Origin of the sequence: Bartonella sp. AA18HLJMS, assembly GCF_042197245.1 — a bacterium.
GTDB lineage: Bacteria > Pseudomonadota > Alphaproteobacteria > Rhizobiales > Rhizobiaceae > Bartonella.
Genome location: NZ_JBHIRP010000001.1, coordinates 142,884 through 258,226, shown reverse-complemented (window position 1 = coordinate 258,226; position 115,343 = coordinate 142,884). Strand labels below are relative to the sequence as shown.

Annotated in this window: 95 protein-coding genes, 1 tRNA gene and 1 pseudogene (1 of these 97 only partly in view); 60 read left to right on the top strand and 37 right to left on the bottom strand. The window is 37.9% G+C overall.

Annotation, left to right across the window (positions count from 1 at the left end):
• From rho to ACFINW_RS01065, 6 genes are all read left to right on the top strand, one after another.
• Positions 1-14, top strand: partial view of a transcription termination factor Rho gene (gene rho / locus ACFINW_RS01090; protein ID WP_015857121.1) — the 3' end only. It extends 1,252 nt beyond the left edge of the window; 14 of the gene's 1,266 nt are visible here — the last part of the coding sequence; its start codon lies off the left edge, out of view; it ends in the stop codon at positions 12-14.
• Between the two features lie 31 nt (positions 15-45).
• Positions 46-1,353: a tRNA uridine-5-carboxymethylaminomethyl(34) synthesis GTPase MnmE gene (gene mnmE, locus ACFINW_RS01085; protein ID WP_375673664.1), complete on the top strand. Its 1,308-nt coding sequence runs from the start codon at positions 46-48 to the stop codon at positions 1,351-1,353.
• 106 nt (positions 1,354-1,459) lie between these two features.
• Positions 1,460-3,328: a tRNA uridine-5-carboxymethylaminomethyl(34) synthesis enzyme MnmG gene (gene mnmG / locus ACFINW_RS01080; RefSeq protein WP_375612766.1), complete on the top strand. Its 1,869-nt coding sequence runs from the start codon at positions 1,460-1,462 to the stop codon at positions 3,326-3,328.
• Positions 3,328-3,975 (top strand): 16S rRNA (guanine(527)-N(7))-methyltransferase RsmG, encoded by a 648-nt coding sequence (rsmG, locus tag ACFINW_RS01075; RefSeq protein ID WP_375639849.1) that lies wholly within the window; start codon positions 3,328-3,330, stop codon positions 3,973-3,975. The genes mnmG and rsmG overlap by 1 nt, the downstream gene beginning before the upstream one ends.
• A 6-nt stretch (positions 3,976-3,981) precedes the next feature.
• A complete protein-coding gene (locus ACFINW_RS01070) occupies positions 3,982-4,779 on the top strand; it encodes a ParA family protein (protein ID WP_273790170.1) in 798 nt (265 codons plus the stop codon).
• A gap of 41 nt (positions 4,780-4,820) precedes the next feature.
• Positions 4,821-5,717 carry a ParB/RepB/Spo0J family partition protein gene (locus ACFINW_RS01065; protein WP_375639853.1) on the top strand — a complete coding sequence of 299 codons (897 nt, stop codon included), beginning with the start codon at positions 4,821-4,823 and terminating at the stop codon, positions 5,715-5,717.
• Positions 5,718-5,740: 23 nt separating this feature from the next.
• Here ACFINW_RS01065 and ACFINW_RS01060 read toward each other — a convergent pair whose 3' ends face one another.
• The 7 genes from ACFINW_RS01060 to dapF all read right to left on the bottom strand — a co-directional run bounded on the left by ACFINW_RS01060 (position 5,741) and on the right by dapF (position 11,813).
• Positions 5,741-6,208 carry a hypothetical protein gene (locus tag ACFINW_RS01060; RefSeq protein ID WP_375639857.1) on the bottom strand — a complete coding sequence of 156 codons (468 nt, stop codon included), beginning with the start codon at positions 6,206-6,208 and terminating at the stop codon, positions 5,741-5,743.
• Between the two features lie 195 nt (positions 6,209-6,403).
• Positions 6,404-6,901, bottom strand: coding sequence for a hypothetical protein (locus ACFINW_RS01055; RefSeq protein ID WP_375620898.1), 498 nt, complete (start codon positions 6,899-6,901; stop codon positions 6,404-6,406).
• 2 nt (positions 6,902-6,903) lie between these two features.
• Positions 6,904-7,665 carry a hydroxyacylglutathione hydrolase gene (gene gloB / locus ACFINW_RS01050; protein ID WP_375629105.1) on the bottom strand — a complete coding sequence of 254 codons (762 nt, stop codon included), beginning with the start codon at positions 7,663-7,665 and terminating at the stop codon, positions 6,904-6,906.
• Between the two features lie 62 nt (positions 7,666-7,727).
• Entirely contained in the window at positions 7,728-8,414 is a 687-nt protein-coding gene (locus tag ACFINW_RS01045) for a septation protein A (protein ID WP_375639861.1), read from the bottom strand.
• Positions 8,411-9,664, bottom strand: a complete 1,254-nt coding sequence (gene ftsY / locus ACFINW_RS01040; protein ID WP_375611333.1) for a signal recognition particle-docking protein FtsY — start codon at positions 9,662-9,664, stop codon at positions 8,411-8,413. Before ftsY ends, ACFINW_RS01045 begins: the two co-directional genes overlap by 4 nt.
• 14 nt (positions 9,665-9,678) lie before the next feature.
• On the bottom strand, positions 9,679-10,962 hold the full coding sequence (gene mtaB, locus ACFINW_RS01035) for a tRNA (N(6)-L-threonylcarbamoyladenosine(37)-C(2))-methylthiotransferase MtaB (protein ID WP_375639865.1): 1,284 nt from the start codon (positions 10,960-10,962) through the stop codon (positions 9,679-9,681).
• Entirely contained in the window at positions 10,962-11,813 is an 852-nt protein-coding gene (gene dapF / locus ACFINW_RS01030) for a diaminopimelate epimerase (RefSeq protein WP_375639870.1), read from the bottom strand. The genes mtaB and dapF overlap by 1 nt, the downstream gene beginning before the upstream one ends.
• A 224-nt stretch (positions 11,814-12,037) precedes the next feature.
• On the opposite strand from dapF, the gene ACFINW_RS01025 reads away from it, so the two are divergent.
• The 8 genes from ACFINW_RS01025 (at position 12,038) to lpdA (ending at position 23,167) form a co-directional block, all read left to right on the top strand.
• A complete protein-coding gene (locus ACFINW_RS01025) occupies positions 12,038-12,583 on the top strand; it encodes an AprI/Inh family metalloprotease inhibitor (RefSeq protein WP_375620904.1) in 546 nt (181 codons plus the stop codon).
• 98 nt (positions 12,584-12,681) lie between these two features.
• Entirely contained in the window at positions 12,682-13,881 is a 1,200-nt protein-coding gene (gene zapE / locus ACFINW_RS01020; RefSeq protein ID WP_375620905.1) for a cell division protein ZapE, read from the top strand.
• A 288-nt stretch (positions 13,882-14,169) separates the two neighbouring features.
• Positions 14,170-15,132, top strand: coding sequence for a malate dehydrogenase (gene mdh, locus ACFINW_RS01015; protein ID WP_375611328.1), 963 nt, complete (start codon positions 14,170-14,172; stop codon positions 15,130-15,132).
• 88 nt (positions 15,133-15,220) lie between these two features.
• Positions 15,221-16,417: an ADP-forming succinate--CoA ligase subunit beta gene (sucC, locus tag ACFINW_RS01010; protein WP_375639874.1), complete on the top strand. Its 1,197-nt coding sequence runs from the start codon at positions 15,221-15,223 to the stop codon at positions 16,415-16,417.
• Between the two features lie 3 nt (positions 16,418-16,420).
• On the top strand, positions 16,421-17,323 hold the full coding sequence (gene sucD / locus ACFINW_RS01005) for a succinate--CoA ligase subunit alpha (protein ID WP_375620907.1): 903 nt from the start codon (positions 16,421-16,423) through the stop codon (positions 17,321-17,323).
• A gap of 162 nt (positions 17,324-17,485) precedes the next feature.
• Entirely contained in the window at positions 17,486-20,485 is a 3,000-nt protein-coding gene (locus ACFINW_RS01000; RefSeq protein WP_375673662.1) for a 2-oxoglutarate dehydrogenase E1 component, read from the top strand.
• A gap of 32 nt (positions 20,486-20,517) precedes the next feature.
• Positions 20,518-21,729 (top strand): 2-oxoglutarate dehydrogenase complex dihydrolipoyllysine-residue succinyltransferase, encoded by a 1,212-nt coding sequence (gene odhB / locus ACFINW_RS00995; protein WP_375620909.1) that lies wholly within the window; start codon positions 20,518-20,520, stop codon positions 21,727-21,729.
• Between the two features lie 31 nt (positions 21,730-21,760).
• Positions 21,761-23,167, top strand: a complete 1,407-nt coding sequence (gene lpdA / locus ACFINW_RS00990) for a dihydrolipoyl dehydrogenase (RefSeq protein WP_375673660.1) — start codon at positions 21,761-21,763, stop codon at positions 23,165-23,167.
• A 1,000-nt stretch (positions 23,168-24,167) separates the two neighbouring features.
• Here the strand turns inward: lpdA and ACFINW_RS00985 are convergent.
• Both ACFINW_RS00985 and ACFINW_RS00980 read right to left on the bottom strand, forming a co-directional pair.
• A complete protein-coding gene (locus ACFINW_RS00985) occupies positions 24,168-25,406 on the bottom strand; it encodes a saccharopine dehydrogenase NADP-binding domain-containing protein (RefSeq protein ID WP_375620911.1) in 1,239 nt (412 codons plus the stop codon).
• 54 nt (positions 25,407-25,460) lie between these two features.
• Positions 25,461-26,558, bottom strand: a complete 1,098-nt coding sequence (locus ACFINW_RS00980; RefSeq protein ID WP_375620959.1) for a carboxynorspermidine decarboxylase — start codon at positions 26,556-26,558, stop codon at positions 25,461-25,463.
• Between the two features lie 167 nt (positions 26,559-26,725).
• Here ACFINW_RS00980 and ACFINW_RS00975 point away from each other — a divergent pair, with 167 nt between their 5' ends.
• The 7 genes from ACFINW_RS00975 to mnhG all read left to right on the top strand — a co-directional run bounded on the left by ACFINW_RS00975 (position 26,726) and on the right by mnhG (position 33,503).
• On the top strand, positions 26,726-27,223 hold the full coding sequence (locus ACFINW_RS00975; RefSeq protein WP_375620912.1) for a BA14K family protein: 498 nt from the start codon (positions 26,726-26,728) through the stop codon (positions 27,221-27,223).
• Between the two features lie 228 nt (positions 27,224-27,451).
• Positions 27,452-30,373 (top strand): monovalent cation/H+ antiporter subunit A, encoded by a 2,922-nt coding sequence (locus tag ACFINW_RS00970; RefSeq protein ID WP_375639901.1) that lies wholly within the window; start codon positions 27,452-27,454, stop codon positions 30,371-30,373.
• Complete coding sequence (locus tag ACFINW_RS00965; protein WP_273790150.1) at positions 30,373-30,714, top strand: Na+/H+ antiporter subunit C; 342 nt, start codon at positions 30,373-30,375, stop codon at positions 30,712-30,714. The genes ACFINW_RS00970 and ACFINW_RS00965 overlap by 1 nt, the downstream gene beginning before the upstream one ends.
• The gene (locus ACFINW_RS00960) at positions 30,714-32,336 is read left to right on the top strand and encodes a monovalent cation/H+ antiporter subunit D (protein WP_375620914.1); all 1,623 of its coding nucleotides are present in this window, start codon (positions 30,714-30,716) and stop codon (positions 32,334-32,336) included. Before ACFINW_RS00965 ends, ACFINW_RS00960 begins: the two co-directional genes overlap by 1 nt.
• The gene (locus ACFINW_RS00955; RefSeq protein ID WP_375611318.1) at positions 32,333-32,818 is read left to right on the top strand and encodes a Na+/H+ antiporter subunit E; all 486 of its coding nucleotides are present in this window, start codon (positions 32,333-32,335) and stop codon (positions 32,816-32,818) included. The genes ACFINW_RS00960 and ACFINW_RS00955 overlap by 4 nt, the downstream gene beginning before the upstream one ends.
• Positions 32,815-33,096 carry a K+/H+ antiporter subunit F gene (locus ACFINW_RS00950; RefSeq protein WP_375620915.1) on the top strand — a complete coding sequence of 94 codons (282 nt, stop codon included), beginning with the start codon at positions 32,815-32,817 and terminating at the stop codon, positions 33,094-33,096. The genes ACFINW_RS00955 and ACFINW_RS00950 overlap by 4 nt, the downstream gene beginning before the upstream one ends.
• Positions 33,093-33,503 (top strand): monovalent cation/H(+) antiporter subunit G, encoded by a 411-nt coding sequence (gene mnhG / locus ACFINW_RS00945; RefSeq protein WP_375611317.1) that lies wholly within the window; start codon positions 33,093-33,095, stop codon positions 33,501-33,503. The genes ACFINW_RS00950 and mnhG overlap by 4 nt, the downstream gene beginning before the upstream one ends.
• 16 nt (positions 33,504-33,519) lie before the next feature.
• On the opposite strand, the gene ACFINW_RS00940 is transcribed toward mnhG, so the two are convergent.
• From ACFINW_RS00940 to ACFINW_RS00925, 4 genes are all read right to left on the bottom strand, one after another.
• On the bottom strand, positions 33,520-33,912 hold the full coding sequence (locus ACFINW_RS00940) for an MliC family protein (protein ID WP_375611316.1): 393 nt from the start codon (positions 33,910-33,912) through the stop codon (positions 33,520-33,522).
• A 17-nt stretch (positions 33,913-33,929) separates the two neighbouring features.
• A complete protein-coding gene (locus tag ACFINW_RS00935) occupies positions 33,930-34,325 on the bottom strand; it encodes an MliC family protein (protein ID WP_375611315.1) in 396 nt (131 codons plus the stop codon).
• A 415-nt stretch (positions 34,326-34,740) separates the two neighbouring features.
• Positions 34,741-35,874 (bottom strand): 3-dehydroquinate synthase, encoded by a 1,134-nt coding sequence (gene aroB / locus ACFINW_RS00930; RefSeq protein WP_375620917.1) that lies wholly within the window; start codon positions 35,872-35,874, stop codon positions 34,741-34,743.
• Entirely contained in the window at positions 35,849-36,481 is a 633-nt protein-coding gene (locus ACFINW_RS00925) for a shikimate kinase (protein ID WP_375606223.1), read from the bottom strand. Before ACFINW_RS00925 ends, aroB begins: the two co-directional genes overlap by 26 nt.
• 260 nt (positions 36,482-36,741) lie before the next feature.
• Between ACFINW_RS00925 and ACFINW_RS00920 the strand changes: the two genes are divergently transcribed.
• The 3 genes from ACFINW_RS00920 to ACFINW_RS00910 all read left to right on the top strand — a co-directional run bounded on the left by ACFINW_RS00920 (position 36,742) and on the right by ACFINW_RS00910 (position 39,505).
• Positions 36,742-37,680, top strand: coding sequence for a site-specific tyrosine recombinase XerD (locus tag ACFINW_RS00920; protein WP_375629075.1), 939 nt, complete (start codon positions 36,742-36,744; stop codon positions 37,678-37,680).
• Between the two features lie 78 nt (positions 37,681-37,758).
• Entirely contained in the window at positions 37,759-38,715 is a 957-nt protein-coding gene (locus tag ACFINW_RS00915) for an acetyl-CoA carboxylase carboxyltransferase subunit alpha (RefSeq protein WP_375611312.1), read from the top strand.
• A 40-nt stretch (positions 38,716-38,755) separates the two neighbouring features.
• A complete protein-coding gene (locus ACFINW_RS00910; RefSeq protein ID WP_375639912.1) occupies positions 38,756-39,505 on the top strand; it encodes a L,D-transpeptidase family protein in 750 nt (249 codons plus the stop codon).
• An 892-nt stretch (positions 39,506-40,397) separates the two neighbouring features.
• Here the strand turns inward: ACFINW_RS00910 and ACFINW_RS00905 are convergent.
• The 3 genes from ACFINW_RS00905 to ACFINW_RS00895 all read right to left on the bottom strand — a co-directional run bounded on the left by ACFINW_RS00905 (position 40,398) and on the right by ACFINW_RS00895 (position 44,460).
• The gene (locus ACFINW_RS00905) at positions 40,398-41,459 is read right to left on the bottom strand and encodes a CobW family GTP-binding protein (RefSeq protein ID WP_375639914.1); all 1,062 of its coding nucleotides are present in this window, start codon (positions 41,457-41,459) and stop codon (positions 40,398-40,400) included.
• Between the two features lie 405 nt (positions 41,460-41,864).
• On the bottom strand, positions 41,865-42,962 hold the full coding sequence (locus ACFINW_RS00900) for a D-alanyl-D-alanine carboxypeptidase family protein (protein ID WP_375611309.1): 1,098 nt from the start codon (positions 42,960-42,962) through the stop codon (positions 41,865-41,867).
• A gap of 691 nt (positions 42,963-43,653) precedes the next feature.
• Positions 43,654-44,460 carry a lysophospholipid acyltransferase family protein gene (locus ACFINW_RS00895; RefSeq protein ID WP_375628565.1) on the bottom strand — a complete coding sequence of 269 codons (807 nt, stop codon included), beginning with the start codon at positions 44,458-44,460 and terminating at the stop codon, positions 43,654-43,656.
• Between the two features lie 129 nt (positions 44,461-44,589).
• On the opposite strand from ACFINW_RS00895, the gene thiD reads away from it, so the two are divergent.
• Positions 44,590-45,444: a bifunctional hydroxymethylpyrimidine kinase/phosphomethylpyrimidine kinase gene (gene thiD / locus ACFINW_RS00890; RefSeq protein ID WP_375612742.1), complete on the top strand. Its 855-nt coding sequence runs from the start codon at positions 44,590-44,592 to the stop codon at positions 45,442-45,444.
• 1,696 nt (positions 45,445-47,140) lie between these two features.
• Here thiD and ACFINW_RS00885 read toward each other — a convergent pair.
• Positions 47,141-47,215: transfer RNA gene (locus tag ACFINW_RS00885), tRNA-Gly, on the bottom strand.
• Between the two features lie 186 nt (positions 47,216-47,401).
• Here ACFINW_RS00885 and ACFINW_RS00880 point away from each other — a divergent pair.
• From ACFINW_RS00880 to ACFINW_RS00850, 7 genes are all read left to right on the top strand, one after another.
• The gene (locus ACFINW_RS00880) at positions 47,402-48,379 is read left to right on the top strand and encodes an ABC transporter substrate-binding protein (protein WP_375620923.1); all 978 of its coding nucleotides are present in this window, start codon (positions 47,402-47,404) and stop codon (positions 48,377-48,379) included.
• A 63-nt stretch (positions 48,380-48,442) separates the two neighbouring features.
• On the top strand, positions 48,443-49,339 hold the full coding sequence (locus tag ACFINW_RS00875) for an ABC transporter permease (RefSeq protein ID WP_375639923.1): 897 nt from the start codon (positions 48,443-48,445) through the stop codon (positions 49,337-49,339).
• Entirely contained in the window at positions 49,332-50,126 is a 795-nt protein-coding gene (locus ACFINW_RS00870; protein ID WP_375612739.1) for an ABC transporter ATP-binding protein, read from the top strand. The genes ACFINW_RS00875 and ACFINW_RS00870 overlap by 8 nt, the downstream gene beginning before the upstream one ends.
• A 4-nt stretch (positions 50,127-50,130) precedes the next feature.
• A complete protein-coding gene (holA, locus tag ACFINW_RS00865) occupies positions 50,131-51,171 on the top strand; it encodes a DNA polymerase III subunit delta (protein ID WP_375673659.1) in 1,041 nt (346 codons plus the stop codon).
• Positions 51,172-53,126: 1,955 nt separating this feature from the next.
• Positions 53,127-54,056 (top strand): prephenate/arogenate dehydrogenase family protein, encoded by a 930-nt coding sequence (locus ACFINW_RS00860; protein WP_375620927.1) that lies wholly within the window; start codon positions 53,127-53,129, stop codon positions 54,054-54,056.
• A 409-nt stretch (positions 54,057-54,465) separates the two neighbouring features.
• Complete coding sequence (locus tag ACFINW_RS00855; protein ID WP_375620928.1) at positions 54,466-55,320, top strand: YihY/virulence factor BrkB family protein; 855 nt, start codon at positions 54,466-54,468, stop codon at positions 55,318-55,320.
• A gap of 30 nt (positions 55,321-55,350) precedes the next feature.
• Positions 55,351-55,827, top strand: a complete 477-nt coding sequence (locus ACFINW_RS00850; protein ID WP_273790302.1) for a YaiI/YqxD family protein — start codon at positions 55,351-55,353, stop codon at positions 55,825-55,827.
• A 2-nt stretch (positions 55,828-55,829) separates the two neighbouring features.
• Here ACFINW_RS00850 and ACFINW_RS00845 read toward each other — a convergent pair whose 3' ends face one another.
• Entirely contained in the window at positions 55,830-56,525 is a 696-nt protein-coding gene (locus ACFINW_RS00845; RefSeq protein ID WP_375620929.1) for a TlpA disulfide reductase family protein, read from the bottom strand.
• Positions 56,526-56,557: 32 nt separating this feature from the next.
• Between ACFINW_RS00845 and argH the strand changes: the two genes are divergently transcribed.
• The 5 genes from argH (at position 56,558) to ACFINW_RS00820 (ending at position 63,027) form a co-directional block, all read left to right on the top strand.
• Positions 56,558-57,958: an argininosuccinate lyase gene (gene argH / locus ACFINW_RS00840; protein WP_375645309.1), complete on the top strand. Its 1,401-nt coding sequence runs from the start codon at positions 56,558-56,560 to the stop codon at positions 57,956-57,958.
• A gap of 51 nt (positions 57,959-58,009) precedes the next feature.
• A complete protein-coding gene (locus tag ACFINW_RS00835) occupies positions 58,010-58,189 on the top strand; it encodes an LPS translocon maturation chaperone LptM (protein ID WP_375645305.1) in 180 nt (59 codons plus the stop codon).
• 8 nt (positions 58,190-58,197) lie between these two features.
• The gene (gene lysA / locus ACFINW_RS00830) at positions 58,198-59,478 is read left to right on the top strand and encodes a diaminopimelate decarboxylase (RefSeq protein ID WP_375673658.1); all 1,281 of its coding nucleotides are present in this window, start codon (positions 58,198-58,200) and stop codon (positions 59,476-59,478) included.
• Between the two features lie 126 nt (positions 59,479-59,604).
• Complete coding sequence (locus ACFINW_RS00825) at positions 59,605-62,034, top strand: TIGR02302 family protein (protein ID WP_375673656.1); 2,430 nt, start codon at positions 59,605-59,607, stop codon at positions 62,032-62,034.
• A gap of 222 nt (positions 62,035-62,256) precedes the next feature.
• On the top strand, positions 62,257-63,027 hold the full coding sequence (locus tag ACFINW_RS00820; RefSeq protein WP_375629065.1) for a class I SAM-dependent methyltransferase: 771 nt from the start codon (positions 62,257-62,259) through the stop codon (positions 63,025-63,027).
• A 901-nt stretch (positions 63,028-63,928) separates the two neighbouring features.
• On the opposite strand, the gene ACFINW_RS00815 is transcribed toward ACFINW_RS00820, so the two are convergent.
• The 3 genes from ACFINW_RS00815 to tsaD all read right to left on the bottom strand — a co-directional run bounded on the left by ACFINW_RS00815 (position 63,929) and on the right by tsaD (position 67,743).
• Positions 63,929-64,609, bottom strand: a complete 681-nt coding sequence (locus ACFINW_RS00815; RefSeq protein ID WP_375620935.1) for a response regulator transcription factor — start codon at positions 64,607-64,609, stop codon at positions 63,929-63,931.
• Between the two features lie 907 nt (positions 64,610-65,516).
• The gene (locus ACFINW_RS00810; protein ID WP_375620936.1) at positions 65,517-65,951 is read right to left on the bottom strand and encodes an EVE domain-containing protein; all 435 of its coding nucleotides are present in this window, start codon (positions 65,949-65,951) and stop codon (positions 65,517-65,519) included.
• Between the two features lie 697 nt (positions 65,952-66,648).
• The gene (gene tsaD / locus ACFINW_RS00805; protein WP_375620937.1) at positions 66,649-67,743 is read right to left on the bottom strand and encodes a tRNA (adenosine(37)-N6)-threonylcarbamoyltransferase complex transferase subunit TsaD; all 1,095 of its coding nucleotides are present in this window, start codon (positions 67,741-67,743) and stop codon (positions 66,649-66,651) included.
• Between the two features lie 308 nt (positions 67,744-68,051).
• Between tsaD and ACFINW_RS00800 the strand changes: the two genes are divergently transcribed.
• The 4 genes from ACFINW_RS00800 to ACFINW_RS00785 all read left to right on the top strand — a co-directional run bounded on the left by ACFINW_RS00800 (position 68,052) and on the right by ACFINW_RS00785 (position 73,484).
• Entirely contained in the window at positions 68,052-69,236 is a 1,185-nt protein-coding gene (locus ACFINW_RS00800) for a hypothetical protein (protein ID WP_375620938.1), read from the top strand.
• Positions 69,237-69,247: 11 nt separating this feature from the next.
• Positions 69,248-70,807: a heme biosynthesis protein HemY gene (locus ACFINW_RS00795; protein WP_375673654.1), complete on the top strand. Its 1,560-nt coding sequence runs from the start codon at positions 69,248-69,250 to the stop codon at positions 70,805-70,807.
• A 146-nt stretch (positions 70,808-70,953) separates the two neighbouring features.
• On the top strand, positions 70,954-71,700 hold the full coding sequence (locus tag ACFINW_RS00790; RefSeq protein ID WP_375606037.1) for a glutamine amidotransferase: 747 nt from the start codon (positions 70,954-70,956) through the stop codon (positions 71,698-71,700).
• A gap of 728 nt (positions 71,701-72,428) precedes the next feature.
• Entirely contained in the window at positions 72,429-73,484 is a 1,056-nt protein-coding gene (locus ACFINW_RS00785; RefSeq protein ID WP_375620960.1) for a DUF2125 domain-containing protein, read from the top strand.
• A gap of 1,313 nt (positions 73,485-74,797) precedes the next feature.
• Here the strand turns inward: ACFINW_RS00785 and ACFINW_RS00780 are convergent.
• Positions 74,798-79,507 (bottom strand): NAD-glutamate dehydrogenase, encoded by a 4,710-nt coding sequence (locus ACFINW_RS00780; RefSeq protein ID WP_375673652.1) that lies wholly within the window; start codon positions 79,505-79,507, stop codon positions 74,798-74,800.
• Between the two features lie 266 nt (positions 79,508-79,773).
• On the opposite strand from ACFINW_RS00780, the gene ACFINW_RS00775 reads away from it, so the two are divergent.
• The 4 genes and pseudogenes from ACFINW_RS00775 to rpsP all read left to right on the top strand — a co-directional run bounded on the left by ACFINW_RS00775 (position 79,774) and on the right by rpsP (position 82,973).
• A complete protein-coding gene (locus ACFINW_RS00775; protein WP_375612226.1) occupies positions 79,774-80,430 on the top strand; it encodes a carbonic anhydrase in 657 nt (218 codons plus the stop codon).
• A gap of 230 nt (positions 80,431-80,660) precedes the next feature.
• Positions 80,661-82,229 carry a signal recognition particle protein gene (ffh, locus tag ACFINW_RS00770; RefSeq protein ID WP_375612251.1) on the top strand — a complete coding sequence of 523 codons (1,569 nt, stop codon included), beginning with the start codon at positions 80,661-80,663 and terminating at the stop codon, positions 82,227-82,229.
• A 24-nt stretch (positions 82,230-82,253) separates the two neighbouring features.
• A pseudogene (locus ACFINW_RS00765) lies at positions 82,254-82,582 on the top strand (chorismate mutase).
• 16 nt (positions 82,583-82,598) lie between these two features.
• Complete coding sequence (gene rpsP / locus ACFINW_RS00760; protein ID WP_375612227.1) at positions 82,599-82,973, top strand: 30S ribosomal protein S16; 375 nt, start codon at positions 82,599-82,601, stop codon at positions 82,971-82,973.
• A gap of 135 nt (positions 82,974-83,108) precedes the next feature.
• On the opposite strand, the gene ACFINW_RS00755 is transcribed toward rpsP, so the two are convergent.
• A complete protein-coding gene (locus ACFINW_RS00755) occupies positions 83,109-83,324 on the bottom strand; it encodes a DUF1674 domain-containing protein (RefSeq protein ID WP_375620942.1) in 216 nt (71 codons plus the stop codon).
• 83 nt (positions 83,325-83,407) lie between these two features.
• On the opposite strand from ACFINW_RS00755, the gene htpX reads away from it, so the two are divergent.
• The 3 genes from htpX to ACFINW_RS00740 all read left to right on the top strand — a co-directional run bounded on the left by htpX (position 83,408) and on the right by ACFINW_RS00740 (position 87,676).
• Complete coding sequence (htpX, locus tag ACFINW_RS00750) at positions 83,408-84,454, top strand: zinc metalloprotease HtpX (RefSeq protein ID WP_375673650.1); 1,047 nt, start codon at positions 83,408-83,410, stop codon at positions 84,452-84,454.
• A 47-nt stretch (positions 84,455-84,501) separates the two neighbouring features.
• Positions 84,502-85,866 carry an RsmB/NOP family class I SAM-dependent RNA methyltransferase gene (locus ACFINW_RS00745; RefSeq protein WP_375639960.1) on the top strand — a complete coding sequence of 455 codons (1,365 nt, stop codon included), beginning with the start codon at positions 84,502-84,504 and terminating at the stop codon, positions 85,864-85,866.
• A 64-nt stretch (positions 85,867-85,930) separates the two neighbouring features.
• The gene (locus ACFINW_RS00740) at positions 85,931-87,676 is read left to right on the top strand and encodes a heparinase II/III family protein (RefSeq protein WP_375639963.1); all 1,746 of its coding nucleotides are present in this window, start codon (positions 85,931-85,933) and stop codon (positions 87,674-87,676) included.
• Between the two features lie 932 nt (positions 87,677-88,608).
• Here ACFINW_RS00740 and ACFINW_RS00735 read toward each other — a convergent pair.
• From ACFINW_RS00735 to ACFINW_RS00725, 3 genes are all read right to left on the bottom strand, one after another.
• Positions 88,609-88,761, bottom strand: a complete 153-nt coding sequence (locus tag ACFINW_RS00735) for a DUF1127 domain-containing protein (protein ID WP_273790070.1) — start codon at positions 88,759-88,761, stop codon at positions 88,609-88,611.
• Positions 88,762-89,106: 345 nt separating this feature from the next.
• The gene (gene purH, locus ACFINW_RS00730; RefSeq protein ID WP_375620946.1) at positions 89,107-90,726 is read right to left on the bottom strand and encodes a bifunctional phosphoribosylaminoimidazolecarboxamide formyltransferase/IMP cyclohydrolase; all 1,620 of its coding nucleotides are present in this window, start codon (positions 90,724-90,726) and stop codon (positions 89,107-89,109) included.
• A 704-nt stretch (positions 90,727-91,430) separates the two neighbouring features.
• Positions 91,431-92,213, bottom strand: coding sequence for an SURF1 family protein (locus ACFINW_RS00725; protein WP_375620947.1), 783 nt, complete (start codon positions 92,211-92,213; stop codon positions 91,431-91,433).
• Positions 92,214-92,509: 296 nt separating this feature from the next.
• Between ACFINW_RS00725 and rpmB the strand changes: the two genes are divergently transcribed.
• From rpmB to ACFINW_RS00705, 4 genes are all read left to right on the top strand, one after another.
• Positions 92,510-92,827, top strand: coding sequence for a 50S ribosomal protein L28 (gene rpmB, locus ACFINW_RS00720; protein ID WP_375612235.1), 318 nt, complete (start codon positions 92,510-92,512; stop codon positions 92,825-92,827).
• Between the two features lie 146 nt (positions 92,828-92,973).
• Positions 92,974-93,657 carry a VUT family protein gene (locus tag ACFINW_RS00715; protein WP_375620948.1) on the top strand — a complete coding sequence of 228 codons (684 nt, stop codon included), beginning with the start codon at positions 92,974-92,976 and terminating at the stop codon, positions 93,655-93,657.
• A gap of 557 nt (positions 93,658-94,214) precedes the next feature.
• Positions 94,215-95,066, top strand: a complete 852-nt coding sequence (locus ACFINW_RS00710) for a DNA adenine methylase (protein WP_375620949.1) — start codon at positions 94,215-94,217, stop codon at positions 95,064-95,066.
• 8 nt (positions 95,067-95,074) lie between these two features.
• Positions 95,075-95,971, top strand: coding sequence for a HaeIII family restriction endonuclease (locus ACFINW_RS00705; protein WP_375620950.1), 897 nt, complete (start codon positions 95,075-95,077; stop codon positions 95,969-95,971).
• Between the two features lie 49 nt (positions 95,972-96,020).
• Here ACFINW_RS00705 and cobT read toward each other — a convergent pair whose 3' ends face one another.
• From cobT to ACFINW_RS00690, 3 genes are all read right to left on the bottom strand, one after another.
• The gene (gene cobT, locus ACFINW_RS00700; protein WP_375639967.1) at positions 96,021-97,916 is read right to left on the bottom strand and encodes a cobaltochelatase subunit CobT; all 1,896 of its coding nucleotides are present in this window, start codon (positions 97,914-97,916) and stop codon (positions 96,021-96,023) included.
• Between the two features lie 14 nt (positions 97,917-97,930).
• Entirely contained in the window at positions 97,931-98,911 is a 981-nt protein-coding gene (gene cobS / locus ACFINW_RS00695; protein WP_375612717.1) for a cobaltochelatase subunit CobS, read from the bottom strand.
• 202 nt (positions 98,912-99,113) lie between these two features.
• Entirely contained in the window at positions 99,114-99,734 is a 621-nt protein-coding gene (locus tag ACFINW_RS00690; protein WP_375612239.1) for a J domain-containing protein, read from the bottom strand.
• A gap of 123 nt (positions 99,735-99,857) precedes the next feature.
• Here ACFINW_RS00690 and ACFINW_RS00685 point away from each other — a divergent pair, with 123 nt between their 5' ends.
• Entirely contained in the window at positions 99,858-100,130 is a 273-nt protein-coding gene (locus ACFINW_RS00685) for a BolA family protein (RefSeq protein WP_375612716.1), read from the top strand.
• 18 nt (positions 100,131-100,148) lie between these two features.
• Here ACFINW_RS00685 and ACFINW_RS00680 read toward each other — a convergent pair whose 3' ends face one another.
• Together ACFINW_RS00680 and ACFINW_RS00675 are read right to left on the bottom strand one after the other, a co-directional pair.
• Positions 100,149-101,117: a tyrosine recombinase XerC gene (locus ACFINW_RS00680; RefSeq protein WP_375620952.1), complete on the bottom strand. Its 969-nt coding sequence runs from the start codon at positions 101,115-101,117 to the stop codon at positions 100,149-100,151.
• 3 nt (positions 101,118-101,120) lie between these two features.
• Positions 101,121-101,942 carry a SapC family protein gene (locus ACFINW_RS00675; protein WP_375620953.1) on the bottom strand — a complete coding sequence of 274 codons (822 nt, stop codon included), beginning with the start codon at positions 101,940-101,942 and terminating at the stop codon, positions 101,121-101,123.
• Positions 101,943-102,074: 132 nt separating this feature from the next.
• On the opposite strand from ACFINW_RS00675, the gene rimM reads away from it, so the two are divergent.
• From rimM to ACFINW_RS00640, 7 genes are all read left to right on the top strand, one after another.
• Entirely contained in the window at positions 102,075-102,632 is a 558-nt protein-coding gene (gene rimM, locus ACFINW_RS00670; RefSeq protein WP_375639976.1) for a ribosome maturation factor RimM, read from the top strand.
• Positions 102,633-102,916: 284 nt separating this feature from the next.
• Complete coding sequence (gene trmD, locus ACFINW_RS00665) at positions 102,917-103,615, top strand: tRNA (guanosine(37)-N1)-methyltransferase TrmD (protein ID WP_375612244.1); 699 nt, start codon at positions 102,917-102,919, stop codon at positions 103,613-103,615.
• 209 nt (positions 103,616-103,824) lie between these two features.
• Entirely contained in the window at positions 103,825-104,265 is a 441-nt protein-coding gene (gene rplS, locus ACFINW_RS00660) for a 50S ribosomal protein L19 (protein ID WP_375612245.1), read from the top strand.
• Positions 104,266-104,759: 494 nt separating this feature from the next.
• Positions 104,760-105,161: a succinate dehydrogenase, cytochrome b556 subunit gene (gene sdhC, locus ACFINW_RS00655; RefSeq protein WP_375620954.1), complete on the top strand. Its 402-nt coding sequence runs from the start codon at positions 104,760-104,762 to the stop codon at positions 105,159-105,161.
• Positions 105,162-105,179: 18 nt separating this feature from the next.
• A complete protein-coding gene (gene sdhD, locus ACFINW_RS00650; RefSeq protein WP_375612246.1) occupies positions 105,180-105,566 on the top strand; it encodes a succinate dehydrogenase, hydrophobic membrane anchor protein in 387 nt (128 codons plus the stop codon).
• A gap of 6 nt (positions 105,567-105,572) precedes the next feature.
• The gene (gene sdhA, locus ACFINW_RS00645) at positions 105,573-107,417 is read left to right on the top strand and encodes a succinate dehydrogenase flavoprotein subunit (RefSeq protein WP_375645283.1); all 1,845 of its coding nucleotides are present in this window, start codon (positions 105,573-105,575) and stop codon (positions 107,415-107,417) included.
• Between the two features lie 14 nt (positions 107,418-107,431).
• Positions 107,432-108,211 carry a succinate dehydrogenase iron-sulfur subunit gene (locus ACFINW_RS00640; protein ID WP_005774220.1) on the top strand — a complete coding sequence of 260 codons (780 nt, stop codon included), beginning with the start codon at positions 107,432-107,434 and terminating at the stop codon, positions 108,209-108,211.
• Positions 108,212-110,101: 1,890 nt separating this feature from the next.
• Here the strand turns inward: ACFINW_RS00640 and ACFINW_RS00635 are convergent.
• From ACFINW_RS00635 to ACFINW_RS00610, 6 genes are all read right to left on the bottom strand, one after another.
• Entirely contained in the window at positions 110,102-110,278 is a 177-nt protein-coding gene (locus ACFINW_RS00635; RefSeq protein ID WP_375673648.1) for a hypothetical protein, read from the bottom strand.
• 1,258 nt (positions 110,279-111,536) lie between these two features.
• The gene (gene virB11 / locus ACFINW_RS00630; RefSeq protein WP_375618302.1) at positions 111,537-112,598 is read right to left on the bottom strand and encodes a P-type DNA transfer ATPase VirB11; all 1,062 of its coding nucleotides are present in this window, start codon (positions 112,596-112,598) and stop codon (positions 111,537-111,539) included.
• Positions 112,573-113,730, bottom strand: coding sequence for a type IV secretion system protein VirB10 (virB10, locus tag ACFINW_RS00625; RefSeq protein ID WP_375618344.1), 1,158 nt, complete (start codon positions 113,728-113,730; stop codon positions 112,573-112,575). The genes virB11 and virB10 overlap by 26 nt, the downstream gene beginning before the upstream one ends.
• The gene (gene virB9 / locus ACFINW_RS00620; protein ID WP_375606008.1) at positions 113,730-114,536 is read right to left on the bottom strand and encodes a P-type conjugative transfer protein VirB9; all 807 of its coding nucleotides are present in this window, start codon (positions 114,534-114,536) and stop codon (positions 113,730-113,732) included. The genes virB10 and virB9 overlap by 1 nt, the downstream gene beginning before the upstream one ends.
• 13 nt (positions 114,537-114,549) lie before the next feature.
• Positions 114,550-115,251: a virB8 family protein gene (locus tag ACFINW_RS00615; protein ID WP_375606007.1), complete on the bottom strand. Its 702-nt coding sequence runs from the start codon at positions 115,249-115,251 to the stop codon at positions 114,550-114,552.
• The coding region (locus tag ACFINW_RS00610; RefSeq protein WP_375618343.1) for a TrwH protein at positions 115,248-115,343 on the bottom strand (96 nt) is incomplete at its 5' end. The genes ACFINW_RS00610 and ACFINW_RS00615, both read right to left, overlap by 4 nt.

The following is a 115,343-nucleotide window of genomic DNA, read 5'->3' as shown; positions in this document are numbered from 1 at the left end:
CAATGAATACGTAGAGTCATTAAAGTTTTTATTAGGATAAAACCTGTGGATACAATCTTTGCTGTTTCGAGTGGATTGTTACCTTCAGGGGTTGCAGTCATTCGGCTTTCTGGTCCTCATGTTGTGGATATAGTTAAAACGCTTTGTGGTCGTTTACCTAAAGCACGTTTTATGCATTATGGAAATCTTACTGCTCGTGATGGTAGTTTTTTAGATTCTGGTTTAACTGTTTTTTTTCCTGCTCCTCATAGTTTTACGGGGGAAGATTGTGCAGAATTCCATTTACATGGAGGAAAAGCAGTCGTTAATCGTTTTCTCGATGAATTGTCGACATTTTCTGGATGCCGTATTGCAGAAGCAGGTGAATTTTCACGTCGTGCTTTTATGGAAGGAAAATTAGATCTTGTTCAAGCAGAAGGTCTTGCTGATTTAATAGAAGCAGAAACGGAAAGCCAACGGCGTTTAGCTGTTATGGGTACAAGTGGACATTTAACGACGCTTTATCGTGATTGGCGTCATAAGCTTATGAAGGCGCGTGCTTTTATTGAGGCAGAACTTGATTTTGTTGATGAAGCAGATATTCCCAACGCAATATCTGATAAAGTTTGGAAAGATGTTCAGGATCTTTGTACTTCTATTCGGGAATATATTACTGAAGGAGAACGTGCGAGTATTTTACGTGATGGATTAAAAATTGTTATTGCTGGTGCTCCAAATTCTGGAAAATCAAGCATTATGAATCGTCTTTCAGGAAGATCTGTTGCTATTGTAACGGAAGAAGCAGGAACAACCCGTGATGCTTTAGAAATGAGAATTATTCTTGGTGGTTTACCTGTTTTTTTAACCGATACTGCTGGTTTTAGAAAAACAGAAAATAAAATAGAACAGATGGGAATAGAAATTGCTAAACAGCATGTTAGGGAAGCTGATTTGGTTATTTTGGTTTATGATATAGGAAATCCTAAGCAAGTTGATTTACCAGAAACATCGGCTGAAATATGGTGTGTTGGCAATAAGCTTGATCTTTATGAAAAAAATGATCAGCGTTGGTCTATACAATTTTCCGCATTAACTGGTTTAAATTTTGATTATTTTATAAAAGAACTTGAATTATTTTGTCATCATCGTGCTTCTGAAATTGGAAATATTGTTCCAGCACGTAAAAGGCAACTTCAATTATTAAAGGAGGCTGTTAAAGAGATTGAATTTTCTCTTAATTATCATTCTCTTGATCTCAGTTTACGTGCAGAACATCTCCGTTGTGCAAGTGATTTTCTTGGGAAAATTACAGGAGATATTGATATTGAAGATTTGCTTGATATTATTTTTTCAGAATTTTGTGTTGGTAAATAATGATTCACGTGAAACATTGATTATTTCATAGACAGATTATAAAGATTATGTAATTTATATCCTGTTTCACGTGAAACCTTAGAATATTTTCTACGGAATTAATTAAATGCAATCATATGATGTTGTTATTGTTGGTGGTGGTCATGCTGGCTGTGAAGCGGCTTCAGCTTCAGCACGTGTAGGAGCCAAAACAGCGCTTGTTACACATAAAATATCAGCACTGGGAACAATGTCGTGTAATCCTGCTATTGGTGGACTTGGAAAAGGGCATCTAGTTCGTGAAATAGATGCGTTAGATGGTCTTATGGGAAGAGCAGCGGATGCTGCTGGAATTCAGTTTAGACTACTTAATAGACGTAAAGGACCGGCAGTAAGAGGACCACGGACACAGGCAGATAGACAACTTTATAAAAAAGCAATTCAAAAATTATTAAAAGAACAAGAAAATCTTACTCTTATTGAGGATGAAGTTATTGATCTGGTTGTTAAAGATAATTGTGTATCAGGTGTTATTTTAAAAAAACAAGGAACAATTTTTTCTGGTGCTGTTGTTTTAACAACAGGTACGTTTTTAAATGGCTTTATTCATATTGGTAATAAAACATGGGCTGCTGGTCGTATGGGAGATCAGTCAAGTGTAAAACTTGCTGAACATTTGAAAAAATATCATATAAAACTTGGACGATTAAAAACAGGAACCCCTGCTCGTTTGAGTAAAAAAACAATTGCTTGGGAAGCTCTCCAAAAACAACAAGCAGATGAAAATCCCATACCCTTTTCTCTTTTAACAGAGAAAATTGAACAACCACAAATTGAATGTGCAATAACACGTACAAATGAGAAAACACATCAAATTATTCGCGAGAATATTTATCTCTCTGCTTTATATTCTGGAAGTATTGAAGGGTTAGGACCACGTTATTGTCCTTCTGTTGAAGATAAAATTGTTAAATTTGGAGAACGTGATGGACATCAGATCTTTCTGGAACCAGAAGGATTAAATGATGATACTGTTTATCCAAATGGTCTTTCTACTTCTCTTCCTGAAGATGTACAAATTTCTCTATTGAAAACCATTGAAGGATTGGAAAATGCTATAGTTTTGCAACCTGGTTATGCTATTGAATATGATTTTGTTAATCCACAACAATTAACAAGAAACTTAGAATTACGTTCTTTACCGGGTTTGTTCTTAGCAGGCCAAATTAATGGTACAACAGGATATGAAGAAGCAGCAGCACAAGGACTTTTAGCTGGATTAAATGCTGCACGTAAAGTAGGTAAATTAGATGAAATACTTATAAGTCGTTCTACTGCTTATATTGGTGTTATGATTGATGATTTGGTTTCACGTGGTGTTTGTGAACCTTATAGGATGTTTACATCACGTGCTGAATTTCGTTTATCTTTACGATCTGATAATGCTGATACGCGTTTAACACCTTTGGCACAAAAATGGGGTATTGTGAGTAAAATACGTTGGGAATGTTATCAGAAAAAACAACAACGGCTTGATCAAGCACGATCAATATGTCAAAATCTTTTTTTAACACCCAATGAAGCTTCTGCTCATGGATTACATGTTAATCATGATGGAATTCGGCGTTCGGCTTATGATTTTCTTGCTTATCCTCATATGACCTTAGAGCGTCTTTCAGATTTTTGGCCACAATTAAAAACAATTGATTCTAAAACAGCAGAATCTTTAGAAATTGAAGCACAATATGCGGTTTATTTAGATAAACAAGCACAAGATATTGCCTCTCTTCAGAGAGATGAGCGTTTAGAAATTCCTTCTTCTCTCGATGTTCAGGCAATTTCAGGTCTTTCAAATGAACTTAAATCAAAAATTCAAGAAGTGTCGCCGCGTTCAATTGCTGATGCACAAAAAATTGATGGCATGACACCCGCCGCGTTATCGCTTATTATTACACATATTCAACGTCAACGACGTGAAAAGGCTAAAACAGCTTAATGAATTTTTCTACAGAAAAAAAATATCAACAATTATTAAATATTGTTCCTTCTGTTTCACGTGAAACGATGGAAAATTTAATTCAGTTTGAGTCTTTAATACTTCAGTGGAATGCACATATTAATTTGATATCTGCTACAACTATACCAGATCTATGGACACGACATATTCTAGATTCAGCACAAATTTTTCCTTTGTATGCTCATTCTTTACATTGGTGTGATTTAGGATCAGGAGGAGGTTTTCCTGCAATTGTGATTGCTATCTTTTTGAAAGAAAAAAAATCAGGACATATTAATCTTGTTGAAAGTAATGGGAAAAAAGTTGCTTTTTTGCGAACAGTTATTGCTCAACTTAATCTTCCAGCAACGGTTTATCACGCTAGAATTGAAGATATATATCAAAAAATTCCCATATCTGATATTATAACAGCACGGGGATTAGCGCCGCTTGATACTCTTTTACAACTCATTTTTCCTTTATTAACAGAAAAAACAATAGCTCTTTTGCAAAAAGGTCGGGATTACGCTACAGAAATAAAAAATGCCTCTGCCAATTGGCACTTTGATCTGTTAAAACATAAAAGTAAAGTTGATGAAAATTCTGTTATTTTGGAAATTTCTCATATTCGATCATATAGAGGGTAGAGCAAAATGAGCGAAACACGAATTATCGCTATTGCAAACCAAAAGGGTGGAGTCGGAAAAACAACCACAGCAATTAATCTTGCTACAGCTTTAGCGGCTATTGGTGAAAATGTCCTTATTATGGATGTTGATCCACAAGGTAATGCTAGTACAGGTTTAGGGATTGATCGTAATAGCCGTCCTTTATCTTCTTATGATGTTTTGGTTTCGGGCGTTTCAATTACACAGGCGGCTTTAAAAACAGCCGTACCCAATCTTTATATAGTTCCTTCTACACTTGATCTCTTAGGTGTGGAAATGGAAATTTCTTCATCAAAAGATCGCATACAACGCTTACGTAAAGCTCTCTATGATGATCCGGAAATGGAAAAAAAATTCAATTATATTTTAATTGATTGTCCTCCCTCCCTTAATCTTTTAACACTTAATGCTATGGGGGCTGCGGATTCTGTTTTAGTGCCTATGCAGTGTGAATTTTTAGCACTTGAAGGTTTAAGTCAATTACTTGAAACAGTAAAACAAGTGCGATCCGTACTTAATCCATCTTTAGAGATCCAAGGTATTGTTTTAACAATGTATGATGGACGTAATAACCTTTCAAATCAAGTTGTTGAAGATGTTCGTTCTTTTATGGGAGATAAAGTTTATCGTACTGTTATTCCACGAAATGTAAGAGTATCAGAAGCGCCTTCTTTTGGCAAACCTGTATTGCTTTATGATCTTAAATGTGCTGGGAGCCAAGCTTATTTGCGTCTAGCATCAGAAATGATTCAACGTGAAAAACAAGCACGTGCTGCTGCTTAAAAATGTAAAATTTTTTGTAAGAAAACTCAAAGAGCAAAATTATGAACGATGATCTATCAAAAAAAAGACTAGGACGTGGATTAGCGGCATTGATTGGAGATATCAATTTAAACAACAATATTGCACGTTCATCAAGCTTTGATAAATTAAATGAATCCGGTAGTCTTTCTGAGCAATTTATTTCTATTGAATCTATTTCATGTAATCCTCACAATCCTCGGCGTCATTTTACTGAAACAGAGCTTGATAATTTGACACAATCAATTCGTCAACACGGTGTGGTTCAACCGGTTATTGTGAGGCCTTTAAGAGATCATCCTCATCGGTTTGAATTGATTGCGGGTGAACGGCGCTGGCGTGCAGCACAACGTGCAAATTTAAGTCAATTACCCGTTATTATTCGTGATGTGGACGATAAAACGGCTTTGGAATTGGCAATTATTGAAAATGTTCAACGTGCAGATCTTAATCCTATCGAAGAAGCAAAGGGATATGAGATGCTTCTAAATGAACATGATTATACGCAAGTAGATTTAGCGCAAGTTATAGGAAAAAGTCGTAGTCATGTTGCAAATACGCTTCGTTTGTTAAAACTTCCAGAAAAAGTACAACAATTCTTAACTGATGGACAACTTTCTGCAGGTCATGCACGTTGTCTTATAACCGTTGATGATCCACAAAATTTAGCTGAGAAAATTATTCGTGAAGGGCTTTCAGTACGTCAAACAGAAATACTTGCATATGAGCAAGCTAATCCTAAAACTAAAAAGCGTACCAATACGGAGAAAGATGCTGAAACAAAATCTTTAGAAAAATTACTTGCAGATGTGATAGGAATGAAAGTTATTATTCGACATGGTAAAAAAGGTGGAGATTTAAAAATACATTACTCTTCATTAGAACAATTAGATGAAATTTGTCGGCGTTTACAAAGTTAATCAATTGTTCTAAAAAGATTTTTTTAACAGTTATCTTTTAAAATTTTTATTATTCTATACATATGCTCTTTAGCAAATTCTATATTGCTTGAAGGTAAAAAGTTTTTTTCATAAGTAGAATTTTCTTCATCAGTAAGTACATACAATGTCGCTTGAAGTGCTAGGTGAGCAATAACAAACTCTTTCGGTGTTATATTATTTTCTTTTAAAATATTCACAAGTTTTGGATTATTAGAAATATAGGCAGCGTATTTTTCAATATTATCATTATAAGTATTGAAGTCACTTTTTTTATTTATTTGTTCTGGTTCTGAAGATAAATTTTTACATTCTATTTTGATTTTTTCCAGCTTTAAAAGAAGATCTTCTGTTAAGGGATAATTTGCAATGAAAGGCGGTATAAAAGAAAGATCATCTATTTCTTGTTTTTTTTCTTGAGCGTATGATGCAAAAGGAAAAATGAAGAAAAAGCACAAAAGAAGTTTAAACATGACTAAAAATTATCCTTTCTTTTTTGAATTTCAATAAATATTTTTTCGTCTGTTATTCTTTATTTTTATAAAAACATTTGTTAAATATAGTCGAAATAAACACAATTATTAGGAATGATAAAAACACGGTGATTTTTAATGCACGGACTTTTTTATTAGATTAATGGGATGATATTTTTAATGTGTCATAGCTGATTAGTTGCTCAAAATGAGTTTTTCGCAGCTATCTAAAAGAATTGTCGCTTTAAAAAAATGTTTTTTAACAAATTCAAGATTGTTTAGAAATATAGTATTTTTCTCAGTAGAATATTCCTTTTCAGGTACAAATATGAGAAGCGTTGATATTTCTTTAAGAGCTAAGGTTCCTGAAGCAAAATCTTTCGGTGTTATATTATTTTCTTTTAAAATATTTACAAGTTTTGGTTTACTAGAAATATAGGTAGTGTAATTTTCAATACTAGAGTGGATACTAGAATCATAAGTTATAAGATTATTTTTTGTTTCTGGAAGTAAGTTTTTACATTCTTTTTCAATTTTTTCCAGCTTTAAAAGAAAATCTTCTGTTAAGGGATAATTTGCAATGAGAGATGATATAAGAGAAGAATTATCTGTTTCCTTTTCCTCTGCCCTTGTTAGTTGAATATGTATCACGAAAAGAAAAAGGAGGAACAAACGTAATACGAACTTAAGCATGGTTAAAAATTATCCTTTCTTCTTCGAATTTCAGCAAAAACTTCTTCATCTGTTTCTTCTTCCATTACAAGGTTTCTTCGCAATACACTATCATCCCAGCGGAGAAAGGGATTGGTGGCTTTTTCTTGCCCTAAGGTTACTGGTAAAGTCATAGCGTTTTTTGCACGTAGCAAAAAAACTTCCTCTATTCTTTGGTGGAGTTTTTTATTATGTGGGTCAATTGTTAGTGCGAAAAGAGCGTTATTTTTTGTATATTCGTGTCCACAATAGAGAAGTGTTTCATCAGGAAGTTTACGAAGTTTTTTTAAAGAATTCAGCATTTGTGCTGGTGTTCCTTCAAAAAGACGTCCACAGCCCAATGAAAAAAGTGTATCTCCAGCAAAGAGTAAATTATTTTCAGGAAAATAGTAAGATAATGCGCCTAGAGTATGACCAGGTGTTGAAAGAGCTAAAAGAAGGTGTGAGCCAAAAGAAAAACTTTCATCAGGTTGAAGTGTTTTATCAAGATGATCAATCTTTTCTTTTTCTGCTTCTGGTCCGATAACCGTAGTGTTGTAAACTTGTTTTAATTCTGATAGGGCTTCTACATGGTCGTGATGATGATGAGTTACAAAAATAGTGTTAAGTGTCCAATTGTGGCGCTTTAAGGCGTTGTGAATCGCTTTGCCTTCAGGAGCATCTATTGCAGCTGTCATACCACTTTTTTCATCATGAAGGAGTACACCGAAATTGTTTTCTCGACAAATAAACTGTTCAATCAACATATTTTTTCTCCCGAACAGTGTTTGGCGATGAATCTATAAAATAATCGGTAGTGATGATTTTTTTAAGAATCAGATTTGTCCTCTTCTGTAAAAAGTCCTTTTGAATGTTTTATAATTATAGGCATTTGGGTAAGCATGAAAAGGACTGTTATAGGCATGACGCCAAATACTTTGAAACTTGTCCAGAAATTATCGCTAAAATTACGCCAAATTATTTCATTCAAAATGGCAAGAAAAATGAAAAAAAACGCCCAACGATAGGTAAGTTTTTGCCAACCTAAATCATCAAGTTTTAAGGTAGAATCAAGAGCATAACGTAAAAGTGGTTTTTTAAAAAACATCCCACCAAAAAGTATAAAAGCAAATAAGCTATTAATGATTGTTGGTTTCATTTTTATGAAAGTTTCATTATGAAGCCAGAGAGTTAGAAAGCCAAAAACTAAAACAAATATTCCTGAAATAAGAGGCATAATAGGAATTTGTCTTGCAAGGATCCATGATAAGCTTAGGGAAATAATAATAGCCACCATAAAAATAGCTGTTGCAGGGAAAATAGGCTTACTAAAATTTTGAAAAAATCCAATGTTTTTTATCAGCCATTCTCCCTTATAATTGGCAAAAAAGAAGGCAACCAATGGACCCATTTCCAAAAGAAACTTAAGTGTTGGTGAGAGAGAATTTTTTTTATTGTTATTCATCTTTTTTTCAGAATTATTGTGTAAATTAAGATTAGATAAAGGCTGTTTCATGCGTGTTTTCCTGCAATAGTTTCGGCAAAGTCAGAAGCAGAAAAGGGTTGAAGGTCTTCAATATCTTCTCCTATACCGATAAAATAAACGGGTAATTTATATTTTGCTGCGATAGCGACAAGAATTCCTCCTCGTGCAGTCCCATCTAGCTTTGTCATAACTAAACCATTAACACCAGCAATATCACGGAAAATGTCCACTTGGTTGAGTGCATTTTGTCCGGTTGTTGCATCAAGAGTTTGAAGGATTGTGTGGGGTGCTTGGGGGGTGTGTTTTTTTAAAACACGAATAATTTTTGCCAACTCATCCATTAATTCAGATTTATTTTGTAAACGCCCTGCTGTATCAATAATTAATACATCACTGTTTGTTTTTTTTGCTTTTTCATAAGCATCAAATGCTAAGCTGGCGGCATCTGCACCCAATTTTGTCGAAATAACAGGAGAATTGGTACGTTCACCCCAAATGTGTAGTTGCTCAATAGCAGCGGCTCGGAAAGTATCACCTGCTGCCAGCATAACTTTTAATCCCCCTTCTGTTAATTTGGCTGAAAGTTTTCCAATAGTTGTCGTTTTTCCAGTGCCATTTACACCTACCAGCAAAATAACATGAGGTTTATGGCTGAGATCAAGTTCTAATGGTATTGCAACAGGTTCCAGAACTTTTTTGACCTCATCAGCTACAATAGTATGAATATCATCTGGGGAGAGGTTTTTTCCGTAACGACTGGAAGCTAAAGTATTTGTGATGCGTGTTGCCGTCTCTACACCTATGTCAGCTTGGATAAGAATATCTTCGAGCTCTTGCAATGTATCTTCATCAAGTTTTCTTTTAACAAAGAGATCGCCAATTGATCCGCTTAGGCGTTGTGAAGAAAGGGATAGGCCTTTTTTAAGGCGCCCAAACCACGCTGTTTTTTTTTGTTCAACAGAAGGTTCAGATAAAATTTCTTCATTCTTTTTTTCACGGATGTTGTCTGTGACAATAATTTTACCAGAAAAGGGAATTTTATCAGAATGGGATTCTAGAAATGGAGATTTTTCATCATATTTTGTAAGTATTGACTCTGGATTTTTTGTTTGTTCTTCTTTTTCTGTGTTTATAGAGATTTGATTATTTTTTGTCTTTTCATTTTTGTCTTTATTTTCTTCTATTATATCGCTTTTATCAGGAATAGAAATCTGTTGTTCAATTTCTTGCTCTTGAGATTTGTTAAAAGAGAATATTTTTTTTATAAAAGATTTAGTCATAAGAATTCTCCTGCTCAAGCAGCGTTTAATTTTGGAGGGACAGCAATCAATTTATCGCCATCATGATCAACGATAAGGGCTTGAACAATTGTTCCTGCTTTTGCACCTTTAACTTGTACAAGAGTATAATCTTCTGTTCGTCCGATTTCATCTTTTTCAACGAGAATTGTTTGTAGACTGTTTTGTAAATGAGCAAGATGCTTTTTGTAAGCCATATCACCTACTTTACGCAATTTTTCAGCACGCAGCTTAATTATTTTACGGTTGATTTGTGGCATACGTGCGGCAGGTGTTCCTTCTCTTGGACTAAAGGGAAAGACATGGAGATGGGTTAAATTACAATCTTTGATTAAGGAAAGACTATTTTGAAACATCTCTTCTGTTTCTGTAGGAAAACCAGCAATTAAGTCGGCACCATAAACCATTGTAGAACGTTTGGCACGCAACTCTTGGCAAAATTGAATGGCATGTTCGCGCAGATGACGCCGTTTCATCCGTTTTAAAATCATATTATCACCTGCTTGCAAAGATAAATGCAAATAGGGCATGATTCTTGTTTCATAAGCTAAAAGATTTATGAGTTCTTCGTCTGCTTCAATAGAGTCAATAGATGAGAGGCGTAATCGGGCTAAGTCAGGGACATGATGCAAAATAGCTGAAGTTAATTTTCCTAGAGTAGCTTTTCCAGGAAGATCGTGGCCATAACTTGTAAGGTCAACACCTGTAAGGACCACTTCTTGGATACCCCCACCTATCAGCTTTTTAATTTGTTCTATGACAGCACCCATGGGAACTGAACGAGATGGTCCTCGTCCATAAGGAATAATGCAAAATGTACAGCGGTGATCGCATCCGTTTTGTACCTGTACAAAAGCGCGGGTGCGCTCTTGCATTGCACTGACCATATGTGGAGCAATTTTTTGTACTTCCATAATGTCATTGATATGCACCTTTTCAGAATGATTAATACCAAAATCAGGAAGTTGACGATAAGAATGAGCGTGAAGTTTATCTTCGTTTCCTAAAACAAGATCTACCTCTGTCATTGAGGCAAAATTTTGTGCTTCTGTTTGGGCTGCACACCCTGTTACAATGATATGCGCATGAGGATTTTCACGCCTTGCTTTGCGGATAGCTTGTTTTGCTTGTCGTACGGCTTCGGCAGTGACAGCACAGGTATTAAAGATAATAGCACCATCTTTAAGTTGATCTAGCCCTGAAGAAGTACTTTCTTTGCGAATGATTTCCGATTCGTAGCTATTAAGTCGACAACCAAAAGTTACAATTTCTATTGCCATCAGGAGTGATCCTTTTTGTAGCACCCTGTTAAAGGGCTTAAAAAACCACTAAAGTGATATTTAATTGGTCCTGTCATGATAATATGATCGTCTTCTCGGTAAAAAATATTAAGTGTTCCCTTTGGTAAATTTACATCAACATGGCGCTCTGTAAGTCCACGACGATAAGCAGCCACTGCACTTGCACAAGCAGCACTCCCACATGCTTGTGTTAATCCTGCCCCTCGCTCCCATGTACGTAAATTTAGACTTTTCTTTGACGTTATGCAAGCAATGGAAATATTGCACCGTTCGGGAAACAGGGGATCATGTTCAAGTTTTGGCCCATATTTTTCTAATGGAATATGTTGAATATCATTTTCAACAAAAAAGATAGCATGGAGATTGCCAATGGATATGAGACAAGCGTCTTTTAGGGGACCAGCCATAATTTCTACGTGATTGGTATCAACTATTTCACGTGAAACAGGCATCTCTTTTGCATTGAAATTTGGGCATCCCATATCAACAGAAATGAGATCATCGGTTTGGTATTTTCCTTCAATAATTCCAGCGGGAGTTTCTAAATGAAATTTTTCACCAAAATTGTGATCTTTAAGCCATGCGATGACACAGCGGGTACCATTGCCACAAGCTTTAGCTATTGATCCGTCGGCATTCCATATTTCTATGCGGAAGTCGGTTTTTTTCTGAGTTGGTGTGTGGATAGCCATGATTTGATCAAAATGCATTTCAGGATCTGCCGACAAAGCAAGGATTGCTTGTGGTGTAAGAGCGTATGTGCTTTCACGCATATCAACAACAATAATTTGATTTCCAAGACCGTCCATTTTGCTAAATGGCGTTTTCATGAAACTTCTCTATTTCTAATGTTACTTGTAAAAAGATATATGGCTGAAAATATTATAAATTTCTAGTGTTTAATAAATATAAAATTGGGTACATAAATTATTTCTTTTAAAATAAGTGATTTTAACCTGTTTTTTTTAATTTGTTAATTTATCTTTGTAACTATAACAAATATTCGCTTAATTTTTTTGTGAACTTATTTATTGTCGTGGGAGAGAGTACAGACATGGCGTTTTCAAAAGTTTCGTTTTTCGTTGCACTATCAACTGTAATGTTTTTAGGGGGATGTTCAACAACACGGTTTGATGGTAATGACGATGGTAACGCATTAGAAGTTTTTTATCCATCTCAACAAATGACAATATTAGAAGCGTCTGATCTGTCGTCTACTTCTTCGTCGATATCTGAAGATGCAAACGCTCCGATGTATGAAAAAGGAGATTCTCAGAGCGATGGACGAATGGCTAGTCTCGAATTGCCAAGTAATGCCACTGATTTATTTCCTGCAAGTGTTGCTGGGGTATGGAATCTTTCTATGGGAGGAAAAGTTTGCCGGATTGCAACTCCACAAACAAAGTTTGGACAAGGGTACCGTGCTGGTCCTTTACACTGTCCAGGAATTGCTTCCCAAGTGAGATCGTGGGCTGTTAAAGGAAAAAGATTATATTTTTATAATAACTCTGGACGTGTTATCCTCGTTCTTTATTCTTCAAATGTTGATCGTTTTGAGGGACGTACACTTGATGATCATCCCGTTATTTTAAGTCGTTAAATCACTTTTGATCGTTTATGATAAACTAAACTAGACGGACAGATTCTTGAAAAGTATTTGTATTTTTCATTGAGATCGGTTTGAAAAAGGTTTTTTGGATGATTCTCGTTTCAACACGTTATAAGGAGCTCGTCGCTAAAGGAGAGGTTTGTTTTGATCCCGCTCAATTAGCTATAACAGAATATTTTGATCATTTATTAAAAAAAATTGCGGAACAAAATATCTCTCATCCTTTGCCTTGGATATTTTGCTCTTTCTTTAACAGAATATTTAAAAGGAAAAAACAAAATATTTCTTGCGTTGTAAAACAAGGAGATGAAACAGGTTTTTTTCAGGGACTGTATATTTATGGTGAAGTAGGACGGGGCAAAACCATGCTGATGGATTTGTTCTTTTCTTGTTTGCCTAAAGGTCATAAAAAGCGTGCCCATTTTAATGATTTTATGGCTGATGTGCATGAGCGTATTAATTCTTATCGTCAAGCATCTGGGTGTACAAAATTTAAACAAGATAATCCTATTTTAGCTGTTGCTGAAGATCTTGTACGAGAAGCAAAAGTACTTTGTTTTGATGAGTTTAGTGTAACGGATATTGCTGATGCTATGGTATTGGGGCGGCTTATTTCTGCTCTGTTTGATAAAGGAATTTTCTTTATTGCGACTTCAAATGTGGCGCCGGATAACCTTTATTGTAACGGTTTGAATCGTGAGCTCTTTTTGCCTTTTATTCAAGTTTTGAAAGCATATGTTCGTGTTGTTAATCTTGATGCAAAAACAGATTATCGCCTTGAAAAATCAAATCTACAACAGATGTATGTATCGCCGTTGGGGGTCCAAGCAAATGAATATATGGATCAAGCATGGGCACTTGTATTGCAAGGACATAAGGAGATGTCTGATGAGCTTTCTATAAAAGGGCGCTTTATTCCTATTCCGCGCTTTGGTGCAGGATGTGCTCGTTTTGATTATGGGGATTTATGTGCAAAGCCTTTGGCCGCGGCTGAATATTTGTTATTAGGAGAGCATTATCATACGATTTTTATTGATAATGTACCGGTCATGGATGATACATGTCGCAATGAAACAAAACGGTTTATTTTGCTTATTGATATTCTTTATGAGCGGCATATACGGTTGTTTATGTCGGCAGCCGCAGGGATAGGGGATTTGTATAAAGGGCATGCGCAGATTACGGAAACATTTGAATTTCAAAGAACACAATCACGTCTTTTCGAAATGCAAAGCTACGATTATTTAAAACTTTGGGAAGAACATTTTCTTTTGAAGAAGAAGCATTGATTATACTTTTACCTTTACGTAAACTGTCAAAACAATAACTTTTTGAAATTAAAGAAATATAATAATTCTGTTGTATTTTTTTTTAATTCACTTTATCGATACATCGTGATAATTTTCTAATAGTTGTTTCAGCGGAGGGTTGTTGTTTCTGTAAGGAGATAAATTTGTAAATTTCATTTCTTTACTCCTTTTTATGATATTGTTTGAATATGGTTGAAGTCAAAATATTCAGTATACGGACGTTGATTGGGTGTGCGCTGAATTATCTAAAAGTTAGGAAAAAATAAAATGGCACGGAAAAAAATAGCTCTCATTGGTTCAGGTATGATTGGTGGTACTTTAGCACATATTATTGGGCTTAAAGAGCTTGCTGATGTGGTCTTATTTGATATTACAGAAGGTGTGCCACAAGGTAAGGCTCTAGATATAGCCGAATCTTCTCCCGTTGATGGTTTTGATATCAGTCTAAAAGGTGCTAATGCTTATGAAGCAATTGAAGGTGCTGATGTTGTTATTGTAACAGCAGGCGTTGCGCGAAAACCTGGTATGAGCCGTGATGAACTTTTGGGCATTAATTTAAAGGTTATGGAACAAGTTGGAGCTGGAATTAAAAAATACGCTTCTTCAGCGTTTGTTATTTGTATTACCAATCCCCTTGATGCGATGGTGTGGGCATTGCAGAAATTTTCAGGTCTCCCTACACATAAAGTGGTTGGGATGGCTGGTGTTCTTGATTCAGCGCGTTTTCGTCATTTCTTATCTGAGGAATTTAAGGTCTCTATTAAAGATGTGACAGCGTTTGTTTTAGGGGGCCACGGTGATACAATGGTTCCTCTCGTGCGTTATTCAACGGTTGGTGGTATTTCTTTGCCTGATCTTGTAAAGATGGGCTGGACAACACAGGAAAGAATTGATCAAATTATCCAGCGTACCCGTGATGGCGGTGCAGAAATTGTTGGTTTGTTAAAAACAGGTTCTGCTTATTATGCACCAGCAGCTTCTGCTGTTTCTATGGCTGAGGCTTATCTAAAGGACACTAAGCGTGTTGTGCCTGTTGCAGCTTATCTTTCAGGAGAATATGGGGTTAATGATACCTACGTTGGTGTTCCTGTTGTACTTGGTGCAGGTGGTGTTGAACGAGTCATTGAAATTGATCTTGATAAGGAAGAAAGAGGTGCTTTTGATCATTCAGTAAATGCGGTTAAAAAGCTTTGTGAAGCTTGTATTGCTCTTGTACCTAGTCTCAAGTAAATTGAACAAGATTTAATTCATTAAAATAAGTATTTAGAATGTTAAAACTTTAGGATTAATAAGATCCATAAAAGAAAAGGACAAATGCATGAATATCCATGAGTATCAGGCCAAACGTCTGCTTCATGAATATGGAGCACCAATTGCAAATGGTGTCGCTGTTTATTCTGTAGAGCAAGCTGAAAAATGGGCGGAAAAATTGCCCGGACCTCTCTATGTGGTTAAAAGTCAGATACACGCTGGTGGTCGTGGTAAGGGTAAGTTTAAAGAACTTGGTCCTGATGCAAAGGGTGGTGTTCGGCTTGCACAATCTGTTGAAGAAGTTGTTGCAAATGTTCAAGAAATGCTTGGAAAAACTTTGGTAACCAAACAAACTGGTCCAGAGGGTAAGCAGGTCAACCGCCTTTATATTGAAGATGGTGCCGATATTGAACGGGAGCTTTATCTTTCACTTTTGGTTGATCGTAGCGTTGGTCGAATTGCTTTTGTTGTTTCAACAGAAGGTGGAATGGATATTGAAACGGTTGCTGAAGAGACACCAGAAAAAATATTCACGCTTCCCATTGATGCTGTAGAGGGTGTTACTTCTGCTGATTGTGCAAGACTTTGTGATGCGTTGAAACTACAAAGTAGTGCGCGAGAAGATGGTGAAAAGCTTTTTCCGATTTTCTATAAGGCATTTTGTGAAAAAGATATGAGCCTTTTAGAAATCAATCCGCTTATTGTGATGAAAGATGGTCACTTGCGTGTTCTTGATGCGAAAGTTTCTTTTGATAATAATGCTCTGTTTCGTCATCCAGATATTTTAGAATTGCGCGATCTTTCAGAGGAAGATCCAAAGGAAATAGAAGCATCAAAGCATGATCTTGCTTATGTTGCTCTTGAGGGTACGATTGGTTGCATGGTTAATGGTGCTGGGCTTGCTATGGCAACAATGGATATCATTAAGCTTTATGGAGCAGAGCCAGCGAATTTTTTGGATGTTGGTGGTGGAGCATCAAAAGAAAAGGTGACAGCTGCTTTTAAGATTATTACGGCCGATCCAAATGTTAAGGGCATTTTGGTTAACATTTTTGGTGGTATTATGCGTTGTGATGTCATTGCTGAAGGTGTGGTTGCTGCTGTTCGTGAGGTTGGTTTAAAGGTTCCCTTGGTTGTTCGTCTTGAAGGTACTAATGTTGAGCAAGGTAAAGCAATTATCAATGAGAGTGGTTTGAATGTTATTCCTGCTGATGATTTAGATGATGCTGCCCAAAAAATTGTTGCAGCCGTGAAGGGAGCTTAAGCTATGTCAATTCTTGTGAATAAAGAGACAAAAGTTCTAGTTCAAGGGCTTACAGGAAAAACAGGAACATTTCATACAGAACAGGCGCTTGCTTATCATGGTACGCAAATGGTTGGTGGCGTTAATCCTAAAAAGGGTGGAGAAACATGGGAAGGTTCAAAAGGCGAAACTCTTCCTATTTTCGCTAATGTTGCAGAAGCAAAAGAAAAAACAGGCGCGGATGCTTCCGTTATTTATGTTCCTCCTGCAGGGGCTGCGGCAGCTATTATAGAGGCTATTGAAGCTGAAATTTGTTTAATTATCTGTATTACGGAAGGTATTCCCGTTATGGATATGGTTAAAGTGAAGGCGCGATTAGAAAACTCAAAGTCTCGTCTTATTGGTCCTAATTGTCCCGGTATTCTTACACCAAATGAATGTAAAATTGGTATTATGCCTGGTTCTATTTTTAGAAAAGGTTCTGTTGGGGTTGTCTCGAGGTCGGGAACTTTAACTTATGAAGCCGTTTTTCAAACGAGTCAGGAAGGTCTCGGACAAACGACTGCTATAGGGATTGGTGGCGATCCTGTTAAGGGCACTGAATTTATTGATGTGTTGGAAATGTTTTTAGCGGATGATGAAACCGAGTCTATTGTTATGATTGGTGAGATTGGTGGTTCTGCTGAAGAAGAAGCAGCACAGTTTTTGCAAGATGAAGCAAGAAAAGGTCGTAAAAAGCCAGTTGTTGGCTTTATTGCTGGCCGTACGGCTCCTCCAGGACGTACAATGGGACATGCTGGTGCTGTTATTTCTGGTGGTAAAGGTGGAGCAGAAGATAAAATTGCGGCAATGGAATCAGCTGGGATTCGTGTGTCTTCTTCGCCATCACAGATAGGTAAGACTTTGATGTCAGTTTTGAAAGGCTAAAAGAAAGTTTCACCTGAATAAGAAAAGGTTCTTAGATTCAGGTGAAAAAACTTGAGTATAAAAAGGTAAAACTTTTTTGAATGTTCAAATTACTGCTTGTTTGTAAGCATTTAAAGGTCAAAAGAGATATAAGGAGACGGAATAGATGTTCCGGAGAGGTATATGGCAAGGCAGGACGAAATAAATAGCCTTTTTGCACAGACATCATTTCTTTATGGTGGGAATGCGGATTATATAGATCAACTTTATGCTCAATATGAAAAAGATCCTACCAGTGTTGATTCACAGTGGCGTGCTTTTTTTGAAGGACTTCATGATAATAAAGAAGATGTTCTTAAAAATGCTGAAGGAGCAACATGGCAGCGTGATCATTGGCCATTAAAAGCAGAGGGTGAATTGGTTTCTGCTCTTGATGGTGATTGGTCTTCTCTTGAAAAATATCTTGGCGATAAATTAAAGGAAAAAGCAATAACAGGTGCTGCACAAAAGGGAAAAACTTCCAGTAAACAAGATATTATTCGTGCAACACGTGATTCCATTCATGCAATTATGATGATTCGTGCGTTTCGAGAACGGGGACATCTTCATGCGCAGCTTGACCCTCTTCAATTGGCCGAAAAACAAGAAGATTATAAGGAACTTTCTCCAGAAGCTTATGGTTTTACTCCAGCTGATTACGAGCGTCCCATTTTTATTGATAATGTTTTAGGGTTGGAATATGCAACTATTCCGCAAATGCTTGAGATTCTGAATCGTACCTATTGTTCAACAATCGGTGTGGAGTATATGCATGTTTCTGATCCGGTTCAGAAAGTATGGCTTCAAGAACGTATTGAAGGGCGAGATAAAAAAAATTCTTTCACACAACAAGACAAGAAAGCTATTCTGAATAAGCTTATTCAGGCAGAGGGATTCGAACAGTTTTTAGACACTAAATATAAAGGTACAAAGCGTTTTGGACTCGATGGTGGTGAGGCGCTGATTCCCGCTCTTGAACAGATTATCAAATGTGGTAGTGCTTTGGGGGTGCAGGAAGTTATTTTAGGAATGGCGCATCGTGGTCGTTTAAATGTTCTTTCACAAGTTCTTGCCAAACCGCATAGGGCTATTTTTCATGAATTCAAAGGGGGATCTTACAAGCCTGATGATGTGGAGGGATCCGGTGATGTTAAATATCATTTGGGAACTACCGCTGATCTGGACTTTGATGGTAAAAAAGTTCATTTATCACTGTTGGCCAATCCATCTCATCTTGAGATTGTTGATCCGGTTGTTATGGGAAAAGCACGTGCTAAACAAGATCAACTTATGGGACCTGCGCATACTGATTTACTCCCATTAAGTGAGCGTTCAAAAGTGATGCCATTGCTTATTCATGGTGATGCCGCTTTTGCAGGACAAGGCGTTATCCAAGAAACTTTTGGTCTTTCAGGTCTTAAAGGTTATCGTGTTGCAGGCTCACTTCATGTTATTATTAATAACCAGATTGGTTTTACAACATCTCCACGTTTTTCACGTTCTTCGCCTTATCCATCAGATGTCGCAAAAATGATTGACGCACCAATTTTCCATGTGAATGGTGATGATCCTGAGGCAGTTGTTTTTGTTGCCAAAATAGCAACAGAGTTTCGCCAAATTTTCCATAAACCAGTGGTTATTGATATGTTTTGTTATCGCCGTTATGGGCATAATGAAGGTGATGAACCTTCCTTTACGCAGCCGCTTATGTATAAAGCAATACGTAATCATAAAACAACTCTTCAACTCTATAGTGATCAATTGGTAGCAGAAGGAATGATTACTTCGGAAGAGATTGAGCAACAAAAAAAATTATGGCGCGATAAACTTGAAGGTGAACTTGAAGCAAGTGCTTCTTATAAACCTAATAAGGCTGATTGGCTTGATGGGAGCTGGACGGGACTCAAAGCTTTTAGTAGTTCTGATGAGCAGCATTCTAGAACAACCGGTGTTGAATTAAAAACTTTAAAGGAAATTGGTCAGAAAATTGTTGAAATTCCGGCGAATTTTCACGTTCACAAAACCATTCAACGTTTTTTAAATAATCGTGCTAAAATTTTTGAAACCGGTGAGGGGGTTGATTGGGCAACCGCTGAAGCTTTAGCTTTTGGTTCACTTTGTTTGGAAGGAGCGCCGGTTCGTCTTTCCGGTGAAGATGTTGAACGGGGAACTTTTTCACAACGTCATTCAGTTCTTTATGACCAAGAAAATGAGGCGCGTTATATTCCTTTGAATCATTTACAAAAGGGGCAAGCGCTTTATGACGTTGTTAATTCTATGCTTTCTGAAGAAGCTGTTCTTGGTTTTGAATATGGATATTCTCTTGCTGAACCACGAGGATTAACACTTTGGGAAGCACAATTTGGTGATTTCTCTAATGGTGCACAGGTCATTTTTGATCAATTTATTTCATCTGCAGAGCGTAAGTGGCTTCGTATGTCTGGTCTTGTGTGTTTATTGCCTCATGGTTTTGAAGGGCAAGGGCCGGAGCATTCTTCTGCACGTTTAGAACGGTTTCTTCAACTTTGTGCGGAAGATAATATGCAGGTTGCTAATTGTACAACCCCTGCAAATTATTTTCATATTTTGCGTCGACAAATTAAGCGTGATTTCCGGAAGCCATTGATTTTGATGACACCGAAATCACTTTTACGTCATAAGCGAGCTGTTTCTCTTCTCAATGAAATGGGGCCAGAAACAAGTTTCTGTCGTGTGTTGCTTGATGATGCAGAATGTCTCAAAGATTCTGTCATTAAGTTGCAAAAAGATAATAAGATTCGCCGTGTCGTTCTTTGTACTGGTAAGGTTTATTACGATCTTTATGAAGAACGTGAAAAAAAGGGTATTGATGATGTTTACCTCCTTCGTATTGAACAGCTTTATCCTTTCCCTGCAAAAGTTTTGGTGAATGTGTTATCGCGCTTTTTGCAGGCGGAAGTTTTTTGGTGCCAAGAGGAACCAAAAAACATGGGGGCTTGGTCATTTATTGAGCCTTATTTGGAATGGGTTTTGACGCATATTAATGCGCAATATTCACGTGCTCGTTATGCAGGACGTCCTGCGAGTGCGTCACCGGCCTCTGGGTTGATGGTGAAACACCTTGAACAACTGGCTGCGTTTCTTAAAGACGCGTTAGGTTCTTAATTTATTACTACTCTGATGTATGGAAAAATATTATGACTACTGAAATTCGTGTTCCTACTTTGGGCGAATCGGTTACCGAAGCAACGGTTGGCAAATGGTTTAAAAAACTTGGCGAAGCTGTCGCTATGGATGAGCCTTTGGTTGAATTAGAAACTGATAAGGTAACTGTTGAAGTTCCTTCTCCTGTTGCTGGGAAATTATCTGAAATCATTGCAAAAGAAGGCGATACGGTTGAAGTAAATGCTCTTTTAGGAGTGGTGAAAGCTGGAGAAGCTGGTATCTCCCAATCACTTTCACCTTCTGCTACACTTGTTCCAGCGGCTTCATCTGAATCGGAGAAGCCTGCTTTGAGTAGTGCAATGCCTCCTTCTCCTTCAGCAGCAAAATTGATGGCTGAAAATAATGTTGCAAAAAGCGATATTTCAGGTTCTGGAAAACGTGGACAAATTCTTAAAGAAGATGTTCTTGGTGGATTAAAACAAAGTACAAATGCCCCTACACCCTCTTCCTCTGCGGCGAGTTCTTCGGCACATCCTGTCCAAGAAACACGTGAAGAGCGGGTTCGTATGACGAAATTGCGTCAAACAATTGCTCGCCGTCTTAAAGATGCACAAAATGTAGCAGCAATGTTAACCACATTTAATGAGGTTGATATGTCAGCGGTGATGGATTTGCGCAAGCGTTATAAGGATCTTTTTGAAAAGAAACATGGCGTTAAGCTTGGTTTTATGGGTTTTTTTACCAAGGCTGTTTGTCATGCATTAAAAGAACTTCCTGCTGTTAATGCAGAGATTGATGGGACAGATATTGTTTATAAAAACTATGTCAATGTTGGAATTGCTGTTGGAACGGATAAAGGGCTTGTTGTTCCAGTGGTGCGAGATGCAGATCAAATGTCATTGGCAGAGATTGAAAAAGAGATTGGTCGTTTGGGGCGTCTTGCGCGTGATGGAAAATTAGCCGTTTCTGATATGCAGGGCGGAACTTTTACCATTACCAATGGTGGTGTGTATGGATCGTTGATGTCAACACCGATTTTGAATGCACCACAATCTGGTATTTTGGGAATGCATGCGATTAAAGAGCGAGCAATGGTTGTTGAGGGTCAAGTTGTGATCCGCCCCATGATGTATTTAGCGCTTTCTTATGATCACCGTATTGTGGATGGGCAAGAAGCTGTGACTTTCCTTGTGCGTGTTAAGGAAAGCTTAGAAGATCCGGAACGCCTTGTTCTTGATTTGTAAAATACAGTTTTCAGGATGAAAGGAGAAACGGATGTCTTATGATGTGGCTGTGATCGGAGCGGGTCCAGGTGGTTATGTAGCAGCAATAAAAGCGGCGCAACTGGGACTTAAAGTAGCAATTATTGAAAAGCGTACAACATTAGGAGGAACATGTCTCAACGTTGGTTGTATTCCTTCTAAAGCGTTGTTGCATGCTTCAGAAGTGTTTTCTGAAACCCAGCATGGTTTTGAAACGCTTGGTATTTCTATTGGTAAATCTAAGCTTAATCTTGAACAAATGATGGTTCATAAGAAAGCTGTGGTGACAGCCAATACGAGTGGTGTTTCTTTTTTGATGAAAAAAAATAAAGTTGATACTTTTTTTGGGACAGCCAAAATTTTGAATGCGGATCATGTGGAAGTTGTTGCCAGAGATGGTAATAAACAAACAATTGAGACAAAAAATATTATTATTGCTACCGGTTCAGAGAATTCAGGCATTCCAGGGGTGAATGTTGAAATTGATGAAAAGACTATTGTTTCTTCTACGGGAGCTCTTTCGCTTGAAAAAGTACCAACGCATATGATTGTAGTAGGTGCTGGTGTCATTGGTTCAGAACTTGGATCAGTTTGGAGCCGTTTAGGTGCTAAGGTGACCATTATTGAGTATCTTAATAAAGTTTTGGGCTCAATGGATGGTGAAGTTTCACGGCAATTTCAGAAATTAATGGAAAAACAGGGAATTGAATATAAAACGGGTGCAAAGGTAACAGCTGTTACACAATCTGACTCAACTGCTCAGGTGAGCTTTGAATCTGTCAAAGGTGGTGAATCTGAAACTTTAGAGGCTGATGTTGTGCTTATTGCTACTGGACGTTCTCCTTATACAGAGGGGCTTGGCTTACAAGAGGCTGGTGTTCAGTTAGATGAACGCGGATTTATTGCAATTGATGCCCATTGGCAGACGAATGTTCCAGGAATTTATGCAATTGGTGATGTCGTAAAAGGGCCAATGTTAGCACATAAAGCAGAGGAAGAAGGCATTGCTGTGGCAGAGATTTTGGCAGGTCAAAAAGGGCATGTTAATTTTGATGTTATTCCTAGTGTTGTTTATACACAGCCGGAAATTGCGAGTGTAGGAAGAACAGAAGAAGAGCTAAAAACTGCTGGTATTGAATATAATGTTGGCAAATTTCCTTTTATGGCCAATGGTCGTGCACGTGCAATGCAAAAGAGTGATGGGTTCGTTAAAATCCTTTCTGATAAAAAAACAGATAGGGTATTAGGAGGACATATTCTTGGATTTGGTGCTGGTGAAATGATCCATGAAATTGCAGTTTTAATGGAATTTGGTGGTTCATCAGAAGATCTGGGACGTTGTTGCCATGCACATCCTACCTTATCAGAAGCCGTGCGTGAGGCAGCTTTGGCAACATTTGCTAAACCACTTCATATTTAAAAAGCTTTTAAAAAGTACATTTTAAAAGGCACATGAGGCAGAAAATATTAGTGAAGCATGCAACAACATTTTAAAACTTTAAAAAGGAATATAACCAATTGTATTAAAATGTTCCATTTGTTGTATGCTTTTCGATAATTACTGTTTTAGATATCTGTTGTGCAGTTTTGATTGATTATTCTGTTGTGCACTATCGTTTAGAGCGGTGGTGTTTCGTCTATGTAAAGTTTTATATATGGGGTAGTTTTTATACTGTTATAAAATATTTAAGATAGGATTCCGAGCTTATCTGCGTGTTTTGTGTTAAGCAAACATCTCTCAAAATGCTCAAATCTACTTCGCGATGGTGGCTCGTGAATGGTATAACTGTAAAGTTCCTCTTGAAATATATGAAATTCATTCAAACTGTTACAAGACCTATTGTGCACCATCATCTTTATGTTTAGTAAAAGTACACACTGACATTATAATACACTTTTTCAGTTTTCAATATTGCTAAAGCTCTTTATTATTTGAGCGTTTTCATAAGAGAAATTTGTCATTTTTTACTCATACGCTTGCTTTGTTTGTGATGTGCAGACAAAAGATTTTAATTGCTTCAATGTGAGAGAGTTTGTGATTAAGATAATCTTATAGTATTCAGCGTAACGTTATATATGAAGAGGGAAGGGATTGAATATTCTAAAAAATACCGCTCTTATTTAAAAGAGCAGTATTTTTATATCTTTTGTTTATGACACTATCTTTTTGATGATAAGACAAGTCATACAGTGTGATTAAATTAGTTTTTGCTTCTCTGTTTATCTTGATCATTGCTTGCTATGTCTTAAAAAGATGATATGTCTCTTCTTTAAGGTTGTTAAGAAATCGCAATGTTGCCAAAATATAACGAATAGCTAAAATTTTTTTGAAAACCATAATTACACGAGAATATTAAGTTTGTTTTCATTGAGCAGTTTTGTGATAACTTAAAAAATTAAGCATATGCTTTCTATAAGTATTAAAATTGTAATTTTTTATCCTCTTGTTGTTCTCTTATAAAAGTGGGAAGCCCCATATGATCAAGATATTTAAGGAAAGGGTGGGGTGGTAATTCTTCTACATTGACCATAGTTTTAACATCCCATTCGCCTGTGGCAATAAGAAGAGCTGTTGCGGCTGCTGGTACGCCAGCTGTATAGGAAATGCCTTGTGCCCCAGTTTCATGAAAAGCTTGTTTGTGATCGGCTATATTATAGATAAAAATTTCTCTCGGGTTTCCATCTTTTTCGCCTTTAATAAGACCCCCAATACAGGTTTTTCCTGTGTAGTCTGGGGCGAGAGAGGAAGGGTCGGGTAAGACGGCCTTCACGACTTTCAAGGGCACAACTTCTTGACCTTCTGCCGTTTTAATTGGTTGTTCGGATAAGAGTCCGAGGTTTTTTAGAACCGTAAAAACAGTGATATAACGATCACTAAATCCCATCCAGAAACGGACATTCTCTACATCAAGATTTTTGGAAAGTGAATGAATTTCATCATGTCCTGTCATATAGGCTTTTTGTTTTCCCACAACGGGAAGATCCCATTCATGGCTGATTTCAAACATTTTATTGGAAGTCCATTTTTTATTTTGCCATGACCATACTTGTCCTGTAAATTCACGGAAGTTAATTTCTGGATCAAAATTTGTAGCAAACCAACGCCCATGATTTCCGGCATTAATATCAATAATATCAATATCTGTGATTTTATCAAAATAATCATCGCGCGCTAATGCAGCATAAGAATTCACTACACCTGGGTCAAAACCTGCTCCTAAAATAGCGGTTATACCAGCTTTTTCACATTCTTGACGTCGAGGCCATTCATAATTGCCATACCAAGGAGGTGTTTCACAAATTTTCAATGGGTCTTCATGAATTGCGGTATCGATATAAGCGCATTTGGTTTCAATACAAGCTGAAAGAACAGACATATTAAGAAAGGCAGAACCAACATTAATGACAATTTCGCATTTGGTCTTTTGGATGAGCTTTATAGTTTCTTCTACATTCATGGCATTGAGCGAATGGCTTTTGAAAACACCCTGTTCTTTCATTGTGTTTTTTTCTTTAATAGAAGCAATGATGGCCTCACATTTTTTGAGTGTTCGTGAAGCAATATGAATTTCACCAAGAATATCGTTGTTTTGAGCGCATTTATGCGCAACAACTTGTGCAACACCTCCGGCACCAATAATGAGAACATTTTTTTTCATTGTAGGTCCATCTCCTTTTTAATACTGTTGTATGACGTTTTTTATGGTTTATCTTTATGAAAGGCTTTCCTGATAGTCGTTATAGCTGAATTGGCGTTGAAGTGTTAATGTACCATCGCACTCTTTGAGAACAATAGCAGGCATTGTAACGCCATTAAACCAGTTTTTCTTGACCATTGTATAACCTGCTGCATCCTGAAAAGACAGTCTATCGCCTATTTTAAGAGGTTTTTGAAATTGAAATGTTCCAAAAATATCGCCGGCAAGACAAGACTTTCCACAAATCATAATTTCGTGTGGACCTTGATTGGGTTCTAATTTGGCATTCTCACGATAAATGAGAAGATCAAGCATATGTGCTTCAATTGAGCTATCAACGATGGCTAGATTCTTTTCATTATACAATGTGTCAAGAACACTGACTTCTAAAGTGGTGCTTTTGGTAATAGCAGCTTCTCCTGGTTCTAGAAAAAGAGTGACACCATGAGTTTTAGAAAATTGTTTTAAGCGTTTTGCGAAAGCTTCTAGAGGATAATTTTCAGCCGTAAAATGGATTCCGCCGCCAAGGCTTATCCAGTCAACAGCAGAAAAAAGTTCTGCAAATTTTTCTTCCATATACCCAAGCATTTGGTTAAAAAGATTAAAGTCAGCATTTTCACAATTGTTATGGATCATCAATCCGTTGATAAGAGGCAGAACTTCTTTGATAGCGCTTTGGTTTGTTTCTCCTAAGCGGCTAAAAGGGCGAGAGGGGTTGGCAAGATCAAAATTTGATGCGCTCATTCCTGGGTTTAACCTTAAACCTCTTTGAATGGTTTTTGTTGCATCAGAAAAGCGTTGAAGCTGTTGGATGGAATTAAAGATGATTTTATCTGCATAACCACAGGCTTCATCAATTTCATCATCTGCCCAAGCCACTGAATAAGCATGGGTTTCTTTGCCAAATTTTTCTCTTCCTAAACGCAGTTCATAAAGGGATGATGATGTGGTTCCATCCATGAACTCAGACATTAAATCAAAAACACTCCATGTGGCAAAACATTTCAAAGCAAGTAAAATTTTAGCTCCGGACATTTCCCGTAAACGAGAAATTGTTTGCATGTTTTTGATGAGTTTCGATTTGTCTATAAGATAGTAGGGGGTTTTTATCATCATTTATTCATTCTTTTTTGTAGGATCTTATTGCCAAGATCAACGTTTAGTACAAAGAGTAACAGAATGTCTCAAGAAAAAAGAATCTTAAGAAAAGAATCTGTTTCTGTCCAGCAAGAGAAAGGCTTTCTGTAATTACTGTTGTTTATTATGTTGAGTTTTTTGTTATGAGTATGAAAAAAAAATTATATTATGCTTTAGCTTTTGTATTTGTTAGCAGTTTTTTCATTATAACAACCACTCTTATTAATTGGGGGCAAAATAGGAGTGATGCTAAAGCCAAACTGGTTACTCAGACTTCTCTCCAAGATATTTCGGTGCCTTTGATTTTTACGGGGCGTAGAGAACTTAATGGTTTTAAAGGTTATCGTCATTATCGGCGTGGTTATCGTAAATACAGTGATAATTGGTGGTATCCTGAAGTGGCATTTATTACATCACCGCACTTAAGCACAAAAGGCGCATCATTAAAAGTTGTACCAGATGCTAAAAAAGTGTTTTTAACGTCTTCTTCGGAAAAATTAGAAAAAAAAGAGCCATGGATGCTTAAACAACATATTGAATCTTGCCTTGCGCGTTATCGCTCTTATAATAAAAATGATAATAGTTTTCAGCCTTTTCATGGGGGGCGTAGGCAGTGTTTATCACGCTTTTTTAAAGGATAGAAATTAAATAAAATTTTAATTGCTTCTTGTCGTGAGCGTTATTGTTCTTACAATAAAGAGAAGACTTGTGTGGTGCGCAGTATTTTCATGCAAGCATTGTTTTTTTAAAAATTTTAAATGCTTTTAAGTTTTATTAAATCTTATTATCATTAAGTGTGGAATGGGGGTGAGAATATAAGTTTTTGTTTTGTCGATGACAAAATATTAAGGTAAAATGGAGTTTAAAGAATGACAACACGGGAAGCAATGTTGGTATTGCTCGTTTTGCTTCCCTTTGGTGGAAGTGCTGTCATTGGCTTTTTTCGTTCGACAGCAAAAAATAATGAAGCGTGGTTTGCTGGGGTTGTCGCACTTTTCTGTCTTATTTTTGCAATAATGCTTTATCCGGAAGTTCGCGGAAACCACATAGTGCGTTTAGATATTTCTTGGCTTCCAGAATGGGGAAGCGATTTGATTCTCCGCATAGATGGTTTGTCGTGGCTTTTTTGCTTGCTTATTACAGGGATTGGGCTGCTTGTTGTCATTTATTCACGTTATTACATAGATCCAGCGGATTCTGTACCGCGTTTTTTTTCCTTTTTTTTGGCCTTTATGGGATCAATGATAGGAATAGTTTTATCAGGTAATCTCGTCTTTTTGGTTGTTTTCTGGGAACTTACCAGTATTTTTTCTTTTTTGCTGATCGGCTATTGGTACCATAATGCAAGTGCGCGTGAGGGTGCGCGTATGGCTCTAACGATCACAGGTTTTGGCGGCTTTGCTCTTTTTATTGGAGTTTTATTGATTGGGTATACTGTTGGCAGTTTTGATTTGGATAAGGTGCTACAGTCTGGAGATATGATCCGGTCAAGTTCTCTTTATAGTCCTATCCTTATTTGTATTTTATTGGGAGGGTTAACAAAAAGCGCGCAATTTCCCTTTCATTTTTGGCTACCTAACGCGATGGCTGCTCCAACTCCCGTATCGGCTTATTTGCATTCGGCAACAATGGTAAAAGCGGGATTGTTTTTGCTTGTTCGTTTATGGCCTGTGCTCTCTGGAACAGAATCTTGGTTTTGGCTGGTTGGCTTTTCAGGACTCTCAACTCTTCTTCTAGGTGCCTATTTTTCCATGTTTCAGCAAGACTTGAAAGGACTGCTTGCTTACTCGACTATTAGTCATCTTGGATTAATTACAACACTTTTAAGTCTTGGTAGTCCACTTGCATGTGTTGCGGCGATCTTTCATATGGCCAATCATGCTACTTTTAAAGCTTCTTTATTTATGGCTGCTGGCATTATTGATCACGAGACGGGAACACGTGATATGCGTAAACTGTCAGGGCTTTATCGTTCTATGCCTATCACAGCAACTCTTGCTTTAGTTGCGAGTGCAGCGATGGCTGGGGTTCCTTTGTTGAATGGTTTTTTATCGAAAGAGATGTTTTTTGCTGAAGCTGTTGAAACGCATATGGAATCATGGCTCGATTGGATTGCGCCTTATGTGGCAACGCTAGCTAGTCTGTTTAGTGTGACCTATTCTATACGCTTTATTCATGGCGTTTTTTTAGGACCAAAGCCTGACAATTTACCCAAGACTCCCCATGAACCACCGCATTTCATGCGTTTACCAATGGAGCTTTTGGTGTTTATTTGTTTAGCGGTTGGTATTTTTCCTAATTTAACAATAGGACCTATTTTAGATAATGCGGTCGTGTCTGTTTTAGGACCAATGACAATTCCTTATAGTTTGGCTGTTTGGCATGGGTTTAACACTCCATTAGTGATGAGCTTTGTTGCATTATTAGGGGGCGGATTGCTCTATGCTGTTGGGCATCGTTATTTTTTATCCTGTGATGATGGGGCTCCTTTTTTCCGTCACTTAAAAGGACCGCGTATTTTTGAACGCATTCTCGTAATTATTTCTTGGAAATGGGCCCGTGCGGTGGAGTCTGCTTTGTCAACACGCCGTTTGCAGATCCAATTGCATTGGATTTTTTGGGTCTGTTTTGCCTTTGTTGGTCTTTTACTTTGGTGCGATGGTTTCATTCCAGTGGGGACATTACCGCTTTTTCCACTTGATATTCCTTTTCTCGCTCTTTGGCTGGTTGGCGGATTATGTGCGCTTTTAGTTGCTTGGCGAGCAAAGTTTCATCGTCTTGCTTCACTTATGCTTTTAGGGGGAGCTGGTTTGATGACTTGTGCAACCTTTTTATGGCTTTCTGCTCCTGATTTAGCAATAACACAATTGGTTGTTGAGGTTGTTACAGTCGTTTTATTATTGCTTGGTTTACGGTGGTTGCCTAAACGTTTGCATGACCCTGGGCCAGCTGCTGTTCATTTTTGGGTTCGCTTGCGTCGTTTCCGTGATTTCATCATATCCCTTGTAGGAGGTGCTGGTGTAGCATGGCTTTCTTTTGCAGTGATGACACGTCCCCAAGGTACAACGATTTCTGATTTTTTTCTAACGCATGCTTACTCAGATGCTGGTGGTCGCAATGTTGTGAATGTGTTATTGGTTGATTTCCGTGGTTTTGATACCATGGGAGAAATTGTGGTTTTGGGTGTTGTTTCCCTTACTGTTTTTGCACTCTTACGACGTTTTCGTCCTGCGCCTGAGAGTATTGATGCGCCTTTTCAACAACGTATCCAGAAAGCCTTTGATATAGCACAGCCTAATCGAAATGTGGGAGATACAGTATTGAATTATTTAGCTGTTCCTGCTGTTATTATGGGTTGGCTCTTTCCAATTATTATCGCTTTTGCTATTTATTTATTCATGCGAGGGCATGATCTGCCAGGAGGTGGATTTGTCGGTGGTATTACTTTGGCTATAGGATTTATTTTACAATATCTTGCACGCGATATTCGGTGGGTGGAAACGCATTTGAGAGTTTTACCTTTGCGTTGGATAGGCTTTGGTTTATTATTGTCAGTCGTAACGGGGATGGGCTCTTGGTTTTTTGGATATCCTTTTTTAACATCCTTTTTTCGATATATTCATCTTCCGTTAATTGGGAAAGTTCCCATGGCATCTGCTTTTTTGTTTGATTTTGGTGTGCTTTCTCTTGTGTTAGGAGCAACTGTTCTCATTTTAATTGCACTTGCACACCAGTCAATTAGGAGTTACCGAATCGGTAAGAAACCTATTTTAAAAGAGAAGGAAAATTAATGGAAATTGTTCTTTCTTTGGGTATCGGTGTTTTTGTCGGATCAGGTATTTGGCTTGTTTTGCGTCCACGTACTTTTCAAGTCATTCTTGGTTTGTCCTTGATCTCCTATGGTGTTAATCTTTTTATATTTTCAATGAGTAGACCGCGTAGTAATGCTGCTCCAATTGTTGATCCTACCACTGTTATTAATCCAGCTAATTATGTCGATCCTCTTCCACAAGCCTTGGTTTTAACTGCGATTGTGATTGGTTTTGCAACAACAGCTTTATTTTTAGTTATCTTGTTGGTTTCACGTGGTTTAACGGGTTCTGATCACGTTGATGGACGTGAGGTGCAATAATGGAAATAGGAGTGCATCATCTCCTTATTTTGCCTATTCTTTTGCCGTTAATCACTGGGGCACTTCTTCTTTTTTATGATGAACGTCGTGCAAGACTTAAATCATTCATCAGTCTTTCTTCTGCGGGACTGTTGGTCGTTACTGCCATTTTATTGATTATACGTACTCTTGAAATAGCACCGGCTTGCGATGTTTATCGACTTGGTAATTGGCCGTCTTCTTTTGGAATTGTTTTAGTCCTTGATCGCTTAAGCGCTATGATGCTTTTACTTTCCAGCTTGTTGGTGACTAGCGTGTTGGTTTTTGCGCGGGCTCATTGGTACAAAGCTGGTTCTCATTTTCAGTCACTAATGCAATTTTTTATGGTGGGGATAAATGGTGCTTTTTTGACTGGCGATTTATTTAATTTATTTGTGTTTTTTGAAGTTATGTTAACGGCTTCCTATGGGCTTGCTTTGCATGGTTCTGGTCAGACACGCGTGCGCGCAGGATTGCATTATGTTGTGGTTAATCTTGTTGCTTCATTATTTTTTTTAGTTGGTATAGCGCTCATTTATGGAGTCGTTGGTACTCTTAATATGGCCGATTTGGCTGTTAAAATAAAATATATATCTTCTACAGATATTGTTTTGTTCGAAATAGGTGTTGCACTTTTAGGTATTGCTTTTTTGCTTAAAGCGGGTATGTGGCCGCTTAATTTTTGGTTGGTGCCAACTTACAGTGCAGCAGCAGCGCCTGTTGGAGCTTCTTTTGCACTTTTGAGCAAGGTTGGTATTTATATTATTTTACGTTTAACGTTGCTATGGTTTGGTCCTGAAAGTGAATATTTTAACCATTTTGGTCATACGGTTTTGTTTTATGGTGGGCTTGCCACTATGATTGTTGGTTTTATTGGGGTATTGGCGAGCCAAGTTTTGGTGCGTTTGGCAGCTTATAGCGTTCTTGTCTCTTCTGGTACATTGTTGGCTGCGATCGGGATAGGCAATACAGCACTGACAGCAGGCGCACTTTTTTATATTGTTTCTTCAACTTTAGCACTGGGAGCTTTTTTTCTTTTGGTAGAGTTAGTTGAACGCTGTCAAGATGTGGCTGCTAATGTTCTTGCTGTCACAATGGAGGTGTATGGTGACGATGAAGAGGAGGAAGAAGATGAAGTTGGCATCTATTTTCCAGTAACCTTGGCAATTCTTGGAGCTTGTTTTGGTATCTGTGCCATTTTGATTATTGGATTACCGCCTTTTTCTGGTTTTGTTGCTAAATTTATGATGTTCATGGCAATTTTAAACCACAGTAGAGAGGATTTTTCTGCTTCTCTTCCGGTTTACCAAGATTGGCTTTTTGTAATTTTTGTCACTCTCTCTGGTTTTGCGGCTTTGATTGCATTGACACGAACGGGTATCCGAACTTTTTGGGTTTCTCTTGAAGGGCGTATTCCTCGTGTGCAAGTGATAGAATTTGCGCCTATTGCCGTTCTCCTTGCTTTGTGTTTTCTTATAACAATTGTAGCCAGTCCTGTTAGTCATTATATGTCTGAAACTGCTAAGACTTTGTATGAACCTCAAAACTATATTGGGAGCGTTTTAACGGATTTTTCTCTCGAAAATAGGGAGATAAGTAAATGAATTGTTTTTGTCCTTCCCCTTTTTTCAGTGGTGTCATTGTCCTTATGTGGCTTATTTTAAATGGTTTTAGTTTAGGGCAATTGCTTTTAGGGATTTTAACCGCTTTGTTTTGTGGTTGGATGATACGGCTTCTGGAGCCGGAGAAGGTTGTTATTAAAAGCTGGAGTGCGGTTTTTCGTCTCGTTTTTCGAGTATTTATAGATTCTATATTCTCAAATGTTTCGGTGGCTTGGTTTGTTTTAACAAAAAGGTCTCGAGTGCAGAAATCTGGTTTTATTGTAGTACCTCTTCTGCTTCATAATCGCACTGCTTTGGCTATTTTAGCATGCATCCTTTCGGCAACCCCTGGAACTGCTTGGGTTGCCTATAATAGTAAAAAGGGTGAACTTTTGCTTCATGTCTTAAATTTAAAAAATGGATATGATTACAAACAGTTGATCAAACAACGGTATGAGCAATTGCTTTTGGAGATTTTTTTATGAGTATGGTGATTCTTTATTGGGGGCTTTTCTTTTCACAGTTTTTTTTAAGTTTAGCGGTGATTTTCGCGCTGTTTCGGTTGATTCGTGGTCCACGGGCGCAGGATAGAATTGTTGGTTTGGATGCCCTTTATATAACCACTATTCTTTTGTTTCTTACATTCGATATTCGTTCAGAAACAACCACTTATTTTGTCGCAGCTCTCATTATTGGATTGTTGGGATCTGTCTCAAGCATCGCTTTGGCGAAATTTCTTATGCGGGGGGAGATTATTGAATGAAAGATGATATATCGCTTGTGGTTGCTATTGCTATCACAGTTTTCTTAATATTAGGGTCTGGATTGACATTGATCGCAACGATAGGTTTGGTGCGTTTTTCCAATTTTTATAAGCGTTTGCATATGCTTTCAGTATGTACGAGTTGGGGCGTTGGTAGTATTCTTATTTCTTCATTTCTTTATTCAATATTTGTGGACCATTATTTTGTTTTTCATGAAGTGTTGCTGATGTTTTTTTTGTTTTTAACAGCACCGGTAGCTTCTATGTTGCTTTCACATACAGCAGCTTATCGACATCATTCAGAAAAACAATCAGAAAAACCGCTGGCTCTTTTATTACACCAAACGGAGGAAAAGCTACCCACATCAGAAGGAACATCACGAGATGAGAGCCAGCGCGGTTCTTGAAATGTAAGAATCTTCCTTATTCTGTGCTTTTTTCTTCTACACAGTGGATGGGCTTTTCTTCTTTTGGATCATTAATAAGATCGTAAAATATGGCTTCATTTTTAGTTATCCACCAAATGTATTGTCCACCCACATATTTTCCTCCAGAAGCGGCAATTACATTAGAACCAACGATGCGCTTACCGTTCCATTTTAAATCAACAAGCGCAATATTGCCAGCATTATAATAAGTTGCTTCAACATACTCTTTGCTTGTTCCCATATCGCATTGATAGGAGACGGTCTCTGTTGTTGGTTCTGGATCATCTGGTACTTCAATGACTAAAGAACTTGCTAATGCATTAATTGAACCGAGGAGGAGCACACTTAAAGTAATGAAAAATTGTTTAGTAAAAGAAATTTTTTTCATAATATTTCCCGTGTTATTTAAAATAATAATGTTGACTCATCTTTACAGAGGATAGGTTTTTTTTCTTCTGGATCCTGAGCAAGGTCATAAAGCGTGACTTCTTTGTTCTTCTCCCACCAGATATACTGAGCTCCTGCAAATTTTGCTCCTGTTGCCGCGATGACATTAGCAGCAATGACACGGTCACCATTCCATTTGAAATCAACCAACGAAATATTATCAGCATTAAGATAGACTGCCTCAATGCGCTCTTTACCTGCTCCAGTTTCACACTGATAGGTAATGGTCTCTGTTTTGGGCTCTGGATTGTCTGGTACTTCAATGATTAAAGAACCAGCTAAGCTATTGTTTGAGCTGAAGAGTGATAAACTTAAAGCGGTGAAAAATCCTAAAATGTGTAAAGTTTTTTTCATGATGCTTCCCTATATTCCTAATATTGTGCACAAAGAATAATTTGACTGATACGATGGTGTCTACGGCAGGATTCGAACCTGCGACCCCAGGATTCATACCACTTCGATTTTCACCGCCAGCCTTATCGGCTGTTTGTGGTCTGGACTGTCTCTTCACCTTGAAGCTTTTGCTCTTTAGGTGCTGCCCGTTCAGTCTCTACACCTTTCTCTCATTTGAAAAGAGACTTGGCTCGGGATTGGCATATAGTCGCCCATGAAGCTTTCCCCGAATTTGAGCAGATTCACTTTGAGGATTTCTTCTCAAAGTGCCCAATTTCTTTAGGAATCCTGTGCTCTATCCTACTGAGCTACGCAGACATCATCATGTTAATCTTTAATAGAAGTATAAAAACGAATCAATTATATTCAATATGAATTAACGAATTTCTGTTAATTTTTGTTCCAAAAAGGATAAAACGGCATCTGGTGAAACATTTTTTGCAATAAATGATTGGCCAAGTCCGCGTGTTAAGATGAAAGTCAAATTGTTTTGCGAAACTTTTTTATCTTGGGCAATGAGAGTCATTAAAGTTTCAGCATCTGGTAGACATCCTGGGATATCCTTTAATTGTGTAGGCAATCCTATAGATTTGAAGTGCGCTTCAATGCGTTGTGTAAGCGTGGGGCTTATTAAATTTAATTGAGCAGAGAATTGATGAGCTAGAATCATCCCAATTGCTACACTTTCGCCATGGATTAAACGGTTGGAGTCATAAGCGGTTGCTGTTTCAAGCATGTGTCCAAATGTATGGCCGAGATTTAAGAGTGCGCGCTCTCCTTTCTCATGTTCGTCACGTGCTACAATGGCAGCTTTAAATTGGCATGAGCGAACAATGGCCTCTGTTCGCATAGGGCCATTAGAGAAAATTTTCTGCCCATTTTTTTCAAGCCACTCAAAAAAGTCAGGTTGGTTAATGAGACCGTATTTTACTATTTCTGCGTAGCCAGCGCGAAATTCGCGCGGTGGCAGGGTATCAAGAAGACACGTGTCAGCAATAACGCATTGTGGTTGATAAAAGGCACCAATAAGATTTTTGCCATATTGGCTATTGATTCCCGTTTTTCCACCAACAGAAGAATCAATTTGTGCAAGAAGCGTTGTGGGCATTTGAATGAAGTTCATGCCACGGCGGATTATACTTGCCGCAAATCCTGCTAGATCACCAATGACACCACCGCCAAAAGCAATAACACAGTCGCCTCTTTCTAAACGCGCAGCAAGAATTTGATCGATGACAACTTGCAGGGTTGAAAATGATTTTGATTGTTCTCCTGCTTCTACAATAATAGGGACAGTATGAATTTTATTTTTTGTTAATTCTGCTTGCAATATCTCCAAATGAAGGGAAGCAACATTTGTATCTGTAACAAGTGCCAAGCGCGTTTGATGAGGATCTTTTTTATTAAGAGCATGTTTAATTTGTGAAGCAGCTTGTGTAATCAGACCCGGACCAATGATGATATCGTAACAGTGTTTGTCCAGTTTAACAGTGACGGTTTTGGTTTGCATGCTGGTTATCCCTATTGTTAATTTCTGTGTATAGGTAGTGCTGTACGGATCGTATAACATTTTGTGCTACGGTATGACGGCTTTCTTTATGACTGTTAATTGTTAAGTTTGCCTTTGCATAGATAGGATAACGCTGTTCCATGAGTTTTTGCATGGTTTCTTTAGGATTGGCTGTTTGAAGCAGGGGACGTGTTGGGTGCTTTGAGACACGTTGCATGAGGATATCAAGATCGACTTTTAGCCATATGGATATACCATTTTGGTGAATGGCTTTTCGGATATTTTCATTTATGTAGGCACCACCACCTGTTGCTAAAACAAGGGGACTTTTTTTCATGAGGTTTAGAATAACACGCTGTTCAAGAGCACGAAATTCGGATTCACCATAAATTTCAAAGAGTTCCGTGATTGTCATTTGTGCAGCTTTTTCAATTTCTTGGTCAGAATCATAAAAAGGTAAACGAAGCATGGTGGCGACGCGTTTTCCGATCACTGATTTGCCTGCCCCCATAAGACCAACAAGGACAAGTGCTCTTTTATCAAGGGACGATAAGAGCTGATTCTTTATTTGTGTTATGGGGACGCGTTTTTGTCGATTGCTTTTCATAACTTTATTTCGGCATTTATCCATCTTAAAGTCAATTCCTGTTAATCTTTGTGAGGCATAATACGAGATAGAATATTTTTGGGTAGGTTATTGTCTTATGCCAACATTGACTAGATTTTTGATGATTCTTTTCATTTTGCTTTCTGTTCTTTTCATTATAATGGGTGCTCTTGTGGTTTGGGTTGAACCAGTAACTGTGGATATGTACATTGATGTTCCCTTGGATTCATGGAATCTTTCTACGGAAGCGAATCAATGAAATGAAAAGTGGTGCTGTGATAGATCATTTTCTTGAGATGATGAGTGCGGAGAGAGGGGCTTCGTCTCATACGCTTGCGGCTTATCAGCATGATTTGCAGTGGGCACAAGACGAATTGTCTTCACACTCTGTTTCGCTTTTTTCAGCACAAAAAGAAGATTTAATTACTCTTTTGTCACTTATGCATACTTTTGGTTTTGCGGCATCGTCGCAAGCGCGCCGTTTATCAACTTTGCGTCAGTTTTATCAATTCCTTTATGCTGAAGGGTTGAGAGCAGATGATCCCTCTCATGATATTGATGCACCTCGTCAGAGGCGTCCTTTGCCCAAAATCATGAGTGAAGATACAGTGATAAAATTGCTTGATTTTGCGGAGTTAGAAGTCAATCAAGCAGACTATGGGTCCAAAGGTTATTTCCGTGCACTGCGTCTTCAGCTATTGATTGAAATGCTTTATGCAACAGGGTTACGTATTAGTGAGTTGGTGAGTCTGCCGGTTCAGTCTGTTCGAAGGAATGAATACAGCGTTTTGGTTCGTGGTAAGGGCAAAAAAGAACGAATGGTGCTGTTATCAAAAAAAGCATGCCAAGTTCTTTCACAGTGGTTAAATTTGCGTGATCAGGGAAAGGACGCTACGAGTTCTTATCTTTTTCCTGCGCATTCCGAGACAGGATATATTGCTCGTCAAGTCGTTGCACGAGAGTTGAAAAATCTCGCTAGAAGAGCAGGGATAGGAAGTGATAGCTTTTCTCCCCATGTGTTGCGTCATGCTTTTGCTAGTCATCTTTTGCAAAATGGTGCTGATTTGCGTGCCGTTCAACATTTGTTAGGTCATTCTGATATTGCTACCACTCAGATTTATACCCATGTGTTGGAAGAGGGACTTTATCGTTTAGTCAATGAGCATCATCCACTTGCCGATGAGCAAAAGGCTCGTTAAAGAAAAGGTGATGTTTTTGAAAAAGACTTTATAAAGCAAATTATAAGTGTATAAGTGACACTGAATGAGTTGACACAAATGTATAATTATCTTGATTTTGAAAAACCAGTTGCTGATCTTGATGGGAAAATTCTTGAATTAAAAAAAATTTCTCAGGAAAAAGGCAGTCTTGATATGAGTGACGAGATTGCTCGTCTTGAAACGCGTTCCCAAACAGCGTTGCGCGATATTTATAAAAAATTATCGCCGTGGCAAAAAACACAAGTCGCTCGTCATCCGGATCGTCCCCATTTTATGGACTATTCTAAACGCCTATTGAGTGATGTTACGCCTTTGGCCGGAGATCGCAAGTTTGCTGAAGATGAGGCTATTCAAGCGGGGTTTGCACGCTTTAAAGGTGAGGCCGTTGCTTATATTGGTCAAGAGAAAGGTCACGATACGCAAACACGTTTGCGCTATAATTTTGGTTCTGCACGTCCAGAAGGCTATCGTAAAGCTGTACGTATTATGGAAATGGCTGACCGCTTTGGTTTGCCCCTCCTTACTTTTATTGATACAGCAGGTGCTTATCCTGGGGTAAGCGCTGAAGAACGTGGGCAAGCGGAAGCAATTGCTCAATCAACAGCTACAACTTTGCGTTTGAAAGTTCCTGTGGTTTCCGTTGTTATTGGAGAAGGCGGTTCTGGAGGGGCGATAGCAATCGCGGCTGCCAACAAAGTTTATATGTTGGAGCACGCAATTTACTCTGTTATTTCACCAGAAGGAGCAGCTTCTATCTTATGGCGTGATCCAGCTCGTGCAAAAGATGCTGCAATGAATATGCGTATTACCGCTCAAGATTTGTATCGCTTAAAGATTATTGATGGCATTATTTCGGAACCTTTAGGGGGAGCGCATCGTGGCAAAGAGATTGTCATTGATGCAACGGGTGATGTTATTTCAGAGGCTTTAAAAGCTATGGCTGGAAAAGATGGTCAAGTGCTTAAACAAGAGCGAAGGGAAAAATACCTTCAAATTGGTCGGTCTCTAACATAGGTTATTTTTTGTGAGGGGTGTTGGATTGGAGTTTTATTCGATGACATTTAGCAGATTCCTCGCTGTGTGTGTGTTGTTTGTAATGGGACTATTGGCAGCATGTGAAGGAAGATTACCAGCCTCTATTCGCGCTAAAGTTGAACAGCCGTTGCCGCAAGAAATCAAAAATAGAATGGTTCTGTATGATATAGATCCCTATGCACCGATTATGATGCGGTTTTTTAAGGAAGAAAATCTTGCTGAAGTTTGGAAGCAATCTCGTTCAGGACCTTTTATCTTGGTTGCTCGCTATGGCATTTGCAAATGGTCTGGTAAGCTTGGACCTAAATATAAAGAAGGGGATCTTCAGACACCAGAGGGTTTTTATACTATTAGCGCAAACCAAATGAATCCTTATTCAAAATATTATCTCTCTTTTAATATAGGATTTCCTAACCTTTATGATCAGGAAAATGGTCGCACAGGAAGCAATCTTATGGTGCATGGTTCTTGCTTTTCCGCAGGTTGTTATTCTATGAGTGATAAGAACATGGCTCAGATTTATGCGTTTGCACGGGATGCTTTTAAAGGAGGACAAAGAGAGTTTCAGTTGCAGGCTTTTCCTTTCCGCATGACCGAGGATAATATGTCACGTCATAGCAAGAATCCTCATTATCAATTCTGGGTTATGCTTAAGAAAGGTTATGATTTTTTTGAAAAAAATCGTCAACCTCCAACTGTTGAGGTTTATGAAAAACGTTACGTTTTTAATCGCGATATTGATAAAAATTCAGTTTCTCTAATGCAGTAAGTGTTATTGTATCTTACAGCACCGTAAACACTATCACTTAATAATGGCGATACAGGATATGCAAAAACTTTGCACACAAGGTGTTTAAGTGAGTGGTCAATAGTCTTAAAGTGCAGAGTTTTTTCATAGAGCCTTAATGTAAGTAAATCATATGAAGTGGGAAGCCAAGAGGAATTTTCTCAAAGAAGTTGGATTGTTTGCACATCGGCACTGGTGTCAATCTTCATTTTTAGTGAAGAGTAAGTTAACATAAAATGCACCTCTCTTTTTATTTCTTTCAAAGAGTTTTATTCTTTTATGCTGTAAAATATTGTCTTGTCGTGCTGTTATATAAGATACATTCACATATTTTAAAATGCGATATTGCCTCTGTCTGATTTTGGTTTTTTTCTTAACAGGGATTTTGATTTCAATTAGCTTGAATAAATATAGAGTTGAGCAGAATATTTTAGAACCAAGAATTTGGTCAATCTGTCTGTGAAATGAATCACATGAAGTGGTTTGCAGATGAAGCGCATTTAGAGAGAAAACAATCCGTTTGCAGATTGATGGATATTAAATTTTTTATCATAACAATTTTATTTATAATGATAATTTAGTGTTATTCAAGTTAAATTAGAACCCTGAATACCGTAAGATTCTCTCATTTCAAAGCTGTTCCATGTTGAATAAATAAAAACCATTTGCTTGCACGTTACAAGCGGGGATAACCGCGTGGGTGAAACTGTGCAAGAAAGACTAAAATGCTTTTTACAAACCGTCTAAAATACCAAGGGCTTGTTTCAACATTGGGAATTAGCAAAGTGTGTAATGGTGCCGGTTTGCTCCTTTAAAAGCATAAAGATGGTGGTGCTAATGAATTTAATGTTATATCATTGAAGGGGAGAAAAAATTAAAATTTTATTCCTGGAATGACTAGAGGATTTTCTAAGAGAGCTGTTTTGTCTGCAGTATCTATTGCTGGTTTATTAAAAAAAGCATTGAGAAGCTTTTGTATTGCGTCTTTTTCAACACCATCGGCAATGATGACGAAACGTGTTTGTTTTATTCCTTTTGGCCATGCTGGTAATCTTATGGGAGGATGAAAAAATGTTTGTACGCCATGTAATACAAGTGGGCGATAAGGGTCATCACGCAATGCGATAATTGCTTTAATACGTAATAATTTTGTACCATAACGCTCTTGTAGGAGATCTAAAAAAGCTTCAATTGTGGCGTAATCAACAGGACCCTCACAGTTTAGTGAAAAGGTACGAATGGTTTTATGGGGGGTATGATCATGTGGGGTAGTCGTAAGATTTTGTTTAAGTTTTGTATTTTCTACTTTTTCATCCCATAATGTGTTATTTATTAATAGATTTGAACAGAAATCTTTAGAATGGGCGTCAATGATTTGTGCTGTAGGATTCATTGTTTTAAGTGTGCTAAGGAGTGCATCTGAAAGCGTTTGTGGGTCTCTAAGATCTGTTTTGGTGAGAATGATTTTATCAGCAAATATTAATTGTTTATATATTTCAGGATAGCGCTTACATATGGAAAGTGGACTTAATGTATCAAATGTTGCAAGAACAGCATTTATGGACAATGTTTGAATAAACAATGGGTGGCTTAAAAGTATTTGTAAAATAGGGGCGGGATCAGCCATCCCTGTGGTTTCAATGATAATATGATGGAGTTGTTTGATCTGTCCTGCCTGAACGCGATTTATTAAATCAATTAATGTGTCGATGAGATCACTGCGTAAATTACAGCATAAGCAACCATTGGCAAGCTCAATAATTCCTTCTGTCGTTTTTTCAACCAGAAGGTGGTCAATACTGATTTCGCCGAATTCATTGATGATAACAGCACATTCTGTTAGAAGAGGGTCTTGTAGCATACGGTTGAGCAAAGTTGTTTTGCCAGAGCCTAAAAAACCCGTAATAAGCGTGAGAGGGATGCGCTTTATTTTCATGTTAATCATCAATCATAGTTTTGTTTTTAAAAAATATATCTCAGTATGTCTAACCAATTTATAATGATGTCCGTGAGGGATGTAATGGCTAATCCCTCATGAGATCCATTGTACCACTATCTTTACGCTTATAAAGGTAGGTGCACGTGGGTATATTATACACTTTTAGCGTCAATGTTATGATAATTTTTGGTTCTTGAAAGGACTTATAGGAAGGATTTTTATTCCTTGTTTTAATTATTTTATCTACATGTTCATCCACCTTGTGGCGCGCAAGAGACTGGTTTTATTGATTCAATAAATACAGATTTGAAATGAGAGAATCTTACAATACTTGTGGTTTTGACATAAGGTACAAAATAATTAATTATCATTATAAATCAAAGTATTATAATTAATTGTAGATTATGATTTATGGCTTTTTATAGAATGGTTTGCGTGCCTTTTATACGGAATATAGGGTTTTCTTAGTGGTTTTACTGTCATTTTAGGTGTTTGTGGCGTACGAATGAGGTGTACTGATAAAGGATGAGAAAAAGAAGGTGGAGCAGTGATAAAAGGTGAGGTGAGAATAATATTTCCTTGATCATCATATGAATTTGCATGCATTTTTATGGCTTCAGGTGTGCATGTTTGTTGTCTCATATTGTTGGCTTGTGTTATGTTGCTCCCATAAGGTTTTAATGTTGCTAGTGTTAATTGGGGGCTTCCTTGGTGCAAAAATCCTATTTCAAGAAGTTGTGCAGCTTTTTCTTCTCTTTCACTTATGTTGTTAGCACCTAGAATGACAGCAATAATTGTACGTTTATTGCGGGTGGCTGAGGCAACAAGATTAAAACCAGAGGCACAAATAAATCCTGTTTTCATACCGTCTATCCCATAAAAACGGCCAATGAGGTTGTTTGAGTTATGTTGGATTTTTCGATTATTACCAAAATCAATGGCTGGAATAGAAAAATAATGAGCATATTGTGGAAATTCTCGACGTATTTGAACGGCTAAAAGAGCAATATCGCGTGCCGTGGAGTAGTTTTGAGGATCTGGTAAACCACTTGCGTTCGCAAAATGGGTGCCAAACATGCCTAAACGTTTAGCTTCGCTATTCATTTTACGTACAAAATCTTTCTGTGAACCCGCAACAGCTTCACTCATGGCAATGGCTAAATCATTGGTAGATTTAACCATGGTGATACTTAAGGCTGTATCAAGTGTGAGTACAGAACCAGCTTTATAGCCTGAACGATATGAGGGAGCTTTTGCGGCGTATTCGCTGATGGTGATATGTTTGTTTGGTGAAACTTCCCCTCGGCTCATGGCACGAAAAATAACATAAGCGGTCATTAATTTTGTCAAGGAAGCAGGATACCAACGCTCAAAAGCTTGATTATGTTTTAAGATACGCCTCGTTGTAACATCAACAGAAATAAAAGGCTGCGCTAGAGCAACAGCGCTGGATAAACTCAAAATCACAGAAAAAAATAAATTATAGAAGAGACGTCGCATTAATTTAAATCTAGTTCCCTCTTATTCGTTATTTAGAATTGTTTTAATGTAGCACACAAAGCATTTAAGTCTAGGATAGGAAGGAAAGATGGTTAATTGCTGTATCCGTTGTGTCTGTGGGATAAAAACCAATTCTCATTTTTATTTTCCCCTTGAATTTGGTTTGATGACTTAAGTATCTCAAGAAATACTTTTTAAATAATGAAGATTGTACAAGATTTCAGGCTCTTGGAGGGATTGAATTTCTCAGAAAGGAATGAATCTGCATAATCATGCATTTTTCTTGCTCTCCTGTTAGGATAGCCCTTGGCACTTGAGACGGTTCGTAAAAAGCATTTTAATCTTTTCTTGTATCGTTTTATTCACACAGATATCCCGCTTGTAATGTGTAAGAAAATGATTCTAATTGATTCAACCTAGAATAGATTTGAAATGAGAAAATCTTACGGTATTCAGGGTTCTCATTCAAGTTGAATAACGCTAAAACATCCTTATAAATCAATGAGATGTATGTTATTTAAATGATTTTAAAGAGAGGAAGAATTCTTTTTCAAAAAAATTTACACATTGATCATTTCTTATCATGTACAAGTGTTTTACAATTTTAAATTAGAAAGTTTGAAGTATCTTTCTTATATTTTTGTTCCCTATACTCCGCTCAATATACAAAGTTATGCATTATTCTTATCAATCAGTGCATTGTTTCATGTTGATTTAGTTTTTGAAGTTTCTGAACAGCGTATGGTGGCATAGGAGGAGGGGTAGGGTCTTGAGCTGCTAAGAGAAGCAGTTCATCACACGCTTTTTCAGTTTTTTGGACAAGTTGATCTAGAAAATCACGTTTGCTTAAACCAGCCTCTATCGGGGGAAGAATACGGACACGAATTGTTCCGGGATAGCGGCGAAAATTATTGCGTGGCCAATATAAACCCGCATTATGTGCAATAGGAACAACTTGAAGTCCTAATTCATTATAGAGCGCGACAATTCCCGACTTATAATCTGGTTCTTGACCGGGTTGTCGGCGTGTTCCTTCGGGAAAAATCAAGATTTGGCGCCCTTGTTTTACTTTCTCTTTTGCTTTTTGTATAATCATTTTTAAGGCTTTGATGGGTGTTGTGCGGTTAATGGGGATAATTTGCGTTTTTGCCATATACCAGCCAAACAATGGAATCCACATCAATTCACGTTTTAAAATGAGAGTGGGATCATCAAAATAAGGAACAAGACTGAAAGTTTCCCAAGCCGATTGATGCTTTGGAGCAATGATATAGGGTCCTTTGGGAAGATTTTCTAAACCTTCAATCTCATAACTTGTGCCTGCGATGTATTTTTGCAAAAAGAGTGTAACGCGCGCCCATGTTTTAGGGACAATCCATGCCTTTTTGCGGGGCATTAAAAAATAAACGGGAGCGTAAAGAATCATTTGTATGAAAGTTGTTGTATAAAAAGCGAACGTAAAAAGAATAGAACGAAGGATAAGCACTACATTTTCCATTTTATATCTATAAGAAGACTTCATATATAATATAATTCACATGAGAAAACATCTTCTTTATGTTTTTTCAAGCATCTATTTTTTCGGTAACTCATTTTCCGATATTTAAAAACAGAAGGAAAGAGGTTAATGGAATTACAAAAAGATAAACTTTTTATTCCACGGATTTTATCTATTGCGGGAACAGATCCTTCTGGTGGCGCTGGAATGCAGGCGGATTTGAAGGTTTTTTCAGCTATGAAAACTTATGGTATGAGTGTGGTTACAGCTGTTGTTGCACAAAATACTCAGGGTGTGCGTTCTTTTCAGGCATTAGATGCTTCTTTTGTTGCAGATCAAATTGATTCTGTTTTTGAGGATATCCATGTTGATGCCGTTAAAATTGGTATGGTTGCAAATGCTCAGATTGCACAGGTTATTGCAGAACGTCTTGCTTATCATAAAGCGCGTTTCATTGTTTTTGATCCGGTTATGGTTGCAAAAAGTGGTGATGTTCTTTTAAAGTCTGATGCAATTGAAATTATGCGTGATGTTCTTGTGCCGATGTCAACTTTGATCACGCCAAATTTGCCTGAAGCTGCACTGTTATTGGGGCGTGAAGTGCAATGGTCTTTAGAGACTATGTATCAATATGCTCCACGACTCTTGGCGCTAGGGTGTCATGCAGTTTTGTTAAAAGGGGGACATTTGAATACGCTGACCAAAAATAGTACAGAAAATTACGATTGTTCTAGTCCAGATCTTTATTGTGATTGTGAAAACCTTGTTATACTTGAAGCCTCTCGTCTTTCAACTACTCATGATCATGGGACAGGGTGTACCATTTCTGCTGCCATTGCAGCTCTGTTACCTACCCAACCTTTGGATTGCGCTGTTAAACAAGCAAAAGATTATTTGCATGGCGCTTTAACTGCCTCAGATGCTTTAAAAGTAGGGAAAGGGCGAGGGCCGCTTCATCATTTTTATGCATTATGGAAAGATTAATACAACGGTTGATAGTGAAAAATCTTCACTCTATGAATTTGTTTCGTCATTATATGATGTTTTGGACTTATGACTGATAAATGTTAGCGTATTGTAGCTTAACAGTTATTTTGTATTAAGAAGGATAAGAAAAAATGTTATAATTTGCTTCTTTTATATATTTTTTACGATTAATCTATCCTGTTTTAGAGGCAATTTTGAGTATAAAAAAGAGAGCAAGGAATTGTAAAATCAGGATTTGATAGCAAAAAGAGTAGAGGGAAAGACCTTTTACAAGGCGATATTAAAGCTGGCGGATCCACTATATTCGCTGTTTCTTATATTGGTGGTAAAACAGGATGAGCCAAAATCGTCATCAAAATTATTATATATCTAACATTTACATAGTTTTTGTCGGCATGGATAGGGTTTTCTAAATAGAAATTGATACTTCCTGATGGAATTATCAATGATCTTTCAGGTGATGTGGTAAATTTTTTTCGGATATTACAACGTCATTATCCTTTTTTATGGAACTGCTTTATGAAATTATTGGCGTTTCAGATGAGTAGCCATGAGGAGTTTCAACATTTAATACAGCAAGATCTAGAAACTTTTACGAATTTAGAGCGGACTTTAAGGTTTTTATATTTATAGTGATTAAGCTTTAGCGAGAAGGTAGTCGATTGCACAATCGGATTTTCAATAGACCTGTAGCATATGGTTTAATCTTTTCAAAATTGAATTTTCATTCTGTTGTTTAGCAGAGGTTACCATTAAACATTTAAAATGGTCTGATTTTATTGTGCGCTATGATGGTTTCAATACTTTATGTTACCTTATTTTGATTTGAAGTTATGCTCCTCATGTAAAATAGAATGCATTTATATTGTTAATTCACATGTCTATTTTAAAGAGATTTCTCTCAAAGTGTGTCATATCCATTTTATAATAACGTTCGTGAATGGTCTAAAGCCTCTATGAAGTGTATAAAGCTATTATGCTCCCCATTTTTACGTTTTCAAGGTGAAAGGGGTACTCCTCTATACTATTTTAGCTCCCAATTTTGCGATAATCTTTGGTATTTCAGAGTTTTCAGAAGAAGAGTTTTTATTCCTTTCTTCAAGTGAATTTTATTGATGCCTCAATTTTTTCTGTTATGCGTGAGCAGATGATTGTGAGTGATTTTAATGTATAGAGATTTGAAATGAGATAATCCTATGATATTTTAGACGCTTGCTCAATATGAATAATTATAAATTATCTTTATAAACCAAGTTATTAATTTATTTTTGTATTGAAGATTATTCTGGATAAGAATTTGTTCAAGAAAGAGGATTATCAAATGATGTGCCAGAAATCCCAAAAACTTAATTTACTCTAAATAATAGGTGAAAACAGTTTATTTCGTTTGAAAATAATTACAATTAGCGTGAGAGATTTTTCATCATCGACTGCGATATAGAAAAAGTAACAATACACATAAAAGACCTTTAAATGATCTTTGAAAGGTCTTTGAAGACCCTTTGAGAACCCCTTAAAAACTCTTTGAAAAAAATAAATTGGTACAAAACCTAGTGGCAAAACATACAAAACCTGCTGGCAAGCTACAGTGGAAATATATATATAAAACCTGCTGGCAAGCTACATACATACAGCTACAACAACCGATGACAAGCTATAACTCCACACAAGAACGAATAAATACAAAATTCAATGGAGCGGGCGATGGGATTCGAACCCACGACCCCAACCTTGGCAAGGTTGTGCTCTACCCCTGAGCTACACCCGCTTACCGATTCGATATATGTCTTGTCTGTATGGCGTAGGCTTCTATGAATTGCAACAAAAAAATATCATTTTAGTTTGATTTATTTTGTCCATGTTTCGATAAAATGAAATAAAGATTGATTTTAGAAAATTCTTCAGTCATAAATTATTCCTTTTTTAATTTTTGCATGGAGAGGGGTGGAATATAATGTTGAAGAGAATAAATATATTAGGGATTATCATTGCAACTGTTTTTATGATGAACAGTGTTGCAAAGGCCGATGACCAAGTTAAACACGTTAAAGTTGCAATAACGCAAATTATGGTCCATCCTGCTGCGGATGCTGTTCGTAAAGGTGTGGAAGATGTGCTTGCAGCAAATGGTTATAAGCAAGGTGAAAATTTTCAACTTACCTTTTTATCAGCGCAGGGTAATATTTCAACAGCAACGCAAATTGCGCGTAAATTTGTTGGTGATAAACCCGATGTTATTGTAGCAATTACCACGCCTTCAGCACAAACGATGCTTGCGGCAACAAAAACAATTCCTATCGTCTTTGCAGCAATTTCTGATCCTATCGGAGCTAAAATAGTTTCTTCGCTTACCAAACCTGGCGGTAATATGACGGGGAGTTCTGATCGTATAGATGTTGCAGAAAGTGTTAGACTTTTACAAGAAGTAAAACCAGATTTGAAAAAAATTGGTTATCTTTATAATGCTTCTGAGGCAAATTCTGTTTCGACACTTAAAACGTTAAAGGATGTAGCAAAAAAAGCTGGAATTGAAATTATTCCCTCATCGGCACCAAAGCCTTCAGATGTTCAGGCAGCAACACGCGCTTTAATCGGTAAGGTCGATATTATTTTTGTTCCTGCTGATAATACGATTTTATCTGTTTTAGAAGGTGCAATAAAGGTCTCAGAGGAAGCCAATATGCCTGTATTTACTGTTGATGCTAATACTATCGGGCGCGGGCCTTTTATGACGCAAGGTGTGAATTTCTATGATGTAGGGGTTGATGCTGGGAAATTGGTTGTGCGTATTCTAAAGGGTGAAAAGCCTGGTGATATTGATGTTGTGCAGGCGGCTAATAATGACATTCGAATTGATTTGAAAGCAGCCCAAAAAGCAGGGATTATTATTCCGCAGGCAGTTATTGACCGTGCAACAAAAGTGATTCAATAACTTTTATTGATAGAGTGTTGATACAATAAAAATACGTTAAGTTTTCATGGGGATTGTCTTTACATGAATATATTTGCGTTTTCTGGTGCTGTGGAATTAGGCCTTATTTATGCGTTTGTTGCTATAGGGGTTTATCTTTCATTTCGGGTTTTAGATTTTCCTGATTTAACAGTTGATGGATCGTTTCTTCTTGGTTCCTGTGTCTGTGGTGTTTTGATTCTCTTGGGTTTCAATGCATGGACAGCTATGGCATGCGCTTTTTGTGCAGGTATGGTGGCTGGTTTATTAACAGCTCTATTGAATTTGCGTTTTGGCATTTTGAATCTTTTAGCTTCTATTTTAACAATGTCAGCACTCTATACGGTTAATCTTCGTATTATGGGAATTATGGGAGGGTCTAATGTTAATTTAGCTCTTGCTGATACGGCGTTAACGCCCTTTTATAATCTGTTTGGTTTGTCTGATATTTTTGTGCGTCCTCTTTTCGTTGGTATTGTGTTGCTCGTTATGGCGTTTTTGATTTGGCGCTTTTTGGAAAGTGAAATTGGTCTTGCTATGCGTGCAATGGGCGCTAATCCACGCATGGCGACGGCGCAAGGTGTCCATACATCAGCATTGATATATTTTGGAATGGGGCTTTCCAATGCGTGTGTGGCACTTGGTGGTTCTCTTTATATTCAAACTGCGATTGCAACAGATATTACCGGTGGAATTGGAACAATTGTTTTTGGGTTGGCAGCCGTGATTATCGGTGAAACTCTCTTTCGTACGCGCAATATTTTTTGGATTATAATCAGCTGTATTGTAGGGTCTGTGCTTTATCGTGTGGCGGTGCAATTTGCATTTGAAGCAAATGGCATTGGCATTGATACGTCGACAGATCTTCAGTTGATTACTTCGCTGTTGGTTGTTTTAACCCTTATTGTGCCACGCTATTGGAGGAGGCATAAACGTGATTGAGTTTTTTCATGTTGGGGTCACATTTAAACCGCAAACACCTCTGGAAAAACAGGCTTTAATTGATATTAACCTGAAAATTGATCAGGGTAGTTTTGTTACGGTTATTGGTTCAAATGGTGCTGGTAAATCAACGTTGCTTAGTGTTTTAGCGGGTGCAACGCTTCCCTCAACAGGGAAAGTGGTTATCAATGGACAAAATGTTTCTAGGCAATCAGTCAGTGAACGCGCTGGAAAGATTGCTTGTGTTTTTCAAGATTCGTTAGAGGGAAGTTGTGGTTCTTTAACAATTGAAGAAAATTTGGCTCTTGCTGCTCTTCGAGGAAGTCGTCGTGGTTTGCATGCGGCTTTAAATCATGAGAAACGGCAATTTTTTCGAGAGAAAATTGCTCAATTAGGCATTGGTCTTGAAACATATATTCATAATCCTATGGATAGTTTATCAGGTGGGCAACGCCAAGCAGTTTGTCTTGTGATGGCAACATTAGCACATGCGGATGTTTTATTGCTTGATGAACATACCTCAGCGCTTGATCCTGGAATGGCTGATTTTGTGATGCGGTTGACTGAAAAAATCGTTGAAGAGAAAAAATTAACAACTATTATGGTGACTCATTCTATGCGTCAGGCTCTTGATTATGGCGATCGTACCTTGATGTTGCATGGTGGAAAAGTGATTTTGGATGTCTGTCATGAAGAGCGGAAGGGCTTGGATGTCAATGATTTAATTGGCATGTTTCAGAAAGTTCGCGGGGAAGTTCTTGATGATGATGAACTATTAATGGATTAATAGTGTGGCTCAGAAAAAAGCACATGAAGTTGATCAGTTTCTAATGCGTTTTTCACGTGCTTTTCCTATTGTTCTCATTTATGGGCCAGATCGTGGTCTTATTTGTGAGCGTGCACAATGTTTTGCAAAACTTACACGGGTAGCAATAGAAGATCCATTTTCGACAATTCGTTTGGATGCTGCTGAAATTGATAAAGATCCTGCACGTTTAGAAAATGAAGCGCGTACGTTATCGCTTTTTGGGGGAGATCGTTTGATATGGATCTCTAATGCTGCTAACCAAAAAGGTTTTCTTGCTGCCTTAAAGCTTTTAATTGAAAAGCCGCCAGAAGCTTGTTTTATTCTCATTGAAGCAGGGGATTTAAAAAAAGGAACAGGGTTGCGCAATGCTGTTGAAACGGCATCAAAAGCAATGGCTTTACCTTGTTTTGCCGATGATATGCGTTCTCTTGACGGTTTGATTGATGAGGTTTTAGGGCAGTTTAAGAAGACTCTTTCTTTGGATGCACGTAGATGGTTGCATGAAAATTTAGGGGCGGATCGTCTTGTATCACGCGGTGAATTAGAAAAGCTTTGTCTTTACGCTGCAAATGTTCATATTACTCTTGAAGATGTGAAAGCTGTTGTAAGCGATGTCAGTGCTCTTTCTCAAGATGAAGTCGTTGATGCTCTTTTATTGGGCGATATATCAGGCTTTGAAGCGCATTTTAACCGACATGCAGCAGTGCAGGGGGCACTTTTTTTAATTTTGAGTACAGCTCAAAGGCATTTTCAGCAATTACAGCTATTGCGTTATCAGGTAGAGGTTGAAGGAAATTCACCTTTTACGGTGGTTTCTCAGGCACGCCCTCCCATTTTTTTTCAACGGAAAAAGATCGTTGAACAAGCTTTAAAATATTGGAAGTTAGAACAAATTTCTTATGCAATGGAAAGAATTCAGAGTGCTGTTTTAGACAGTCGTAAAAATCCACTTTTGGGCGAAGCTATCATTCGTCAAGTTTTGTTAGGGCTTACAATTATTGCACGACGCCAGATGGCAGCTTAACAGCCTAGAAATATAATGATTTTTTATTTTTGGTATACCACAGAGGTATTTTCAGTAATTAAAACTGTTATGCTATCAAGTAGAGGTTGATGGAACTTGTATTTTTGAGGATGCATTTTAGGAGCTTGAAAGCTTGATAGAAATTTTTCTTCAAAAGAAATAGTTTATTTTCAAAAGGCCATTTTGAAACAGTTTTATTATTTTGTTGTGTCGTAAAATACTGTTTTTAGGGTAGTGATACGAGGCCCATATCAAATTTTATGTGTTCGATGTTTTTTTGTGTGGGTATTTGGTGAATATTAGGTTGGTTCATAGAGTCTTAATGGAGTAACACCCCCATGTAAAACAGAGTATCTCAAACAACAGAAGACACTTGTATGGTAGATTCATACGCTTTCTTAGAAATATTTTTCAATGCGCGTCATATCTATTTCGCGGCGGTGTTTATGAATGGTGTAGAAGTAAAGTTCCTTGTGAAGAATATAAAACCCATAGAGCAACTCTATCTTTATGCTTAATAAAAGCGCAAGTCGACACTCATTATATACTTTGCTAGCCTCTAATGTTACTACAGTTTTTAGCATTAGAGAGCGTTTTTCATCATTTTTTCTCACATGTCTTCTTGTGACGTGTAGCCAAGAGATTTTAATTGATAAGAGGGTTTGTGATGGAAGAATTTTACAGTATTCGAAGTTATGATTCAAATTGAAAAAAAGTATTATTTTTATAAATCAATGTATTATAGATTAATTGAATCACTTAAAATAGTGAGCCAGAGGAATCTTTTAGACAAGAAAATGAATTGTTTGCAGATCGGTATGAATTAAGAATCTTCATGGGATGAGAAGAAAGTCAAAATAGATTATGATGAAAACCACAGCACCTATGGGGAAACTTTTATGTTTGATACAGAGATGATTATCTTAGCAATGAATGTGTCTCATAAACAGAGCTAGTCATTGTTTATTATTAATAATTTATTATTTTTCATATTAAATCAATCAGAACAATGTCTTTTGCACGTCATAAGTGGGGGGCGTGTGGATAAAAACTGTACAAGAAAGCACTAAAAATGCCTCTTATGAATGCTCTCAAATTCCAAGGTTTTTTGTAACATTGGGGGTAGGAAAATATAATGATAGTGTTTTATTTAAGTGTGAAGAGGGTCGTGCTTAATAGATTTATAGTTATAACATTTACGAACACTGTTGTGAGATAGGCTAGGGAGCGAGATGTCTTTTAAAACAAACCCATGAATTTGTAATCCAAATTTATTCTGTTGAGGGCGTTCTGTTTTACGTGAGGGATGTGATTCCATTAAAGGGATATTCGGTGTTTTTGTTATCAAACTTTTTCTTTATTGAGAGGGCGTGTTTTTCTCATATTTATTTGATTTACGGTATCCGGAATCGGGAGAGGAAAATGTTTTTAATGGTATCTTTTGGTATGCGTTGTTTTACGGTGTTTTCAATATTCGCGAAACTTATGTTGATGTTGTAGGTGGAGGCGCAATACGTTTTATATAGGTCTAATATACAAATTAATGAACGTATCGGGATAATTGGAGAAGAGTTAGTGTCTGCTTACGCTTTTGATGTGTTTTTTTGTGAGTAAATTAGTAAGATAAAGTAAACTGATGGGATTTTATGTAGAGTCGTTGTTATCCTAATTGAGAGTGCATTTTATTTTGTTTCGGTGATGCGCTTTGATCAGTAATTAAGAGGGAGTTTTAGAGCGTGATTTTAGATTTCTCGTCATTTATTTTTTATGTGTTTTCTAGGTAAAGTGATCTGTTGTCAGCTTGCGCAGGTGATAATTGGTAAACTGCGTTATTCTTTATTCCCTAGTTGTCATTTTTTAATGTTTTACGCATAACTCTTGAACAAACAAACAAGAAAATTGTGATTTTACAATTGTCTTTATTGCCATTTGCAAAGAATCTTTGAAGGTGAAAGATGCTCCATATCCAGTTTGAAAAAATAGCACTCATTGGGATCGGTCTGATTGGGTCTTCTTTAGCAAGAGTGATTAAAAAGAAAAATCTTACGGCTCAGATTTCTATTGCAACACGTCGTCCAGAAACCCTGAAAAGAGCGCGTGAATTGGAGCTTGGGGACTTTTATACGACAGATAATGCAAAAGCTGTTGAAGGAGCAGATTTGGTTATTCTTTCTGTTCCTGTTGGGGCTAGTGCAGAAGTGGCAAAAACCATTCGTGATCATTTAAAACTTGGAGCGATTGTGAGTGATGTTGGTTCTACGAAAGCGTTGGTTATTGCGGAAATGGCACCTTTATTGCCAAAAACGGTTCATTTTATTCCAGGGCATCCAATTGCTGGAACGGAATATTCAGGACCGGATGCTGGTTTTGCTGATTTATTTATGAATCGTTGGTGTATTTTAACGCCTTTTGCGGATAGCGATGCTGCTGCTGTCGCACAATTAACAGCGTTTTGGGAAGCTTGTGGTGCGCGTGTCGAAAAGATGGAACCTAAGCATCATGATCTTGTTTTGGCTATTGTTTCACATTTACCCCATTTGATTGCGTATAATACTGTTGGGACAGCGAGTGATTTAGAAAAAGTAACAAATTCAGAAGTGATTGCTTATTCCGCTTCTGGTTTTCGTGATTTTACGCGTTTGGCCTCTTCTGATCCCGTTATGTGGCGGGATATTTGTTTGCATAATAAAGATGCTATTTTAGAAATGTTGGGTCGTTTTAGTGAAGGGCTTGCTTTTTTAGAACGGGCAATTCATTTAGGAGATGGTGAGACACTGTTTAACTTTTTTACACGTACGCGTGCTGTACGTCGCAATATTATTGATGCTGGACAGGAAATTGATGCTCCTGATTTTGGACGTCAGAGTGTTTCTAAAAAAGGGTGAATAAAAGCAAGGGGGGTTGTTGAATTTCGTTGGTTTTTTCTAAAAACCGATAAGAAGTTTTTTCTCTACTCAGTCATAGATTGCAATAAAAAAGAGTGGCGATTGCTCCGATATAGATAACCATGACTTCAAAAGGTTTTATGTGTGCACGATCATCTTGCTTAGTTCTCTATAGGGCATATGATGTACAGAAGAGGTTACTGATCTGTAGAAGTAACAAAAAAATGAAGTCGTTGTAGAACTTCATAGAGTGGGTTATTGTTTTTGTTTTGGTATAAAGTCGGGCTTGACCGTATTGATTATTGACCGTTATATTGCAACATTGCAAAATGTTTATTTGCAGAGTTTTGATGATTTTTATAAAACTTGAAATAGACTGAGGAAGAGTTTTACCAGAAAGTATTGAGTTTTGTTAAAAAATATCTTTTGGTATAGCTATCGTATTTTGTGTGACGCAGTAAGTCATTATTGGCGTGATAGTGGGAGTGCTTTTGCAAGCCATGTTGCGCTATCGGGGCTTTTAGCATTTTTCCCTTTTTTTATTTTTGGAACATCGTTTGCTCGTTTTCTAGGTGCTTTTACCTATACACCGCAGAAAATTAAAGCACTGGTGCAGTTATTGCCTGATGTTATTGCAGAGCCGTTATCTCAGGAAATTGTCAATGTTTTAACCATTCATCGAGGAGGTGTGTTGACGCTTTCTGTCATTGGAACGGCTTATTTTGCTTCTAATGGGATAGAGGCTTTGCGTACGGCTTTAAATAAAGCTTACCGTGTTACTGATCGACGGAGTTTGTTATTTTGTCGTTTTCAAAGTCTGTTTTTTGTAATCCTTGGAGCTGTTGGTCTTGTTGTGATTAGTTTTTTATTGATTCTGGCGCCTTTGTTGATCAAAATTATGCAAAATCATTCTTTTTTTATGACTGAATATATTGCTGTTATTCGTGTATGGCGTTATACAGTTGCAATCGTTATTTTGTTTATCAGTCTTTTGATTGTTCATAAATGGCTTCCAGCAGGGCGGCGGAAAATTATAGATATTTTACCAGGAATAGTGGTGACAATGTTTATATGGTTTATGGCTTCTATCGCTTTTGCGCAATATTTAACGATGTTTGATTATATTTCTACCTATGCAGGGTTGGCATCTATTATGGTTGCTATTATTTTTCTCTACATATTGAGTGCAATTTTTATTTTGGGAGGAGAAATAAATGCGGCGATAATGTTTTATCGCAAGGATTTGCAACATTCAGATGAATGAAAGAGTTTATTATTGCTTGAAAGCCAAGGTATGAATATCCCAATAAAGCCTGCTATCACTTTGTTGATTGATGCGGATGCTTGTCCTGTAAAAGATGAAGTTTATCGTGTGATGAATCGTTATCAGCTTAAGACATTTGTTGTGGCAAATCGTTCTTTGTCCCTTCCAGATGAAGCACTCATTGAAAGAGTGGTCGTTGCTGGTGAATTCAATGGTGCTGATGATTGGATTGTAGAACATGTGCATGAGGCAAGTATCGTTATTACCAGTGATATTCCTTTAGCAGCACGGGTTGTGCAAGCTGGGGGTTTTTGTCTTTCGCCAACGGGGCGTATTTTTGATGTAAATTCAATTGGTCAGGCTTTGGCGATGCGCAATTTGATGGAAGATTTGCGTGGACAGGGCAGTATAATAGGTGGTCCCCGTCCTTTTTCTCGTAAAGACCGTTCTGCTTTTTTGTCAGCACTGGATCTTGTTATACAACGTTTAAAAAGACGCGGTTATTAAAGTTATAGGGCTTCTTTAATGACTGCTTTTATAAGTGCTTTGGCATCGTCATTGGCCCACGGAGCTGCACCATTGAAAGAAGCAATGAGATATCCATCTTTATCAATGAGTAATGTAATGGGGAGTCCTAAAGCGAGCCCCTGTTTTCTAACATTGTTGAAAATATCCATTGTTTCATCGCGATAGTAAAGCAAATTATCTGAATGAATATTCTGTAAAAATTGCTGAATTTTTTCAGGAGAAGCAGTTTTATCGATATTAATAGCTATGACATCAAAGTTTTCTCCACCTAATTCACGTTTTAATTGCGCAAGTTCAGGCATTTCTGTGCGGCAAGGTGCACACCAAATAGCCCATAGATTGACCAGCATTGGTTTTCCAGTAAATTCGCTGAGTGTGTGCTCTTTTCCTAGAATATCCTTGAAAGAGAGTTTATTCATATCTGAGGGCGTATCAGCAAATCGTATGTGGCTAAAAAAGCCTTTTGCTGCTTTTCGTATCGCCATCATTTTTTCTGCTCGTGCTTTATCAGTATTTATTTCTTGTGCTTGTGCTGCTGAAATGAAATTGAAAAGAAAAAACTCTCTTTTGGTATCGTAGTTTATGGTTGCGTATAAACTCAATGCAATGATAAAGAATGCAAGGGAGAGTTGCCTTTTTTTATTGTTTTTTTCGCTGATGAAAATTTGAAAAATCATAATTTTGTCCTTTGGATGGGTGTTTTCAGAATATGACAGATGAGAAGTTAAAGAACCAAATGTGGGGTGGTCGGTTTGCGGCAGGCCCTGCTGCAATTATGGAAGAAATTAATGCTTCTATTGATTTTGATCAAAAACTTTATCGACAAGATATTGAAGGTTCTCTTTCTCATGTGGCTATGTTAGCGCAAACGAAAATCATTTCACAATCAGATTATGAAAAAATTGTTCATGGTTTGAAACTTATTCGCCAAGAAATTGAAGACGGTAAATTTGTTTTTTCACGAAAGCTTGAAGATATTCATATGAATATTGAAGCGCGGCTGAGCGAATTGATAGGTCCTGTAGCTGGGCGTTTGCATACGGCGCGTTCACGCAATGATCAAGTTGCTGTTGATTTTCGCTTGTGGGTACGTGAAGCAACGCAAAAGATAGCACAAGCTTTAAAAGGATTGATAGAGCAATTACTTATTCGCGCAGAACAACATGTTGATACCTTTATGCCAGGCTTTACGCATTTACAATTGGCTCAACCCGTAACATTGAGTCATTATATGATGGCTTATGTTGAAATGTTTGGTCGAGATTTATCGCGGATGCGTGATGCTCTTGAGCGAATGAATGAATCGCCTTTAGGGGCGGCTGCTTTAGCGGGGACAGGCTTTCCAATTGACCGTTTTATGACAGCAAAAGCGCTAGGCTTTCGCGAACCTACACGCAATTCAATTGATAGTGTTTCAGATCGTGACTTTGCATTGGAATTTTTAAGCGCTGGCGCTCTTTGTGCAACACATCTTTCACGTTTAGCAGAAGAAATAATTCTTTGGTCAAGTGAACAGTTTTGTTTTATTCATTTATCAGATGCTTTTTCAACGGGTTCATCTATTATGCCACAAAAGAGAAATCCTGATGCGGCAGAGTTAGTACGAGCGAAAGCAGGTCGATTGAATGGTGCACTTATGGGATTGTTAACGGTGATGAAAGGATTACCGCTTGCTTATTCAAAGGATATGCAAGAAGATAAGGAATATGTGTTTGATGGGGCTTTGAGTTTGGAATTATCACTAGCAGCAATGACAGGGATGATTGCTGATTTGAAAGTGAATAAAAAAGCCATGAAACAAGCAGCGGATTTAGGGTATGCAACAGCTACAGATTTTGCGGATTGGCTTGTACGCAATTTAGGGATTCCTTTTCGCAAAGCACATCACATCACAGGGTGTGCTGTGGCATTGGCAGAAAAAAAACAGTGTCGCCTTCATGATTTATCATTAGATGAACTTCAAGCAATTTGTCCTGATATCAATGCGACACTTTTTGATGTTTTGACCGTTGAAAAATCTGTTGAAAGTCGTAAAAGCTTTGGGGGAACAGCGCCTTCAGAGGTTCTTCGACAAATTGCGTATTGGAAAAAGCGTCTCGTGAGCGCTTGAGTGATTGTATTTTAAAGGTAAAAAAGAAATCGAGATGAGGAAAGAGGACAGATGAAAATTATAATAAAGGGGTTGATGATTGTCCTTTTTGGGGGCTTTGGTGTCGTTGGGTGTGGGCGTAAAGGGTCATTAGAGTTACCTCCTTCAACAGGAGTGAATTCTTCACAAGGAACTTTTGTTTCTCAAGGCAAAACAGATAAACCTTTTATTCTTGATCGGTTAATACAATAGGAATTTTTATGCGTTTTTTTTCTTATCATCAGGGTGTGCTTCACGCTGAAGGTCTTTCTCTTTTGGAACTTGCGCGGGAAGTTGGAACACCTTTTTATTGTTATTCAGCTAGCGCAATCGTTGCACATTTTAAAGATTATCAGAATGCATTTCATGATATGCCGAGTTTAATTGCTTATGCGGTTAAAGCGAATTCCAATCAAGCAGTTTTACAACTTTTAGCTAACAATGGAGCGGGAGCTGATGTGGTCTCAGAAGGGGAATTACGGCGTGCACTTGCTGTTGGTATTCCTGCGCAGAATATTGTTTATTCTGGTGTTGGTAAAACAGTGAGAGAAATAGATTTTGCTCTTGCACAAGATATTTATTGTTTTAACGTTGAATCAGAGCCAGAACTTGAACAATTATCGGCGCGGGCTGCTGCGCTTTCAAAAACAGCTCGTATTTCTTTACGCCTTAATCCTGATGTGGATGCTAAGACTCACAAGAAAATTACAACAGGTAAGTCTGAGAATAAATTTGGTATTCCACTGTCTTTGGCGGGTGATGCATATAAAAAAGCAGCTCAATTGCCCGGTCTTCATGTGTGTGGTGTTGATCTCCATATTGGCAGTCAAATTTGTGATTTAAAACCGTTTGAGGATGCATTTGTTATTGTTGCAGATTTTGTGCGTCAATTATGGAATAATGGTTATGCGATAACCCATATCGATATTGGGGGCGGGCTTGGTATTCCTTATGGTTATGAGAAGCATCCAGTACCTTCTCCTTTTGAGTATGCAGCACTGGTAAAGAAACATATTGCGCCTTTAGGGATCAATATTATCCTAGAACCTGGGCGTAGTATTGTTGGTGAAGCCGGTGTGTTGGTGACATCGGTTGTGTATTTAAAAAAGGCGGAAGGACGAAATTTTGTTATTGTTGATGCGGCGATGAATGATTTCATGCGTCCAACGCTTTATGATGCGTGGCAAAATGTAATGCCAGTGAAAAAAACACCAATAGATGCCCCTCTGATTAATGCTGATATTGTCGGTCCTATTTGTGAAACTGGTGATTATTTAGGCTTGGAACGTTCTTTGCCAGTGTTGAAAGCGGGTGATGTGTTGATGTTAACAGGAGCAGGGGCTTATGGCGCAGTGATGGCAAGCACTTATAATAGTCGACTTTTGGTGCCGGAAGTTCTGGTTCAGGATACGCGTTATGCAGTCATTCGTCCACGCCTTGATTATGCACAATTGATAGGCTGTGATCATATTCCAGATTGGATTGAGCCCAAATTAGATTGAGCATTATTAAATATTTTGGGTCTTATTTTTACTAAACTTTGATGAAACAATTTATTTTCTAGAAATTGTTTTGTATGGGGTTTATGATCTTAATGCACCACGATAAAAGGGGATAAATGCTTGTTTATGAAAAATAAAAACATCAAAGGTTTTGCAATGAAGCTTTTGTGTGTGCGCATTTTGATGTGGGGGATCCTTTCATTTGAACGGATGTGGGTACGGTTGTTACCATTTTTCCTCGTTCTTAGTCTCTTTTGTTCGTTTAGCTGGTTGGGACTTTTTGGTATTTTGGGCTATTGGTCACATTTGCTCTTACTTGGGGTTATACTTATTTGTGCTGGGGCGAGTTTATTTTTTCTTATTCGTTTTCGGTTTCCCACAATGCGTGAAGTAAATTGCCGCCTTGAACGCGTCAATGATCTTAGACATCAGCCTTTGAATATTCAGACAGATCGTTTATGTTCTGAAAATGATGAAGATTTTAGTGCTGTTATTTGGCGTGAACATCAACGCCGAATGGCAAAGCAATTATACCATTTAAAAACTGGATTTATCTCTCTTAATAGTGCGGATTATGATCCTTTAGCTTTGAGGGCTTTGTGTGCTCTTCTTTTTGTGTGCGCTTTTAGTTTTTCTTTTGGTTCACAAGGGGGGCGTTTGGCTGATGCCTTTGATTTTCGTCCTATCGTTGATGAAAAACTCATGCGGATTGATGCTTGGGTAACACCACCTGCTTATACCGGTGTGGCACCGATTTATTTGACAAAAGATGAGAAAACACAACTAGAAATCCCTGAAGGGAGTAATGTTGTTGTGCGTGTTGTCAATGGGGCTGGCATTACAGTAAAAGCAAAGTCTGTAGAAGATGGGAGGGAAGTTTCGTTTTCAGAGAAAACGGAACAAACAGCTTTGAATGATCCAATTGTTCATTTTGAAACACATTTAAAGCATCCAATAAATTTATTTGTATCATCACGTCGTAAAAAACAGCAATGGCATTTGCAGATAATTAAGGACACGCTTCCAACAATTCATTGGTTGGAAAAACCAGGGAGGATTTTAACGGGATCATTGGAGTTACGATATGTGGTGGATGATGATTATGGTGTGACAAAGGCTTTTGTTGAAATAGAGCCTTTTCTTCCTCAGAATAAAAGTGCTTCTTCTCTTTATAATGCTCCGGAAATAGAGCTTCTTCTTCCGCGTGGTGGAAAGGGGAAAATGCGAATGGTGCAGGATATATCAGCGCATCCATGGGCGGGTTCGCAAGTCAAAATTACTTTGGTGGCAGAAGATGGTGCGGGGCAGAAAGGGCGTAGCAAAACTTTTGTTATGATATTACCACAGCGTGTTTTTTCGAATCCTGTTGCACGCGCAGTGGTTGAACTGCGTCGTTTATTAGCTCTTAATCCTTTAGCGCGAGAGCGGGTACTTGATATGCTTTCTGCTTTGCTTGTACGTCCAGAAAAGGGGTTGCAAAATGCATCGCATTTTATTGTTCTACAAAGTGCGTGGACAAGACTTTCTTTAGCACAAACAGACGAGGATTTGCGCGATGTGGTGGATTATTTATGGCAAATTGCTTTGGGTATTGAAGGCAATCAACTTGAATCCGTGCAAAAAAAGTTAAAACAAGCACAAGCTGCTTTACGTGATGCATTGCGTTACGGTGCTTCAGCGGCAGAAATTGAACGGCTTATGGCAGATTTACGTCAAGCTATGGATGAGTATATTCGTGCTTTGGCTGAAAAAGCACCGGATAGTCAAGTTTCTAAAAATTCTAAAAGCTCAAAAAGTCCTAATCTTTCTGAAGCTACATTACAAGAAAAGTTAAATTTAATTGAGGAAATGGCTAAAACAGGCTCTTCTATAGCAGCTGAACAACTCTTGGCGGAAGTTGAACAGACGCTTGATCATTTGCATGTGCAAAAAGGTAATCAAAATGAGGGAGAAAAAAGCCAATCTGCACAAATGAAAGAAAAGATGGACCAGCTTGGAGATTTAATGCGTCGTCAGCAAGAAATTCTCAATGAAACACATCAGTTAGAGATGGAACAAAAACGCGGAGAAAATGTACCGGAAACACAAAAAAAATCTTTAAAAAAACGTCAAGCTGAATTGCAATCTGAATTATCAACATTAGAAAAAGAATTATCAGAACAAGGATTTGAAACAGGGGGCGCCTTGAAAAGGGCAGAAGAAAAAATGAATTCTGCGGAAAATGCTCTTGATAATGGAAATCATCAGGTATCTATACAAAATCAGTCTGATGCTTTGGAATCTTTGAGGCAAGGTGCACAAAATGTTTTGAAAAAAATGCGCGAAACACTTAAAGAAACGGGAAATGATCAAAATGCTGATTCTGGTCCTAAAGATCCGTTAGGACGTCCACTTTCTTCAAAAACAGATGAAGAACAAGAAGGCGAGGCACTACCACAAGAAAGTGATCAAATGCGTACGCGGCAGATTTTGGATGAAATTCGCAAACGTCTTGGTAAAGAGCATCTTTCAGAAGAAGAAAAAAACTATCTTGAAAGATTGCTTCATTTTAATTAACCAGTGTTGGCTTTTTTCTTAATTGATGTCAAAAACAGTATATGAAGAACCTCTATGGGGTTTATCTCCAAAAAAATGATTAAAGTGCTTGTAAGGCAATAATCATCCTATTGTACTGATTTTTTAATCATTTAAGTTTAAAATATGCAATATTGAAATGTTCGCTATTGCGGAAAAAAAGCAGAAGTCCATATAGGTTTGGTATATGAAAATCTGTAATGTTTGAAATTTGTTTCTACATGGTATGTTGAGTTGGATATCGTTACGCTGAAAGATTTTTATGCTTCTGCACTTGGACTGCGTGTGCAAAAAACGCTGTGTGACCAATTGAATTTATGGTGGCCTGATCTTACGGATAAACGGATTATGGGATTGGGTTATGCACTTCCTTATCTTTCTACATTGCGTGAACGTGCCCAACAATGTTTTGCTTTTATGCCAGCTTCTCAGGGTGTTTCGCCTTGGCCTTGTTCTGAGCAAGTTGCTACAGCGCTTGTTTTTGAAGAAGATTTGCCACTTCCTGATGCGTCAGTTGACTGTATTTTATTGGTACATGCATTAGAATATACAGAAAATTCATTTGAAACGTTGAATGAAATATGGCGTGTTTTAGCACCTAATGGCCACTTGATCGTTATTGTACCTAATCGCTCTGGTTTTTGGGCGCGCAATATTACTACGCCCTTTGGTTATGGCGAACCCTATAGTCGGCAACAAATTACTCGTTTGTTCGAAAAAACAAATTTTGTTTCTGGGCCAATACAAGAAATTGTACACTATATGCCCTCTACGGGTTATTTTTCGCGGTTGTTCTCATTTTTTTATGAGCCATTTGCTCGCTATCTTTTGCCTTATTTTGGTGGACTCTTAATGTGTCAGGCACAAAAACGTGTTTATCAGGGTTTGCTCGTACAGCGTCGTCAGTCGCGACGTATTTTTATTCCTGCTTTATCACCACAGACAAGAAATATTTTAATTTATAAAGATAATTAATCATTTTGTCATTGTCATAAGAACCGCAAATATAGAAGCATTCTCTTATTTCAATTTTTTGCATTTACAATTAAAAAATATTCTTTTGTACATTAATATGTGGAATTGGTATGTGAATAAAAATCTCAAGTATCTATATACCGAACCATATTTCATGAATAGTGGAAACATTTTAAAAGAAAAAAATGCTGGTATCTTCGTAAACGTAAAAATAGCAGAGTCCAAGAGATCTTACATAATATGGTTTAGGGTGGTTAAAAACTGTACAAGGAAGGATTACAATGCTTCTTATAAACCATCTCAAGTATCAAGGGCTCCTCTGCAACATCGAGATCTAACATAAGTGTGTGATGGTGCTGGCTTGTTCTTTTATAAGCGTAAAGATGGTGGTGCTCAGTGGCTTTATCGTTAGGATAAACATTTAGCGTTATATCATGAATTATATAACCTCTTAAGAGGAGATAACGTCATAAAGAATAGAGGAAAACTATAAAGATAAAAAACATCTCTCAATTTAGGCTAGTGAATATGAGATAAAGCAGTGTGTGGAGCGGTTTTTTTGAAAAAAATAATCATAAATAGCACTCATCTAAAGATGATAGTTATGATCAAGAATGTTGCTAAAAGATATCACGATTATTTATATGCGAAACATATTAAAAACTTTAGAAAGAACAAAAGCATGTGAAACAGAAGTTACAAAGTATATCGTGAGGGTTGAAAGCATTTTTGTTTTTGGTTCTCATGTTAGAATATTTCGTTTTTTATTCATAATGTTATATATTTTGTCATAAGAGTAAGTTCTATGTAATAGCATTCGAATTATATGCGAAGGTTTTTTCATCTCGTTTCTGTTTTCATTTAGGATATTAAAATTATTTTTGAAACAGTAAATCTCGAATTAAAGATTTAAACGGTAACCATTTTGATCTGTCATGAGAATTTGTGCATTGGAGGGATCGTTTTCGATTTTTTGTCGCAAACGATAGATATGGGTTTCTAAAGTATGGGTGACAATATTTTCATTATATCCCCAAACTTGTTCTAACAATGTTTCACGGCTGACAATTTTATCATTGGCATGATAGAGACATTTAAGGATCGCTGCTTCTTTTTCTGTGAGACAGATTTTATTGTTGCATTGATCAAGAAGAAGTTTTTGTCTTAGTTTAAAAGTATAGGGACCAATATGAAAGGTTGCGTCTTCATTTTGTTCATATTGGCGCAACTGTGCTCGAATTCTCGCCAATAACACCGCAAAGCGAAAGGGTTTTGTTACATAATCATTGGCGCCTGTTTCAAGATCTAAAATATTATCACAGTCTGTATCATAATTTATTATCATGATAATGGGGGCACGAAATCCTTGGGTGCGTAATTGTTTAACGGCTTTGTAGCCATCAAGATCAGGAAGTTGAAATCCCAAAATAGTGAGATCAATATTTTCTTCTTGGATTATTCTCATTCCCGCTTCTGCTGTTTTTGCTTGGAAAATTTTAAACTCTTGATGCATTTGCAATTGTTCTACTAAAATGGGGCGTAGATCATCGTCTTCAACGATTAAAAGAGTATAGTGGTTCATGTTTTTCCTTATAGGCATGTTGATGCACTGATTGATATAGTTTCATGAAAAATGAGATTTCATGCAAGAAAAATTAAAAGAGGAAAATTAAAAAAGAGTGCTTCTAAAAAATAAACTTTTATAATTTCTAATGGTTGCTTGCTGAAAAGAAGGTATTCCGTCTGCAGGGTATTTTACGTATTGGTTGGAAGCGTTTTTTATGTTCTAGAAGGTGTTTTAGCTATTGAGTGTCATCATCTTTACGCTTATGGAGAAACAAGCTGCCACTATCATTCACTTTGCCAGCTCGTGGGTGTTGCGGACAGTCCTTGGCACTTGAGACGATTCATAGGAGGAATTTTTAGTCCTTTCTTTCACGTTTTTTATCTATATGGGACTTTCTCCGCTTAGAATGTGCAAGCAAATAGCTTTTGATTGATTCAATATAAAACAGGTTGGGAATGAGAGAATCCTGCGGTATGAGGCGCACTCGTCCAACATGCAAAACAATAAACACGCAATATGATGCGTTTTTTAAGTGTGAAGAGAATTGTGCAACACCTAGCACATATGCACTGTTTAGGAGAATTTCACGATCATTTTTATTGTTTTTTTATCCACGTTCAGTTTTGTTTTTTCGTTGCATTTGTGTGTGAAGGGGCTGAGTGTTATGTTCGTGGTGTTGCTTATTATAATTGTTGAGTAAGCCTTGCTTTTAACAATGCCGAAAAGATGCATCATAAAGAGGTTTTTTGTGTAATTTGGAAGGAGACTGTATTGAGAAAGAGTGCAGGATAAAAAATGACAAAGAAAAATATCATATTTATGCATTTAGCATGAGAATACCTCAACAGAAGGAGGTGTTGTGCTTATTCTTCTGCGTTATGAAGCATCTTTTTATATGAGTTAATGAATAAAAATTATTGTTTTAAGATAAAAGCATTTCCCTCTTAAGGTTGCCCATCAAACAGACTTCTTTCCATTCATCTTCTGTCACGGGTTGCACTGATAAGCGGCTGGCTTTGACCAGCGCCATATTTGCTAGTTTGGGATTGGCTTTAATTTGTTTTAATGAAACAGGTGTTGGCATGTCACAAAGTGCACGGATATCCACACATTCCCAGCGTGGATCAGAGCTTGTAGAATCAGGGTGTGCTTCAGCACATATTTCTACAATTCCTACAATTTCTAAACCTTTATTTGAATGATAAAAAAAACCTTTATCGCCATATTTCATAGCGCGCATATTGTTACGGGCTTGATAATTGCGTACACCATCCCATTGTTCGCCATCAGCTCCTTTTTTCTTTTGCATCTCCCATGACCATTTATGGGGTTCAGATTTAAAAAGCCAATAAGCCATGTGTTCACCTTTTTCATAGATTGTTATGCATTCGTCGTGTCCAATTTTTTATAAGTATCTTTGTAATATCATCAAGGGTGATTTTTAAAATGGAGTAAAGAACGGGCATTATCTGTTTTTTCTTATTTCAAAATAACTTGTATATAGAAAAATGCGCTCCATTGATATTTCATGTTGTATAAAGGTATTTTGCTTATCTTGTAGCAGAAAAATATATCAGTGTATCGCGAAGTAATAGACTTAAAATTGCTCAGCCATGTGGAAGCTTAATCATCTTTTCAGCTGCTGTTTGAAATGTAGTTACTATAGGATCATTGGAGCATTGCGTTGGAGAGAATTTAGCAAGAAAATTGGTTCTAAAAAGCTTTAAAATTACAATGACAATGAAACGAATAAATGGTCAAAGATGATGAGGTCAACGAATGGCATTCATATCTATGCTTTGTGGGATAGAGTGCGTCTTATTATGCTGTAAAATACCGTCATTTGAAGTGTAATGATATAAGGCAGTTTTTTGAAACATGAAGTTTTTAAGAATGTGTGGTGAATATTTAGGTTTACGTGTCGATCTTTGGGTTAAGTGAATTGTGTGAGTGGGAAGCAGGTGGAATCTGCTCGATAGAGAATTCGGACTATCTATAGACCGGATTGAGTAGAAATCTTCGTTCTTTAAGATGTGTGTAGGACGTCAATTTTATTATGCTTTTGTTCCACGGCGTCCCATCCCGATCAAGGGCGGGGCTTTTTCATCTAATGGCCAGCGTGAGCGGGGTGCAATGTCAAGAGAGCTTGTTTCTCCTCGTACGAGTTTTTGTGCACCGGCAAAAGCAATCATTGCAGCATTATCGGTACACAAGGAAAGAGGAGGGGCTATAAATTCAAAACCATGCTGATGGGCAAGTTCTTGTAATGTAGAGCGAATGGCTTGGTTTGCGGCAACACCGCCTGCGACAACCAAAGCAGGAGAACGCTTTTCTTGATTATCAGAGAGAGGATATTGGTGGGCAAAGTGTTGTAGGGCTAGGTGAATACGATCATGTATTGTATCGGTCACGGCGGCTTGAAAACTTGCGGCAATGTCAGCAATATCATTTTCTGTAAGGGGAGCTATGGCTGTTGCGGCTTGTCGAACAGCAGTTTTGAGTCCTGAAAAAGAAAAGTCTAACCGTTTTTCACCTTTTAAAGGTCGTGGAAGAGGGATGCGATTTTTATCACCAAATAAAGCTGCTTTTTCAAGTGCTGGTCCACCAGGATAAGGAAGACCTAAAAGTTTTGCTGTTTTATCAAAGGCTTCTCCTAATGCATCATCAATAGTGGTTCCTAAACGTTGATAGTTGCCTACTCCATGAACAATGATTGTTTGTGTATGACCTCCTGAAACTAAAAGTAATAAATAAGGAAAGCTGACGTTGTGCGTTAACACGGCTGTTAAAGCATGTCCCTCTAAGTGATTTACCGCAATAAATGGTTTGCCAGTGGCAAGAGAGAGTGCTTTTGCGCTCATAACGCCTACCAACAATCCTCCTATCAAACCAGGCCCACTGGTGGCTGCAATGCCATCAATATCTTTTAATTTTGTGTTTGCTTCTGTTAGTGCTTGCAGAATTAAATGATCAAGAACTTCAACATGGGCACGAGCAGCAATTTCAGGAACAACACCGCCGTAAGGTGCATGGTGATCAATTTGACTCCAAACAACATTGGAAAGAATTAGGCTGTTTGATTCGTTGTTATATTCAATGACAGCCGCTGCCGTTTCATCACAACTTGTTTCTATTCCCAGCAGACGCATTTTAAACAAAACCTTATATTGAAGCTTCTTTCCTGCGTGCGTACCATGAACAGAAAAAGATGCAAAGTATTTCTCTTAGAATTGTTTTTTCTATGAAAAATATGTGTTTTGGAATTTTCTTTGAATTTTATGATATCGTTGATTAAAAAATAAAGCTGTATTTTCGAGTATAAAATGCAAATGTTTTTTAAAAACTTGTCTATTAAAGGCGATACTTGTAAATATTATTGAGAAAAGCTGCGTTTTTAAAACTTTTTTCATTTTATTATTTTATCATTAAAAAAAAGTGTGCACGAAAAGTGACAGAGATGGTCGATTCTTCAAAACCAAAAGTTAAACCACATTATGCTGGTACGCGCCGTAAGAAACCAGTTATTGAACATGAAGCTGTTCCCCATGATTCAGAGGAAAAAATCCATAATTCTGTAGAATCTCAAGCGCGAGAAGAACAGAATATGCAAGGTCAGGATAAAAGTATCTCTAGTACAACTTGGCTTTTCTTATCCCTTTCTGGGATTTTGGGGGGATTCATTGCTTTGGGAATTTTTATGGGGCTTCAATGGGCTGGTTTTTTTCCTTCTCCTTTTGTGGAAAATTCTGCTAGAGGAGAAAAAGCTTTGCAGATTGCTGAAGCCGCAAAAAGTCAAGGTGAAGACACAAAGGAACAATTGAGGCGGGTCTTTCAAGAAATTGATACGTTAAAAACAGAGTTTTCTTCTTTTTCATCACAACAGTTTAAAACAACGAAAAATGATGAACTATCGAAAGAAGAAAGCAAAAAAGCTTTTGCGATTTTAGAGGAAAAAGTAAAAGCTCTTGAAGAAATTGTACAAACTTTTGTTAGAAAGTCGAAAGAGATAGAGACGGCTTTGTCTGTTGGGCAGAGCAATGCAAATGATCTTGCTGCGTTAAAACAACAGTTAGAAGCACTACAGGAAGAAACTGCTGTTAAAAATAGTGAGAAAAAAGAAATAGATACCGCGCTCTTTACTGCAATTAGTTCATTAAAAAATGCTGTAGAGCGTGGTGGATCTTATAATAATGAATTAAAGCTGTTGCGGCAATTATCGCCTTCGATTAATGGACTTGATGTGTTGCAAAAAACAGCTACTGTGGGTCTTCCAAGTTCAGCACAACTTTCAGTTGATTTTGCTCATGTTGCTGATGCAATTGTTGGTACGCAAAATCTTGTTGCGTCAGATGCTGGTTTTTTTGACCGAATTTTAGCGTGGATAAAAGGGCTCATTGTTTCGCGACCGATTGGAAATGTTGAAGGGACAACGCTGGGGGCTATTGCGGCACGCATGGAAGTTGCCATTCAAGCTGGTGATTACGAAAAGGCTTTGAGCGAATGGCAATCATTGCCCCAAAGTGCAAAAGATGTTTCAATGGATTTTGTTAAGCAGCTTGAAAGACATATTGCTATTCAACAGTTGTTGCAGCAATTGTTATTGTCTGTGCAACAAGGATCTTTTAAAGCAACAAAGATGTAAATAGGCCCAAGATGATACGTGTTTTTATTTATATTTTTGTTGTTTGTATCCTCGGTTTAGCTTTCACGTGGGTTGCTAATCACAATGGTATTTTTGTTCTCACATTTTTGCATTTCAGATTTTCTGCTTCATTTCTTACAGTGTTAAGTGTGCTTATTTTGTTTTTTGTAACGCTGGTGCTTTTATGGTGGTTATTGGCTTTCTTTTTTTCCATACCGAATGCTCTTTGCAATTATTTTTATAAACGCCATCAAAAGCGTGGTTACGAAGCTCTTTCAAAGGGGATTCTTGCAACTTTTGCTGGTGATAGTATGGTTGCGCAAAAAATGGAAGCACGGGTTGCTAAATATCTTGCAGGAAAACAAGAGCCATTGGTAAAACTCTTACAAGCGCAAACCTTGTCTTTACAAAATGACTCTGTTCGCGCCATCGGTCTTTATGAAGAGATGAGAAAGGAAGATCCGACAAAACTGGTTGGACTTTATGGTTTGTTTCGTGAAGCGATGAAGAGTAAAGCTTATGAAGCAGCGCAACAATATGCCGAAGAGGCACTGACTTTATCGCCAGCACTTTTATGGGCGCATCAGGCGGTGCTTGATCGATTAAGTACTGAGGGTAAATGGGATAAGGCACTTACTGTTTTTGAAAGAACGCAAAAAGCTCTCCCGCGTTCTGTTCGCGCGACTCCAGAGCGGCAGCATATACAGGTTTTACTACTAAGTGGGCAGGCACTTTCTTTGTTTGATACACATCCTGTACAAGCACGTGAAGCTATTTTGAAAGCCCATAAATTGGCGCCTGATTTTGTTCCAATAATAGTTATTGCTGCTGATATTCTTTATAAATTAAACGAAACGCGTAAAGCGGATAAAATGATTATAGCGGCTTGGCAAAAGGAGCCTCATCCTGACTTGGGAGCGCTTTATCTTGAAAGAGAAGAAGGAGCCATTGGGCGATTGAAAAGGGCTAAGACACTTGCTTCTTATAATAAAGATGCATTTGAGTCGGCTTTCCTTATTGCTAAAGCAGCTTTGGATGCTGGTGAAACAGCATTAGCAAGAGAGAAGGCACAAAAAGCATTACAATGTCATCCACGGGAAAGTGTTTATTTATTGTTGGCAGATATTGAAGAGGCACAGGGAAACAATCAAGGTGCTGTGCGTCAATGGCTTTCTTTAGCACTTCGTGCTGAACGTGATCCAGTGTGGATGTGTGATGGGGCCATTTTTTCTTCTTGGTCAGCGGTTTCTCCAATCAGTGGACATTTGGGCTGTTTTGAATGGAAGGCGCCTCCTTGTATGCCTTCTCTCACATTAGAGGCGGACAATATTGTGCCGAAAAAGCAAGACAAAGAGTATGTTATGGGAAAAAGTGATGATGTTGGAGATAAGAAGCTTGAAAAATTAACATCTATAGATGATTCTCTTTTGCATAATGTGCAGGTGGAGAAACAAGATATAAAAGAAAAAGATGTAAAAATGTTCAGTCAAACTCACTTAAATGTTGATGATCCAGGGGTTAAAACAGAAGAAGAAACATCTTTATCGAGGAAAAAATTTCGTTTATTTTAAATTGCACCAATGTGATAATACGAATGTTTTCTCAGAAGAAACAATTGACCTAGAAGAAAAAATATCGTTAGTCTTGTCCAATAAAATTATTCTCTTATGCTTTAAAAATAAAGTTTTGCTTGGTAGCAGAGGTGATTGGTTAAAAAATGTTTTTAAATCAGAGATGTCTTGATAAAAAACAAAAAAATAACAAACCAAGGATTGCTGTCGTTATTCATCGGCGCTCTACCTATACTGGTCGGTTGGGAAAATTTTTACAACAAAATGGTTTTGTTCTTGATATTTATCGTCCTATTTTTGGACAAAAACTCCCTGATACATTAGAGCATTATGCCGGCGTTGTTATTTTAGGGGGACCGATGAGTGTGAATGACAGCGAAGCCTATATTGGTGAGGAAATTGATTGGATTTCGTTATCACTAAAGGAAAATAAGCCTTTTTTGGGTATTTGTCTTGGAGCACAAATGTTAGCGCGAAATCTAGGGGGGCGCGTTGGTACAAGAAGTGATGGGACTGTTGAAGTCGGCTGGTATCCACTAGAAGCAACCCCACAAGGGAAGGAATTGATGAATTGGCCAGAGATGGTCTACCATTTCCATGATGAAGGTATTTATGATTTACCGAAAGAGGCAATGCTTTTGGCAACAGGGAATACATATCCTACACAAGCTTTTCGTTATGGAAACAATGCATGGGGCTTGCAGTTTCATGCTGAATTTACACGCGCTATGATGCGGCGTTTGGTCGTGCGTTCGGCACATAAATTGACTGAAAAAGGTGCTCAACCTGCTTGTGCACATTTGAAAGGTCGTTTAATCTATGATCGAGCTTTGAGCCAATGGTTTGAAAGCGCATTACACCAGATTTTTTGTACACCGCCCGTACTTGTGTGATTGTTGACAACGAATTGATTTATATAGGTAATTCACGGTTTTGTATATTGAATGAGAACCCCGAATATAGTAAGGTTTTTTCATTCCAAACCTGTGTATGTTGACTCAATAAAAACCTCTTGTTTGCATGTCACAAGTAGGGCTGGCGTGTGGGCAAAAACTGTATAAGAAAAGACTAAAAATGCTTCTTATGAACTGTCTTAAGTGCCAAGGGCTGTCGCAACATTTGGGGGCTAGCCAAATATAATGATGGTGCTGGCTTTGGGGTCTCCATAAGCGTAAAGATGGGGGGCTCAATGGCTTTATCGTTAAGAAACACTATTCATTATCATTTTTGTTGTGCTGTAAAACAGTATGGTTTAAGCTAGAGGTAGAAAATCTATGTAAACTTTACACATGAGGTGTTTTTTGTTAAAGGGTGTAATGGGTTTTTTTTTAAGAAAATCTTGTTTATTGAGCTTATGAGATACTGTACTTTAGAACGTGTATAGGGACTTCTTGAAGTGATCAGTAGATAAAATCCGGTCGATTAAGAAGTTGGATTGTGTATAAACTGAACGTGGTTGGGAATCTTTATCCTTTTTAGGGTGGGGAGGAAGTTAAGAGATAAAGAAAGTTTGAATATTGTCTAAATCCTTTCAAATACCATCATCACAAAAAAGTTTTTCTTTGAGTTATTTAATTTGTGGGCTCTTTTGTCTTGCTCTGATATTTATTTATAGCGCACTCTGGTTTTTTTTTCGCGTAAAATAGAAGACTATGTTTCTAATATATTCACAAAAGTATCTTCCCATAATATGGCGGCGGTATGTGAGAATGTGCACAAGGATGGTTATCCTTTACGTGTCGGTGTTGTTTGTGACAAGTTTCAATTTTCTTGGCCTTTACATGGGGTTTCTGTATCGACGGGGCGTTTGACAGCTGGTGCACCAATTTACGCACCTCATTTGGTTGAGTTTAATGTTCATTCTCCTGCATTAATTGTTTTTTCCGGAAAAACTCCCATAGTATCGCATTGGCGCAATTTGGTGATTGAAACAGAGCCTTATTGGAAAACGGGTAAAACATTGAAGTTTATAGCTGAAGGGCTTGAGATTTCATCTTTTTCCTCTTCCCCTGAAGATCAAAAGCTTCAAGAAGCATTAAGAGCACCAACGACAGATAAAAAAACGACACAAGAAAATATTGAAGATCCGGCATCTTTGCAAAATACGCATGACGTGATTATTCAGCCGTTAGAGCCACAAGATATGCTTCAAAAAATAACGGCAGAATTTTTGCGTTTTGATCTAAAACATGAAAAGAATAATTTATCGGGACATATAACTTTTGACGGTTTTGATGCTTCTCCCTTTTTAAAATCTTCTTTTGTTGATATTCCTAAAATTGATGGCAATTTGAAATGGATTTTAAATGACATGTCTTTTCTGTCTGAAGATGAAGAAAAAAATTGGCAACAACGACTGTATGGAAAAAGTGGACTTTTAAAGCAAGGTGAATTGACTTTTCATACAGGTGGTGCAGTGCGTATTAGTGGACCTTTTTCTTTTGATGATGAAGGATATTTGACAGCAAAATTTGAACTTGTCCTTATTCAGTCTATGAAGCTTCTTGACACTCTGCAGCGCTTATTTCCTGGGCAAGCCAATAATCTTCAAGCGTTATTTTTTATTTTGGGTGCTTTGCCTAAAAATGCGGATGGCGCTCCCGTTCTTTCCTTGCTCATTAACAATGGGTGGGTAAAATTAGGCTTTTTAAAACTTGGTCGTCTTGCTCCACTTTAGGTATTGTACCGAAGCCTTTTTTCATCTTTACTACCAAATTTCGACTTTTTCTGATTTTCACACTTTTTTGCAATTTTAGAGTGTTAAAAATTTATTTTAACAAAATGCGTATTTAATGGTAAAAAAATAGCTATAAAAATAAAAAATTACCACCTACTCCTAACCCGTCCAACCTCTTTTCACTTAGTACAAAATCTTATGTCAAACTACATATAGCAACAGTGTTTGTATGGAAAAGTGGTATTTTAAAGTATGCTGAATTGCCTTTTTATACAGGTGGTGTGGTTCTTTTTAGGAACCTTTGTCTTTATATATGGAATGAGCATATTGCATATATCTGTTTGGGTGTAACCTCTTAAAACAAGTAAATAGCCTAGTTGTAGGAAGATATGAAGTTGTAAAGGGGAAAATCAACATCCATCTTTACTGTCATTTTTTATTCGATTTTACGCATTTCAAAAGCAATTACAGTTATATCTTTTAAATAAACGGATTAAGCTTATCCTTTTATTTCTGATATTTTTTAATGAAGCTATATGTCTTCCACGTAAAACAGAATATATTTGTATTGCATATTTACGCATTTGTTAAAAAAATATTTCTCAGTGCTTCCTATTTCACGATGTCGCCTGTGAATGGTATAAGGATAAAGCCATTAAGCACCATCATCTTTTCGGTTACGGAGTAACAAGCTAGGGGAAAACATCATCATATTATATTTGCTTATATTTGCTAATTCTCAATTTTACTGCAGCTTTTGGCACTTGAGGCGGTTTATGAGGGGCATTTTTAGTCCTTTCTTTACTGTTTTTATCTATTCGGCTTTCCCATTTGCAATATGCAAGGGGAAATGGGGTTAATTAATTGAATATAAATAGATTTTAAATGAGACAAATTTAGAATATCGGATTATCATAAAAATGATAAAATTATGATTGTAAATCAATATATTATATTTTTATGATGAAGGATATTTAACAGTAAAATTTGAATTTATTTTTTATTTTGAGTGCTCTGTCTAAAAATGCGGGATAGGGTTTCCGTTCTTCCCTTGTTGATTAGTCATGGATGGATAGAACGGAGCAAAAGCTTAGCTGTTTTGTACTGCTTTTAAGTCTGAAAGTTTATATTTTTAGGGTGAGAAATCAATCCTGTTGTTTTTTTGAAATTGTTGCAAACAATTCTATTGTGATAAATAGCGAGATTTTTATTTTTGGTGTTATGTCTAAAATGCAAACTTCTGTTCTGTCTTAGTTGGTTTGTTATGGTGGTGGGATAGAACGGGAGATTGAGAGGGTCATTTTGTATTTTCTTTAGGTTTGAAAGCCAATATTTTGAAGTTGAGAAATCAATCCTGCTGCAAAAGTAAAACGAGAAATATTGAGATCATTTTCAATAAGGGCGCTAATGCGGTTTGTAATGTTGTGAATATGATCTTCTTCTGTTTTTTTCCAAGTGTCAAAAGGATCTTTTTTCTTTCCATAATTTTTGAGGATTTTCATAACGATTTGCCGAAAGCTTTCAGAAACATTTTCTTTGGCTTGGCTTAAAGCCATACTATCATAATAATCTACTACAGGAATTATACGACTTGCTTCGTTAATGCGGTTTATACGAATGATTTGCGCAAGTGAAAAGTAGATCTCTGCGGTTTTAATAAGATCACTGTTGCTTTGTTTTGCAATCAAAGAAATATCACAGATTGTTGAAGCAGCTTCCAAGAGAGCTAATTGTTTCGCTAATGCTTTTGGTGCTCCCTCTTCGCTGTAGTGTAATGCTTTTTCTTCAATCTTTTGCTTAATATCGTTGCCGTGAGAATGCATAAGCTCTTTTTCAATAACGCTACGGGCTTGTTTTATTGTTTTTACAATTTCTTCTAATGGACGTGAGAGATCTATGTTGTGCAAACCCCAATTGGTTGTTTCAAAGAGCATTGGTGTCATTGTTGCGTAGAATTTATTTTGGACAAGACCGAGTATTTTATTATCAAGCTTATCAATTTGCTCAGACAATTGAGGAATTTCGAAACCATCGCGGATGGCAATGAAAACGCGAATAATATTTTCAGTCTTTTGTTCTGTTGCATCATGTAGTCTATTAACAAAAGTGGGGCCTCCACGATTTACAATATCGTTGGCAATCAGCGTTGCGATAATATTACGACGCAATTGATGGTTAATAACTTCCTTCTTAAAATTTTCTTGAATTTGGGTTGGAAAATAGTTCAGCAAGGCTGTATTGAAATAGTGATCATCAACAATGGGGCTATTAGCAATTTCTTCTTTTAAGGTCAATTTAGCATAGGCAAAAATAACGGCGAGTTCTGGACGGAGAAGACCTTTGCCTTGGGTTGTTCTTTGTCGTAAAATTTGCTCATCAGGGAGTATTTCAACTCTGCGATCTAGAAGCTTTTTTTGTTCCAAGTCGTGCATAAAGCGTATTTGATAGGGCAAATCAGCAGTGCTCTGGTTTTCCGCCAAAGAAAGCGCAAGAGGTTGTAGATAATTGTTGCGCAAGACGAGTTGCTCGACTTGAGGCGTCATTTTTTTCAAGAGCTTATTGCGTTCTTCGCGAGTTAACGTTTTGGCACGTAGTGCTGATGCAAGAACAATTTTGAGATTGACCTCAATATCAGAACAATTCACACCAGCAGAATTGTCAATGGCATCCGTATTGCATCGACCACCATTTAAGACATATTCAATCCGTCCACGTTGTGTAACACCAAGATTAGCTCCTTCACCAATAATTTTTGCACGCACTTGTTCTCCGGTAATGCGTATTGCATCATTTGCGCGATCACCTACTTGGGCATCATTTTCTGTTGCAGCACGGATATAAGTACCAATGCCACCGAACCATAAAAGATCAACAGGGGCTTTGAGAAGAGCAGAGATAATTTCAAAGGGTGTTCCTGTTTGTTTTTCGAAACCAATGGCTTGTGCTGCTTCAGGTGAGAGGGTAATGGTTTTTTCTTTTCGTGAGAAGATACCACCGCCCTTTGATAATTTGCTTTGGTCGTAATCCTGCCAGCTTGAGCGAGGCAGTTTGAAGAGACGCGTACGCTCTGCATAGCTTTCGTCTATGTTCGGATCTGGATCAATAAAGATATCGCGGTGATCAAAAGCGGCAATCAATTTTGTTTGTTTGGAAAGCAGCATTCCATTGCCAAAGACATCACCAGACATATCGCCAACACCGACACAGGTGAAGGGCGTTGTTTGAATATCGTGATTAAATGACTCTCTAAAATGTCTTTTGACGGCTTCCCATGCACCTTTAGCTGTAATACCAATGTCTTTGTGGTCGTAACCTGCTGAACCTCCAGAGGCAAAAGCATCATCAAGCCAAAAGTGGTTTGCTTGGCTGATGGCGTTGGCTGTATCAGAAAAAGTTGCTGTTCCTTTGTCCGCTGCAACAACAAAATAGGGATCAGGGTCATCATGACAGATGACATTGTGGGGAGAACTTATTTTGCCGTTAATCAGATTGTCTGTAATGGAGAGCAAAGCTGTTATAAAGTCTGTATAAGCTTGTCGTGCTGCTTCTATGATGACAGCACGGTCATTTGTTTGGGGAAGCCGATGGGGATAGAATCCACCTTTTGCACCTGCAGGAACGATAACCGCATTTTTAACTTGTTGGGCTTTGACTAAGCTAAGCACTTCGGTGCGGTAATCTAATGCACGGTCAGACCAACGAATGCCGCCACGAGCGATAGGTCCAAAACGCAAATGGACCCCTTCAACTTCTGGTCCATAAACAAAAATTTCTCGGTAAGGGCGCGGTTCAGGCAAACCTTCAATCTGGCGTGGATTTAATTTGGTGGCTAAAATACGCCGTGGACTTCCATCAGGAAGAGTCGTAAAGGCATTCGTTCGTAAACTCGCCTCGATAAGGTTACAATAACGGCGTAAAATGAGATCATCGTCTAAACCAGAGACTTTCCGTAATTTTTCTTCAATGCGCTTTTGAATAACTTGTTGGTTTTTTTTCCGTTCTTTTTCTGTATGGCTTTGATGAAATTTTAAATGAAATAAAGCATAAAGATCTTGGGTAATGTCAGGATAAGCATTTAAAGTTTGGGCAACGCGATCTTGCGAATAAGGCATTCCAGCTTGTTGGAGATAGCGCCCATAATGGCGCAAAATAACAATTTCATGCCAATCAAGCTCAGCTGTTTGGGTGAGAGCATTAAAGCCGTCATTATCAGCATTTTGTGCCCAAATGGCTTCAAAGGTTTCGGCGTGTTTTTGACCGTCTTTTTCAAAATCGATACAGCGTTGGAAAGTACTTTCTAGCTGCATATCATGAAGATACACAGAGCGCCCATTGCCATCTGGTAATTCAAGGGTTTGTTCAGCAATAACGCGAAACCCCATATTTTCAAGGAGTGGTACACGTTTGGAAAGGGCAAGTGCTTCATGGCGGTGAAAAAGCCGAAGAGAAATGCACTGTTTTTCTTTGTTTTGTGCGTGATAAAAGATCACGAAAAGGGGCTTTTCATCATGAAGACTTAGAATATGTCCGGCATCGTTAATAGCGTCTTCAGCTGAAAATAAATCACGATAGCTGTTGGGGAATTCACTGGCTAGACGTGTTTGTTGCTCTGTTATTTTCTTGTTAAGAGCGATGGCTTGAACCCTGTCTTCCCAACTTCGTGCAATCGAACGTACATGTTGTTCAAGTGTGGAGCGCTCGTGAAGGGGAACAGTTTCGTTTCCTTTGCGATGGATGATATAATAGACACGTATAAGGGTGCTTTCCAAAAATAGCGGATAAGATTCAAAAAAGTCACCTTTATAAAGCTCTACAAAATGTTCGCCAACTTTTTCACGCAGGCTGCTGCTATATTGGTCACGCGGTACGTAGACAAGGATAGAAACAAAGCGTCCAAAAGAATCAGTGTGGGCAAGAACCCGTAAACGTGGGCGCTCATCTAATTGTAGAATAAGCTTAGTGTTTTCTGTCAATGTATCAACATCAGAGCGAAACATTTCATCTCTTGGATAGGTTTCTAAAGCACTGATGAGTGCTTTTCCTGAATAATCGGCGTGATTGTGTCCAAGACGTTGAATAATAGTTCGGGCTTTTTCTTTTAAGAAAGGAATTTTCAAAATAGAACGTGTATAAGCTGAGGAGGTAAAAAGCCCTACAATGCGTAATTCTCCACAGAGTTGGTTTTCTTTATCAAAGATTTTAAGACCAATATAATCGAGCCAAACAAAACGGTGAATTTTGGAGCGGCTGTTCGCTTTTGTCACGATAAACAGATTATCGCTTTCCATGAAGGATAAAACTTCTTGAGGAGGTTCTTTCATACTTTTATCGTCAACAATATGAATAGAAGCATCCGTGAGTATACCAAGTTCAATATTACTTGCCGTAAAGGATTTTAGGGGTTTTTGGTCTTTAATGAAGTTGTAAGTGCGCATACCAAGGAAAATGAAATTATCGTCCATTAGCCAGTGAAGAAACTCAATGGCCTTTTCGCCTTCTTGTTTGTAGTGCGGGGGAAGACTTATTTGGTAGGCATGAATATGCTTTTCAACTTCTTCAAGCATAGGTTTCCAGTCTTGTACAGCAGCATTAACCTGTTCAAGAACTAAGGTGAGTTCATTTTCAAGTTTTTGTATTTGCTGTTTGTTTAATGACTCGATGTGAATTTGCATCAGACTGATGCGTTTTCCAGAAGCACAATCAATAATGGGGTGTGCAATCAAATAGATATGGTTTTTGTGTTGATTAAAAACATTTAAAATAGAATCCAGAAGGAAGGGTTTGTTATCATTGACAAGCGTGATAACGGTTATAGGTCTGTTACTGCGGGTTAAATTTTGCTCAAAGCAGATGGTATTTTTTCCCGTCTGATGGAGATTAAAAGCTTTTACCGCGATGGCTGTGGCTTTTTGAAGTTCTTCATTTTCATAATAAGCAATATCTTCTTTATCGGTTTGGGCAAAAAGGATTTGTTCTATTTTATCTTGGGTGTTTTTTGTCTCTGTTTTTTTTTGTTGCAACACATTCACTCTCCCTTTTTGCTCTTAAGGGGTCTTTATTAAAAGCAGACCATTATATTTTTTATATACTGTAACACCTTCTTTCTAAAGAAAATAGCTCTTTATTTGGAAAGAATGAGTTTGTTTTTGCTATTTTTTAGTAATATTTTGTACTTTAAAGAAATATTTTGCTTCAAGGAAAGGGCACTTTTAGTATTTTTGTATGTTAATAGTTTGTTTTTTAAAATATATAAAATGAAAGTAAAAAAAGAAGCAAAAGTAAAGAGAGAATGGCGCATTTACCAGAAAGACTTTTAAGTGGTTACCAAAACTTTATAAACAATCATTTTTTATATAAAATAGCAGATTATCAGCAATTGGCGATTGAGGGGCAGAAACCTGAAGTTTTGGTCATTGCTTGTTGTGATTCGCGTGCAGTACCAGAAATGATTTTTGATGCTAAGCCAGGGGAAATTTTCACCCTGCGCAACGTGGCGAATGTGGTTCCTCCTTTTTCTCCTGATGACCAATATCACGCAACATCAGCAGCTCTTGAATATGCTGTGCAATTGCTTGAGGTGAGACATATTGTCGTTTTTGGTCATGCCCATTGTGGAGGCATTCGTACTGCTCTTAATGAGACATATAAATCTTTATTATCAAATGATTTTATCGGTCAATGGATAAGTCTCTTAGCACCAGCAGCAGAAATCGTTTTGAATAATAAGTCGCTGTCTTGGCCAGAAAAACAGACGGCATTAGAGCAGCTTTCTATTCGCCATTCGTTGAGAAATTTAGAGACGTTTCCGTGGATAAAGCTTCGCAAAGATCAAGGTTTTTTGACATTGCATGGTGTTTGGTTTGATATCTCTAGCGGGAAATTATGGAGCATGGAACAGGAAACAGGTTGTTTTATGCGTGTTGAAGTTGAAAGTTTTGAAGTATAGTATTTGTTGTTTTTATTTCTTCGTATAAAAAGATATTTTATGATAAAACTTGACAAAGCTGGGGTTTTATTGTTTGAAGGAGCAAGCTTTCAGTGACAAAATTAACTTGGAGCCACCGACTGAGACCCCAGTTTAAGGGTATAAAGAGATCTCAGAGGTCAACATCCGACGGCGCGATGCGTTCTCGGATGCTATTTTGGTTTGTTTGTTATGCAACAATGAGGTAAATGATGTTTGAATCCTTGCAAGAGCGACTTGGTTCTATCCTGTCTCATTTGACGGGACGTGGCGCTTTATCGGATCAGGATGTTGTAGAGGCGCTGCGTGAAATTCGTCGCGCTTTATTGGAAGCTGATGTTGCTCTTGATGTTGTGCGCTCTTTTACCGATAGAGTTCGGGAAAAAGCTGTTGGGGCCGAAATCGTTAAATCAATTAAACCAGGCCAAATGGTGGTTAAAATTGTTCATGATGAATTGGTTCATATTCTTGGAAGTGAAAGCGTTCTGAGTGATTTAAATGCACCAGCTCCAGTTGTTATCATGATGACTGGTTTGCAAGGTTCGGGAAAAACAACCACAACAGCAAAGCTTGCAAAACGTTTTACTGATAAGCACAATAAAAAAGTTCTCATGGCGTCATTAGATACACGCCGTCCTGCTGCACAGGAGCAATTGCGCCAATTGGGAGAACAGGCAAAACTTGCAAGCTTGCCTATTATTGCGGGTCAGCTGCCCGTTGATATTGCATCACGTGCCGTACAGGCTGCTAAATTGGGTGGTTATGACGTGCTTCTTCTTGACACAGCAGGACGTAATCATATTGATGAAGCTTTGATGCTCGAATTGGCTGAAATTAAAGCATGTTCCCTTCCTCATGAGATTATGTTGGTGGCTGATAGTTTGACGGGGCAAGATGCCGTTCATCTTGCTCGTTCTTTTGATGAGCGTGTAGGGATTACGGGGATTATTTTAACACGGATGGATAGTGATGGGCGTGGTGGCGCTGCTCTTTCTATGCGTGCTGTTACAGGTAAACCAATTAAAGCAATTGGAACTGGTGAAAAAATAGATGCTTTAGAAGAATTTCATCCCAGTCGTATTGCTGATCGTATTCTCGGAATGGGGGATATTGTTTCTTTGGTTGAAAAAGCTGCTGAAACAATGGATCACGAGAAAGCTGCTGCTTTTGCAAAAAAAATGCAAGCCGGAAAATTTGATCTGAATGATCTTGCAGAACAGTTGCAGAAAATGAAAAAACTGGGTGGAATGGGCGGTATTATGGGCATGTTGCCAGGAATGGGGAAGGTCAAAGAGCAGATTGCGGCTGCGGGGTTTGATGATCGTTTGTTTGATCGTCAATTGGCCATTATTTCATCTATGACACCCAAAGAGCGGGCGAATCCAGAGCTTTTAAAACATAGCCGCAAACAACGAATTGCTAAGGGGTCTGGTACGACAGCGGCTGATATTAATAAACTTTTGAAAATGTATCGCCAAATGGCTGATATGATGAAAGCCATGGGTGGTAAAGGAAAAAGTGGTTTTATGGGAAAAATGTTGGGAGGCCTTGGTTCCAAAATGGGTTTTGGTGGTATGGGAAACTTGGGAGGGGATTCTCCAGCTATACCGGATTTGTCGGGATTGGATCCAAAGCAATTCTCAATGCTTCAAAAGCAAATTGAAAATGGTAATGGAGGGAAGCTCTTGCCCGGACTTCCTAAGCGTGGACCTACATTTCCTGGTCTTTCCAATGGCATTGTCGATGGGGGAAATTTTCCTCAGCATCCTAAGAAAAAATAAGATGTAAAGAGGGAAAGGGATATAATGCAGGAAACAGTATTAAACGAATTAGCACATTTACGAGCATCCATTGATAATTTTGATGCAACCTTGATTCATATCTTAGCAGAGCGGTTTCGTTGTACGAAAGCTGTTGGGCGCTTAAAAGCCCGTTATGATTTGCCTAAAGTAGATCCTCTGCGTGAGCAATATCAGGTAGCGCGTTTGCGGCAATTGGCTATAGATAGTCATCTTGATCCTGATTTTGCTGAAAGATTTTTAAAATTTATTATTAAAGAAGTTGTGAGTCATCATGAAGTTATTGCTGAAGAGCAAAAAACAAAAAAGTCAATTTAAACGAAAGCCAGAGCTGACAATAGGAGATAAAATATGGCATTGAAAATTCGTTTGTCCCGTGGAGGTTCAAAAAAACGTCCTTACTATCATATCGTCGTTGCAGATGTTCGTAGTCCGCGCGATGGGCGGTTTCTTGAACGTGTTGGTGCATGGGATCCAATGTTGCCTAAAGATGGACCGAGGGTGAAACTTAATGAAGAACGTATCCAATATTGGCTTGGGCAAGGGGCTCAACCAACAGATCGCGTTTTACGGTTTTTAGATGCAGCTGGCTTGAAAAAGCGTCCAACTCGTAATAATCCACATAAAGGTGAACCGGGTAAAAAAGCACAAGAACGTATAGCAGCAGCAAAGCAAGCGGCAGAAGAAGCAGCAGCAGCGGCTGAAGCAGAATCTGCTACAGCATAAGAAGCATGATTGTTTAATCAACGTGTTTTTAAAAGCTTTAGAAAAATAAATATTATCCGTTTTTGTCTATCAAAAACGGATTTTCTTTAAAAAGCTGCTTGTTTAAATCCGCGCTGTTTTTTTTAATCAATGGTTTTAAAAATCAATGGCGCGGCCTTTAATTTCCCAGTCTCCATAGCGGGAAGGGTCTTTGCCGCCGCGTCCGCCGTTTTCTAAAGGTTGTTCTTTTTTTGTTGCGCGTTTTCGTCTTTCTTCAGCTTCTTTAAGGGCGCGTTGTGCTGCGGGAGAAAGAGATTGCTGTTTAATGACAGTTGTATTTTTTTTGCTTGTTTTCTCATCTTTTTTATTCATTTTACACCTATTCCATTGAAGAAGTAGAAAGAAAACACCATCATATAGTATTGATTGACTTTTATCATGGAGTTTTTTGAGTAATGAATATAATGCGTACAGCTATGCTTTTGGCTTTTTTAACTGCTCTCTTTATGGGAGTTGGTTATCTTGTTGGAGGGGGTGGTGGCATGGTCATTGCTCTTTTAATGGCAAGTGGTTTAAACTTTTTTTCTTATTGGAATTCAGATAAAATCGTTTTACGCATGTACGGGGCGCGTGAAGTTGATCAGCATTCAGCACCAGTTTATTATAAGATTGTAAGCGATTTAGCTAAAAAAGCTTCTCTTCCTCAACCAAAAATTTATGTTATTGAGAATGCACAGCCAAATGCTTTTGCAACGGGACGTAATCCGCAAAATGCAGCTGTTGCTGCAAGTACTGGGTTGTTAGAGCGGTTAAGCGCTGAGGAAATTGCCGGCGTTATGGCGCATGAGCTCGCACATATTGAGCATCGCGATACGTTAACAATGACTCTAACCGCAACGATTGCAGGGGCAATTTCAATGCTTGGTAATTTTGCTTTCTTTATGGGAGGACAGCGTAATTCTTCAGAAGATTCTCATGGCGCTGGGGCAATTGGAGGATTTATTGCATTGCTCGTGGCGCCTTTTGCAGCGATGCTGGTGCAAATGGCGATTAGCCGTACACGGGAATATGCTGCGGATCGTAGAGGGGCTGAAATATGTGGTAATCCTTTATGGTTGGCTTCGGCATTGCGTAAGATTGCTGATGGGGGACGTGGGGTATATAATGAAGAAGCAGAGCATAATCCAGCAACCGCGCATCTGTTTATTATTAATCCTTTGAGCGGTGAGGGAGCGGATAGTCTTTTTTCGACACATCCAGCAACTGCAAATCGTATCGCTGCTCTTTATCGGCAAGCAGAAGAGATGAAAGGGGCTCTTGCCAAAAGTGTGGGATGGAATAAAGAAGACGCTATACATGAAAAAAGCAGCGGGATGAACTATGGAGATTTTCATAGTGGTCAGGCTCATGCATTAGGTGAGCAAGAAAACAGTTCTTTTCAGCGTGTTACAAAACGTCCTTCTTGGCTTCGTTATGAAAATTCAAAAAGATCTCGTTCATAGAATTATTGAGAGAGCTCTTGAGAAAACTGTGATATAAAGGTGGTGTTTTGAAACACAAAAAAGCGGGGCATGTGTCTGAAAAAAATGTTCCAGGATTAGCTGTTCGACAGGTGTGTGTGCGTCTTTTGGGGGCGGTAGTTGATAAGTACACGCCTCTGTCTGGTTTGACGGATAATGAACACGGACATCCACAATATTTGAAGCTTTCACAACGAGATCGTTTGTTATGTCGGGCTATTTTAACAGCTTCATTGCGTCATCGAGGGCAGATTATGGCGGCTCTCTCACGCTTTTTGGCGCGTCCTTTGCCTTCACAAGCACTTTCACTTCAGCATCTTTTGCATATCAGTGTTGCACAAATTCTTTATCTTGATATTCCCGATCATGCGGCTATTGATTTAGCTGTGCGTGTGGCGAAACTTGATCCTCGAATGCGCCGTTTTTCAGGGGTGGTGAATGCTCTTTTGCGCAATGTTGCACGTGAGGCAGAGCCTTTACGCCAACAAGTTCCTACCATTGAAGGTGTGCCAGCGTGGTTTGGACAGCTTTTAATATCAGCTTATGGAACAGAAAAGGTACATCAGATTATCGCAATTCAAAGTGTGGAACCTCCTTTCGATTTGACAGTGAAATCTGATAGTGGTGGATGGGCTGAAAGGCTTGGCGGTGTGGTATTGCCCAATGGTTCTGTTCGATTGAAGCGTCTGGAGTGTTCTGTTTCTGATTTACCAGGCTATCGTGAAGGGTCTTGGTGGGTCCAAGATTTTGCAGCAGCTTTGCCTGCTTGTTTACTTGGGAGTATTGAGGGTAAACGCGTTGCTGATCTTTGTGCGAGCCCTGGAGGAAAAACAGCACAATTGGCTTTGCAAGGGGCTGAGGTGACTGCAATTGAGCTTTCTGCTAACCGCATAAAGCGTTTAAAAGAAAATATGGAACGGCTTCATTTTTCAGTTCATATTTGGCAGGGCGATGTGAAAAATTTCCATTCAACACAGCTTTTTGATGCGGTTCTTCTTGATGCTCCTTGTTCTTCTACAGGAACAATCCGTCGTCATCCAGATATTTTATGGACGAAATCGAGGGAAGATATCGTCAAGTTAGTGGCGTTGCAATATGATTTGCTTGTCGCAGCAATTTCTTTGGTGAAGGTGGGGGGGCGGATTGTTTTTTCCAATTGTTCATTGGCAAGAGAAGAAGGTGAAGATCTTATTGAGAAAATTTTATCGACACGCAATGACATTGTTTTAGACCCTATTTATCCAGAGGAAATGGGAGCACTGGAACATTTGCTTTGTGGGGGGATGTTACGGACAACGCCTGCGGATTTTTGTCATAAAAATTTTGATGCTGAGAAAACCGTATTTTTAGGAATGGATGGTTTTTTTGCTGCGCGCTTACGAAAAATTGCTTAATTAACGCTTCATTTACAAAAATGGTCGAAATTGTATTTGATTCAGCATAAATGGAGATGAAATTTTGGCGGTTGCGGTAAAAGCTCCTCAGGTAAAAGTGGCAGCCTGTATCGATACGATACAGAATGTTATGCGGCGTTTATGGGTTGGACCATTGTTTCGTTGGCGATTTTCAGGGTTTCGTCCTCATAAAATTTTAGCGCATCCCATGGATTTGCATGTAGCTGATCCGATGATGGCGCATGAATTTTATCATGGTCGTTTTGCTTTTGCTGGTCACATTGTTCATTCTGGTGCTGTTTCTCCGTTTTCATTGGTTCCACCAACGCTAGAATGGGAAGCGGCTCTACATGATTTTCATTGGTTGCGCCATATGGAGGCAGCAGGAAGTGATTTAGCTTCTGCACATGCACGCTCTCTTTTAGAAGACTGGTTTGATCATGCTGGCAAGAAGGTAAAAGGGCTTGCTTGGAGTGATCCTGTTGTGGCGCGGCGCTTGATTTCATGGATTTGTCATTCGAAAATGTTGTTAGAAGGGGCAAGTGAACGGTTTGAAAAACGCTTTTTACGTGCACTTGGTTTGCAATTTCGTTATTTGCGCGTAACAATTTGTAGTATGGAGCACAATGATCAACGTTTACAAGCAGCAGTGGCTTTGACATTCGCATCTCTTGCTTTGCCTGTTTCTGCGGCAGTGAAAAAAAAGGTACAAACCACACTTATAGAGGAGCTTTCCCGTCAAATCCTAGTTGATGGTGGGCATATTTCCCGTAGTCCTGTTATTTTGCTGAATTTGTTATCGGATTTATTGTCGTTACGGCATCTTTTTATGCGTAGCAATGAAACAGCACCCCGTATTTTGATTGATTCTGTTGAGCGTATGTTGCCAGCTTTACGATTCTTTATCCATGAGGATCAAACGTTGGCCCATTTTAATGGGGTTGGTCCCCTTGTATCGGAACGGTTATCATCACTTTTGGAGCTTGATGAAACAGGAGGACATCCTTTTAGTTATGCCCGTTATTCAGGATTTCAGCGCTTAAAAGCCAATCAAACAACAGTGCTTGCAGATACAGGAAAGTTTCCACCCCGCTCTGTAGCACAGCAGGCTTGTTCGGGGTGTTTGTCTTTTGAAATGTCTTCACAAGGGCACCGTTTTATTATCAATACCGGTGTTAATCCTGATGGACGGGAAGATTATCGACATTTAGGGCGTGTTACTGCAGCACATTCAACAGCTACGCTTAATGATTGTTCAGTGGGTGCTTTTTATCATAAAAAGAAAAATGGCGCGCCATTTTTGTTTGATGGACCAACGGATGTTCAAGTGCGTCGTATAGAGGATTCAGAGAAGACGGGTTTTATTGCGAGTCATAATGGTTATATGCGACCCTTTAATCTTATTCATGAGCGTGGTCTTATTTTGGCGACAAATGGAGATATGATTGAGGGTTTTGATCGCTTTTTTATGCCCAATAAAGGGGGAAAGAGACACAAGAGTGTGCAAAATGAAAAAAATCATGTTGCTGTTCGGTTTCATCTTCATCCACAAGTTGAAGTTAACTATGATGGCGAACGTGTGTGTTTAGCCGTAAAGAATGAGAACGTGAAGAGCGAACAAGTATGGTATTTTATATCGCCTGACGCAGATATTTGTCTTGAAGATTCGATTGATTTTGCAGAATTAACAGGTCCACAACGGACACAACAGATTGTTTTATATTTTCGTCCAGCATTTCAGGAAAAAGTTCGTTGGCGTTTTATCCGTAAAGCGTTTGATAAAAAATTAGAACATTATTCCAACCCATAGTATATTGCGTTTTATCTTGCGTGTCGCAAAACATTATCGTTTATTGTGGTAATATTCTCAAAATTTGAAGATCATATCAATTTTATACATGAAGCATTTGCTAGAGTATAGGTTGGATGTTTTTAGGCAAGGTTTACTCATAGAATCTCATGAGGTGATGCTAAAAGGGATTGGCTCCAGAAAAAAAGTTTTTTGAAAGACCATTGTTGACAGATGAGTACTGGTTAAGGATCTTCATTCTTTAAAGATATGGAGAGAAAATTAAGCCGTTGCTTATCTTCGATAAGTTTTTAAGTGTGCTGTTGGGATCAATATTTATCTCTGAGAGAGTTGCATTAATAGGGCTACACTCCTCACGAAAAACAGAGCGCTATTGTATTGTATATTCACGGACTTATTTTAAAGAAAAATCCCTTAACGCTTCCAAGCTTATTTTGCGACGATGCCCGTGATGGGTATAACGGTAAATCCATTAAGCACCCCCATCTTTACGCTTATGAAGGAGCAGTTCGGCACTATCACACTATTTATCAGTGTCTAATGTAACAGTTCTTGGCACTAGAGATAGCTCATAAGAGGCATTTTTAGCCTTTTCTTAATAGTTTTTATCTACACAGGATTCCTCATGTGTAACGTGCAGGCGAAAGGTTTTGGTTGATTCAACATACACAGATTTGAAATGAGAGAATCTTACGGTACTCGGGGCTCTAATTCAATATGAATAACGCTAAATTGTCGTTACAAATAAAATAATAAATCAAATGTTGTACATCACAAAAGAACTGAGAATTCGAGAAACAATACACAGCAATGGCTGAGAAAAACAACTCTTCTGCTCTTCGTTATTATACTAAAAATGAAGGCATAATAACAAATCACAAAATGCACGCTTTTTCATCGTAAAGCATTCTCTCAAATATCTCAAACAACTTTCATAAAGATTTACGCGAATAACGTCGTGCAATTGAATCAATATCACCTCGACAAATCCCAAGATCGCTGAGTTCGTATGTTGAAAGACGACTTAACGCATTAACGGTTCGACGATAACGGCGCCAATTACTATAAAAACGTAGAATATTCATATCCCCTACTCAAACTTTTCATTACACTCTTTAGTTTAAGAATAGAGTATATTACTAAAAAGAGTTGTGTTATAATATCATAGCAGGTATGCATCTAATACAAGATAATGTCCCTTTAACATTTTTCTCATGCGAAAGGGTAACCATTAAAAACATCAACAAGAACATCTTATCCCTAACCAATGGCTAAATTATGTGCATTTTCTGCGGTGATAAACTTTTTCACGTGTAGCTTCTTTGGATTGAATAACTGCTTCCATTTCAACATTTATCAATAGTCATACGATAATTATGAAAAATTCCTTGAAACATTTGTCTCATACGAAAAGAAAAGCAGCAAAATTATTAATGGCGGAAGTGACGTGTTCCTGTAAAAACCATCGCTAACCCCTGTGCATCAGCAGCGGCGATAACTTCTTCATCACGCATGGAGCCTCCTGGTTGAATAACTGCTGTTGCCCCTGCTTCAGCTGCTGCTAATAAACCATCTGCAAAAGGAAAAAATGCATCTGATGCAACAACAGATCCTTTTGTGAGAGTTTCTGTTAAGCCTGCTCTTTGCGCACTTTCTGCTGCTTTACTTGCAGCAATTTTGGCTGAATCGATGCGGCTCATTTGTCCAGCTCCAATTCCAACTGTTGCACTATTTTTCGCGTACACAATAGCATTTGATTTAACGTGCTTTGCTACACGAAAAGCAAATTGAAGATCACGCATTTCATCTTGAGTTGGGGCCCGCTTTGTCACTACTTGCAATTTAAGATCATCGACTACCACGTTATCACGTGATTGCACTAAAATGCCTCCTGCAAGTGTTTTCGCAAGAAGTCCTCCACAGCGTGGATCAGGAACTCCACCTGTAATGAGCAAACGAAGATTTTTTTTCTTGGCAATAATTTCACGTGCCGCCATTGTGGCATCAGGAGCAATAATCACTTCTGTAAAAATTTTAACAATCTCTTCAGCACATTCCTCATCAAGGGTTTGATTTAAAGCAACAATTCCACCAAATGCCGATACATTATCACACATAAGAGCTTTCAAATAAGCTTCTTTCAAATTTTCTCCTTCCGCAACACCACAAGGATTGGCATGTTTAATAAGAGCGACAGCAGCGGTTTTTTGCGGATCAAATTCTGCCACAAGTTCAAAGGCTGCATCTGTATCATTCAGATTGTTATAAGAAAGCGCTTTGCCTTGTAAAAGTTTTGCTGTTGCAATACCAAAACGTTTTTCATTATTGCGATAAAATGCTGCCTGTTGATGTGGATTTTCTCCATAGCGCATAACACTTTCAAGATGACCAGAAAAACTCTGCCACGATGGAGTTTCAATTTCTAAATCCCTTGCAAACCACGATGCTATTGCCGTATCATAAGCAGCGGTGTGTGCATAAGCGCGCATTGCTAGCTGATGACGCATAGATAAGCTTAAACATCCATTATGCTGCTTTAATTCAGCTAGAATCGAATCATAATCTTTTATCGCTGTTACAACACCGGTATAAGCATAATTTTTTGCCGCGGCGCGAATCATCGCCGGTCCACCGATATCAATATTTTCAAGAATCGTTTGTCCATCAGCTCCCGAAAGGATCGTCTCTTCAAAAGGGTAAAGATTCACCACCAAAAGATCAATTCCATAAATGCTGTTCTTTTCCATAGCTTCCCTATGGCTAGGATCTTCTCTTACCCCCAACAAAGCACCATGAATCAAAGGATGGAGTGTTTTTACACGCCCATCCATTATCTCAGGAAATCCAGTAACTTCAGCAACATCTTTTACGGGTAAACCAGTCGCTATGAGGGTTTTTGCTGTTCCTCCTGTTGAAATTAATTCAACATTGTAAGTGGCGTTAAGAGCTTGTGCAAAAGCAACCACACCCGTTTTATCAGACACAGAAAAGAGAACACGACGAACCCGATGAAGATCAGGTATGGGAAAATTTTTGGCAACAACACCCATAACAGCAGCCTTAAAAATGAAAGAGTTAAAATTCTAGTAAAACAAGCTTATACATTTATAGCATAAGCCTTTAGCAAAATACACTGAAAGGATAAACTGTCTTTTTAGAATATAGGATGATTCACCTTTTTCTATTATCCTGTAAAAACCTCTCATTTGAGGTGTGGTGATAGGTATAAAAGTCTCATTGAGACATTAAATGTTTTTTGTTGCTTATAACTCAATATCTCATCTTCATAGCAGTTTTGAAACAAAAAATGCATCCGTATGTTCTCTGCTATATTAGCCTTTATACTAGATGAAGGCGAAAGTATTGCGTATATGAATTGGAGTAATCTCTGAAATGGGAACCAATCTAATGAAGCAAGGATATAAAATTATAAAGGCAAAAATGAGTGCTCATCTTTCCTATTATTTTTAAATTTGACTTTATGTTTTTCAAAAGCGTTTATGACAATTCTTTTTAAGAGTGAAGATAATGCATTTCTTCACATTTTAGGGCATTACATCTTTTTTAATGAATCAACCCTATTTTATGATGTTTTTTTTAAGAGTGTCGCGTAAATCTTTTGTGGATGGTATAAAGTTCATTGTATGCCTATGATCTTTAATTTAACAAAGGCGCAAGTTGGTAGATTTTATTCTCTTTATCAGTTTTCAAGATTCTAAAAATTTTTGTTACTTGAGATGGAAGAGGTATTTTTTTAGTTTTTTTGCCGTAGCAGAAAAAGAAAACCTCCTAACACACCAGCAGCTAAAATAAACCACGTGATTGCATAAACGAGATGATTATTTCGAAAATGGATAATCGTAAGACCAACGACGGGAAGTTTTGCTTGTGGAGATGTTTTTCTGGCATCAATGAAATAAGGGGCAACAGTGGACAAACCAAGTTTTTGTGCCATAGCGGGGAGATCGCGCGTGTACCATAAATTTTTGTCAGGATTATTTTTACGCGGGAAAAATCCATTTTTTTCACTCATGCGTAATAAACCTATAATCGTTGTTTGTTCTGTGTCTGTGGTAGAATTTTGCTGAGATAAGGCATTTGTATGCGATTGCTCTGTGTTTTGAAAATTGTTACGTTCATCCATGGGGATAAAGCCACGGTTGATAAAGATCAGTGTATTATCAGCAGTTTGTAAGGGAGTCAAAACCCAATAGCCTGTAGTATTTTGAGCGGCAGCAGTGACTAAAATATTTTTATCTGTTAAAAATTTTCCTGTGATAATAACAGGTTGATATTCATATTTTTCAAAAGTAACATCTGACCATTGATTTTTTGGAGGGGCTTTTATGGGGGGCAAATGAATGCGCTGATTGGTACTGGTGATAAGATTTGTTTTCCAGTTTAACCGTTGTACTTGCCATATACCTAATGCACTGAAGAGAAGAAAAAAACAAATACATAAAGTTCCAAATAAAAAAGAAGAAAAACGGCAAGAATTTCCCTGAAGCTTTGTCATGGGGGGGTCTTTTTTGCTCATGATTTGTGCTTCCTTTCGGGACAATAGGCTTTTATTCTAACATGGTATATATTAAAAGAAACATTTTGTACGCTTTTTGGCAGAATTTGCACGCCTTATTGAGGAAAAAGATGAAAAATGAGCCAACAAGAGATGAAAAAGGTTTTATAAAAGACTTGACCTTTTGTTGTCGACCCCCTATTAGAAAGAAACTTCCCAATGATGCCCGTTCAAGGTTGCATTGCGCGTGTTTTGCGTTCATTGTGTCCTTTGGGTATGGGGATTTGAAAGTTTCTTAGAGTTTAAGGGTGAAGTTTATGTCTCGTGCATGTGAATTGACAGGGAAGACGGTTCTGTATGGTAATAATGTTAGCCATGCGAATAATAAGACTCGGCGTCGTTTTTTACCAAATCTTTGCAATGTGACATTGATTTCAGAGGTGTTACAGCAAAGTTATCGCTTGCGTATTTCAGCAAATGCATTGCGTTCTGTTGAGCACCGCGGTGGTCTTGATGGTTTTTTGATTAAAGCAGACGATAAAGAGTTGTCGCAACGTGCGCGTTTGCTAAAACGCCAAATCATTAAGAAAAAAGCTGAGCAAGAAGGTGAGCAAAAGGCTGAACAGGCAGCATAATTGTTAGCGCCATCCTTTTTGGTTTATCAACGCCGCCATTCTTTTTGGTTTATTAACGCTTTGATTTCGGTTTTCTGTTCTAGAAGTTAAGTTTTTTGCAGGTTGATCGTTTCATTTTATTGGTTCCATATCCCAGGTTAAAAAAAATGTCTTCAAGCGGTCTTTTATTAGAACAGCAAAAGAAAAGGTATGTTGTTTTTTCTATTTTTGCAATGTGCCTTGCTGTCACGGCTTCTAATATTTTAGTTCAATATCCTGTCTATTGGTTTGATTTGAATGCGCTGTTGACTTATGGGGCTTTTACCTATCCATTTGCTTTTCTAATCAATGATTTGACCAATCGTTTTTATGGTCCATTTGCTGCGCGGCGTGTGGTTTATGCTGGTTTTTTTACGGGTGTCTTTGTTTCTTGGATATTGGCGACACCACGGCTTGCACTTGCTTCTAGTTTTGCATTTTTATTTGGGCAACTCCTTGATATTGTGGTTTTTACTCCTTTGCGACGTAAAACATGGTGGAAAGCACCTTTAGCAGCAGCGTTGGTTGGTTCAGCTTTGGATACAGTGCTGTTTTTTGCTCTTGCTTTTTCTAGCTCGTTTGCTGTTTTTGATAAGATAACAGGGTATGCAGATAGTTCACTGGTGGAGAGTACTGTTTTGGGAGGGATAGGCATGCCAGTTTGGCTATCGCTTACTTTTGGTGATTTTTCGGTAAAAATTATTATGAGCCTGTTTATGTTGATTCCTTATGGAACAATTCTTAATATTGTAAAGCTTCCTCTTTATCAAAGTCCTTCAAAGGATGATTCTTCTTTTGTTTGTAACAAATAATGGTCTTTGTTCTTTTGTTTTGCTAAATGAAGAGGGGAGGGGAGTTATGTCCTATAAGGGCAGAATTTAAGCGGATTTATAAGAGGTATTTTGATTCTTTTCTCAAGTTGTATTTATCCATACATCATCTATGCTTACGATGTGTAAGGAAATGGTTTTGACTGATTCAGTATGGGATAAGAGCATCTTATCAGCATTAAAAACAGATAATAAAGCTCTTATAAAGGATCAAAAATGTTTTGTTAAGAGTTGTGATGTCTTACTTATGATTATTTGAGCTATAAGAAACTTGGTTCTTATAAAGGAAAAAACATTTCGATATACATTTGGGTAGTATATAAATAGAAAAATAAATACCAATGGTATCAAGTCTTTTTTGACAGTTTTAAAATTTGGTTATACTGATATTTATCATTATTTTAGTAACAAATGTTTGTGCAGATATGTTAATGAATTTACAATTTGTTATAATGCGATCTCTGTAGAATTTGGCAAACGCTTCGAGTGTTTATTTTAGATAATTGTAGGTTAGAAATGCGATACTTGGAGCTGATAGTATGAATAAAATGATAAATCAAACAGATCATACAGAGGCTTTATTTGATAATTTTGTATTAACTTCCTTGAAAAAACAGAGAGAGACTAGGGAGTTGCCTATTGTAAAATCACCTCTTCGTTATCCGGGAGGGAAAAGTCGTGCTGTTCCTATGATTATTAATAACTATATAAGGAAACAGAAAACTTTATGTTCTCCTTTTGTGGGAGGCGGTTCAATTGAATTAACCTTAGCAAAAAGAGGAACAAGGGTTTATGCTTATGATGCTTTTAAGCCGCTTGTTATTTTTTGGCAGATGCTTTTGAAAGATGCTTCAGCTCTTGCAGAAAAAGTGAGAGAATATGAAGATATGACTCCCGTAATGTTTTATAATCTCCAAAAAACTTTTGGGAATATTAAAAATCAATTAGAGATTGCTGCCGTTTTTTTTGTTCTTAATCGTTCTTCTTTTTCCGGAACGACACTTTCTGGTGGTATGTCTCCAGGACATCCCCGATTCAATTATCGTTCTATTGAACGGCTTAAAGATTTTAAGATTGAAAACTTCATAGTGGAACACAGAGATTTTACAGAAAGTATTCCTAAACACTCTAACGATTTTCTTTATTGTGATCCTCCGTACCTTATTAATCAAAAACTTTACGGTCACAAAGGCGATAAACATAATTCTTTTGATCATCAAGCTCTTGCTGAACTTTTGAGAAAGCGTCAAGGATGGGTTTTATCTTATAATGATTGTGTGGAAGTTAGAGAACTTTATAAAGGACATACAATACTTAATCCTGAATGGACTTACGGTATGGGAAACAATAAAAAATCAAATGAACTCGTAATTTTGAGTAAGGATCTTTAGGAAATTGCATGAATCAGGTAGAAAATGGAAAAGCCTTTGAATATGCTTTGGCTATGGGTTTTAAAAAAGCAACAAAGGCTTCTATAGAGTTTAATTCGTCTTTTCAAATAGCGGAGTCTTTTTATAATTTATTTAATGATACTGAAAAAAGGCTTTTAAATCTTGCTTCTATTGAAGCAGCCGTTTTTTTACAGTTACATGATAAAAATATTAGAAACACGAAAACTATTGTTCTTCAGGAAGATTTTGTTGGGATCAAAGGAGATGTCCGTGATATTATTTTAAAAGTTCCTGAAAATCCTATTGGTATTTCTGCAAAACATAATCATAGCGCTATCAAACATCCTCGCCTTTCCAGTAAAATAGATTTTGGTAAAGAATGGACAGGTTATTCTTGTAGCAGCGTTTATTTCAATGAGGTTAGGCCTATTTTTGATTATTTAGCAGAGCTTAGAGATAAGAAGATGTTCTTTAGAGATATAGAGGATAAAGACAGCAGAGTTTATCTTCCAATCCTAGAAGCTTTTTCTAAAGAACTTCAAAGGCTTTGTTTAGATTATCAAGATAAATTTGTGAAGCTATTGTTTCAGTATGTTATAGGTTCTTATGATTTTTATAAGATTATGATAGATACAAGATCTAAACAAAAACGGGTTATTATTCAGTCTTTTAATTTGAATGGCACTCTAGGATATGGTCGTAAATGGAAAATTCCAAGCAAAATTTTATCCGTTGCACTAAAACCAGAAAGTAAAAACAAACTCATTATAATTTTTGAAGATGGTTGGAGCATTTCTTTTAGGATTCATAATGCATCCAGTAAAGTAGAAGCTTCCTTAAAGTTCGATATTCAATTTGTGGGATTATCTTCTCAGGTTGTTAGTCATCAAATTCCGATGGTTTAATGATAGAGATAATTTTTTAAAATGTAATCGTTGCTGATTCAAGGCAGGTTTATTTCTTATGAATATGAGTTCTTTTATCACTAAAAAGTATTTCTAATTGTTTTGTTATGGCGTCGGCGAGTTCTTCAGCATTCATAATTGTTACAGCACGTTGATAATAACGTGTGACGTCATGACCAATTCCAATGGCAATGAGTTCGATAGGGGAGTGTGTTTGGATTTCTTGAATCACTGCGCGTAAGTGTTTTTCTAAATAATTGCTGGAGTTGACCGATAGTGTCGAATCGTCAACAGGAGCACCATCAGAAATGACCATGAGGATGCGACGTTGTTCACGCCGTGATAAAAGGCGTTGATGAGCCCAAATCAAAGCTTCTCCGTCGATATTTTCTTTTAATAATCCTTCTTGCATCATCAAACCTAAATTGCGTCGTGCGCGACGCCATGGGGTATCAGCACTTTTATAGATGATATGGCATAAATCATTGAGGCGTCCAGGATTATGGAGTTTGTTTTGGGTAAGCCATTGTTCGCGCGATTTTCCCCCTTTCCAAGTTTTGGTGGTAAAACCTAAAATTTCAACTTTGACACCACAACGCTCAAGAGTTTGTGCCAAAATATCAGCACAACTTGCAGCAACGCTAATGGGGCGTCCGCGCATTGAGCCAGAATTATCAATGAGGAGTGAAACAACTGTGTCCCGAAATTGGGTGTTGCTTTCCATTTTAAAAGAAAGGGGTTGCATGGGGTCAATAATTAGACGTGGAAGCCGTGTTGTATCAAGATATCCTTCTTCAAGGTCAAAGTTCCAGTTGCGATTTTGTTGCGCCATCAAGCGGCGCTGGAGACGGTTTGCTAAACGTCCAACGATGTTTTGGAGATGATTGATTTGCTTATCAAGATAACGGCGTAAGTGATCTAACTCGTTTTCAGAACAAAAATCTGTTGCTTCCAAAATTTCATCAAATTGACGGGTGAAGATTTTATAATTGCCAAGTCTTTCCATTTGTTCCGAATCAGAAAAAAGGTGTTTGGGTTTGCTCGGCTTTTCTTGCCAAGGTCCATTTTTTTGTTCGCCGTCAGCTTGATCATTGTTGTTTGATTGTGTCGCTTGTGTTTTTCCATCATCTTGCACATCACTTTCTTGTTCAGTGCTGGTTTTTTCTTCACTTTGAGCGTGTTTTTTGTTTTTACTCTCTTCTTCTGCTTGGTCTTGAGGTTCACACGCATTTTTTAATTTTTTATTGTTTTCACTGTTAGAAGCTTCAGCTTGTTGCACTGTCATTTTGAGTGTAACAAGCATTTGGCGAACAATCTGTGCAAAAGCCTTTTGGTTGTAAATATGTTGTGGGAGTTCATTGAGTTGTGATGCTGCTTTTTGTTCGAGTTCTTTACGCCACAATTCTAAGACAGAACCCGCTTCTCTTGGAGCTGCGCGCTTTGTTATTTTTTCACGCAATAAAAGTGCAATCGCTTCTTGGATGGGGGCTTCACTTTGGTTGCTAATTTTATGATAATGGGCTCTTTTGTATTTATCGGCGAGCATGACATCAAGATTTTTTGCAAGTCCCTCCATGGCTAAAGTACCAATTGCTTCAACACGTGTTTGTTCGAGGACTTCAAAGATAGCACGCGCTTCTGATTCTAGTGGAGCAAATTGCATGTGAATGCGGTTGTCATGCCATGCTTTGCGCAGAGCCATGGAATCACCTAATCCGCGGGTAATGGTGATGTCTTTATTCGTTGCGTATTGAGGTAATTCTGGTAAACGCGCACAACTTTCGCTTAAAGATGGTCGATTATGACTAAAGGAAACTTCAAGGTTGTTTGTGCCTGCAATTGCACGCATACAGGTGGAAAGTGCTTTTTTAAAAGCTTCAGTATTAAGAGTGTTGTTTGAAGAGTCTTTTGCCGGATTTTTGTTGTCGCCAATATCGGTAGCCATGAGTGATAGATTCCTTAAGGTGAAACACCATGAATGAGTGATTCGGGAAGCTCTTGTCCAAAGGCGCGTTGATAAAATTCTGCAACAGTGGCACGTTCGAGTTCATCACATTTATTGAGAAAGGTTAATCGGAAGGCAAAGCCGACATCTTGAAAAATTGTTGTATTTTCTGCCCAAGTAATGACGGTACGTGGACTCATGACAGTTGAAAGATCTCCATTGATAAAAGATTGGCGTACCATATCAGCAACATGAACCATTTGTGAAATTGTCTTTTTTCCCTCAGCCGTTTGAAAAGATTTGACCTTTGAACAAATGATATTAACCTCTTTATCATGGGGTAAATAATTGAGTATCGTAACAATAGACCAGCGGTCCATTTGAGCTTGATTGATCTGTTGGGTACCATGATAGAGACCGGTTGTATCACCAAGACCAATGGTGTTTGCTGTTGCAAAAAGACGAAATGCTGGGTGTGGAGAGATGACACGGCTTTGATCAAGTAAGCTTAGTTTTCCAGAGGTTTCAAGAACGCGTTGGATGACAAACATAACATCGGGACGCCCCGCATCATATTCGTCGAAAACAAGAGCAATATTATTTTGATAAGCCCATGGCAAAATGCCCTCTTTAAATTCAGTGATTTGTAAGCCATCTTTTAAAACGATAGCATCTTTTCCTACAAGATCGATACGACTTACATGACTATCGAGATTAATGCGAAGACAAGGCCAGTTAAGACGTGCAGCAACTTGTTCAATATGCGTTGATTTCCCTGTACCGTGATAGCCAGAAACCATTACACGGCGGTTAAAGGTAAAACCTGCGAGAATCGCTAAAGTTGTTTGCTGATCAAAAAGATAATCAGGATCGATATCAGGAACATGGGGACTTTTTGTGCTAAAAGCAGGGACTTTCAGATCTGTTTCAATATGAAATAGATCGCGAGCACAAAGTGTAATATCGGGCAAATTTTCAACGGTAAGATTTGTCATTATGTTTCTGGAAGGGAGAGGACGCTATTTATTCATTAGAAACGATACAAGAGTTAAAGTATTTATGCAATGCTCTATAATGAGAGCCTTAGATATTGAAGAAAGATTTTTTTACGTATTCTATAATGTTTTGCAAAAAAAGTAACATTTTGCGCAAATAATGATGGTCTAAATGAAAATAGACTCATATAAGCGCATGTTTTCAGCACAAACCAGACTTTTTTAGCAAATTGTAAGCATGTAAAACATCACGAAAGCGCTCTTCTGAAGCACGATTACCACCATTGGAATCAGGATGGTGCTTTTTTACCAACTCTTTATATTTCATTTTGATGTCTTCTGCTGAAGCGTTTGCCTGTAGTCCCAGTGTATCAAAAGCTTTTGCTTCTAAGGGCTTTAATTTTCGTGAGAACTTATTGTTTGAATGCTGCCCAGTAAAAAGCGTGAAGGGATCGCGCATGCGATTTTGATAGGCAGCTGTTCCAGAGCGAATCTTTGCATAATTCGCGGCTGTTTTTTTCGATGTACCATTGCTCAGATCTGTAGGCCATGTCGGACGATGTCCTGTGAGAGCATCCTTTTGAAATTTTGCGATATCTTTATTGCTAAGACCAGAGAAGTAATTAAAATTTTTATTGTAGGCGCGTACGTGTTCAATACAAAAATATAAATATTGTCCTTCGTGATTTCGACCTGCTGGTGCTTTATGGGACCCTGTTTTTTCACAACCTTCCCACTGACACTGTTGTGCTTCTGGCTCAGCTTTTTGTTTTTTATTTGAGCTTATGCGAATTGAATCGAATAATTTAGATGTTATTGTCATATTATTGGTTTATGCAAAATTGATTAATTTTACAAGAATTGACTTTTGAAAAATTTGTTTTCACACTTATTCTATTATGAAAAAGGTTATTTTTGCACGTTCATTTTGTTTGAGGAATGAAAAATGTTTATAGAAACAATAATTCAGAGAAAGCTTCAGGATGCTTTTCATCCGCAAAAGCTTGAAGTGATTAACGAAAGTCATCTTCATGAGGGGCATCCTCATAATGAACATGCTTTTGATGGTAAAGGAGAAACACATTTTCGAGTGAAAATTTTATCTTCTTCTTTTTCTAATATGACACGCGTAGAAATACATCGAGCGATTTATAAAGTTTTACAAGAAGAGTTAGCTACTTGTGTTCATGCTTTGGCACTTGAGGTTGAAACACTCTAATTTTTTGATGAGACGTTTTTAGGAACGGGGATGGGCCTTTTGATAGATTTTTAACAAATGGTCTGTATCGACGTGGGTATAGATTTGTGTGGTGGAAAGACTAGCGTGCCCAAGAAGTTCTTGAATCGTGCGCAAATCTCCCCCCCGTGATAAAAGATGGGTGGCAAAAGAATGGCGCAGTGTATGAGGCGTTGCAGTTTCTGGTAAACCAAGGCTTGTTCGTAAGTTGCGTACAGTTTTCTGAATAATGGCGGGCTGTAGGGGACCGCCTCGCGCCCCACGAAATATGGGTTGGTTATCCAATAAAGGATATGGGCAACATTTGAGATAATTTTGTACAGCTTCGTAAACAATTTTGATGAGAGGAACAAGGCGTGTTTTGCCGCCTTTTCCTGTTATAAATAAACTTGTTTTTTCAGGATCAGAAAATTGTTCTGGTGTGAGGCTTAAGGCTTCTGATATTCGCATTCCACAGCCATAAAGAAGCATGAGGACAGCAGCATTACGCGCGGTAATCCAAGGTTCATTTTCCAGTTGATTTTCTTGTTTGACTATGTGAAGTGCTGATTTTATCGCTAAAGGTTTTGGGAGCAATTTGGGGTGTTTGGGGCTTCGGATAAGTTGAGCTGCGGGAACATTGACGATTCCTTCACGTGATAAGTATTTGAAAAAAGAACGGATGCCTGCTACTCCGCGGCTTAAAGAACGAGCACTTACATTATTTGTTCGCCGATAAGCAAGATAAGCACGCAAGTCACTAACGCGTAAATGAGCAAGATCTGTAAGAGTTGGTGTATGGCTTAAGTGTTGACAGAGAAAAGACAAAAATTGCCGCGTATCACGTTCATAGGCTTGCACTGTTTGTGCTGACATACGACGTGTTTGGGTAAGACACTCTAACCAATTTTTCCTTGCGTTTAAAATTGCATGGTCTGCTGGAATGAGAGGAATGTTTTCATCTTTTCTCTTGTCGTTTTTGATAGGCATTATCTAGTTGAGAGTTTCTTTCTTTTTAGATTTTTCATCGTTAGAATGACCATTCTTGTTTTGGGGTTGCTCTTCACGATTGATAAGTTGCTTTTCACCTTTGAGAGAGAGTATTTTCACAAGATTGTGTGTTGACATCAAATGCGCAAAAATTAATCCTAAAAAGCCATTTTTATGAAGTTTGGCAAGTTGGCTTGCTGATAATTTATTCAATTTTTCTTCATCAACAACCCAAAAATGTTCCAATTGCGCTGAGAGACCTTTATCGTTTTTCACATTGATGGATTTTTGGCTTAGAAGATCCATTTCTACAAGAGCATCAATAAACTCAGAGGTTTTCTCCATAGCGATTTTAAAACTTTCAAGAAAGCGAATACGTTCTTCCATAAAAGGAGAAATAGAGCCATCGGAATTAAAAAGTTCTGTTCCTGCAACTTCATTAAACATACCGGACTGTTGATCAAAGCAGACAGAAAGTTCTTTTTCATTGCTAATTTGTGCCAAAACAAAAGGATAGCGACGGACAAAAGCTGGAACATAAGTATTGTTTTTCCAACTTTTATCAGAAGCGATATAGTCATTTTCGTCATTAGAAAGACCGACAAGAGCTGCGGATGTGTAGTGCCGTTTTTTTTGTTCATCTTCAGCGCACATAAATAAAATAGGATAGTCTAGTGCTGCTTGAAAATATTCAGTACTTGCTAAAGGAACCCAATGAGTATCCTTGGCAAAAGACATATCACTTGGAGGAGCAAATTTTAGATTTTTATGGGAAATTTTGTTGATTGGTGTGATATCTTTGTAAAATAGCATAATATTTGCCATAAGACTTTCTCCTTTATTAATTTGTTTTTTGTTACCAAGAAAGGTCTTTTAGAAGATTGTCTCATATGGCAACAAGATTGAATAGAAAACTATAAGATTGAAGGGTTCATTTTTGAGAGATAATATTTTTGCATGAAGTATAATAAAGAAAAGCTTAAAAATAAAGTCTATCTTGCCATTATTGGTATGCCTCATGGTATAAAAGGAGATGTTTTTGTTAAAATTCTAAGTGCTGAGCCACAGCGTTTCAAGTGTTACAGCACTCTTTATGATGATATGGGGCGTTCTTATGAAATTGTAACTCTTCGCATACAAAAAAATAAGGCGATTGTACGTTTTAAAGGGGTAGAAAATCGTAATGCGGCTGAGTCTTTAAAAGGTATTCGCCTTTATGTGACGCGTGATCAATTAATTGATGATTTGATGGAGGATGAGTTTTATCAAGTCGATTTAATAGGCTTGTGTGTCCAAGATTGTGGGGGGAAAATCTTAGGTGAAGTGTGTGGTTTTTTTAATTTCGGGGCTGGTGATTTGCTTGAAATACGTTTGAATACAGGTAAAAGAGTTCTTATTCCCTTTAGTAAGGCGGCGGTACCAGAAATTTGTATGGATTCTGGTTTTCTTGTTGTTGATCCCATGGCCGCTGGTTTAATTGATGGGGGAGACAATGATAAAAAGGAAATAGCTTGAATCTAAAAATAAAGATGAAGGTAAAAAACAACAGATGAATTTCGTCAATAAAAAGTGGAATGTGTGAAAATATTAAAAATGCTCTTTTGAGCAGATATTGTAAGCACTTTATCTCGAAATAGTCCTGAATTTTTAGAGTCTTTTTTAGTGCAAGTATTTAGAAGGATCGTATTGAATATGGCGCAGATCAAGAAGACTCAGATTAACGCTATAGCGTTAAAAGTCTTGTTTGTGCTATTTTTGCTATTAAGAGTCTGTTTAAGAAAATAAGGATAAGAAATAAAATGAAATTTCAGGCGCGCGTTTTAACCCTTTATCCTGAAATGTTTCCTGGTTTTTTAGGGTATTCTTTAGCAGGGCAAGCTTTAGAGCGTGGAATTTGGTCACTGGAGACGGTACAGATTAGGGATTTTGCTTTAGACAAACACCATAGCGTTGATGATAAACCTGCTGGTGGGGGAGCTGGTATGGTAATGCGGGCGGATGTATTGGCGGCTGCTCTTGATTGCTGTCCACAGGATTCGCCAAGATTGTTGATGAGTCCACGTGGACGCCCTTTTGACCAAGCTTACGCGCATAGCTTGGCTCGTGATACGGGTGTAACGTTAGTTTGTGGACGTTTTGAAGGGGTTGATGAGCGAGTCATAGAAGCACGAGAATTAGAAGAAGTTTCTATTGGTGATTATATTCTTTCAGGGGGTGAAACAGCTGCATTGGTTATCTTAGATGCTATTATACGTCTTCTGCCTGGAGTGATGGGGAATGCAGCTTCTGCAAGGTGTGAAAGTTTTGAAAATGACTTGCTGGAACATCCGCAATATACCCGCCCTTCTCTTTTCGAAGGGCGGGGTATTCCGCCTGTATTGCTCTCAGGTCATCACAAAGCGATCGCAGATTGGCGTCAAAGCCAAGCCGAATTGTTAACACGTCAACGTCGCCCTGATCTTTATGCACGTTATAATAAAAATCATCAGAAAACTTGATTCATATGATAAGGTGGTGTATTGCATGGCTCTCTTTTTAGAGAGTTTTTTATAAAAGGTTTTCTGTAGTTCCAAAATTAAAATGAAGGAATGGTGTATTCGCTCCTGTGTAAGACATAGCCTAAAGAGCTCCTTATTCTTAATAAAGGCTTTTTTGGTAAGAGTTGAGCGCTCTGACTGTTCGATAAAGAACATGAAGGATAAAAGAAATGAATATTATCGCACAGCTTGAAGCTGAACAATGTGCAAAAATTGAAGAAAAGCGCCAATTTCCAGCATTTCAGCCAGGAGATACAGTCCGTGTTATGGTGCGTGTGACAGAAGGTACACGGACGCGTGTTCAGGCTTATGAAGGTGTCTGTATTGCGCGTTCAGGCGGTGGGTTGAATGAGACCTTTACAGTACGCAAGATTTCTTATGGTGAAGGGGTGGAGAGGGTATTTCCTGTTTATTCTCCTTTGATTGAAGGTGTTGAGCTGGTGCGCCGTGGTAAAGTGCGCCGTGCAAAACTCTATTATCTACGTGGCTTGAGAGGTAAAGCTGCACGTATCGCTGAAAAGAGAGATTATCGGAAAAAAGCTGAAAAGGTTGTTGAGAAAGTAGAAGCAGCATCTGTCAGCACAGATGTTGAAAAGCAAGTTTCTGAGTAAAGATTATATCGGCTAAACTTTATGCAAAAGCGGCTTTTATGCCGCTTATTTGTGTCTTTCTTGATTCGTTTTGCCTTTTAAAAGGCTTGGAGTGGACATAAAAATGTTCAATCTATCAATTTTTCCTCTTTTTATTCTTAATTATGGGTGCAGTTTAAGAGACTATTGCATATATCGTGAATACTCAAAAGGATAAGTTTAATCTGAAAAAATGTCTGTTTATATTTGGAAACGATTTTAGACCTTTGACGTGAAGATAAAAGTGTATTAGATTAAGGCGAGTTTTGCGGATCATATCCAGGGAGTAATCGGTTTTTTTATGCGTGACCTTTAATCCGTTATTTGAGACAACCGACCTGTAATATCGGTATCTTGAGATGCCAAACAAGTAAAAACGAGAGAGTATGTTTAGTCGTTTTGCGCGACTTTCTCGTTCATTGCGGTTGCAAAAACCAGGTCAGGATATTTTATGATAAACCAGGTCAGGATATTTTATGATAGAGACAACTAGGATAAAAGAGCGCCCTCGTTCCCCTCATATAAGTATTTATCGTTGGACAATTACTATGGCCATGTCCATTGCACACCGAATTACGGGTATGGCGCTTTATGTTGGAACGGTTTTTCTTGCTGTTTGGTTAATTGCTATTGCGTGTGGCGAGGAGACATTTAAAACAGTTTACGAAATTTATAGTTCTTGGTTTGGATTGTGTATTTTGTTTCTTTATACTTTGGCAGGGGTTCATCACATGGTTGGTGGTGTTCGCCACATTGTTTGGGATCTGAAGCCTTGCCTTTTGGCAAAAGAAAAGGCAACAGTCACTGCTTGGGCGACAGTGTTTATTTCTCTTATTGTTACTTTTGCGATTTGGATTATTGGATATACCGTTGTTTAGCTGGGGGTGAAAAGAGACATGAAAAAAGATTTTCGAACGGAACTTGGAAAAGTACGGGGGCGTGGCAGTGCTCATGAAGGAACAGAGCATTTTTGGCTAGAACGTTTGACGGGGTTTATCAATCTACCACTTTTGATATTTTTTATTGTTCTTATTCTTTCGCTTGTGGGCAAGGATTATAGTATTGTGCGTGCAAGACTTGCACATCCTATTGTTGCTATTTTGATGGGATTGATGACTTTTTCGGTCCTTTATCATATGAAACTTGGTATGCAGGTGGTGATTGAAGATTATATTCCACGTGAAGGTTTTCGGATATTCTTTTTGACGTTAAATATTTTATTTTGTTTTCTCATAGGTGGTATCATTATTTTTTCTCTTTTGAAAATTGCATTAGGGGGTTAAACAAGTATGGCGGGTACAGGATCATCTCTGGGTGCTAAAGCAGGTAACGCCCCTTATCGCACTGTGGATCATAAATTTGATGTTGTTGTTGTTGGGGCAGGTGGTGCAGGATTACGTGCGACACTGGGTATGGCAGAACAAGGATTAAAGACAGCTTGTATTACGAAGGTTTTTCCAACGCGCTCACATACGGTTGCAGCACAAGGGGGAATTGCTGCATCGCTTTCAAATATGGGACCTGACAATTGGCAGTGGCATTTATATGATACCGTGAAAGGTTCTGATTGGTTGGGCGATACCGATGCAATGGAATATTTGGTGCGTAATGCTCCTGCTGCTGTGTATGAATTAGAACATTATGGCGTTCCTTTTTCGCGAACGCAAGAAGGCAAAATTTATCAGCGTCCTTTTGGTGGACATACGACACAATTTGGTGAAGGTCCACCTGTTCAGCGTACTTGCGCAGCAGCTGACCGTACAGGCCATGCCATTTTGCATACGCTTTATGGACAAAGCTTAAAGCATAATGCGCAATTTTTTATTGAATATTTTGCACTCGATCTCATCATGACGGATGGGGTTTGTACGGGGGTTGTGGCATGGAATCTCGATGATGGTACAATACATCGTTTTTCTGCCAAAATGGTTGTTCTTGCAACCGGTGGTTATGGACGCGCTTATTTTTCTGCGACATCGGCGCATACCTGTACGGGTGATGGTGGTGGAATGATCGCACGTGCTGGATTGCCACTTCAGGATATGGAGTTTGTGCAATTCCATCCGACAGGGATTTACGGTTCTGGCTGCTTAATTACAGAAGGAGCTCGTGGTGAAGGAGGCTATTTAATCAATTCTGAAGGTGAACGCTTTATGGAGCGCTATGCACCTTCCTTTAAGGATTTGGCTTCACGTGATTTGGTTTCACGTTGTATCACACTTGAAATTCGTGAAGGACGTGGCGTTGGACCTAAGAAGGACCATATTCATTTGGTTCTCAATCATATTGATCCTGCAATCTTGCATGAGCGGTTACCAGGGATTTCAGAATCAGCACGGATATTTGCAGGGGTGGATGTAACAAAAGAGCCTATCCCCATCTTGCCAACGGTTCATTATAATATGGGTGGGATTCCTACCAATTACTACGGGGAAGTTCTCAATCCAACGGCTGATTCGCCTGATCGTATTCAACTAGGGCTGATGGCGGTAGGAGAAGCAGGATGTGCTTCTGTTCATGGTGCTAACCGCTTGGGGTCAAATTCATTAATTGATCTTGTGGTGTTTGGTCGTGCTGCTGCCATTCGCGCGGGTGAAGTTATTGATCGGAATGCAGAAATTCCACCCATCAATGAAGAAGCTGTTGACGAAATTATAGCGCGTTTTGATCGTTTACGTTTTGCACAAGGGGCAATACCAACAGCTGTATTGCGTGAAAAAATGCAACGCACGATGCAAGAAGACGCAGCAGTCTTCCGTACAGAAGATTCTTTGAAACAGGGATGTCAACGGATGAATAAAATCTGGGGGGAATTGTCGGATCTCAAAGTCACAGATCGTTCTCTGATATGGAATTCTGATTTGGTTGAAACATTAGAGCTTGAAAATCTTATGGCGAATGCAATCATGACTGTTCATTCTGCCGAAGCACGTTCAGAAAGCCGTGGCGCTCACGCTCGTGAAGATTACCCAGAGCGTGATGATAAAAACTGGCGTAAACATACGATTTCACATTTGTCAAAAGAAGGTAAGGTGACATTATCATATCGACCTGTCCATGTGGACCCGTTAACATCTGAAGCTGATGGTGGGATCGATTTAAAGCGCATTGCACCTAAAAAACGGGTTTATTAAGGGGAGAATAAAATATGGTACAAATTAAGCTTCCCAAAAATTCTCAAGTAAAACCGGGAAAGGTTTGGCCTAAACCTGAAGGTGCTACAAAGCTGACGGAATTTCACGTGTATCGTTGGTCGCCTGATGATGAGGAAAATCCTCATTTAGATACTTATTATGTGGATCGTTCTGCTTGTGGTCCTATGATTCTTGATGGGCTTTTGTTTATTAAAAACCATATTGATCCAACTTTGACACTTCGTCGATCATGCCGTGAAGGCATCTGTGGTTCATGTGCGATGAATATTGATGGAACCAATACATTAGCTTGTACCAAAGGGATGGATGATGTAAAACATCCCATTAAGGTCTATCCGTTGCCTTCCATGCCGGTTGTTAAAGATTTGGTTCCTGATTTAAAGCGTTTTTATGCACAACACCGAGTCATTGAGCCTTGGTTGCAAACAGTTTCTCCTGAACCTGCAAAAGAATGGTTACAAAGTCACTCCGATCGCCAAAAAATCGATGGCCTTTATGAATGTATTTTGTGTGCGTGTTGTCAGACTTCATGTCCAAGTTATTGGTGGAACGGTGATCGTTATTTGGGGCCCGCTGTTTTGCTTCAAGCTTATCGCTGGATTGCGGATTCACGTGATGAGATGTGTGGTGAACGTCTTGATAATTTAGAAGATCCTTTCCGCCTTTATCGTTGCCATACGATTATGAATTGTGCGCAAACTTGTCCAAAGGGATTAAATCCAGCGAAAGCAATTGCTGAAATTAAAAAACTCATGGTTGAACGCCGCCTCTGAAAATTTACTGATTGATCAAAATAAAGCGCAAGGTGGAAAATTGTATCTCCTTTTAGCAATTAAATCTCTAAAAGAAGATCGGCTGCTTATGGGGGCGCAGTAGCTATAATCATTCTAAAAGTGAAGTAATCCCTAAAAATTTAAGCAATCCTTGTAGAAGCAATCCTTGCAATGGCTGAGCAGAAAACTCATAGTTGAATATTATCTTTGAAAATTGACCGATTAACGAACAGTAAAAAGAAAAATAGAAAATTGTGCGTGTTTTTGTGCCTCTTTGAGGCTTAATATCTAAAAATTTATTGGCTTCTATGAGGCGGTTAGTATAGTTATTATTGCCTTTAAAAGGCATTAGTCTTTCGAGTAAACTATACTTTAAATAGCGTTCTATGTAAAAACAATAAAATCAATATGCCATGTGTTTTTATTTTTATTAAATTCGCATCATAATTTATAATTTGATGCAGATTCAAGTAATCATTTTTTATAAAAAATGATTACTCTTTATAAATAGAGCACAAAAAATAAATGCTGATACAAATATTATAACGCATGTAAATTATCTAAATGAAATACAAAGGAGTGATCATTATGACAATTCGTCATTTTACGACACATTTATTGTAATATCGAAAACATTGCTAATATTCAAGGATTAGGAATTTTTGATAATATCATTATATATATATAAAGGTCATATTTTTTGTTTTAAAGATTGGATTGTTAATCGCATTAAAAAGCAAAATTTATAGTTCTTAAAAAATGGAGAACGTAAAATCCCTCTCTATTGTAGAGATAGATATATAGTTAAGGGGGTAGTAATTTAAAAATATTGTAACATCATAGATTTAAATTCACTAAAGAGCAAATAAGACGTTTTTAAAAAATATCAAATTTATAGTTTTTTCTAAAAATTTAGAAAACACTAGTGAGAATTCTAAGAACACGTGTTGCGAATGTGGAATAGGGATGTTTATAGGTTCGTTTGAGTTGAATGAATTCAATCATCAAAGAAAACATGTTGTATTTTTATGAGTTTCGTGGGTTTTTATTTTATATGTTTTTATCTATAAAAAATAGAGATTTCTAGGTTTAGGTCTTATTTATAATGTTAGGGGATTTCATTTTTTCTTGTATATATGCTGAAGAAAGTTATTTAAGCGGTAAAAGTGTTTTTTATTTTATTTTTTAGCATAAAGATATTTCTTAACATGAAAGAGAGGTGTCCAAGTATTAACGGTATAATCAGCCATTGTTTTGGTATTTATTCTGTTGTGCTGTAAAACACTATCTTATTTAGGATGTGGTAATTAGAGTGGTTAGAAGGTGAAATCTGCTAGGTGAGGGGGCGGATTGTTTGCAGATCAGTGGCGTGTTAAGAGGCTTCGTCCTTTGAGGTGTGATAGGTGGAGTCTGTTAGCCAATTACGTAAACTAGAGCGAAATCTACGTGGACAGGTTTTTAACCTAACCTCTCTTATATATTGTGATAGGAAATTCACCTTAATAAGGACTACGACCGGTTACAGAAAACAGAAATCATTGCGAAAAAACAAGCGTGCTTGTTTTAAAATTTTTAATATTTGTGATCATAGTGACATGCGAAATCTCCTGTAGTATCACGCAGACCGTTCGTATTCTCGAGCCAAGAGTTGTCCATATATCCTCTTCAATCTGATCTTCACGAATTGATGCAAGAGATGGGTACGAACACCTGTAAGAATAAGCAGACGCAAAGCCAGTTGTATCATTATTGTTGCTTTGCAGAGTGTTTGATAAAAATCTGGAACATTTCTCCAATTCATTGCCGGTTTATTAATGACTTTATGGCGTTGTTTTTCTAAAAGAGCTTTTGCTGTTGCAGCTTTTACTTATCAAATGGGAGTTAAGAGTATTATGTATCTCTGTTGGCGTAATCTTTGAAAGTTGCTATACAGCCGCCTAATTTGAGGAGAATATGAAGCTGTAAAGGTGCAAACCAGTTTCCATTTTTAGCATCATTTTTTAATTCTGCTTTACGACTTTCAAAAGCATCTAGAGTAATGTCTTTTAAATAATAGAGATTACGCATTGCTTCACGCTTTTGTTTCTCTCGTTCTTTAATAAGATCAAAACCCTTATGTAAAACAGAACGCCCCGAGCCAAATACACTTTGCTTGTCAATTTACACGCTTGTTTTTAAGAAACCTTTCTTTAAGGTGCCTAAGCTTATTTCATTACAGAGCTCGTGGATGGTATAATGGTAAAGCCCCGATGAACAATATAAAATTTATAGAGCATCTCCATTTTTACACTTCATAAAAGAGCAAGTTGGGCGCCATTAGACACTTTGCAAACTCCCAATGTTGTGACAATTTTTGGCATTTTGGATGGTTTATAAAAGGCATTTTTAGTGCTTTTTTGTACAGTTTCATTCTATACGGCTTTATTTACTTATAATGTGCAAGAGACATGGTTTTGGTTAATAAACAGCTTTGAAATGAGAGAATCCTACGGTACTAAGATCTCTTATCCAACACGCAAAATAATGAACACTCTTTATAAGACAATGTGATGCATCTTAAGAAGAGTGATCGTAGATCTGTTCTTTTAGGAATTTTTGCTTTTTGTGGTGCAGAGAAGAGAGCAGGAATATTCAGAGTAGAGCTTACCTTATGGAATCTATGGATATCGTCTTTAGGAGAGGGACATAAGCCACGTGATATGGTTAGCAAAGCTTGCCTAAGAGAAATTTGGTTGTTTACGAACAACCGGAGGTTAAGAATCTTTCTTCGTCCGAAGAAGACGTCTATATACCACTATACTTTTTATTACCAAATAGAACGTGGTTTATGGATGCTAAATCGAAATGATAATTTATTTCGTATGAGGTTTTCCGTATTTGGAGATTGTTTGGTTAAAAAACATATTTATTAATCACTTGAAAATAGTGCTTAGAATTTTTAAACGATAAGTTTTGGTCTTGATGACGATAATTATTTGTGATGATCGAAAGTACCTATTTTACGAAGCTTTCATTGATAGGCGAATCAAAATTTATTCTTTTCTTTTGTTTAAATATTTATTTTGCAGCTATTTTTTCTTTTTTGCATCAAAGATACTTTTTCAAAAGGTAAATGGAAAGAATGATCAAAGGCAAGAGAATAAAGAGAGCCTTATGTATAATTTGGTTTTCTCGTAGAGTTGTTGTCTATTAACTTTTTTCTTCATGAAGAGTGTAGAAAATCCATCGGAGAAGCAAAGAGAATAGGAAAAGTTAAATAAATAGCCGTAACAATTAGTTACGGCTATTTATGTTTGCTTCATATTACCGAGAGAGGAAGCTCCCCTTAAGCGATTTTTGATTTAGCAAAAATCGGGTCGTAAAAGACTTCAGAGAGTTTTCTATCTTTAAAGAACAACACTACGTCAACTGTTGTATAGAGAACGATTTTTATCATTTCTAACTCGAGTTGCCGGCCAATTTCTGATCTTTTAATCAAGGTGGCACATCGCTCAAATGTCTGCAAAGCGCTGTTAGCATGCGTTGTTGTAATCGATCCGGGATGACCAGTGTTGAGCGAATTGAGATATTCCCATGCTTCATTGCCTCGCAATTCAGCGAGAAAAATTCTGTCAGGCGACTGACGCATACACGCATCTAGGCATTCTTCAGCTGAAACACGACCTACATTGTTACCATAAATCATATGTACATGATTGGGATGATTGGGTAGAAAAAGCTCATGAACATCTTCAATTGTGATAATACGCTCCTCTACAGGGACCTTTTCAATTAAAGAGCGAGCAAATGTTGTTTTACCAGATCCTGTTTTGCCTGCAATAATAATGTTGCGTTTGTGAAGGACGCATTCTTCCAAAAATTCAAGAATTTTTCCCTCACGTTTACTTTGTAAGAGTTGAACTTCAAATGGTTCCAACCGTGTGAAGTCTTGCCTCGATAACAAGTTATTGGCTTCTTTTGCTGAAGGCTTATTAAAACTTACATCAGAAAAATCGTCAAATGCCCCTTCTTCTTTGAGTTCTTCTAACGTTTTAACTATGAGAGAATGTTTACGAATTACAAAGGAAAGAGCACCATCAACAACAGCTGGTGTTTGTATAATTGTACCACGTTGTCCACCAGGCAAGAGCACATAATTAATACTTCTGGGAGCCATACCGTTATAAACGATAATAGCTGTAATAAGCGTTTGCAAAAAAGTGGTTGTTAACTCTGGTACGCTATGTACTTGCCAACCCTTAAAGCTTTTCGTCCATACTTCACAGGGGCGGCAAATCGATAATTCAGTGATCGTGGGATCTTCTAAAAAACAATCAAGCGGTTGCAGAAGCTGAAAAACTGCTTGATCTTTTTGTATCGGGTTAACGTGTGACGAGACTGTAGACATCGCTGAAATCCAGATCACGAGCAACAAAAATATTTACTCGTTCGCCTTGGTTTTTGTAAAGTGTTGGTGTGATATTGATGGAATTTTGAAGAACATCGATTGCTATAGATTCAGCATTCTGAGCTCCTTTATTTTGTGAGTTATCTTTATTTTCTTTGCTGCTTTTACCAACTTTTCCTCTTACCCATTCTCCTAAATCACCGATAATGCTTACCATAATTGCACTACCAAATCGTTCCCAAAAATGTCTGTCAACCCAGCCACCAATACCCGCTTCACCCAGAGGACCTGTGCCTGGTGAGTCAAGATTGACAACAACACCAGAAGGCGTTTCAATGCGTAACCATTGCACAAACACGCGCGTTTGTCCTTGTTGTATGCCACTTTGGTAAAAACCAACGACTTTAGAACCACGGTCAAGCAAAACAACACGTCCACTCGTGGAATAAATATCGCGTGTTAAATGACACGTCGTCATTCCGGGTTGTGATGTAATGATTTTTGTTTCTAATGTACAATCTATTTGCGTTCCTTGTGTAATCAAAAAGTCACGGTTACGAAGTTGCATCGCATGTGATTGACCTAAACGCACAGGCTGAAGGTTATCAAATAATACGCCATTACCTCTATCATTATTCGATGCTTTATTATTTGTATCTGTAGATCCTTCGCTACCACCGTTGTTAAGGCTAGAACTGAGCATACGTTTGCGTGCTAATTCTTCAGAATCTTGGAGCATATGTGGAGGAATGGCTGTTTGAAGAAGCTTACTCAAGGCCGGTGGAATATCCAAGTTTGAATCTTCTATTTGTGTTGATTTTTCTGCTTCTTCTACAATCTTTGGCTCTTCTATAATCCGAGGGACATAGTTTGGTATAATTTGCTGTACTATTTGTTGTGGTTTTTCTTCCTCAACCTCCACGGTATTACGCATTTTAAAAGCTTTCCAAGTCAAGGCAATTGGTATCGCTACTATGACAATAAGTCCTACCATTAACAATGCACGGGTACCTGGAATTGTCGGACGACGTTCAGAACCTAGTTCGGATCCTCCATAGGCACCTTCAATGTGTTTTTGCTCGACGTTGTCCAGTTTTGTACCTTTTCCCTCTCCTTCCTTATTGTCAAACATCATTTTCCTCCTTTATTGATACGATAAACCACCGAAGATACTGTCCCTGTTGTGTTTGGTACGCCATTGGGGTCATAGGCTTCATTAAAAACAGCTAGAGCGCGTTTACCAAGCCGTATGAGCCATTTAGGATTGACCTTATGAACGGCGATAATATCATTAGAACTGCCGATAACGGTGCGTGGTATTAAGCTTTCATTGCCTTCAGCATCTACGACATAAATCGATGGCATATCCATGTTAGCGGGAAATTTGAAGTAAGTAATACGCCCATTGTCCCAAGCATTTATCGGAGCAATATCTTGGTGACCGCTCATGGTATAACTGAGATTATAACCGTTGACGCTTTGGTGAAAACCACGTTCAATCGCAAGGCGTCGATTGTTTTCTTCTGACTTTTCATCGTTTGAATCGGGATAATGGAAAGCCAATTCATATGTTGATCCCGCACGGTCATTCCGAAATTGTAGTCGGAATTTATAACTCCGTTTGTCGGTTACAACGATGAGATTGGTATTGGCAAGTTCTGCTTTTGGTTTAATAAAAATATGCCGCCCTTTATGAGCAAAGGCATAGGCTTCAGAATCGCCAAAGGCATGAGTTATGTACTGCTCACCTTCTTCAAGAATAATATGTGTTGCCACACCAAGAACTGTTTCAATTTGAACCACATCGGCTTCGTTATATGTTATATAGCGAATGCGGTGATCATATTGTGAATTTGATGGACTTTTGAGCGCCTGCACAGGTACCGTATAAAGAGAAGAAAACGAAGACAATAGAACAACGAACGCAAGTTTTTTCATAACAATCAATTCCTTAATCATTCAACAGTATTTCTGGGTCAGAACGGTAACTTGTTACTTGAAAACCAAGGGGGTTAAGCAATCGATCAGATGATTTCATGGGTGCACCAACATAGGTGTAACCAATTGTTGCAATTTGGTGCTGTTTTGGTCCAGTAGCAGCACCGTTGCTGTCAAGTTGCTGAGTCGTAAAACGTACAGTTGCTTGACCTAGTCCATTAGGCTGGATTGATCGTACTTTAACTGTAATACGTGCTTTGTTGGAAAGCACTTTGTCCCGTGCATTTTCTCCATCATAGATTTTATAATATTCTTGTTGAACAGATGCCGCACTTAAAAGTGCTGTTGTGTCATAGTTCAGTTGAATAGTATCGTAGTCGTAAGTTTCGCGGTTAAGCACATATTGATTTAGCCAATATCTATCTACAACTTCACCATAGCTTTCTTCGTGTTCACGCATGATTGAGATAACATCAACTGCACCCGTCGTATTATCAACGCGCAATACTAAGGGAGTTGGAGCTGGTTGAGAAAATCCAACAACTCCACATATCATACCGAATAAGCCAAAAAGACCCACAGTACTCGCAACACGCCATGCCGTTCTGCGCGACCTTATAAATTCATTGATAAGATCACGTTCTAAGCCACGGCTTTCTTCATAATAACTTCTAAGTTGTTCGGCTTTCACTGGTTTTGCTTGTTTTGTTTTCATCTGTCTCCTCGCTTGATTTCGGCAGGGATTGTTTTATTAATAGGCACGCGGTTCCTATCATTGGGCTGTTTTAGCTTTGGTGCTAATGCACA

What these genes read in the sequence shown, in the direction of transcription:
- ACFINW_RS00940 (WP_375611316.1), bottom strand. Translation starts at nt 33,912, where the DNA reads ATGAAAAAAATTTCTTTTACTAAACAATTTTTCATTACTTTAAGTGTG.
- ACFINW_RS00955 (WP_375611318.1), top strand. Translation starts at nt 32,333, where the DNA reads ATGAATTGTTTTTGTCCTTCCCCTTTTTTCAGTGGTGTCATTGTCCTT.
- rimM (WP_375639976.1), top strand. Translation starts at nt 102,075, where the DNA reads ATGAAGTATAATAAAGAAAAGCTTAAAAATAAAGTCTATCTTGCCATT.
- ACFINW_RS00735 (WP_273790070.1), bottom strand. Translation starts at nt 88,761, where the DNA reads ATGAATATTCTACGTTTTTATAGTAATTGGCGCCGTTATCGTCGAACC.
- trmD (WP_375612244.1), top strand. Translation starts at nt 102,917, where the DNA reads ATGAAATTTCAGGCGCGCGTTTTAACCCTTTATCCTGAAATGTTTCCT.
- cobS (WP_375612717.1), bottom strand. Translation starts at nt 98,911, where the DNA reads ATGACAAATCTTACCGTTGAAAATTTGCCCGATATTACACTTTGTGCT.
- ACFINW_RS01060 (WP_375639857.1), bottom strand. Translation starts at nt 6,208, where the DNA reads ATGTTTAAACTTCTTTTGTGCTTTTTCTTCATTTTTCCTTTTGCATCA.
- ACFINW_RS00790 (WP_375606037.1), top strand. Translation starts at nt 70,954, where the DNA reads ATGTTTTTAAATCAGAGATGTCTTGATAAAAAACAAAAAAATAACAAA.
- ACFINW_RS00680 (WP_375620952.1), bottom strand. Translation starts at nt 101,117, where the DNA reads ATGCCTATCAAAAACGACAAGAGAAAAGATGAAAACATTCCTCTCATT.
- ACFINW_RS00860 (WP_375620927.1), top strand. Translation starts at nt 53,127, where the DNA reads ATGCTCCATATCCAGTTTGAAAAAATAGCACTCATTGGGATCGGTCTG.
- rpsP (WP_375612227.1), top strand. Translation starts at nt 82,599, where the DNA reads ATGGCATTGAAAATTCGTTTGTCCCGTGGAGGTTCAAAAAAACGTCCT.
- argH (WP_375645309.1), top strand. Translation starts at nt 56,558, where the DNA reads ATGACAGATGAGAAGTTAAAGAACCAAATGTGGGGTGGTCGGTTTGCG.
- ACFINW_RS00920 (WP_375629075.1), top strand. Translation starts at nt 36,742, where the DNA reads ATGAAAAGTGGTGCTGTGATAGATCATTTTCTTGAGATGATGAGTGCG.
- sucC (WP_375639874.1), top strand. Translation starts at nt 15,221, where the DNA reads ATGAATATCCATGAGTATCAGGCCAAACGTCTGCTTCATGAATATGGA.
- ACFINW_RS00960 (WP_375620914.1), top strand. Translation starts at nt 30,714, where the DNA reads ATGGAAATAGGAGTGCATCATCTCCTTATTTTGCCTATTCTTTTGCCG.
- ACFINW_RS00755 (WP_375620942.1), bottom strand. Translation starts at nt 83,324, where the DNA reads ATGAATAAAAAAGATGAGAAAACAAGCAAAAAAAATACAACTGTCATT.
- ACFINW_RS00615 (WP_375606007.1), bottom strand. Translation starts at nt 115,251, where the DNA reads ATGAAAACAAAACAAGCAAAACCAGTGAAAGCCGAACAACTTAGAAGT.
- ACFINW_RS00950 (WP_375620915.1), top strand. Translation starts at nt 32,815, where the DNA reads ATGAGTATGGTGATTCTTTATTGGGGGCTTTTCTTTTCACAGTTTTTT.
- ACFINW_RS01045 (WP_375639861.1), bottom strand. Translation starts at nt 8,414, where the DNA reads ATGAAACAGCCTTTATCTAATCTTAATTTACACAATAATTCTGAAAAA.
- lpdA (WP_375673660.1), top strand. Translation starts at nt 21,761, where the DNA reads ATGTCTTATGATGTGGCTGTGATCGGAGCGGGTCCAGGTGGTTATGTA.
- mtaB (WP_375639865.1), bottom strand. Translation starts at nt 10,962, where the DNA reads ATGGCAATAGAAATTGTAACTTTTGGTTGTCGACTTAATAGCTACGAA.
- ACFINW_RS00910 (WP_375639912.1), top strand. Translation starts at nt 38,756, where the DNA reads ATGACATTTAGCAGATTCCTCGCTGTGTGTGTGTTGTTTGTAATGGGA.
- ACFINW_RS01070 (WP_273790170.1), top strand. Translation starts at nt 3,982, where the DNA reads ATGAGCGAAACACGAATTATCGCTATTGCAAACCAAAAGGGTGGAGTC.
- ffh (WP_375612251.1), top strand. Translation starts at nt 80,661, where the DNA reads ATGTTTGAATCCTTGCAAGAGCGACTTGGTTCTATCCTGTCTCATTTG.
- ACFINW_RS00825 (WP_375673656.1), top strand. Translation starts at nt 59,605, where the DNA reads ATGAAAAATAAAAACATCAAAGGTTTTGCAATGAAGCTTTTGTGTGTG.
- virB11 (WP_375618302.1), bottom strand. Translation starts at nt 112,598, where the DNA reads ATGTCTACAGTCTCGTCACACGTTAACCCGATACAAAAAGATCAAGCA.
- ACFINW_RS00845 (WP_375620929.1), bottom strand. Translation starts at nt 56,525, where the DNA reads ATGATTTTTCAAATTTTCATCAGCGAAAAAAACAATAAAAAAAGGCAA.
- mnmG (WP_375612766.1), top strand. Translation starts at nt 1,460, where the DNA reads ATGCAATCATATGATGTTGTTATTGTTGGTGGTGGTCATGCTGGCTGT.
- odhB (WP_375620909.1), top strand. Translation starts at nt 20,518, where the DNA reads ATGACTACTGAAATTCGTGTTCCTACTTTGGGCGAATCGGTTACCGAA.
- zapE (WP_375620905.1), top strand. Translation starts at nt 12,682, where the DNA reads ATGATTCTCGTTTCAACACGTTATAAGGAGCTCGTCGCTAAAGGAGAG.
- cobT (WP_375639967.1), bottom strand. Translation starts at nt 97,916, where the DNA reads ATGGCTACCGATATTGGCGACAACAAAAATCCGGCAAAAGACTCTTCA.
- ACFINW_RS01055 (WP_375620898.1), bottom strand. Translation starts at nt 6,901, where the DNA reads ATGCTTAAGTTCGTATTACGTTTGTTCCTCCTTTTTCTTTTCGTGATA.
- ACFINW_RS00935 (WP_375611315.1), bottom strand. Translation starts at nt 34,325, where the DNA reads ATGAAAAAAACTTTACACATTTTAGGATTTTTCACCGCTTTAAGTTTA.
- ACFINW_RS00690 (WP_375612239.1), bottom strand. Translation starts at nt 99,734, where the DNA reads ATGACAATAACATCTAAATTATTCGATTCAATTCGCATAAGCTCAAAT.
- rpmB (WP_375612235.1), top strand. Translation starts at nt 92,510, where the DNA reads ATGTCTCGTGCATGTGAATTGACAGGGAAGACGGTTCTGTATGGTAAT.
- ACFINW_RS00635 (WP_375673648.1), bottom strand. Translation starts at nt 110,278, where the DNA reads ATGCGTAATCTCTATTATTTAAAAGACATTACTCTAGATGCTTTTGAA.
- ACFINW_RS00925 (WP_375606223.1), bottom strand. Translation starts at nt 36,481, where the DNA reads ATGAAAAGCAATCGACAAAAACGCGTCCCCATAACACAAATAAAGAAT.
- ACFINW_RS00640 (WP_005774220.1), top strand. Translation starts at nt 107,432, where the DNA reads ATGGTACAAATTAAGCTTCCCAAAAATTCTCAAGTAAAACCGGGAAAG.
- ACFINW_RS00775 (WP_375612226.1), top strand. Translation starts at nt 79,774, where the DNA reads ATGGCGCATTTACCAGAAAGACTTTTAAGTGGTTACCAAAACTTTATA.
- rplS (WP_375612245.1), top strand. Translation starts at nt 103,825, where the DNA reads ATGAATATTATCGCACAGCTTGAAGCTGAACAATGTGCAAAAATTGAA.
- ACFINW_RS00880 (WP_375620923.1), top strand. Translation starts at nt 47,402, where the DNA reads ATGTTGAAGAGAATAAATATATTAGGGATTATCATTGCAACTGTTTTT.
- ACFINW_RS00835 (WP_375645305.1), top strand. Translation starts at nt 58,010, where the DNA reads ATGAAAATTATAATAAAGGGGTTGATGATTGTCCTTTTTGGGGGCTTT.
- ACFINW_RS00980 (WP_375620959.1), bottom strand. Translation starts at nt 26,558, where the DNA reads ATGATAAAAACCCCCTACTATCTTATAGACAAATCGAAACTCATCAAA.
- lysA (WP_375673658.1), top strand. Translation starts at nt 58,198, where the DNA reads ATGCGTTTTTTTTCTTATCATCAGGGTGTGCTTCACGCTGAAGGTCTT.
- thiD (WP_375612742.1), top strand. Translation starts at nt 44,590, where the DNA reads ATGGAATTACAAAAAGATAAACTTTTTATTCCACGGATTTTATCTATT.
- mnhG (WP_375611317.1), top strand. Translation starts at nt 33,093, where the DNA reads ATGAAAGATGATATATCGCTTGTGGTTGCTATTGCTATCACAGTTTTC.
- ACFINW_RS01065 (WP_375639853.1), top strand. Translation starts at nt 4,821, where the DNA reads ATGAACGATGATCTATCAAAAAAAAGACTAGGACGTGGATTAGCGGCA.
- tsaD (WP_375620937.1), bottom strand. Translation starts at nt 67,743, where the DNA reads ATGCGTCTGCTGGGAATAGAAACAAGTTGTGATGAAACGGCAGCGGCT.
- ACFINW_RS00715 (WP_375620948.1), top strand. Translation starts at nt 92,974, where the DNA reads ATGTCTTCAAGCGGTCTTTTATTAGAACAGCAAAAGAAAAGGTATGTT.
- ACFINW_RS00710 (WP_375620949.1), top strand. Translation starts at nt 94,215, where the DNA reads ATGAATAAAATGATAAATCAAACAGATCATACAGAGGCTTTATTTGAT.
- ACFINW_RS00905 (WP_375639914.1), bottom strand. Translation starts at nt 41,459, where the DNA reads ATGAAAATAAAGCGCATCCCTCTCACGCTTATTACGGGTTTTTTAGGC.
- htpX (WP_375673650.1), top strand. Translation starts at nt 83,408, where the DNA reads ATGAATATAATGCGTACAGCTATGCTTTTGGCTTTTTTAACTGCTCTC.
- sdhD (WP_375612246.1), top strand. Translation starts at nt 105,180, where the DNA reads ATGAAAAAAGATTTTCGAACGGAACTTGGAAAAGTACGGGGGCGTGGC.
- ACFINW_RS00675 (WP_375620953.1), bottom strand. Translation starts at nt 101,942, where the DNA reads ATGGCAAATATTATGCTATTTTACAAAGATATCACACCAATCAACAAA.
- ACFINW_RS01025 (WP_375620904.1), top strand. Translation starts at nt 12,038, where the DNA reads ATGGCGTTTTCAAAAGTTTCGTTTTTCGTTGCACTATCAACTGTAATG.
- ACFINW_RS00810 (WP_375620936.1), bottom strand. Translation starts at nt 65,951, where the DNA reads ATGGCTTATTGGCTTTTTAAATCTGAACCCCATAAATGGTCATGGGAG.
- ACFINW_RS00915 (WP_375611312.1), top strand. Translation starts at nt 37,759, where the DNA reads ATGTATAATTATCTTGATTTTGAAAAACCAGTTGCTGATCTTGATGGG.
- ACFINW_RS00725 (WP_375620947.1), bottom strand. Translation starts at nt 92,213, where the DNA reads ATGAGCAAAAAAGACCCCCCCATGACAAAGCTTCAGGGAAATTCTTGC.
- ACFINW_RS00895 (WP_375628565.1), bottom strand. Translation starts at nt 44,460, where the DNA reads ATGGAAAATGTAGTGCTTATCCTTCGTTCTATTCTTTTTACGTTCGCT.
- ACFINW_RS00685 (WP_375612716.1), top strand. Translation starts at nt 99,858, where the DNA reads ATGTTTATAGAAACAATAATTCAGAGAAAGCTTCAGGATGCTTTTCAT.
- ACFINW_RS00815 (WP_375620935.1), bottom strand. Translation starts at nt 64,609, where the DNA reads ATGAACCACTATACTCTTTTAATCGTTGAAGACGATGATCTACGCCCC.
- rsmG (WP_375639849.1), top strand. Translation starts at nt 3,328, where the DNA reads ATGAATTTTTCTACAGAAAAAAAATATCAACAATTATTAAATATTGTT.
- sdhC (WP_375620954.1), top strand. Translation starts at nt 104,760, where the DNA reads ATGATAGAGACAACTAGGATAAAAGAGCGCCCTCGTTCCCCTCATATA.
- ACFINW_RS01000 (WP_375673662.1), top strand. Translation starts at nt 17,486, where the DNA reads ATGGCAAGGCAGGACGAAATAAATAGCCTTTTTGCACAGACATCATTT.
- ACFINW_RS00975 (WP_375620912.1), top strand. Translation starts at nt 26,726, where the DNA reads ATGAGTATGAAAAAAAAATTATATTATGCTTTAGCTTTTGTATTTGTT.
- ACFINW_RS00965 (WP_273790150.1), top strand. Translation starts at nt 30,373, where the DNA reads ATGGAAATTGTTCTTTCTTTGGGTATCGGTGTTTTTGTCGGATCAGGT.
- ACFINW_RS00985 (WP_375620911.1), bottom strand. Translation starts at nt 25,406, where the DNA reads ATGAAAAAAAATGTTCTCATTATTGGTGCCGGAGGTGTTGCACAAGTT.
- mdh (WP_375611328.1), top strand. Translation starts at nt 14,170, where the DNA reads ATGGCACGGAAAAAAATAGCTCTCATTGGTTCAGGTATGATTGGTGGT.
- ACFINW_RS00705 (WP_375620950.1), top strand. Translation starts at nt 95,075, where the DNA reads ATGAATCAGGTAGAAAATGGAAAAGCCTTTGAATATGCTTTGGCTATG.
- gloB (WP_375629105.1), bottom strand. Translation starts at nt 7,665, where the DNA reads ATGTTGATTGAACAGTTTATTTGTCGAGAAAACAATTTCGGTGTACTC.
- aroB (WP_375620917.1), bottom strand. Translation starts at nt 35,874, where the DNA reads ATGCAAACCAAAACCGTCACTGTTAAACTGGACAAACACTGTTACGAT.
- ACFINW_RS00800 (WP_375620938.1), top strand. Translation starts at nt 68,052, where the DNA reads ATGGTCGATTCTTCAAAACCAAAAGTTAAACCACATTATGCTGGTACG.
- ACFINW_RS00900 (WP_375611309.1), bottom strand. Translation starts at nt 42,962, where the DNA reads ATGCGACGTCTCTTCTATAATTTATTTTTTTCTGTGATTTTGAGTTTA.
- ACFINW_RS00850 (WP_273790302.1), top strand. Translation starts at nt 55,351, where the DNA reads ATGAATATCCCAATAAAGCCTGCTATCACTTTGTTGATTGATGCGGAT.
- sdhA (WP_375645283.1), top strand. Translation starts at nt 105,573, where the DNA reads ATGGCGGGTACAGGATCATCTCTGGGTGCTAAAGCAGGTAACGCCCCT.
- virB9 (WP_375606008.1), bottom strand. Translation starts at nt 114,536, where the DNA reads ATGAAAAAACTTGCGTTCGTTGTTCTATTGTCTTCGTTTTCTTCTCTT.
- dapF (WP_375639870.1), bottom strand. Translation starts at nt 11,813, where the DNA reads ATGAAAACGCCATTTAGCAAAATGGACGGTCTTGGAAATCAAATTATT.
- ACFINW_RS00875 (WP_375639923.1), top strand. Translation starts at nt 48,443, where the DNA reads ATGAATATATTTGCGTTTTCTGGTGCTGTGGAATTAGGCCTTATTTAT.
- sucD (WP_375620907.1), top strand. Translation starts at nt 16,421, where the DNA reads ATGTCAATTCTTGTGAATAAAGAGACAAAAGTTCTAGTTCAAGGGCTT.
- ACFINW_RS00970 (WP_375639901.1), top strand. Translation starts at nt 27,452, where the DNA reads ATGACAACACGGGAAGCAATGTTGGTATTGCTCGTTTTGCTTCCCTTT.
- virB10 (WP_375618344.1), bottom strand. Translation starts at nt 113,730, where the DNA reads ATGTTTGACAATAAGGAAGGAGAGGGAAAAGGTACAAAACTGGACAAC.
- purH (WP_375620946.1), bottom strand. Translation starts at nt 90,726, where the DNA reads ATGGGTGTTGTTGCCAAAAATTTTCCCATACCTGATCTTCATCGGGTT.
- ACFINW_RS00795 (WP_375673654.1), top strand. Translation starts at nt 69,248, where the DNA reads ATGATACGTGTTTTTATTTATATTTTTGTTGTTTGTATCCTCGGTTTA.
- ftsY (WP_375611333.1), bottom strand. Translation starts at nt 9,664, where the DNA reads ATGACTAAATCTTTTATAAAAAAAATATTCTCTTTTAACAAATCTCAA.